General features: G+C 44.6%; 120 protein-coding genes, 1 pseudogene and 1 riboswitch (2 of these 122 running past the window's edge). Of the genes and pseudogenes, 75 read left to right on the top strand and 46 right to left on the bottom strand.

The genetic code is table 11. The annotated features are described in order from the left end of the window. Window positions 1–572, bottom strand: partial view of a response regulator transcription factor gene (locus ACXAGQ_RS18825; protein WP_475255895.1) — the 5' portion only. The gene continues 103 nt to the left of window position 1, outside the view; the window shows 572 of its 675 coding nt (coding positions 1–572); it begins with the start codon at window positions 570–572; its stop codon lies off the left edge, out of view. Window positions 573–740: 168 nt separating this feature from the next. On the opposite strand from ACXAGQ_RS18825, the gene ACXAGQ_RS18820 reads away from it, so the two are divergent. The 4 genes from ACXAGQ_RS18820 (at window position 741) to ACXAGQ_RS18805 (ending at window position 4314) form a co-directional block, all read left to right on the top strand. Further along, window positions 741–1760, top strand: a complete 1020-nt coding sequence (locus tag ACXAGQ_RS18820) for a glycosyltransferase family 2 protein (protein ID WP_475255893.1) — start codon at window positions 741–743, stop codon at window positions 1758–1760. Further along, a complete protein-coding gene (locus ACXAGQ_RS18815; RefSeq protein ID WP_475255891.1) occupies window positions 1757–3193 on the top strand; it encodes an ArnT family glycosyltransferase in 1437 nt (478 codons plus the stop codon). The genes ACXAGQ_RS18820 and ACXAGQ_RS18815 overlap by 4 nt, the downstream gene beginning before the upstream one ends. Window positions 3194–3360: 167 nt before the next feature. After that, window positions 3361–3612 carry a hypothetical protein gene (locus ACXAGQ_RS18810; RefSeq protein WP_475255890.1) on the top strand — a complete coding sequence of 84 codons (252 nt, stop codon included), beginning with the start codon at window positions 3361–3363 and terminating at the stop codon, window positions 3610–3612. Between the two features lie 303 nt (window positions 3613–3915). Beyond that, the gene (locus tag ACXAGQ_RS18805; RefSeq protein WP_475255889.1) at window positions 3916–4314 is read left to right on the top strand and encodes a VOC family protein; all 399 of its coding nucleotides are present in this window, start codon (window positions 3916–3918) and stop codon (window positions 4312–4314) included. Between the two features lie 71 nt (window positions 4315–4385). Here ACXAGQ_RS18805 and ACXAGQ_RS18800 read toward each other — a convergent pair whose 3' ends face one another. Beyond that, window positions 4386–4556, bottom strand: coding sequence for a hypothetical protein (locus ACXAGQ_RS18800; protein ID WP_475255888.1), 171 nt, complete (start codon window positions 4554–4556; stop codon window positions 4386–4388). 275 nt (window positions 4557–4831) lie between these two features. After that, window positions 4832–5143: a DUF3081 family protein gene (locus ACXAGQ_RS18795; protein ID WP_475255887.1), complete on the bottom strand. Its 312-nt coding sequence runs from the start codon at window positions 5141–5143 to the stop codon at window positions 4832–4834. Window positions 5144–5684: 541 nt separating this feature from the next. On the opposite strand from ACXAGQ_RS18795, the gene ACXAGQ_RS18790 reads away from it, so the two are divergent. Beyond that, window positions 5685–6866 carry an amino acid aminotransferase gene (locus tag ACXAGQ_RS18790; RefSeq protein WP_475255886.1) on the top strand — a complete coding sequence of 394 codons (1182 nt, stop codon included), beginning with the start codon at window positions 5685–5687 and terminating at the stop codon, window positions 6864–6866. 84 nt (window positions 6867–6950) lie between these two features. Here ACXAGQ_RS18790 and ACXAGQ_RS18785 read toward each other — a convergent pair whose 3' ends face one another. From ACXAGQ_RS18785 to ACXAGQ_RS18775, 3 genes are all read right to left on the bottom strand, one after another. Next, complete coding sequence (locus tag ACXAGQ_RS18785; protein WP_475255885.1) at window positions 6951–7754, bottom strand: alpha/beta fold hydrolase; 804 nt, start codon at window positions 7752–7754, stop codon at window positions 6951–6953. 268 nt (window positions 7755–8022) lie between these two features. Beyond that, window positions 8023–8394 carry a YgiW/YdeI family stress tolerance OB fold protein gene (locus ACXAGQ_RS18780; RefSeq protein WP_475256636.1) on the bottom strand — a complete coding sequence of 124 codons (372 nt, stop codon included), beginning with the start codon at window positions 8392–8394 and terminating at the stop codon, window positions 8023–8025. 104 nt (window positions 8395–8498) lie between these two features. Continuing rightward, window positions 8499–9335: a lysostaphin resistance A-like protein gene (locus ACXAGQ_RS18775; RefSeq protein WP_475255884.1), complete on the bottom strand. Its 837-nt coding sequence runs from the start codon at window positions 9333–9335 to the stop codon at window positions 8499–8501. Between the two features lie 175 nt (window positions 9336–9510). Here ACXAGQ_RS18775 and cobU point away from each other — a divergent pair, with 175 nt between their 5' ends. From cobU to ACXAGQ_RS18755, 4 genes are all read left to right on the top strand, one after another. After that, on the top strand, window positions 9511–10032 hold the full coding sequence (gene cobU / locus ACXAGQ_RS18770) for a bifunctional adenosylcobinamide kinase/adenosylcobinamide-phosphate guanylyltransferase (RefSeq protein ID WP_475255882.1): 522 nt from the start codon (window positions 9511–9513) through the stop codon (window positions 10030–10032). After that, window positions 10033–10656, top strand: a complete 624-nt coding sequence (locus tag ACXAGQ_RS18765) for a histidine phosphatase family protein (RefSeq protein ID WP_475255881.1) — start codon at window positions 10033–10035, stop codon at window positions 10654–10656. A 10-nt stretch (window positions 10657–10666) separates the two neighbouring features. Then, window positions 10667–12154, top strand: coding sequence for a cobyric acid synthase (locus tag ACXAGQ_RS18760; RefSeq protein ID WP_475255879.1), 1488 nt, complete (start codon window positions 10667–10669; stop codon window positions 12152–12154). Between the two features lie 66 nt (window positions 12155–12220). Then, window positions 12221–12748: a GNAT family N-acetyltransferase gene (locus tag ACXAGQ_RS18755; RefSeq protein WP_475255877.1), complete on the top strand. Its 528-nt coding sequence runs from the start codon at window positions 12221–12223 to the stop codon at window positions 12746–12748. Between the two features lie 36 nt (window positions 12749–12784). Here the strand turns inward: ACXAGQ_RS18755 and ACXAGQ_RS18750 are convergent, their stop codons facing one another. From ACXAGQ_RS18750 to ACXAGQ_RS18735, 4 genes are read right to left on the bottom strand one after another with little or no spacing between them, the layout of a single operon-like run. Next, window positions 12785–13702, bottom strand: coding sequence for an amino acid ABC transporter permease (locus ACXAGQ_RS18750; RefSeq protein WP_475256635.1), 918 nt, complete (start codon window positions 13700–13702; stop codon window positions 12785–12787). Window positions 13703–13705: 3 nt separating this feature from the next. Then, complete coding sequence (locus ACXAGQ_RS18745) at window positions 13706–14515, bottom strand: transporter substrate-binding domain-containing protein (protein WP_475255876.1); 810 nt, start codon at window positions 14513–14515, stop codon at window positions 13706–13708. A 39-nt stretch (window positions 14516–14554) separates the two neighbouring features. Continuing rightward, complete coding sequence (locus ACXAGQ_RS18740) at window positions 14555–15385, bottom strand: amino acid ABC transporter permease (protein ID WP_475255875.1); 831 nt, start codon at window positions 15383–15385, stop codon at window positions 14555–14557. A 9-nt stretch (window positions 15386–15394) separates the two neighbouring features. Further along, the gene (locus ACXAGQ_RS18735; RefSeq protein ID WP_475255873.1) at window positions 15395–16132 is read right to left on the bottom strand and encodes an amino acid ABC transporter ATP-binding protein; all 738 of its coding nucleotides are present in this window, start codon (window positions 16130–16132) and stop codon (window positions 15395–15397) included. A gap of 288 nt (window positions 16133–16420) precedes the next feature. On the opposite strand from ACXAGQ_RS18735, the gene aroG reads away from it, so the two are divergent. Continuing rightward, entirely contained in the window at window positions 16421–17473 is a 1053-nt protein-coding gene (gene aroG / locus ACXAGQ_RS18730) for a 3-deoxy-7-phosphoheptulonate synthase AroG (RefSeq protein WP_475255872.1), read from the top strand. A 19-nt stretch (window positions 17474–17492) separates the two neighbouring features. On the opposite strand, the gene ACXAGQ_RS18725 is transcribed toward aroG, so the two are convergent. From ACXAGQ_RS18725 to ACXAGQ_RS18700, 6 genes are all read right to left on the bottom strand, one after another. After that, a complete protein-coding gene (locus tag ACXAGQ_RS18725) occupies window positions 17493–18902 on the bottom strand; it encodes a type II and III secretion system protein family protein (protein WP_475255870.1) in 1410 nt (469 codons plus the stop codon). A 24-nt stretch (window positions 18903–18926) separates the two neighbouring features. Next, the gene (cpaB, locus tag ACXAGQ_RS18720; protein WP_475255869.1) at window positions 18927–19613 is read right to left on the bottom strand and encodes a Flp pilus assembly protein CpaB; all 687 of its coding nucleotides are present in this window, start codon (window positions 19611–19613) and stop codon (window positions 18927–18929) included. Then, window positions 19606–20946 (bottom strand): AAA family ATPase, encoded by a 1341-nt coding sequence (locus tag ACXAGQ_RS18715; protein ID WP_475255868.1) that lies wholly within the window; start codon window positions 20944–20946, stop codon window positions 19606–19608. Before ACXAGQ_RS18715 ends, cpaB begins: the two co-directional genes overlap by 8 nt. Window positions 20947–20957: 11 nt before the next feature. Beyond that, entirely contained in the window at window positions 20958–21455 is a 498-nt protein-coding gene (locus tag ACXAGQ_RS18710) for an A24 family peptidase (protein ID WP_475255866.1), read from the bottom strand. 42 nt (window positions 21456–21497) lie between these two features. Continuing rightward, window positions 21498–21683, bottom strand: coding sequence for a Flp family type IVb pilin (locus ACXAGQ_RS18705; RefSeq protein WP_475255865.1), 186 nt, complete (start codon window positions 21681–21683; stop codon window positions 21498–21500). 315 nt (window positions 21684–21998) lie between these two features. Beyond that, entirely contained in the window at window positions 21999–22520 is a 522-nt protein-coding gene (locus ACXAGQ_RS18700) for a DUF4136 domain-containing protein (RefSeq protein WP_475255864.1), read from the bottom strand. A 473-nt stretch (window positions 22521–22993) separates the two neighbouring features. Between ACXAGQ_RS18700 and ACXAGQ_RS18695 the strand changes: the two genes are divergently transcribed. The 4 genes from ACXAGQ_RS18695 to ACXAGQ_RS18680 all read left to right on the top strand — a co-directional run bounded on the left by ACXAGQ_RS18695 (window position 22994) and on the right by ACXAGQ_RS18680 (window position 25334). Then, a complete protein-coding gene (locus ACXAGQ_RS18695) occupies window positions 22994–23485 on the top strand; it encodes a hypothetical protein (protein ID WP_475255863.1) in 492 nt (163 codons plus the stop codon). A 77-nt stretch (window positions 23486–23562) separates the two neighbouring features. Further along, entirely contained in the window at window positions 23563–24369 is an 807-nt protein-coding gene (locus ACXAGQ_RS18690; RefSeq protein ID WP_475255862.1) for a crotonase/enoyl-CoA hydratase family protein, read from the top strand. A 57-nt stretch (window positions 24370–24426) separates the two neighbouring features. After that, on the top strand, window positions 24427–24996 hold the full coding sequence (locus ACXAGQ_RS18685) for a rhomboid family intramembrane serine protease (RefSeq protein WP_475255860.1): 570 nt from the start codon (window positions 24427–24429) through the stop codon (window positions 24994–24996). Continuing rightward, the gene (locus ACXAGQ_RS18680) at window positions 24996–25334 is read left to right on the top strand and encodes a DUF1840 domain-containing protein (protein WP_475255858.1); all 339 of its coding nucleotides are present in this window, start codon (window positions 24996–24998) and stop codon (window positions 25332–25334) included. Before ACXAGQ_RS18685 ends, ACXAGQ_RS18680 begins: the two co-directional genes overlap by 1 nt. A gap of 18 nt (window positions 25335–25352) precedes the next feature. Here the strand turns inward: ACXAGQ_RS18680 and ACXAGQ_RS18675 are convergent, their stop codons facing one another. From ACXAGQ_RS18675 to ACXAGQ_RS18660, 4 genes are all read right to left on the bottom strand, one after another. Continuing rightward, the gene (locus ACXAGQ_RS18675) at window positions 25353–25994 is read right to left on the bottom strand and encodes a DJ-1/PfpI family protein (RefSeq protein WP_475255857.1); all 642 of its coding nucleotides are present in this window, start codon (window positions 25992–25994) and stop codon (window positions 25353–25355) included. 175 nt (window positions 25995–26169) lie between these two features. After that, the gene (locus ACXAGQ_RS18670; RefSeq protein ID WP_475255855.1) at window positions 26170–28080 is read right to left on the bottom strand and encodes a bifunctional metallophosphatase/5'-nucleotidase; all 1911 of its coding nucleotides are present in this window, start codon (window positions 28078–28080) and stop codon (window positions 26170–26172) included. 201 nt (window positions 28081–28281) lie between these two features. Continuing rightward, window positions 28282–29370 (bottom strand): endonuclease/exonuclease/phosphatase family protein, encoded by a 1089-nt coding sequence (locus ACXAGQ_RS18665; RefSeq protein ID WP_475255853.1) that lies wholly within the window; start codon window positions 29368–29370, stop codon window positions 28282–28284. 114 nt (window positions 29371–29484) lie between these two features. Then, on the bottom strand, window positions 29485–30753 hold the full coding sequence (locus ACXAGQ_RS18660) for an O-acetylhomoserine aminocarboxypropyltransferase/cysteine synthase family protein (protein WP_475255851.1): 1269 nt from the start codon (window positions 30751–30753) through the stop codon (window positions 29485–29487). Window positions 30754–30964: 211 nt separating this feature from the next. Here ACXAGQ_RS18660 and ACXAGQ_RS18655 point away from each other — a divergent pair, with 211 nt between their 5' ends. Both ACXAGQ_RS18655 and ACXAGQ_RS18650 read left to right on the top strand, forming a co-directional pair. Next, the gene (locus tag ACXAGQ_RS18655; protein WP_475255849.1) at window positions 30965–32209 is read left to right on the top strand and encodes an anaerobic sulfatase maturase; all 1245 of its coding nucleotides are present in this window, start codon (window positions 30965–30967) and stop codon (window positions 32207–32209) included. Window positions 32210–32223: 14 nt separating this feature from the next. Then, window positions 32224–33720: a sulfatase family protein gene (locus ACXAGQ_RS18650; RefSeq protein WP_475255847.1), complete on the top strand. Its 1497-nt coding sequence runs from the start codon at window positions 32224–32226 to the stop codon at window positions 33718–33720. A gap of 61 nt (window positions 33721–33781) precedes the next feature. On the opposite strand, the gene ACXAGQ_RS18645 is transcribed toward ACXAGQ_RS18650, so the two are convergent. After that, entirely contained in the window at window positions 33782–34453 is a 672-nt protein-coding gene (locus ACXAGQ_RS18645) for a Crp/Fnr family transcriptional regulator (RefSeq protein ID WP_475255846.1), read from the bottom strand. Between the two features lie 263 nt (window positions 34454–34716). On the opposite strand from ACXAGQ_RS18645, the gene ACXAGQ_RS18640 reads away from it, so the two are divergent. After that, window positions 34717–36336, top strand: coding sequence for a peptide ABC transporter substrate-binding protein (locus ACXAGQ_RS18640; protein ID WP_475255844.1), 1620 nt, complete (start codon window positions 34717–34719; stop codon window positions 36334–36336). A gap of 154 nt (window positions 36337–36490) precedes the next feature. Here the strand turns inward: ACXAGQ_RS18640 and rodA are convergent, their stop codons facing one another. Both rodA and ACXAGQ_RS18630 read right to left on the bottom strand, forming a co-directional pair. Then, on the bottom strand, window positions 36491–37573 hold the full coding sequence (rodA, locus tag ACXAGQ_RS18635; RefSeq protein WP_475255843.1) for a rod shape-determining protein RodA: 1083 nt from the start codon (window positions 37571–37573) through the stop codon (window positions 36491–36493). Between the two features lie 96 nt (window positions 37574–37669). Further along, complete coding sequence (locus ACXAGQ_RS18630) at window positions 37670–38119, bottom strand: hypothetical protein (RefSeq protein WP_475255842.1); 450 nt, start codon at window positions 38117–38119, stop codon at window positions 37670–37672. 209 nt (window positions 38120–38328) lie between these two features. Between ACXAGQ_RS18630 and ACXAGQ_RS18625 the strand changes: the two genes are divergently transcribed. Then, a complete protein-coding gene (locus ACXAGQ_RS18625; RefSeq protein WP_475255841.1) occupies window positions 38329–38802 on the top strand; it encodes an outer membrane lipoprotein in 474 nt (157 codons plus the stop codon). Between the two features lie 135 nt (window positions 38803–38937). Further along, entirely contained in the window at window positions 38938–39600 is a 663-nt protein-coding gene (locus ACXAGQ_RS18620; RefSeq protein WP_475255839.1) for an alpha/beta hydrolase, read from the top strand. A gap of 68 nt (window positions 39601–39668) precedes the next feature. Here ACXAGQ_RS18620 and ACXAGQ_RS18615 read toward each other — a convergent pair whose 3' ends face one another. The 4 genes from ACXAGQ_RS18615 to ACXAGQ_RS18600 form a co-directional block, all read right to left on the bottom strand. Next, window positions 39669–40295: a 3'-5' exonuclease gene (locus tag ACXAGQ_RS18615; RefSeq protein ID WP_475255837.1), complete on the bottom strand. Its 627-nt coding sequence runs from the start codon at window positions 40293–40295 to the stop codon at window positions 39669–39671. A gap of 51 nt (window positions 40296–40346) precedes the next feature. Continuing rightward, window positions 40347–40769, bottom strand: a complete 423-nt coding sequence (locus ACXAGQ_RS18610; RefSeq protein ID WP_475255836.1) for a DUF3859 domain-containing protein — start codon at window positions 40767–40769, stop codon at window positions 40347–40349. A 131-nt stretch (window positions 40770–40900) separates the two neighbouring features. Then, a complete protein-coding gene (locus ACXAGQ_RS18605; RefSeq protein ID WP_317520220.1) occupies window positions 40901–41323 on the bottom strand; it encodes an Hsp20/alpha crystallin family protein in 423 nt (140 codons plus the stop codon). A 108-nt stretch (window positions 41324–41431) separates the two neighbouring features. Continuing rightward, window positions 41432–41605: a hypothetical protein gene (locus tag ACXAGQ_RS18600; protein WP_475255834.1), complete on the bottom strand. Its 174-nt coding sequence runs from the start codon at window positions 41603–41605 to the stop codon at window positions 41432–41434. A 74-nt stretch (window positions 41606–41679) separates the two neighbouring features. Between ACXAGQ_RS18600 and ACXAGQ_RS18595 the strand changes: the two genes are divergently transcribed. Both ACXAGQ_RS18595 and ACXAGQ_RS18590 read left to right on the top strand, forming a co-directional pair. After that, window positions 41680–42132: an AraC family transcriptional regulator gene (locus tag ACXAGQ_RS18595; RefSeq protein ID WP_475255832.1), complete on the top strand. Its 453-nt coding sequence runs from the start codon at window positions 41680–41682 to the stop codon at window positions 42130–42132. Window positions 42133–42581: 449 nt separating this feature from the next. Continuing rightward, window positions 42582–43748 carry a sodium:proton antiporter gene (locus tag ACXAGQ_RS18590; protein WP_475255830.1) on the top strand — a complete coding sequence of 389 codons (1167 nt, stop codon included), beginning with the start codon at window positions 42582–42584 and terminating at the stop codon, window positions 43746–43748. Between the two features lie 142 nt (window positions 43749–43890). Here the strand turns inward: ACXAGQ_RS18590 and ACXAGQ_RS18585 are convergent, their stop codons facing one another. Next, entirely contained in the window at window positions 43891–45276 is a 1386-nt protein-coding gene (locus ACXAGQ_RS18585; protein ID WP_475255829.1) for an MATE family efflux transporter, read from the bottom strand. A gap of 101 nt (window positions 45277–45377) precedes the next feature. On the opposite strand from ACXAGQ_RS18585, the gene ACXAGQ_RS18580 reads away from it, so the two are divergent. Then, window positions 45378–46283 (top strand): AraC family transcriptional regulator, encoded by a 906-nt coding sequence (locus ACXAGQ_RS18580; protein WP_475255827.1) that lies wholly within the window; start codon window positions 45378–45380, stop codon window positions 46281–46283. A 61-nt stretch (window positions 46284–46344) separates the two neighbouring features. On the opposite strand, the gene ACXAGQ_RS18575 is transcribed toward ACXAGQ_RS18580, so the two are convergent. Further along, window positions 46345–46695, bottom strand: coding sequence for a hypothetical protein (locus tag ACXAGQ_RS18575; RefSeq protein WP_475255826.1), 351 nt, complete (start codon window positions 46693–46695; stop codon window positions 46345–46347). A 438-nt stretch (window positions 46696–47133) separates the two neighbouring features. Here ACXAGQ_RS18575 and ACXAGQ_RS18570 point away from each other — a divergent pair, with 438 nt between their 5' ends. The 13 genes from ACXAGQ_RS18570 (at window position 47134) to ACXAGQ_RS18510 (ending at window position 59180) form a co-directional block, all read left to right on the top strand. Beyond that, the gene (locus tag ACXAGQ_RS18570; protein WP_475255824.1) at window positions 47134–49161 is read left to right on the top strand and encodes an alpha-amylase family glycosyl hydrolase; all 2028 of its coding nucleotides are present in this window, start codon (window positions 47134–47136) and stop codon (window positions 49159–49161) included. An 86-nt stretch (window positions 49162–49247) separates the two neighbouring features. Beyond that, the gene (gene cutA, locus ACXAGQ_RS18565) at window positions 49248–49562 is read left to right on the top strand and encodes a divalent-cation tolerance protein CutA (protein WP_475255822.1); all 315 of its coding nucleotides are present in this window, start codon (window positions 49248–49250) and stop codon (window positions 49560–49562) included. 143 nt (window positions 49563–49705) lie between these two features. Then, window positions 49706–50653, top strand: coding sequence for a YbgA family protein (locus ACXAGQ_RS18560; RefSeq protein ID WP_475255820.1), 948 nt, complete (start codon window positions 49706–49708; stop codon window positions 50651–50653). Further along, window positions 50643–51467 carry a MerR family transcriptional regulator gene (locus ACXAGQ_RS18555; protein ID WP_475255818.1) on the top strand — a complete coding sequence of 275 codons (825 nt, stop codon included), beginning with the start codon at window positions 50643–50645 and terminating at the stop codon, window positions 51465–51467. The genes ACXAGQ_RS18560 and ACXAGQ_RS18555 overlap by 11 nt, the downstream gene beginning before the upstream one ends. Window positions 51468–51471: 4 nt before the next feature. After that, window positions 51472–52881, top strand: a complete 1410-nt coding sequence (phrB, locus tag ACXAGQ_RS18550) for a deoxyribodipyrimidine photo-lyase (RefSeq protein WP_475256634.1) — start codon at window positions 51472–51474, stop codon at window positions 52879–52881. 49 nt (window positions 52882–52930) lie between these two features. Continuing rightward, window positions 52931–53362 (top strand): nuclear transport factor 2 family protein, encoded by a 432-nt coding sequence (locus tag ACXAGQ_RS18545; RefSeq protein ID WP_475255817.1) that lies wholly within the window; start codon window positions 52931–52933, stop codon window positions 53360–53362. A 2-nt stretch (window positions 53363–53364) separates the two neighbouring features. Further along, a complete protein-coding gene (locus ACXAGQ_RS18540) occupies window positions 53365–54105 on the top strand; it encodes an SDR family NAD(P)-dependent oxidoreductase (protein ID WP_475255815.1) in 741 nt (246 codons plus the stop codon). Continuing rightward, window positions 54102–55436, top strand: a complete 1335-nt coding sequence (locus ACXAGQ_RS18535; protein ID WP_475255813.1) for an NAD(P)/FAD-dependent oxidoreductase — start codon at window positions 54102–54104, stop codon at window positions 55434–55436. The genes ACXAGQ_RS18540 and ACXAGQ_RS18535 overlap by 4 nt, the downstream gene beginning before the upstream one ends. After that, entirely contained in the window at window positions 55433–56299 is an 867-nt protein-coding gene (locus ACXAGQ_RS18530) for a DUF1365 domain-containing protein (protein WP_475255812.1), read from the top strand. Before ACXAGQ_RS18535 ends, ACXAGQ_RS18530 begins: the two co-directional genes overlap by 4 nt. After that, on the top strand, window positions 56289–57527 hold the full coding sequence (locus ACXAGQ_RS18525; RefSeq protein WP_475255810.1) for a class I SAM-dependent methyltransferase: 1239 nt from the start codon (window positions 56289–56291) through the stop codon (window positions 57525–57527). The genes ACXAGQ_RS18530 and ACXAGQ_RS18525 overlap by 11 nt, the downstream gene beginning before the upstream one ends. A gap of 43 nt (window positions 57528–57570) precedes the next feature. Continuing rightward, the gene (locus ACXAGQ_RS18520; RefSeq protein WP_475255808.1) at window positions 57571–58062 is read left to right on the top strand and encodes a DUF2878 family protein; all 492 of its coding nucleotides are present in this window, start codon (window positions 57571–57573) and stop codon (window positions 58060–58062) included. A 42-nt stretch (window positions 58063–58104) separates the two neighbouring features. Continuing rightward, the gene (locus ACXAGQ_RS18515) at window positions 58105–58626 is read left to right on the top strand and encodes a chalcone isomerase family protein (protein WP_475255806.1); all 522 of its coding nucleotides are present in this window, start codon (window positions 58105–58107) and stop codon (window positions 58624–58626) included. Then, entirely contained in the window at window positions 58626–59180 is a 555-nt protein-coding gene (locus ACXAGQ_RS18510; RefSeq protein ID WP_475255805.1) for a DUF3833 domain-containing protein, read from the top strand. Before ACXAGQ_RS18515 ends, ACXAGQ_RS18510 begins: the two co-directional genes overlap by 1 nt. 12 nt (window positions 59181–59192) lie before the next feature. Here the strand turns inward: ACXAGQ_RS18510 and ACXAGQ_RS18505 are convergent, their stop codons facing one another. After that, window positions 59193–60881 (bottom strand): ATP-dependent endonuclease, encoded by a 1689-nt coding sequence (locus ACXAGQ_RS18505; protein ID WP_475256633.1) that lies wholly within the window; start codon window positions 60879–60881, stop codon window positions 59193–59195. Between the two features lie 228 nt (window positions 60882–61109). Between ACXAGQ_RS18505 and ACXAGQ_RS18500 the strand changes: the two genes are divergently transcribed. Then, window positions 61110–61502, top strand: a complete 393-nt coding sequence (locus ACXAGQ_RS18500; protein WP_475255804.1) for a VOC family protein — start codon at window positions 61110–61112, stop codon at window positions 61500–61502. 34 nt (window positions 61503–61536) lie between these two features. Here the strand turns inward: ACXAGQ_RS18500 and ACXAGQ_RS18495 are convergent, their stop codons facing one another. Beyond that, complete coding sequence (locus tag ACXAGQ_RS18495) at window positions 61537–62457, bottom strand: YeeE/YedE thiosulfate transporter family protein (RefSeq protein WP_475255802.1); 921 nt, start codon at window positions 62455–62457, stop codon at window positions 61537–61539. Window positions 62458–62629: 172 nt separating this feature from the next. Here ACXAGQ_RS18495 and ACXAGQ_RS18490 point away from each other — a divergent pair, with 172 nt between their 5' ends. Next, window positions 62630–64393 carry a bifunctional metallophosphatase/5'-nucleotidase gene (locus ACXAGQ_RS18490; RefSeq protein WP_475255800.1) on the top strand — a complete coding sequence of 588 codons (1764 nt, stop codon included), beginning with the start codon at window positions 62630–62632 and terminating at the stop codon, window positions 64391–64393. A gap of 385 nt (window positions 64394–64778) precedes the next feature. Here the strand turns inward: ACXAGQ_RS18490 and ribB are convergent, their stop codons facing one another. Both ribB and ACXAGQ_RS18480 read right to left on the bottom strand, forming a co-directional pair. After that, window positions 64779–65456 (bottom strand): 3,4-dihydroxy-2-butanone-4-phosphate synthase, encoded by a 678-nt coding sequence (gene ribB / locus ACXAGQ_RS18485; RefSeq protein ID WP_475255798.1) that lies wholly within the window; start codon window positions 65454–65456, stop codon window positions 64779–64781. Window positions 65457–65615: 159 nt separating this feature from the next. Beyond that, window positions 65616–65789: riboswitch (FMN riboswitch) on the bottom strand. A gap of 93 nt (window positions 65790–65882) precedes the next feature. Next, window positions 65883–66938, bottom strand: a complete 1056-nt coding sequence (locus ACXAGQ_RS18480) for a hypothetical protein (protein ID WP_475255797.1) — start codon at window positions 66936–66938, stop codon at window positions 65883–65885. 157 nt (window positions 66939–67095) lie between these two features. Here ACXAGQ_RS18480 and ACXAGQ_RS18475 point away from each other — a divergent pair, with 157 nt between their 5' ends. The 5 genes from ACXAGQ_RS18475 (at window position 67096) to vxrA (ending at window position 72974) form a co-directional block, all read left to right on the top strand. Beyond that, window positions 67096–67287 carry a hypothetical protein gene (locus ACXAGQ_RS18475; RefSeq protein ID WP_475255795.1) on the top strand — a complete coding sequence of 64 codons (192 nt, stop codon included), beginning with the start codon at window positions 67096–67098 and terminating at the stop codon, window positions 67285–67287. A gap of 312 nt (window positions 67288–67599) precedes the next feature. Continuing rightward, window positions 67600–67881: an HlyU family transcriptional regulator gene (locus ACXAGQ_RS18470; protein ID WP_475256632.1), complete on the top strand. Its 282-nt coding sequence runs from the start codon at window positions 67600–67602 to the stop codon at window positions 67879–67881. Window positions 67882–68318: 437 nt separating this feature from the next. Then, window positions 68319–69875 (top strand): Re/Si-specific NAD(P)(+) transhydrogenase subunit alpha, encoded by a 1557-nt coding sequence (locus tag ACXAGQ_RS18465; protein WP_475255793.1) that lies wholly within the window; start codon window positions 68319–68321, stop codon window positions 69873–69875. An 11-nt stretch (window positions 69876–69886) separates the two neighbouring features. Next, the gene (gene pntB / locus ACXAGQ_RS18460) at window positions 69887–71263 is read left to right on the top strand and encodes a Re/Si-specific NAD(P)(+) transhydrogenase subunit beta (RefSeq protein WP_475255792.1); all 1377 of its coding nucleotides are present in this window, start codon (window positions 69887–69889) and stop codon (window positions 71261–71263) included. 274 nt (window positions 71264–71537) lie between these two features. Continuing rightward, window positions 71538–72974, top strand: coding sequence for a sensor histidine kinase VxrA (gene vxrA, locus ACXAGQ_RS18455; protein ID WP_475255791.1), 1437 nt, complete (start codon window positions 71538–71540; stop codon window positions 72972–72974). A 226-nt stretch (window positions 72975–73200) separates the two neighbouring features. On the opposite strand, the gene ACXAGQ_RS18450 is transcribed toward vxrA, so the two are convergent. The 4 genes from ACXAGQ_RS18450 to ACXAGQ_RS18435 all read right to left on the bottom strand — a co-directional run bounded on the left by ACXAGQ_RS18450 (window position 73201) and on the right by ACXAGQ_RS18435 (window position 75395). Then, window positions 73201–73776, bottom strand: coding sequence for a recombinase family protein (locus tag ACXAGQ_RS18450; RefSeq protein WP_475255789.1), 576 nt, complete (start codon window positions 73774–73776; stop codon window positions 73201–73203). A 261-nt stretch (window positions 73777–74037) separates the two neighbouring features. Further along, on the bottom strand, window positions 74038–74328 hold the full coding sequence (locus tag ACXAGQ_RS18445) for a hypothetical protein (RefSeq protein ID WP_475255788.1): 291 nt from the start codon (window positions 74326–74328) through the stop codon (window positions 74038–74040). Beyond that, window positions 74328–74711, bottom strand: a complete 384-nt coding sequence (locus ACXAGQ_RS18440) for a hypothetical protein (protein ID WP_475255786.1) — start codon at window positions 74709–74711, stop codon at window positions 74328–74330. Before ACXAGQ_RS18440 ends, ACXAGQ_RS18445 begins: the two co-directional genes overlap by 1 nt. Window positions 74712–74825: 114 nt before the next feature. After that, entirely contained in the window at window positions 74826–75395 is a 570-nt protein-coding gene (locus ACXAGQ_RS18435) for a hypothetical protein (protein WP_475255785.1), read from the bottom strand. A 1340-nt stretch (window positions 75396–76735) separates the two neighbouring features. Between ACXAGQ_RS18435 and ACXAGQ_RS18430 the strand changes: the two genes are divergently transcribed. Both ACXAGQ_RS18430 and ACXAGQ_RS18425 read left to right on the top strand, forming a co-directional pair. Beyond that, window positions 76736–77161 carry a TIR domain-containing protein gene (locus ACXAGQ_RS18430; RefSeq protein WP_475255784.1) on the top strand — a complete coding sequence of 142 codons (426 nt, stop codon included), beginning with the start codon at window positions 76736–76738 and terminating at the stop codon, window positions 77159–77161. Next, a complete protein-coding gene (locus ACXAGQ_RS18425; protein ID WP_475255782.1) occupies window positions 77161–77814 on the top strand; it encodes a hypothetical protein in 654 nt (217 codons plus the stop codon). The genes ACXAGQ_RS18430 and ACXAGQ_RS18425 overlap by 1 nt, the downstream gene beginning before the upstream one ends. A gap of 63 nt (window positions 77815–77877) precedes the next feature. On the opposite strand, the gene ACXAGQ_RS18420 is transcribed toward ACXAGQ_RS18425, so the two are convergent. Further along, entirely contained in the window at window positions 77878–79479 is a 1602-nt protein-coding gene (locus tag ACXAGQ_RS18420) for a recombinase family protein (protein WP_475255781.1), read from the bottom strand. A gap of 85 nt (window positions 79480–79564) precedes the next feature. Here ACXAGQ_RS18420 and ACXAGQ_RS18415 point away from each other — a divergent pair, with 85 nt between their 5' ends. The 5 genes from ACXAGQ_RS18415 (at window position 79565) to ACXAGQ_RS18395 (ending at window position 83441) form a co-directional block, all read left to right on the top strand. Continuing rightward, window positions 79565–80227 (top strand): response regulator transcription factor, encoded by a 663-nt coding sequence (locus ACXAGQ_RS18415; RefSeq protein ID WP_475255780.1) that lies wholly within the window; start codon window positions 79565–79567, stop codon window positions 80225–80227. 5 nt (window positions 80228–80232) lie between these two features. Next, window positions 80233–81096 carry a DUF2861 family protein gene (locus tag ACXAGQ_RS18410; RefSeq protein WP_475255778.1) on the top strand — a complete coding sequence of 288 codons (864 nt, stop codon included), beginning with the start codon at window positions 80233–80235 and terminating at the stop codon, window positions 81094–81096. Between the two features lie 177 nt (window positions 81097–81273). Continuing rightward, entirely contained in the window at window positions 81274–82479 is a 1206-nt protein-coding gene (locus tag ACXAGQ_RS18405) for an NnrS family protein (protein ID WP_475255777.1), read from the top strand. A 73-nt stretch (window positions 82480–82552) separates the two neighbouring features. Further along, window positions 82553–82723, top strand: a complete 171-nt coding sequence (locus ACXAGQ_RS18400) for a YoaH family protein (protein WP_475255776.1) — start codon at window positions 82553–82555, stop codon at window positions 82721–82723. A gap of 202 nt (window positions 82724–82925) precedes the next feature. Continuing rightward, window positions 82926–83441, top strand: a complete 516-nt coding sequence (locus ACXAGQ_RS18395; protein WP_475255774.1) for a phosphohydrolase — start codon at window positions 82926–82928, stop codon at window positions 83439–83441. Between the two features lie 56 nt (window positions 83442–83497). Here the strand turns inward: ACXAGQ_RS18395 and nadE are convergent, their stop codons facing one another. Next, window positions 83498–84334 carry an ammonia-dependent NAD(+) synthetase gene (gene nadE / locus ACXAGQ_RS18390; RefSeq protein WP_475255773.1) on the bottom strand — a complete coding sequence of 279 codons (837 nt, stop codon included), beginning with the start codon at window positions 84332–84334 and terminating at the stop codon, window positions 83498–83500. Window positions 84335–84516: 182 nt separating this feature from the next. Here nadE and ACXAGQ_RS18385 point away from each other — a divergent pair, with 182 nt between their 5' ends. After that, entirely contained in the window at window positions 84517–85035 is a 519-nt protein-coding gene (locus tag ACXAGQ_RS18385; protein WP_475255771.1) for a nicotinate-nicotinamide nucleotide adenylyltransferase, read from the top strand. 136 nt (window positions 85036–85171) lie between these two features. Beyond that, window positions 85172–85630 carry a hypothetical protein gene (locus ACXAGQ_RS18380; RefSeq protein ID WP_475255769.1) on the top strand — a complete coding sequence of 153 codons (459 nt, stop codon included), beginning with the start codon at window positions 85172–85174 and terminating at the stop codon, window positions 85628–85630. 17 nt (window positions 85631–85647) lie between these two features. Here the strand turns inward: ACXAGQ_RS18380 and ACXAGQ_RS18375 are convergent, their stop codons facing one another. Further along, window positions 85648–86280, bottom strand: coding sequence for a hypothetical protein (locus ACXAGQ_RS18375; protein WP_475255768.1), 633 nt, complete (start codon window positions 86278–86280; stop codon window positions 85648–85650). Window positions 86281–86520: 240 nt separating this feature from the next. On the opposite strand from ACXAGQ_RS18375, the gene ACXAGQ_RS18370 reads away from it, so the two are divergent. Further along, window positions 86521–87900, top strand: a complete 1380-nt coding sequence (locus ACXAGQ_RS18370; protein ID WP_475255766.1) for an ATP-binding protein — start codon at window positions 86521–86523, stop codon at window positions 87898–87900. Window positions 87901–87943: 43 nt separating this feature from the next. Here ACXAGQ_RS18370 and ACXAGQ_RS18365 read toward each other — a convergent pair whose 3' ends face one another. Continuing rightward, complete coding sequence (locus ACXAGQ_RS18365) at window positions 87944–88384, bottom strand: hypothetical protein (protein WP_475255765.1); 441 nt, start codon at window positions 88382–88384, stop codon at window positions 87944–87946. Between the two features lie 270 nt (window positions 88385–88654). On the opposite strand from ACXAGQ_RS18365, the gene ACXAGQ_RS18360 reads away from it, so the two are divergent. From ACXAGQ_RS18360 to ACXAGQ_RS18300, 13 genes and pseudogenes are all read left to right on the top strand, one after another. Continuing rightward, window positions 88655–90778: a TonB-dependent siderophore receptor gene (locus ACXAGQ_RS18360; protein ID WP_475255763.1), complete on the top strand. Its 2124-nt coding sequence runs from the start codon at window positions 88655–88657 to the stop codon at window positions 90776–90778. Between the two features lie 196 nt (window positions 90779–90974). Next, the gene (locus ACXAGQ_RS18355) at window positions 90975–91736 is read left to right on the top strand and encodes a DUF3450 domain-containing protein (RefSeq protein WP_475255761.1); all 762 of its coding nucleotides are present in this window, start codon (window positions 90975–90977) and stop codon (window positions 91734–91736) included. A 1-nt stretch (window position 91737) separates the two neighbouring features. Then, on the top strand, window positions 91738–93069 hold the full coding sequence (locus tag ACXAGQ_RS18350) for a MotA/TolQ/ExbB proton channel family protein (RefSeq protein WP_475255759.1): 1332 nt from the start codon (window positions 91738–91740) through the stop codon (window positions 93067–93069). Continuing rightward, window positions 93069–93629, top strand: a complete 561-nt coding sequence (locus ACXAGQ_RS18345) for a MotA/TolQ/ExbB proton channel family protein (RefSeq protein WP_475255758.1) — start codon at window positions 93069–93071, stop codon at window positions 93627–93629. Before ACXAGQ_RS18350 ends, ACXAGQ_RS18345 begins: the two co-directional genes overlap by 1 nt. Next, complete coding sequence (locus ACXAGQ_RS18340) at window positions 93629–94033, top strand: ExbD/TolR family protein (RefSeq protein WP_107296501.1); 405 nt, start codon at window positions 93629–93631, stop codon at window positions 94031–94033. The genes ACXAGQ_RS18345 and ACXAGQ_RS18340 overlap by 1 nt, the downstream gene beginning before the upstream one ends. After that, window positions 94033–94650 (top strand): energy transducer TonB, encoded by a 618-nt coding sequence (locus ACXAGQ_RS18335; RefSeq protein WP_475245438.1) that lies wholly within the window; start codon window positions 94033–94035, stop codon window positions 94648–94650. Before ACXAGQ_RS18340 ends, ACXAGQ_RS18335 begins: the two co-directional genes overlap by 1 nt. Then, the gene (locus tag ACXAGQ_RS18330; RefSeq protein WP_475255756.1) at window positions 94647–95825 is read left to right on the top strand and encodes a tetratricopeptide repeat protein; all 1179 of its coding nucleotides are present in this window, start codon (window positions 94647–94649) and stop codon (window positions 95823–95825) included. Before ACXAGQ_RS18335 ends, ACXAGQ_RS18330 begins: the two co-directional genes overlap by 4 nt. Before the next feature lie 344 nt (window positions 95826–96169). Beyond that, window positions 96170–98194, top strand: coding sequence for an elongation factor G (fusA, locus tag ACXAGQ_RS18325; protein WP_475255755.1), 2025 nt, complete (start codon window positions 96170–96172; stop codon window positions 98192–98194). Between the two features lie 104 nt (window positions 98195–98298). After that, a complete protein-coding gene (locus tag ACXAGQ_RS18320) occupies window positions 98299–98673 on the top strand; it encodes a GNAT family N-acetyltransferase (RefSeq protein WP_475256630.1) in 375 nt (124 codons plus the stop codon). A gap of 103 nt (window positions 98674–98776) precedes the next feature. Continuing rightward, window positions 98777–98965 (top strand): hypothetical protein, encoded by a 189-nt coding sequence (locus ACXAGQ_RS18315; protein WP_475255754.1) that lies wholly within the window; start codon window positions 98777–98779, stop codon window positions 98963–98965. 66 nt (window positions 98966–99031) lie between these two features. Further along, a pseudogene (locus tag ACXAGQ_RS18310) lies at window positions 99032–99778 on the top strand (DUF3626 domain-containing protein). Then, entirely contained in the window at window positions 99753–100121 is a 369-nt protein-coding gene (locus ACXAGQ_RS18305; RefSeq protein WP_475255753.1) for a DUF3626 domain-containing protein, read from the top strand. Before ACXAGQ_RS18310 ends, ACXAGQ_RS18305 begins: the two are co-directional and overlap by 26 nt. Window positions 100122–100254: 133 nt before the next feature. Next, on the top strand, window positions 100255–101088 hold the full coding sequence (locus tag ACXAGQ_RS18300) for an alpha/beta hydrolase family protein (protein WP_475255752.1): 834 nt from the start codon (window positions 100255–100257) through the stop codon (window positions 101086–101088). A 62-nt stretch (window positions 101089–101150) separates the two neighbouring features. Here ACXAGQ_RS18300 and ACXAGQ_RS18295 read toward each other — a convergent pair whose 3' ends face one another. Then, a complete protein-coding gene (locus ACXAGQ_RS18295; protein WP_475256629.1) occupies window positions 101151–101882 on the bottom strand; it encodes a class I SAM-dependent DNA methyltransferase in 732 nt (243 codons plus the stop codon). A gap of 393 nt (window positions 101883–102275) precedes the next feature. On the opposite strand from ACXAGQ_RS18295, the gene ACXAGQ_RS18290 reads away from it, so the two are divergent. From ACXAGQ_RS18290 to ACXAGQ_RS18250, 9 genes are all read left to right on the top strand, one after another. Further along, window positions 102276–102905, top strand: coding sequence for a PepSY-associated TM helix domain-containing protein (locus tag ACXAGQ_RS18290; protein WP_475255750.1), 630 nt, complete (start codon window positions 102276–102278; stop codon window positions 102903–102905). A gap of 66 nt (window positions 102906–102971) precedes the next feature. Next, entirely contained in the window at window positions 102972–103451 is a 480-nt protein-coding gene (locus tag ACXAGQ_RS18285) for a DUF2271 domain-containing protein (RefSeq protein WP_475256627.1), read from the top strand. A gap of 28 nt (window positions 103452–103479) precedes the next feature. Further along, window positions 103480–104316 (top strand): DUF4198 domain-containing protein, encoded by an 837-nt coding sequence (locus ACXAGQ_RS18280; protein ID WP_475255749.1) that lies wholly within the window; start codon window positions 103480–103482, stop codon window positions 104314–104316. 144 nt (window positions 104317–104460) lie between these two features. After that, window positions 104461–104736, top strand: a complete 276-nt coding sequence (locus ACXAGQ_RS18275) for a hypothetical protein (protein ID WP_475256625.1) — start codon at window positions 104461–104463, stop codon at window positions 104734–104736. After that, window positions 104733–105335 carry a DUF6162 family protein gene (locus ACXAGQ_RS18270; protein ID WP_475255748.1) on the top strand — a complete coding sequence of 201 codons (603 nt, stop codon included), beginning with the start codon at window positions 104733–104735 and terminating at the stop codon, window positions 105333–105335. The genes ACXAGQ_RS18275 and ACXAGQ_RS18270 overlap by 4 nt, the downstream gene beginning before the upstream one ends. Window positions 105336–105366: 31 nt before the next feature. Further along, the gene (locus ACXAGQ_RS18265) at window positions 105367–106287 is read left to right on the top strand and encodes a metal ABC transporter solute-binding protein, Zn/Mn family (protein WP_475255746.1); all 921 of its coding nucleotides are present in this window, start codon (window positions 105367–105369) and stop codon (window positions 106285–106287) included. After that, window positions 106287–107039 (top strand): metal ABC transporter ATP-binding protein, encoded by a 753-nt coding sequence (locus ACXAGQ_RS18260; RefSeq protein WP_475255745.1) that lies wholly within the window; start codon window positions 106287–106289, stop codon window positions 107037–107039. Before ACXAGQ_RS18265 ends, ACXAGQ_RS18260 begins: the two co-directional genes overlap by 1 nt. Beyond that, on the top strand, window positions 107039–107914 hold the full coding sequence (locus ACXAGQ_RS18255) for a metal ABC transporter permease (protein ID WP_475256624.1): 876 nt from the start codon (window positions 107039–107041) through the stop codon (window positions 107912–107914). The genes ACXAGQ_RS18260 and ACXAGQ_RS18255 overlap by 1 nt, the downstream gene beginning before the upstream one ends. 19 nt (window positions 107915–107933) lie before the next feature. After that, entirely contained in the window at window positions 107934–108818 is an 885-nt protein-coding gene (locus tag ACXAGQ_RS18250) for a metal ABC transporter solute-binding protein, Zn/Mn family (RefSeq protein WP_475255744.1), read from the top strand. Window positions 108819–108895: 77 nt separating this feature from the next. Here ACXAGQ_RS18250 and ACXAGQ_RS18245 read toward each other — a convergent pair whose 3' ends face one another. Then, window positions 108896–109981: a hypothetical protein gene (locus tag ACXAGQ_RS18245; RefSeq protein ID WP_475255742.1), complete on the bottom strand. Its 1086-nt coding sequence runs from the start codon at window positions 109979–109981 to the stop codon at window positions 108896–108898. Between the two features lie 316 nt (window positions 109982–110297). Here ACXAGQ_RS18245 and ACXAGQ_RS18240 point away from each other — a divergent pair, with 316 nt between their 5' ends. After that, the gene (locus tag ACXAGQ_RS18240) at window positions 110298–110579 is read left to right on the top strand and encodes a hypothetical protein (protein WP_475255741.1); all 282 of its coding nucleotides are present in this window, start codon (window positions 110298–110300) and stop codon (window positions 110577–110579) included. A gap of 110 nt (window positions 110580–110689) precedes the next feature. Here ACXAGQ_RS18240 and ACXAGQ_RS18235 read toward each other — a convergent pair whose 3' ends face one another. The 3 genes in view from ACXAGQ_RS18235 to ACXAGQ_RS18225 are tightly spaced (at most 28 nt apart) and all read right to left on the bottom strand, a layout consistent with a single transcriptional unit that may run on beyond the window. Next, the gene (locus ACXAGQ_RS18235) at window positions 110690–111619 is read right to left on the bottom strand and encodes a hydroxymethylglutaryl-CoA lyase (protein ID WP_475255740.1); all 930 of its coding nucleotides are present in this window, start codon (window positions 111617–111619) and stop codon (window positions 110690–110692) included. Continuing rightward, window positions 111612–112454 (bottom strand): enoyl-CoA hydratase-related protein, encoded by an 843-nt coding sequence (locus ACXAGQ_RS18230; RefSeq protein ID WP_475256623.1) that lies wholly within the window; start codon window positions 112452–112454, stop codon window positions 111612–111614. Before ACXAGQ_RS18230 ends, ACXAGQ_RS18235 begins: the two co-directional genes overlap by 8 nt. 28 nt (window positions 112455–112482) lie before the next feature. Then, window positions 112483–112527: the 3' end of a carboxyl transferase domain-containing protein gene (locus ACXAGQ_RS18225; protein WP_475255739.1), read on the bottom strand. The gene runs 1560 nt beyond the window's last position; 45 of the gene's 1605 nt are visible here — the last part of the coding sequence; the start codon falls outside the window, past its right edge; it ends in the stop codon at window positions 112483–112485.

Genomic DNA, 112527 nt, shown 5'->3' with positions numbered 1-112527 from the left:
CTAAGTACATTTCCTTCAGGCTCATCATCGCCCCAAAGAGCAGAGATTAACTCTTGTTTGCTGACGACTTTAGGCGCTTTTATCATCAACAGTTTGAGAATGGTGAACAATGTCGGGTTTAGCGCAAAGCTGCAATTGCCACGCTGAACAGTATGCGTGTTGAGGTCTAGTGACATTTCGCAAAAAGTCAGCTGGTTTAGGGCTGTTTCTCCCAGGCGGCGACGGGTGAGTGCCTTGATCCGCGCTTCAAGGATCTCCAAATCAAACGGTTTAACCAAATAATCATCTGCGCCGTGGGAAAAGCCTTCTAGAGTGTCTTCCCGAGTATCTCTGGCAGTCAACATGAGAATAGGGGTATCTACGCCACGTTCGCGGAGCTTTTGGCATACCTCAAAACCATCCATCTTAGGAAGCATGACATCAAGAATGATGAGGTCGTAGTGCTCAGTACAGCCGAGCTCAAACCCATGTAGACCATTATTGGCATAATCTAGCGTAAAGCCCTTCAGTTCAAAGAAATCAAAAATAACACCGGCTATATCCTGGTGATCTTCGACCAATAATAATTTCATTTAGGTACCCTGATAGAGAAGAAGGGGCTCGTGAATAATGTGAGCACCTTTTTGTGACACTTTATCATGCCATATTCAGGAGTGAAAAAAGTGTCAATGACCTTTTTCTGACATGGCTCTTAATAACCTAAGCCTCATCATTAATGTTATGTCAGTTTGAGGTGAGCGATGTCAACCATTACTGTTCTGTCACGGCACAGAGAACGACAGTCACGCTACGCAGAAGAAACACCGTATATCTCTGTTGTTATCCCGTTGTTTAACGAGCAGGAAGTTGTAGAAAGTTGCCATCAACGAGTCTGCAATATTCTTGATAAATTGGGTAAACACTGCGAGATCATCTATGTCGATGACGGTAGTTCAGATAACAGTTGGCAGCTTGTCAGCCAGCTGACTTGCGAACATCATAGTATCAAGTCCATCCGGCTCAGCCGTAATTTTGGTAAAGAAGCTGCGATGAGCGCTGGACTAAAAGCCGTTACCGGTGAAGCTGCCGTGTTAATTGATGCAGATTTACAGGATCCACCTGAGTTGATCCCGGAAATGGTAGCTCAATGGCAGGCAGGTTTTGATGTTGTTGATATGCAGCGCCGCCGACGTTTAGGGGAGGGCTGGTTTAAGCGGTTTACCGCTGCGGCATTTTACCAGGTGATAAACCGGCTGAGTGATATGCCAATCCCTGAGAATGTCGGAGATTTCCGGTTAATCAATCGCCGGGTTATTGATGAAATTAACAAATTGCCTGAACGCACCCGCTTTATGAAAGGGTTATTTGCTTGGCCAGGTTTCAAAAGGGTAACGCTACAGTTTGACCGAGACCCACGCCTAGCGGGTGAAACAAAATGGAATTACCGCAAGCTGATTCATTTAGCTTTTGAGGGGATTACATCATTCAGTACGCGGCCACTTCGTATCGCGACTGGGGCTGGGCTTGTGACTTCATTTTCAGCGTTGCTGCTAGCTGTCGTTGTTCTTACCAAAACCTTAATTTGGGGAGATCCAGTCGCAGGGTATCCCTCCATGATGATTGTTGTATTGCTCGTTGGGGGTGTGCAGCTGCTTTCTATCGGCCTGATGGGAGAGTATGTCGGTCGGTTGTTCATCGAAGCCAAACAACGACCTTTGTTTGTAGTTATGGATGAACAACATTGTGAACCCGGATTAACGGCTAAGGAAGTACAGGCATGAGCAAGCAACAACGACCAAAACTGTCTCTAACGCAGTTTGCTATCTTGATGACGATAGGTACTGTCATTGTGAGAATAGCCACGCTGGGCTTTTATCCTTTAATGGATACGACCGAAGCACGCTACGGTGAAATGGCTAGGATCATGTTTGAGACAGGCAATTGGGTCACACCGATGTTTGATTACAACGTACCGTTCTGGGGTAAACCGCCGCTGTTTACCTGGCTGAGTGCTGGTGGATTCGAACTGCTTGGAGTCAATGAGTTTGCCGCACGTATACCGCACCTTCTCGTTGGTATAGTGATTTTGGCTGTCACTTGGCTGTTTGCATCAAAAGTAAGAGATAACAAAGAGGCATGGTTAGCGACTGCTATTTTAGCAACGACAACGGCATTTATCGTTATATCTGGGGCGGTGATGACAGATACCGCACTGACATTTGCCGTCACCTTAAGTATGGTGAGCTTTTGGTTAGCGTGGGAGTTAGGTAGTCGGCTTTGGGGTTATCTGTTTTTTGTTGGACTGGCAATAGGCATGCTTGCCAAAGGGCCGCTGACTATGGTGCTAGTCGGGATCAGCCTTGTTATTTGGTTAGTACAAGAACAAAGGTGGCGTCGTATTCCCACATGCTTGCCTTGGAAAGGCGGCATAGCACTTTTCCTCATCATTTCATTGCCGTGGTATTTTCTGGCTGAGTGGAAAACACCCGGATTTTTAAATTATTTCATCATCGGTGAGCATATTAAGCGGTTTGTTGTCAGTGGTTGGGAAGGTGACCTTTACGGCTCAGCACATGATGAAGTGAGAGGTACGATTTGGTTATTCTGGTTCCTTGCAGCGCTGCCGTGGGCACCGGTATTAATGTATCAAGTCTCTCGTTTCTTCCGTGCAGGTGAGGAAGGTGTCCAAAGTGGCAATGGCTATATGTGGTACTTGTGGTGCTGGATGCTGTCTCCAATGTTGTTGTTCACCATGGCCGGTAACATATTACCAAGCTATGTGATGCCAGGCTTGCCAGCATTAGGTCTATTGGTTGCCGGCTACCATAGCCAGCAAAGCCTCTCTGAAAAAGTGTTCAAGGTGGGTTTGATCACACCAATATTACTGGTAATGACCGCCGTACTGTTGGGTAATAATTTAACCGGAAAAGAGTCTGAAAAAGTTTTGCTGACTCAGTGGGCAGAACAGGTTGATAGGGAAAATAGTGAGCTTATCTATATTCAAAAGCGACCTTTTTCGGCCCAATTTTACTCAAATGGCAAGGCTAAGCTTAACCAAGAACCACTAAGTGAATTATTGAGAGAACCAATAGAAAATGCTTTCTTTGTCATAGAAAAAGGAAAGGTTCCTGCCGGGTTCCTATGGGATAAATCGCGATGCGAGTTAAGGGCTGAATCGAATAAACGCCAGTTGGTACACTGCAAGGCCGGATAAGTTAATGCCGAGCACATTAATGTTATGGCCAGGTGTGGTTAGCTTAACTTGCTCTCAGAGTGTGATGTTCATAGTTGGCTGTTTTTTAAACTGTGACATGTTTAGAAAAGCATAATCATGAATTGTGGAATGATGACTTCAGATTTGGAATAAAATGGAGTCTGACTATGTACCGTGATTTATTAGAAATCCCAGCAGAGCATCAGTTTATCCGTACTGACATGAAGTGGGACATAGGTAAAAAAAAGGATGTAGATACTTTTTGGTATGATGAACAAAGCCCTAGCGGAGAGGTTGTTGCTAAATATATCGTTAAGGTAACGAAGTACATCTATCCGCCGAAAAAATCAGATATTAGTTTTGAAAAGTATTCCTCCGATGCGTTGTCCTTGCTCGCGTCAGGTGATTTGGCCCATTGAATAAAGTCATTTCACGAATGTTAGAAGTAGATAAGTGGCCTAAGGGCCACTTTTGTATTCCAATTGCCAATATGCTTGGCTGGTGAGCTTTATACTAGAGGGTGATGTAAGTCTCCTAAACAAGGCAAGCGCCTAGAAATATTTCAAAGTCTTGTGAGGAAAAAGACAGACTGTATGTTGCGCAATATGGCGTAATGTGATGTATGTCATGGAATGCGTGTGCGTATTATTAACCGTGTTGAATAAGATGTACCTGAGGAATACACTGTCACGGTAGTAATATAAATGGAGTTTAATTTCAATATGATACCGCAAGATTCGACATTGAGAGTCGTCAGACCAACAGACAATGTTTCTCAAGTTTCTGCTATGTACCGTCAAGCACTTGGTTTCGATTTATTGAAGCAATTTGAAGATTACGATGGCTTTGATGGTGTAGTTCTGGGACATAAACATCACCCGTATCATATCGAGTTTGTTCATAAAATTGGCTCTGAAGTTGGTGGCGCTCCTAGCCATGAGCACTTACTAGTTTTTTACGTTGACTGTAGCCAGGCATGGGAACGTGCATGCCGAAAAATGATTGATGCTGGTTTTGCTGTTGTAGAATCGAGCAACCCATACTGGGAGCAGGTAGGTAAAACCTTTGAAGATCTCGATGGTTACCGTGTTGTATTGCAGAATAGAGACTGGGATATTTGATACTCTAGCACGGTAAGAAAACGACAAAGCTCAAGTTGATAAACTTGAGCTTTTTTATTCATGAGCGACTATCAGTGCTTCTGGTTTTTCAGCGATTCATATGCTGATTTGAACATCAGATTAAAACCTGATTGTGTCAGCTCTCTTGCTGACATTTCTGCTTGCTCCAGTCGACGGTAGCATTCATCAAGTGCGAGAAGCACAGTATCAACTTGATTATTCTTTAGCTCTTGTAGTTGCATGACATCATTCCCATCAAGGTTGTTTGCCAATTCAATGCTGATTGATTCTTTAATTCCTATAAAGCATAACGCTGCTTAGATGAACGAACTCTGAACAGGCTTGTTCGATTTTTGATCAGTGGCATGCTTCAACATATTCATAGTAGATAGCGGATGTTAGTGAGCTGTCATGGTAATGTCAGGGCTATGTCAGAATGAGTGTGCGAAGCAAAATAAAGCTGCGCAATTTCAGTGAGATAGGAAATTGCGCGAAATTGAGCTGTGTGGGATATGAATTAGTAATTCTTATCTATTTCTTCTAGCTTGTGTAGAAACTCCTGTATTTGTACTTCGTTATTGTTGTGAAACTCCGTCGTGGTTTGATTGATCACCGACTCTGGATCTTCATTCATGGTATGGAAGTGGTAGGTATTGTGGAAATTGATATCTAACGTGACCTTGTCATCAGCCAAGCTCACACTGTAGCCATCAGGTGACTCAGTACATTTGATCTCGTCAAGTTGGCTGCCGAACTCAATGGTCTGGCCTTGAGTTTTGATCTTCTCATAGACACTGAGCAGGGTGCGGACATCGACTCTGTTTTTCATCTTTGCCTCCATCATGTACTAATTGCGCATGATCATGCAGCGAGTATACGAACTTTGTAGTATACAAAAACGCCGTTTTCTTACTTTAAATTTAGGTGTTTGCTGCTAGTCTGCAATAGAACTCAAGCAAGCTTTAATCTAGATCAATTATAGATATACCAAAGCAACTTCAAGATGGAGGTTCAGCGAGAATTTATAAGCTTGTAGACAAGGCATTGTTTTAAAGATCTAGTGGCCCTAAATCGAAAAACAATAACGCGGTATACAAGTTTAGAAAACTCGCCCTTCGGGAGGGTGTCAGCCCATTCACTCCTTCGTTGAAGCTTTTTGAAAGGGTAATGCCATTCCTGCAAATCTTCGCCTTGCATTGAATGAGCTGACAACCCTCTGAATCCTGCACCTTGAGGTAGCTTGGGTATATAGATACGCCTCACATTATTGAATTTTAAAGAATTTGAAAATGTTGAAAAATCATGATGACGGAACAGAACTGAAGTGGTAGCTTGAAAGGCATGAAGGACAACTAAACGGAATTTTACTCATGTTTAAGCAACTTGCCGAAGCGCAACTCGATCCTATCCTATCGCTGTCTCTTGCGTATCGCGAAGACCCTCGTGAAGAAAAGGTGGATCTTGGTATTGGTGTTTACCGCAACAGCCAGGGTGAAACCCCAATAATGAAAGCGGTACAATTGGCGCAGCAGCAAGTACAAGCAAGCCAGAAGACAAAAGCTTATGTTGGCCTTGCGGGCAACGAGCAATTCAACCAGTCAATGATGGATCTGCTATTAACCGGGACATCGGCAATGCCACGTGCAGCGGCGGTACAAACACCTGGAGCCAGCGGAGCGCTGCGTATGCTGGCAGACCTCATCAAACTTGCCGAACCAGACACAACGGTTTGGATTTCTAACCCGAGTTACGTGAACCACAAACCAGTGATGGAAGCGGCGGGACTGAAAGTGCGTTATTACCCGTACTTTGATGCAACGACAAAACAGGTTAACAGCGAGGCAATGCTTCTGGAGTTGTCTAAAGCCGGACCGAAAGATGTCGTGCTTCTTCATGGTTGCTGCCATAACCCGACGGGTGCAGATATCTCTTTGGCGGATTGGCAGGCTATCACTGCGCTAGCGAATAAAAATGGCTTTATGCCATTTGTAGATATTGCTTACCAGGGCTTCGGTGATGGCCTGGAACAAGATGCGGCAGGCCTGCAATTCATGGCCGACAATGTCGAAGAGATGGTCATTGCCACATCTTGTTCAAAGAACTTCGGACTTTACCGGGAGCGAACTGGGGCGGCGATATTGGTCGGTGAAAACTTGCAAGAAGCCCAGAAAGCCAAGGGGCGCATTCTTAATCTTGCCCGTTCTACCTACACTATGCCACCTGATCACGGTGCGGCACTCGTTGCGACCATCCTCAATGATACGGCGCTTACCCAAGCGTGGAAGCAAGAACTGAGCGAAATGCACCAGCGTTTGCTGACATTGCGCTCTGGTTTAGTGTCAGAGGTTCAGGCTCTGGGCTCTAACCAGTTTGATTTTATTGAAAGTCATAAAGGGATGTTCTCTGTGACTGGGCTAACGCCAGAACAGATAGCCCGTTTACGTGACGACTATGCCATTTATGCTGTAGGCGATGGCCGGGTCAATATTGCGGGGTTGCAGGAGCAGCACCTTGGCTATTTAGCGAAAGCTCTGTTGGCAGTCTCTAACTAGAGTAGCTGTTTAACAAGCGCCATCAAATGAAAAAGGCCAGTCGTTCGACTGGCCTTTGTATATCGGGTAGAGGATAAAGTTGTGTTACGCAGCCATCGTGTGGCGCTGAATGAAATCTATAGAGTGCTGGTTAAACTCGTCAGGACGCTCTACGTTACAAACATGGCCACAGTTGTCGAATTCGGTTAGGTAGCTGTGTTTATGCTTATTGACCATTTCTTTCACTGGTTTGATAAACATATAGTCATTCCCACCCATTAGATAGAGAGTCGGTATCGGAAGTTCTTTCTCTTTAAAGCACTTCATTAGCGGGTTGACGTCAGTAGCCAGTTTAAACCAGCGCTTGAACTCTTTCTGACACAACTTCTTTGCATCATTGACGAACATCAAGCGAGATTCTTTTTGTGTTTTCTGCGGCATTACCACGTAAGCAAACAACTGATATAGCCACATGTAAGGGATGAAATGCTTACACATGTTACCAGCAGTGATTAACACTTGAGAGCGTGTGTTTAAGCGTGTGACAGCACCGCCTAGCACCATGGTTTTTACCCTTTCAGGCGCTAATTCGGCAAGGCTACGGATAATGATTGTACCCAATGAAATGCCGACAAAATGAGCCGATTGAATTTTGAGGTGGTTCAATACTTGCACGATATCAGTGGTGACAGATTTGAATGTGTAAGGGTTTTTCATCATGTCTTGGAACGTGTTGTTTGAACGACCATGGCCTCTTAGATCAAGAAGTAACAAATTGAAGTGTTGCTTGTAAGCTTTGATCTGCTTGAACCAGATAGATGAACTACCACCCGCACCATGAACAAATACCACCCAGTCTTTGCTGGTGGGGTGAAGGTAAGTTTTATGAAACAACAAATTATCTGACATGTATCGACTCATTTTAGTTTGCTGGGCGCATTATAGCATGGCGCTCCCTAAGACTTTGCTCCGATGTGTGACGCTTTGTAAACACCAGGCGAAGCTATTCTTCAAGTTATTGATAGTGATGCTAATGATAAATATCTAACATTCATTGTTGTGATATTGATCGCGATTTTGGCGGGATGCTGGATGACTCTTGTACGACAAGTAGCACTAATCGGCATAATCATTTGAATATGCCGATTAGTTATGTGATCACGTCAGATTGGTTGGATTAAAGCAGCTGAAGGCGATCGACTTCGATTTCCGGTGTATTGCCTCCTTCATATTCGCCATATAGTCGCAGTCGTGTCGACGCATTGATTGCAGCTGGCATCTTGATGTCATCGTCGATTTCAACTTGTATTTCTTTGGTGCCGTCGCTGAAAATGAAAGTGTCTGCGTTGATTTGCTTAATCAGTTGGCCTTCGACAATAGCCTGCTTCTCAGTGAACATACTGGTATCTTTCAGTAGATCTGCAACGGTGATTGTTTCTACCGGTCCAGAATAATTCAACGTATTTTTGCTTTCGTTGTGTTCTCCGGCTAGTGCAGCTGTTGGAAGAATGATAGCGGCAGTAGCAATAGCGATAACAGTGTTCTTGATCATAATTCGTTCTCCTTGTGTTGATGGTTCTATTTAACAACACCGGTTCTGAATTAATGATGAGTTGTCTATTCAGAATTGGTTCATAAGCGCGCTTTTTTTAACTATTTCATCATTGGGTAGGTGAAAAACAGTAGGTGAACGAAGTTAAAGGCAAAGTGAATCATTACGGCAAAAGCCAATCGCCCCGTCCAATAGTAAGTCAACCCGTACAGCAATCCCGCAAGTGTTGCGATGAAAATGAACAGCCCGCCTCCGGCAAAGTGAGCCAGCCCGAAAAGGGCACTTGCAACTAGAATACCTAAAACAGGGTTGAATCGTTTGGTTAAGCCGTTTTGAATATAGCCTCGAAACAGAGCTTCTTCGGCGACACAGGTAAAAATCAAATTATTAATGATGAATACCCATAGCCAACTTGGTACTGATAACTCTGGCTCTACGATACCTACTCCCCATGCAATGACAGGCAAGGCGATGAACATTGAGCTTAGGATTGAAATTTGAGTAACAGAGGCGGATAAAGGGCGCTTAAGGATATCCGGCATTAGCAGAATCAAAGCGAAAACGATAAGTGGTTTGTCCATGTTGAGGAACATAGTAAATGGAATACTATCTGAACCTGTCGAGACTTTGTCGAGTATCAGTAAGTTGCTAAACCCAGGGATAAGGTGGAGAACAAGCGCAGCACACCAGACAATAACAAAAAGGTGGCAGGCCATTTTGTAGGCGCCTGTCTGCCGCTGGCTAAATTTGGCAACGCAAAGGCCAGTTAGCACTATGCCAAGGGCAAGTGGAGAGAGGCGTTCAAAAATAAGTGCGACTAAGGCAGTGGCACCGAGTAAAATAGGCCAAGCTTGAGCACGGACGAAAATAGACAACACAGCAGCGGCAAGAAGAAGCCAGATTAAGCTATCAGGCCATAGGTCATAAAGGTGAAACATAGTTTTGTAGGCTGTAATAAACGTTATAATGATTAACAATTATGTTAGCGAAAAAAATCTTAATTTTCATTGTGATAATGGACGTAAGCAGAAGGTATTTGTAATTTAGAAGGGGGGTCCCCCTAACAAAGATATATACCGTGAATTACTGCAAGTAAAAGACAAAGGGTAGTGAATGACAACTGAGTTGGTATTGGGTGGAGCCCGGTCGGGTAAAAGTAGCTATGCTGAATCAATTGCACAAGCTAGCGGCAAGCCAGTTATCTATATTGCAACGGCTACAGCAGGCGACGACGAAATGGCTCAGCGAATTGAGCGCCACCGTTTAGAGCGCCCTAATGAATGGACTGTTATCGAAGAGCCATTATCTTTACCCAAGGCCATTGCAGAACACTCTACGGCCGAAAACTGTGTGTTAGTAGATTGCGTGACCCTGTGGTTAACGAATTGTTTGTTCAACCAAGACCATTGCATTGACTGGATGAAACAAAAAGATGCATTCCTGGCCGCACTTAACAAAGCTGAAGGTGACATTATTCTGGTCAGTAACGAGGTTGGACACGGCATCGTTCCTATGGGAGAGATGTCCAGGCGTTTTGTCGATGAAAGTGGCTGGTTACACCAGGCTATTGCAAAGCAGGTTGAAAAGGTCACTTTTGTGACGGCAGGGATCCCACAACACTTGAAGGGGGCATAAATGGCCCAGTACATAAAAACGCGTATTGATATACTACGACATGGTCTGCCTGAAGGTCATGGCTGCTTGAGGGGGCATACGGATTTTGCGATTACCTCAACAGGCTTGGAACAGATGCACAAGGCTGTTAAGGGGCTGGACGATATTGAGCAGGTTATTGCCTCCCCTTTAAAGCGATGTAGTGATTTTGCAAACTTATTTGCGCAGGATTTTTTTCTATCTTGTCAGGAGTTTAGCCATTGGAAAGAAATGGATTTTGGTCAGTGGGATGGCCAAAGCCACGATAGCCTATGGCAACAGTACGGAAAAACGATAGAAGATTATTGGCAAAATCCTTGGCTATCAAATCCACATGGTGGGGAAGCGTTGGAGGCATTCGATAATCGTATTACGGAAGCGTGGCAACACTTACTTGAAAATTTCCTCGGGCAGAAAGTTTTGTTGGTGACACATGCTGGTGTCATGAAGCAGCTTATACGAATTTTACTCGAAATGCCTGAAAGCACGAGTTATCTTCACCGTATCGATTTGCCTTATGCAGCACGTTACCGCGTCACAGTGACGACAGATGAAAATGGCAATCACTGGCCTCAGATCCAGTGGCCAACAGAACAGCAGTATTAAGCGAGAAAAAATGCAATCAACTACCAAAGCTTTGATGGTTCAAGGCACCACGTCGGACGCTGGCAAAAGTGTACTGGCTGCCGGCTTATGCCGAGTTTTAGCGCGCAAGAAGATCAAGGTTGCTCCGTTTAAATCGCAGAATATGGCGTTAAACAGTGCGGTCACAAAAGATGGCGGTGAGATAGGGCGGGCACAAGCGGTACAGGCACAAGCTAGTCAAGTTGAGCCTACGGTGCATATGAATCCAGTTTTGCTTAAGCCGAATACTGACACAGGGGCACAGGTCATTGTTCAGGGAAAAGCGCTGGCGGATATGGATGCTGTTGGTTACCACAATTATAAGAAAGTGGTTTTAGGCCCGATTATGGAGTCCTTCAATATTCTTCAGCAAGAATACCAAACGGTTATCATTGAAGGGGCAGGTAGCCCGGCTGAGATCAACTTGCGTGAAAATGATGTCGCAAATATGGGCTTCGCTGAAGAAGCCGATGTACCTGTCATTATTGTGGCCGATATAGACCGTGGTGGGGTGTTTGCCCATCTATATGGCACACTTGAATTGTTGTCTGAAAGTGAACAAGCGAGGGTAAAAGGCTTTGTTATCAATCGTTTTCGAGGTGATATCAAATTGCTTGAATCAGGCTTAGAGTGGCTTGAGGAAAAAACCGGTAAACCGGTTCTAGGGGTGTTGCCTTACCTTCATGGGTTAATGTTGGAAGCTGAGGACGCTATTGATGTACAACAAGTTGAAGCTGATGGCGAGCAATTGCGGGTGTCGGTGCCGGTTCTTACCCGCGTTAGTAACCATACCGACTTTGATCCTCTGCGTATGCATCCGCAAGTAAATCTGCAATTTATCGGTAAAGGGCGGAAAATTCCGCCATCTGATCTTATCATTATTCCAGGGACTAAAAGTGTTCGCAGCGATTTGGCCTACCTAAAGGAGCAAGGGTGGGATCAACAATTAGCCCGTCATCTTCGCTTAGGCGGTAAGGTGATGGGTATTTGTGGTGGTTACCAGATGTTAGGTGAATCTATCGCTGACCTTGATGGTATCGAAGGCGAACCTGGTACAAGCCAAGGGCTTGGGTACCTACCTGTGTCGACGGTTTTGGCGCCTTATAAACAGCTAAAGCTTGTAAAAGGAACACTAAAGCTACCTAGCCAGGATAGTGTGCCTGTTAAAGGCTATGAAATTCATGCTGGTGTGACAGAGGGAGTCGGGGAAGGATCTCCAATCTGTTTGCCAAGCGGTTTTGATGGGCAGATTGGGCTCGATGAACAAGTGTTTGGTACATACCTGCATGGCATTTTTGAGCAGCAGGAAGCTTGTGACGCTATCCTGAAATGGGCAGGTTTGGACGCAACATCTACGCCGGACTTTGATTTGATCAGGGAACAAGGCATCGATCGTGTTGCTGATATGCTTGAAGATCACATGGATTTTGCCAAGCTCTGGCCGGAATGGTCAGAGCGATTTGATAAGGAGGGGAATTAACGTCTCCTTGTTCAATCACTGAGCCTAGCACGGTGTGTTGCCTAGGCTCAAAAATGAGGGATGAATATGATTCTAGATGTGTCGCCGAGTATTACAACTCAACGCCTTTATACCCGACCTTGGGATGAAGGCGATCTTGCTGGTTTATACCGGATTATGTCCAATCAATCAGTTCATACCTTTACCGAGGAAGAGCCCTGGTCTGAAGACAAGGCACGACTTGAGTTGCAGAAATACCATGGTACCTCAAGTTCTGATCATCGGGGATACTTCAATTGCCCATTGATTTTGTCTGATTGCAATACATTGATCGGTAGGGTGGGCTTGCGCCCCTATGGGGATAATGATGCTACCGCTGAAATAGAATGGGTGATTTGTGAAGATCATTGGCACCAGGGGTATGCAACTGAAATTGGAAGAGCGATCGTAGAGTATGGTTTTCGCGAGGCGGGCTTTCACAGCATTATTGGCTTTACTTGTAACCGGAATATGTCAGCGCGCCAAGTTATGAAGAAAATTGGAATGGAGCATGTTGGTGATAGAGAGATCCACAACAGGAAATTATGTGTATTCCAAATAAAGAGGGAGCCATAAATCGGCTCCCTTTGTTTTATGCGTATATTCTAGTCACTACCTAGGTTGATAGTGCTTTTGCGAGCGTTTCTCTAGGTGGCTGAAAAGGATGGAAAGGCCGAAGCAAAGGCTTAGATAGCCAGCCCCAACCAGTAGCCAGATTTCAAATATCAAACCCGAAGAGTTGGCGATTTCACTTCCTACAAAAGTGAGCTCCTGTATGGATATCAACGAGATGATAGAAGAGTCCTTGACGAGGGATATGAATTGCCCTGCCAATGGAGGGACAATACCACTGAGCGCCTGAGGGAAGATAACGTAGCGGAATCGGTCTAGCCGTGTTAGCCCTAGGGAGTCAGCGGCTTCCCATTGCCCTTTGGCGATTGCGTCAATGCCAGAGCGGACAATTTCAGCGATATACGCTGCAGCAATCAAGCCAACGCAAAGGATCCCGGAGAACAAGTTTTCCCACAATTTTGCTGGGCCAAACAAAAAAGACTGCCAATGGCTTATTTCACTTGGCGTGTTACGTAATACATTTTGCAAACCAAGCGCAGGGATCAGCTGGCTGGAAATAAAAAAGTAAAAAATAAAGACAAACACCAGCGGTGGGATATTGCGCACCAACTGGATATAGGCTTGCGCTGGGAGTCTGAAGAAAAACCATGTTGAGCGGCGAGCCAAGCCAAGCAGCAGCCCCAGTACACCGGCAAACACCATTCCCCATAAACTCAGGCGTAATGTGGCAAGCAATCCCTGGAAAAAATAAGGTAGCTCGCCATTTCGGCCTGGTGTCATTATCAAGCTAAATGCCTTTTCCCAGTTCCACTGATAGTGAATACCAATCGAAGAACGGTACCACAGCCAACTTATAGCGGCTGCAATCAGCAAAATCAGAATGCCATCAAGCTTATTAAGTTTGAAAGAGGCCGGGAACTTAGATCCCGGCACAGTTGTTGTTTTTGTTTGCGACAACACTTATTGCCCTTCTGCGATCTGGTCTTCCCAATCAAGGGTCGTGAACCAGTAGTCATGGCGTTCTTTCAGCCAGCCATCTTCTGTGCGTAATAAAATCCAGTTGTTGAAGAAATTGAGAAGGTCAAATTCACCGTGACGGATTGCAAAGGCTTCAGAGCCGCGGCTCAAGCGCTCATCAAATGGAATGTATATTTTGTCACTGTACTGAATCGCCATGTGCTCAGGCTTTGGTGAAGAGGCCAGTGCTGCATGTGCATTGCCGTTAAGCACTTCTTGGAATGCTTGTGCTTCATCATCAAACTGGCGTAATTTCGCTTTTGGGAAATACTTCTTCGCAGTTTGTACAGTAAAAGCACCTCGTCGAACAGCCAGGGTTACACTGCGTTTGTTGTAGTCCTCGAAGCTCGCCTTGTCTGCGGCGAGTTCTTTGTGAGCCGCCAACTGAACACCAGAATGTGCATATGGGCTGGTAAATAAAACACTCATGTTTCGCTCAGGGGTAATGGACAAGCCCCCGATGATAACATCGAACTTACCGGCTAAAAGGGCAGGGATAATGCCGTCCCATGCGGTTGGAATGAATTCGACTTTCAGGCCGGCATCTTTAGCTAGACGGCGAGCGACATCAACTTCAAAACCAACCAGCTCACCTTGTTTGTCCCGCATTGCCCATGGGACGAATGTTGATAGCCCTACACGTAGCGTTCCGCGTTCTTTGATCTCTACTAGCGCACTTTTGTCAGCGGCAGTCGAGGCCATAGACATTGTTAGCGCCATAACAGCAATTAGAGCTGTAAGTATCCGTTTCATGCTTCCTTTCTCCTTATGTACTTCGATTCTAAATTTCTGTTAGTGGGACGGTGTATTTAATCTATGTGCCAACCAGGCAGCTAAGCCTGATAGCGCAAGGGTGACGACAAGGTAGATGCCAGCGACGGTAAACCAGACTTCAAAAGGCATAGCGGTATCCGCTACGATGTTTCGGCCTTCGGTCGTTAAATCGAAAATTGCCATCACACTCACGATAGAAGAGTTCTTGATTAGAGAAACCCCTTCATTGGTCAGCGGCGGCAAAATGCGTTTGATGACCTGAGGTAAGATGACAAAGCGATAGCTATCCAGTGTCGATAAACCGAGGCTATTACTGGCTTCGAATTGTCCTCGCTCAATATTGGTTAACCCCGCCCTGAAAATTTCAGCCGTATAAGCGCCTTGGAAAAGTGATAGTGCCAATACCGCAGTTGTAAAACGTTCTAGCCCCAAGACTGGGCCGAATACGAAATAAAGCAGGTAGATTTGAACAAGTAGGGGCGTGTTACGAATGAGTTCTATGTAACTCCTGGCAATAATACGTCCAACGATTGAGTCAGACAGCCTTAGCAACGCGGTTGTAAGGCCGATAATCAAAGTAAAAATCAAACTGACCGCTGAAATCTCCAACGTGACCCTTAGCCCTTCTAGCAGTTCAGCAGCGTACCATTCTCCGTCTTCGACAAACCATAAATATTGCGGTATTCGATACCATTGCCAGCGGTAATTCATGGCGTCCGCACCGGTTTCAAGTAACCAGACCAAGAAAACAAATACAAGGCTAAACTGAAGTAACCCAGACAGGAAAGGTTTGGAAATCCGCCCTAGTGTTTTTAACCAACGAGAAGTACCGGCCACATTTTGTACCATAGCCACCCCTTAGTAACTCAAGATCTGTTCTAGGAACATTTGGGTTCGGGGGTGTTGCGGTGCATCAAATAATTTCGCAGGGGGCGCAGTCTCAACGATTTCACCTTCATCCATAAACACCACACGGTCTGCTACTTTTCTGGCGAAACCCATCTCATGGGTCACGCAAATCATGGTCATCCCCTCACTTGCCAGTTCAGTCATGACATCCAATACTTCACGGATCATTTCAGGGTCAAGGGCAGAAGTAGGCTCATCAAACAGAAGAATATCAGGCTTCATACAAAGAGAGCGCGCGATAGCGACTCGTTGTTGCTGACCACCTGATAATTGGGATGGATACTTATCTGCTTGGTGGGCTATATGGACACGTTCCAAATAGTCCATTGCTAACTTTTCAGCCTCGGTTTTACTGAGGTTGCGAGTTCGCCGAGGGGCTAGAGTGAGGTTGTCGAGGACGGTCATATGTGGAAATAAGTTAAAGTGTTGGAAAACCATGCCAACCTGGCCTCGTATGCGTTTGAGGTGGGCAGCATCAAGAGGTTTTCCGGCAACCTGTAACTGACCGCTATTGAACTGTTCAAGCCCATTGATACAACGAATGAGGGTAGATTTTCCTGAGCCTGACGGCCCACAGATAACAAGTTTTTCCCCACGCTCAATGTTCAGGTTTATGTTTTTCAGTGCTTGGAAATCTCCATACCACTTGTTGATGTTTTGAAACGAAATTACAGTTTCTTGGGTCATCCAGACCACTCCAAGACAAGATGCATATGAGACTATGCTATTGCTTTGTAATGAGGATTTCAAAGAGATGATGGGATTATGAATGGATAAATGTGAATTTATCCTTATTACGCATACTGTTGGTTATTAACCGACCAATTTGAAAAAAAATCACCGAATTGATGAATTAGCGTTTGCACTGTACATAAAAGGCGGATAAGTTAATGTCAATTGGATTTGAAAGATACTGTCAACAAACTCTGTAATCATTACTTTACAGCTGGCAGGCGCGTAAATTAGGAAGTAAAAATGCATAAGACCGATGATGTTCGCATTAGCGAAATTAAAGAACTCCTCCCTCCTGTCGCAGTACTGGAGCGTTTCCCAGCAACTGAAAATGCGTCTGAAACGGTATATCAAGCTCGCCAGTCAATTCACAAGATTCTTAATGATGAAGACGACCGTTTGCTGGTCATTGTAGGTCCTTGCTCTATTCACGATACAAAAGCTGCCTTGGAATATGGCCAGCAGCTAAAAGCACTGCGTGAAGAGCTAAAAGGTGAGCTTGAAGTAGTTATGCGTGTTTACTTTGAAAAACCACGCACGACAGTTGGTTGGAAAGGTTTGATCAATGACCCATACATGGATAACAGCTTCAAGCTAAATGATGGCCTGCGCATGGGTCGTAAGCTTTTGCTTGATCTGACAGACATGGGCGTACCAACGGCAGGTGAGTTCCTTGATATGATCACACCACAGTATATGGGTGATTTGATCAGCTGGGGTGCCATCGGTGCACGTACTACTGAATCTCAGGTTCACCGTGAACTAGCGTCAGGCCTTTCTTGCCCAGTAGGTTTCAAGAACGGTACAGACGGCAACATAAAAATTGCAACTGATGCGATTGGCTCAGCCAGTGCGCCGCACCATTTCTTATCAGTGACTAAATACGGTCATTCTGCGATTGTTTCAACCGCAGGCAACGAAGATTGCCACATCATCCTACGTGGTGGTAAAGAGCCAAACTACAGCAAAGAACATGTTGACTCGATTACTGGTCAGCTCGAAAAAGCAGGTCTGCGCCAAAAGGTAATGATTGATTTCAGCCATGCCAATAGCCTCAAGCAGTTCCAGCGCCAGATGTTGGTCTCTGAAGATGTAGGCAGCCAGATTGCAGAAGGTAATAAGGCAATCTTCGGTGTGATGATTGAGAGCCATCTAGTTGAAGGCCGTCAGGACATCATAGACGGCCAGGAGCCGACCTACGGCCAGAGCATTACCGATGCCTGTATTGGTTTTGGTGACACAGAGAAAGTACTGCGTCAACTTGCGGAAGATGTGAAGAAGCGCCGTCAAAAGTAGTCATTCGACCTTCTAGTAATTAGAAACTCAAAGCCAGCAGTTTTTCTGCTGGCTTTTTTGTATAAATGAGATCTACACAGAAAAAACTATAAGCCATGCGGCCCAAGAGGTAGAACTCCCAATCGTTGGGCTCAACGAAACTATCGGTAGGTAGGCTAATATCTTGTCTCCGGATAGGTTTAGCTAACCTAGGTGTCACTAAAATGACCAACTCCGTTTCACCTTTACGAAATGATTGGCTACGGAATAATTGGCCGATAATGGGAAGGTCACCAAGGCCGGGTAACTTATTGACAACGTCCGTGATGTTTTCATTGAGTAAGCCAGCAATACCGATAGTTTGGCCATTACCCAAAGAGACGGTAGTTTTGGTGCTACGCTTGGTGAGAGCCGGCACAAAGAACTGTGAACTGGTACCAGACGGATTAAGTGTGACCGCATTTTGGTTTGTGATTTCACTGACTTCAATATTCAACGCAAGGTTGATATTGCCGGCGGAAGAAACGGTAGGTACGAACTGTAAACCCACACCAAACTCTTTGAACTCAATGGTGATATTGTCATCATTCGGAACTGGGATAGGGAATTCACCGCCCGAAAGAAACTCTGCATTTTCACCACTTAACGCAGTCAGAGTTGGCTCGGCCAGGACTTTGGCTAATCCATTGGTTTTCGCAATACTGAAGGCGGCACTGAATAAGGTACTGTCACTGAGGTAGCTAGCAAAAATGCCGTTGTCATCAATACTGAGAGGGTCACTGATAATGTTACCTGCATCGTTAAGTTCCGGAACCGCGGGAATACTCGCGCCACCATTCACAGTACCCCAGGTCCAGTTGCTGTTATTTCTGGCAAAAACAAAGTTGGAATCAAATTCTCTTACTAGCGTTCGCGAAACTTCGGCAACGGTAACTTCGAGCATGATCTGGTGTGATCCACCCACACTCATTAGGTTGATAATGCCAGTATCGCTATTGGTAAAGGTATGCGCGACCTCTTCGGCCATGGCTATTTTTTCTGCACTGGTTACCTCTCCACTTAATACCAACTTATTCTGGCTGGTATAGACAGATATTTTTTCCTGAGGCATGAATTCATAGAGTTTGGCTTTTAGGGCATTGAGATCGTGGGTGACCTCTACATCCAAAACCGTGATTAAGCGATCTCGTGAGTCCCAGATAATAACATTGGTCGTGCCCAATGCTTTGCCTAACACATAGATACGGTTGGATCTCAGAATGATGATGTCTGCGACATTAGGGTTACCGATGGAGATACATTTTGCACTCCCAGGAATCTCAACCAGCCGAGATTTGTTGTGAGGGACCGAAATTGACTGAGTACGCGCTGCAAAGCTGTAACCACTCAGCAAGAAAGATAGTATTACCCCGAAAAGGAATAACTTTGTAATTGGCTTTATTGCTTCCATGCGGTAGCTCCCTATGACTGCAAACTATATTTTGACATTGACGCGGCTACTTTCGGTGCCCTTGATGATAGTGACGCTATCGGTGGTTTTTCTGTAGACTCGTGGTTTTTCGATTGGGTCGTTGGGATTACGAAGCGATAATTGAAGTTCGCCTTTCGATTTAGCGGTGACCAGTGACTCAGCTTGTCGAGGGGTGAGTTCAAGGGTCACTGCGCGGACAATGATAGGGTCGGATGCATTAGTTTTAGCTGTTTGGTCGACCGCGAGAATTTTTATCCGCTTTAAAACAGTTTGTGCCCGGGATACATTTTTTCGTGCATAAATAACATCGACATAATCACCAGGCAGCAAGAAACCTGCAACACCAATGACGTCATTAACCCTTATGGTGACTGCTCGCATATTCGGAGAGATAAGAGCCGCCAGTGTTGTGCCTTCTCCTGCATTGACTAATCGTTCTTTCCTGATCACTTCACCGGCCAAAATTTCGTTTTTGACCACTTTGCCGACAACATCTTGAGTGTGTTCAAATCCACTAGAAGTAATCACTTCCTTGATGACTTCCCTGACAACTTCCACTTGCTCAGGCTCTGCCTTTACAGGTTCGAGATTCGCTTGCTGCTCTTCCAGCCAGTTATTTGCCAACATCAGTGCACCGAAGCCCATTAATGTTGATATCAATATTGTGATGAGGAGCCTACCTTTAGACATGTTCACCTCCATCAGATGAATCGTTTACGAAGTAACAGTTCCAGACGAGATCAATGAGCTCTGAGTTGATGACAGAGGAAGCCTGGCTAAATTTAATCTGGTTGGCGCACATTGATACTAGATCCCGGGGGTAGCAAGGGAGAAGAGGGACTTTGTCGTAAGCATGAAGCTGATTAATGATATATTCCAGCGTGGTATCAGAAGTATTGAGCTGGTGCTTTTGACACTCTTTGTGCCACAGATCTTGATAATCATTGGTAGATATTGGTCCAAATTGAATTTTGTAACCAATACGCCGTAAAAAAGCATCATCTGCCAGTTTCGCAGGATGAATGTTGGATGAAAACACTAACACTTGCTCGAAAGGGATCTCAAAGTGTTCACCAGAAGCGGTACTCAAATAATCGATACGTTCTTCAAGCGGTATGATCCAGCGGTTTAATATAGCATCGACGCTCATTTTCTGACGGCCTAAATCATCTATAAGCAGCAGACCATTATTGGCTTTGAGTTGTAATGATGCTCGGTTAATTTTGGTGGTGGTGTCAAAACTCACCTCCAACATTTCTGCGGTTAACTCGCCGCCGACAACAACTTCTGGTCGGTAGCAATGAACCAAACGCTCATCCGTACCGCTGTCTAAAAAAATAGATGGGGTGTTAGTTGTCGAAATGGCTTTGTGAACAACGGGGTCAAAAACCTGAATAACTTGCGATCCGCTACAGATGGCATAGGGGATATACACTGTGCTATCAAAGAGTTTTACAAGTCGCCGGGATATATAGGTTTTACCTGTGCCCGGCCGCCCATAAATGAAAATTGCTCTGCCTGAATTCAACGCTGGGCCAACTTGATTAACAATATTATTAGGTAAAATCAGCCCGTTGAGCCCTTTGCGAAGGACAGAAGGGGTAACAGCTTGCTTTAAAGATGATTGGGAAAGCACCAATCGGTTGTAGTGATGCAGAGAAATAGGAACCGGCCCCATGCAGCCATCACGCTGAAGTTCCAAGTTGGCTACGGCTCGACCTTTCTCTGTTAGTGCATATCTCAGCCCGGATGAAAAACGTCCGTCAGAACGTATTTCGACATACGCGTTATCTTTGAGCTTTTGCAGTAGTTGTTCGATGATGTTACCTGGTAGCGCCATACGCTTCGAAAGTTGCAACGCGTCGCTGTCAGCATATTTGGTAAGGTGCTTAAGCAACAAAGCATCAAGTATGCGCAGAGGAATACCTGTTTCTTCAGCGGTTCTTGGCTTTGTAATTAATAAGTTAATACTGTCAGTAGGTTGGGTTTGTTCCACCGGTTTGCTGAATTGATGCGCGTCCATGCAATATCCTTTTAGAATAGGTAGAAATAACAGTATAAATACGCGAGTAAAATCGCTCCCCCCATAGGGACTGCATTTGCCGCAACTGATTCGTCTTCTGGCTTTTGGTAAACCCCGGTCAACAAACCGATACTCCAACGCAGCAACATAGAATTAAATTCGCCGTGACAGACCAGTTTTAATAAGGAAAGAAACCCGGAAACCATAATGGCAACAAGAATTAGGCTAACAATGTTGGGGAAGCCAACAATGATGCTAAGAGACGCCAAAAGTTTGGCGTCTCCAGCACCAAATAGGTTTACCATGTATAAAGGTATACAAATTGCAAAACCTATTAATACTCCAAGTAGAGCATAGGCTAGATGGCTATAATCGAATTGGCTATGAAAAAATAAATTACCTAAAACACCTAATACGAGGATAGTTAAACACACCCAATTCGGTATTTTGTGGAATTTTATATCGTGCAAGCACGCATACATAACTAATATGATTACAAAGAAATCCATAAGGCCAACAAATTTTTAATTTAGAAATAGAAATGAACGGTCTTAATTACCGGCACTTGATATAGCATCTCCGATATCATTCATAGCACCTGATAAAACTGTCCCAAGGTTTGAAAATGCTGCTGCAACAGCACCTACTACCAGTGCCCCTGCAACCGCATATTCGACGGTTGTTAGACCTTCTTCATCTTTATAGAAATCGATAAAAAACTGTTTGACTGAATTCATGGTTTATCTCCTTAATTGACATAACCTTTTGTCGTTGTCCGCCGACAATATAAATTTAGTAACTTGGTTCAGAAATAAAAAAATGAAACTTTTTTGTTATCATGATAAGCAAATTCATGAACTTTATAACTATCTGTTTAGGTGTCTATTTGATAAGGCAGAATGTAGCTTGTGTGGATTGCTGATATTTTTTAAATTTAATTAGTAATTTAAGACACAGAAATGAATTTTGACTTTTAAATTGTGCAATATAGTACAAAAAATAAGACATTGCATTTTTTAGCACTTTTTTAATTGCACTTTATTTATATAAGGTTATTGGTAGGGGGGGTATTCTTTAAACATTTCATTGATTTGATTATCGATGAAAGTCTTGCGGGATGAGGGGGTCATAGTTTCTGTTAGACGGCGTTGTGAGGTTGAACGCCAAACAACACTATTTGTTTTTGAATCAATAAGTTCTACGATTATTTTACCGTACCGGTATTCTCTAATTTGTGTAGGCGTTGAATAGGCTACGCCAAAACTTCTATATCCGTAGCCCAAACCAAATGATGTGCCATAGGATTTGAAATCACTCTGTTCAACAATTGAGTGTCTAACAAATAAGTCAGGTTCTTTTTTCACTGGGGTGAGACCTTTCGTGTACAGTTGGGTAGCAATCGCTTCCTCAATTCTTTTTCCATCTAACGTCGTTGCCTGTGTTGTAGAGAAAGTTGAAAAGTCATAGGTTTTGTAATTTGAATAATTAACAGAACTATTAAAATCAGTTACCACATCTTTGGTGCAGCTGATAATAAATACTATAAAGAATAATATTATTAAATGCTTAGTCATACCCATACCTATTAAGGAGTATATATTTTAGCTGTGGAAATTTATGAGTATCACAGTGTTTCCTCACCAACAATAAAACCGTCATTGAACTCGATGGAAATAGGTGAGGCTTTCTGGAGTCTTTCATGGATCTGCAAGCTGTGGGGAAACTGACAATAAATCTCGAATTCTTTATGCAATCCATTGTCTAGAAAAGCATCCAATACTTCTGTGGTATCAGCGATTAACAGTCTTGAATGAGGTTCCAAATACATATCTGACTCACATCACACTTTGGCTTGTAGTCATTAAAGCATAGCCTAGCAAAGTGCTTTTGCTCATTGCAGAGATCGTTAACAAATGAGTTAGAGGTAAAAGCAAAACATCACTATGCTTATAAATAGTGCGAAAAAGCGTAAGCTACTGACAACTAACACTTCACGCTGCTCAGTATATTAATGTTATCAGTTGTTCATCAGTGACAAGGTGAGTAAATGGGGAAAACAGGTCTAGTTGTAATGAGCTGCATATTAATGAGTGCCTGCACTAGCAAGCATTACTCAAAACCTGCCGTCGATGAAAGCAAAGACATTGCTAGTCTGTCAGCTCAGTATGTGAATGCCACACGTGGTGGCGGCTGGGATTTCACCTCACTTTTCCCAGGTAAGATTTATCATCCCCGTGACGGTTATATTCAATACAACCGCTTGTGGTGTTTGGATGAAGGAAAGGGTTCAATTGAAGATTTTCAGCGTTTTATGGCCGATGTGTGTGTGAGTAAAGGCGGGACGATGGACGCTGACTGGTGCATCTCGGGTAGCCATACCTATCCACTTTTTAAAGCTTTAATTGAGCCGACAGGAACAACGTGCACTGGCGGCGATGTAGCCGCGAGTGTTGAGACGATTGAGCCTATTTCTTCTTCGACGGCATCTGAATGGCGGCTCTTCGCAGAGAAAAAGGGATTCGAGCCGCCACAAAGATGAAAACCCAATGCGGTGATTTGTTGATTTTGTGTTAATGTTCATGGTGTAACTGGACAGACCAGAAGAAAGGAGTGCTTATGTCGTGGACCAGGTTGCTTGTAGAAGAAGTGGATGGTGTGGTTACCGTTGTATTGAACAGGCCAGATAAATGCAATGCGCTGGATATGGCTTTGTTCAAAGAATTGGACGAAGTGAGCCGGCAGCTTCGAAAACGCAAGGATGTGAGAGCGGTGATCGTTCGGGGCGCCGGTGGCAATTTTAGCAGCGGCCTTGATGTCAAAAGTGTGGTGACATCGCGCTCCAACGCACTATCTTTGCTTGCTAAATGGTTACCGGGCAATGCCAACATGGCTCAGCGAGTCTCTCGTAATTGGCGTAAGATCCCATGCCCCGTGATCGCTGTCATTGAAGGTAAATGCTGGGGCGGGGGAATGCAAATTGTGTTGGGGGCAGATTTTCGAATTGCCTCGCCGGAGGCAGAGTTGTCCATTATGGAGATTCGTTGGGGCTTGATGCCAGATATGGCTGGTTTGATGTCGTTGCGTGAAGTCGTGCCAAGAGATGTGGCGATGCGGTTGACCATGACAGGTGAAATACTCTCTGCTGAAGAAGCTAACGGACTGAATTTGGTCAGTGAAGTGGCGGAAGAGCCTATGGTGCATGCCCAAACGTTATGCCAATCAATCAGCAATGGCTCCCCGGATGCCATTGCTGCAATCAAGTTAACGATGAACCGTTGCTGGCACAGCTCTGACCGCCGCCTACTTGCTACTGAAACGATGAATCAGATCAGGTTGATTCTCGGCAAGAACTTTCATATAGCGGGCAAGCGCCAACGTAAGAAAGTTGATGTCGATTACAAACCTAGACAGTCATTTTGGTAGAAAAGCCGTTATGGGGGATGATTGTTTTAAACTAATCTTTTCCGATGGTTACTGAGAATGAAGCTGGATCAGAAAGACAAAGACTCTTTTAAGTTCATTGCAACAGTCGTCGTGCTGGTTACTGTTGTGCATGTCGCGAATGTTATGACCGCCGGTTATCTTTCGGATTTCGGCTTGTTACCCCGTCACTTTTCCGGGTTCACCGGGATCATCGCTTACCCGTTTCTCCATGGTTCTTGGGGGCATTTGATCAGCAATATCCTCTCTTTTTCTGTGTTGGCTTTTCTCCTTTCCCGCACGGGGCTAGCCCGGTTAATTGCGATTTTTATGATTAGCTGGGTCGGCAGCGGAGTCGGTGTGTGGATTTTTGGCCGTATGCATTACCACATAGGGTTGAGTGGGGTTATTTACGGCCTTTGGGCCTATTTACTGATGTATGCCATTATGTACCGCAGCATCAAATCGATAGCGATTGCGATTTTGGTGATGTTTTTCTATGGCTCGATGGTTTGGGGTTTCTTACCCACTCGTGAATGGATAAGTTATGAAAGCCATTTATTCGGTGCTATTTCTGGCGGAATAGCAGGTTACCTCTATGCCCGTCGAGATAAGAAGAGGAGTGATTAATGCTAGTGACTTTCAAGTGCAAGGTTCACGCAAATGTTGTTATGTTTGGCGATGTCGCTAAGCAATTGCTTAAGTTGATGGGGCATTGTGAGAGCATCCCAGGCGCCATTGATCCGCAAGATATTGATGATGCGCTTTCAAAACTTGTAGCAGAAATACAGATGCTACGTCAGTTGGAGCTACAAGCTGCCGATGAAGAAGCTGTTGATGTCGATGATGTTGCTGACTTAGATATGGAGCCTGTCGTTAGCCTCCATAATCGGGCTACGCCACTGATTGAAATGTTGCAAGCCGCTAAACAGGCAGATTGTCATGTTATGTGGGAGGAAGGTTGTTAATCTTTTCTCACTCAAGCCTTATTCAACAATGTGAAGAGGCGCGAAAGGATCATCGTCTGGATCATGAATCCAAAGGTATTCCATTGTTATTGCAAGCTTGCGTGCCGCCTCTTCGTTGAGGAATTCTGCGATAACAGCCATGAGCATGTCTAGACACGCGGTGTTACCCGATGAGGTAAATATCCGTTTGTCTCGTGTCCAGCGGGCAACGGGGTTCCACTTAACTTGGTGACCGAACGCGGTTGCCCAATGATAGTGTTGCTTATTGGTCGTAGCATCATGCTTTTCAAGAAGTCCTGCTTGTGCAAGCAAAACAGCCCCTAAGCAAGAAGTGCAAATGAGAGTGTCATGTCGGTTTTGTTTGGTCAGCCAATGAATGAGATTCTGGTTGAGGAGGGCGTTTTCGACGCCGGTGCCGCCGGGAACAAACAGAATGTCATAGGCCATAAGTGCTTGATAGGTTAAATCAGTGTTTAATACGATTCCTTGTTGGCTGGCCACGGCCTCGCCGTTCTCTGATGTCAGCAAAATCTCGAATTTTTCGGGCAGCCCATGAAAAAGTGCAATGGCAGCCGATACCTGAAGTAAATCAAACCCTTCAAATAAAACGATTGCTAACGTAAAGCGTGATGGTACGGCTGGTTGCTGGTGCTCTGACATAAATTTCTACGTAATGCTGGTTACCTTAAATAAGCGTAGCTTCGAGAACCGCCAGAAGGGATCGCAAATTTGCGCTTTTGGTAATATTTTGCTCATCAATAAAGCCCCTCGAAAGAGGGGCTGTCGTAGGGGGGATGCTGTCAGAATGGTAGCTTTGAATGAAATAGCCTGACTGTTAAACGTTATTCAGTGCTTGGGCAATGGCGATATTACGCTCAATCTCTTTTGCCTCATGTTCATTGACATCACCTTGAAGCAACTGCTGCTGCGCTTTGACGTATGCTGCTGCCTGCTTGTATGAGTTGAACATTAAGTCTTTGACATTAATAGAGGCAATGTTTGTGTAGCGACCATCTTCACTGGTTGGTACAGATATCTTGCCTTCGTTAATTAGTGTCTTAACGATTTCACGCTGTTTTTCATAACCTTCAAGGCCGGACAGTTTCCAACGGTGCATTGGCTTGCCTTCGTACTTGCCGTGCTTCACTTCAGTCAAGTAGCGAATAGTCAGGTTACGGATTGTGCCGTCTTCTTCACCGTATTCCGCTTCGGTATCGAATAGTACTGGGTAGGACTTACCTTCCAGTACGCCTCCAGCTTTTGTCAGGTGCCCCATACGGTAGCTGTTCATCCCTAAACGGATAGGGGTTGTATCGGTAACCGCTGTACCGTCCGCAAATTGCAGATCAGTAATTCTTTGGCCTTGTGGTTGCGTTAGGTCGATGGTGTAAGTCACACCGGCAAAGAAGTCGTTGGTGGAGTACTTTGAGGCACGGCGATCTGGGTTGAAGCTATATGTCACATCACCCGGAGTGACGCTGTTAAAGTAGCCAGCAGACCATTCCATGTAGGTTTTTAGATCTTTACCTGTCATTTCATAGACAGTGATCTCGCCACCTGCATACTGGTAGTTGTAGGCAATATCTTTGGCTTTGATCTTACCAACATTCAGCTCAGCCTTGTCATTATCAATTTGCAGCGCAATGACATTGGCTTTTGGCGCATAATACATGCTGGCTTCTTGGAATAGGGTACTGATACCTGTGTCTTGGATATGTACCTGCGGGATCCCCTTGATCTCATTTTGTGGAACAAGATCGACACCTGTGAGTTCAGCGACTACGCGATTCGCTTGTTCACGAAGTCTTTTGTGATATGGCGAGTACAGCTCGTCCATTTTGTCATCAGAGTCGATGCCGTTGATTTTGTAGGTAAAGCTGTCTTTGTTCACCAAGGTGTATTGACCATTTTTCTCTTCGAACTGAAGGTCGATGCGAGAAAGGGCGCGGCCATATTTATCTGGCTCAGTGATAATTACGCCATTGACAACGGCTTTGTCGATACGAGTATGCATGTGGCCGGCAACAATGGCATCCAGCTCTGGATTGTCGTTGGCGATATCGGTGACACCGGTTGCTTCGATGTTGTTTTCGTTATCCAGACCCATATGGGCAACAAGCACGATAGCGTCAACTTTATCGTCTATTTGCTTAATGACTTTCTTCACCTCCAATGAAGGATTGGTGAAAGTCATGCCTTCCAGCCGGTTTGTCCCTTCAGCAAACACTTGCGTCATTGGGGTATCCATGCCGATAACACCAATTTTGATACCTTGTCGCTCAATGATGGTATGGGAAGGAAGGAAAGGGTTGCCATCCTTGCGCTTGATGTTGCCACCCAGAGAGGTGCCTTCAAACTGCGTAAGGGAGCGGTTTAACACCTTTAGGCCAAAGTCGAATTCATGATTACCCAGTACCCAAACATCGTAGTTCATCTCATTGAAGCCGAGCATCATCGGGTCGACTGGTTCATCTTTGAACGTTTCTACAAAGTTACCCTGAATGGTATCACCGGCATCGACCAAAATAACATTGTCGGCTTGGCCGCGAACCTCTTTTACTTTAGTGGCTATTTGGCTCAGGCTACCACGGGTATTGGATTTGTCACTGGCGTAATCCCACGCCATGAAATGTCCGTGAATGTCAGACGTACCGAGGATAGTGACATCAACAATATCGCCGTCTGCTGCGAATGAGTGGCCGCTTAGTGCCAAAAGAATGGTCGAGGCTAATAAATGTTTTTTCATGTTAACTTATGATTTTTATGAATAAAGTAGCGTAATACTAAAGGTTTATCGTTTTCGTTTTTGCAGTATTGATCACTTTATTGCTTGTTGAATGTATTTGTTTGCATGCCATTGTGAGGAGTGTCTTACATTTTGTTGTGTGATTAAGCGAAATGGGCAGCTTTAAGCCAGCCGTATAAAGTCTTGGGTTTAGATAAAGAGTTATTGCCTTATACGTAGGCTGATCATCACAACAGCATGGTCGGTACTGTGGCTATCAAGCGCATAGGACGGATTGATGAGGTGACGATCGTAGATATGGTAATCATAAACTTCAGCCAGGCTTTCGTTGAAGCCAGGGTCGAATTCACCACTTAGCAAGATATAGTCAAGCACCATGCCTTTTGCTCCATAGTAGAAGGTATACGGCGCAGGATGCTTATGAAAGTCTGCAGCGGCGCGTTTACTGAATTCACGGTGGCACAGGCTGGCTTGAAACAGTGCCCAGCTGTGCTGAAGCCGGAAGCGCTGGGATATAGCGTTCGATAAGGCATCATTTTTCTGGCGACCACCATCTGCAAGTAAATGATGTAACACACTGGACTCTAGCTCGTCATTGAAATCTCCCATTAAAATAGCAGGTACACCCGACTTCATTTTTTGTGTCCAGATTGCATTGATAAGCTGAGCCGCTTCTGCACTTCGCTGTTGGGTTGAAGCCCACTGGCCTAGGATCTCAGCACGTAAATTGTCAGCCGCTATTTCAGAGTGAGATGCCGTATCGACATTAATTTGACTAAACCCTTCATCAGTAATGGGCCTTTTCGATTTGAAATGCACGACGTAGAAATCACAAGCCCCTAATTGTGGGAGCTGAATCGTTGCTCTAAGCGGTTTGCGGCTAAAGGAAAAGTGATCACTGATACCTAGCGGGCTATTGAGACTGGTGTCTTCTTCTACAGCGTCAAAGTCTGTTATCGGAAAGCGTGAAGCAACCGCGACAACAGGGCTATCGTAGATAAAGTCGCCTGTCACGTTCGGCTTGTCGATGACTGCGAAATAGGGGTAGCCTGACTCTTCTGTCAGTTGCTGTAATGACTCGGATGAGAACACTTCCTGAAACCCAACAACATCAGGTTGTTGTTCAACCAAATAAGTACGAATCCAGCTTTGCTTTTTTTCCCATTGCTCCTGCGAGTAGATGTTCTCAAAATCATAAAAAGCATCAGGTGGAGCGAGGTAATTACATAAATTGAAGGTGGCTATCTTGATGAAGTTTTGGGTCTGGTGGCTCTCGGTGGAATACGGCAAACAGCTATCCAAATATTCGGTGATCCTGTAAATAGGATAGGGCTAAACATGCAAAAACAAAACGGAAATTGAAGTTTAGCCCTGATCCAGCGAAAACACCGACTTGATTGGATATTATGCGTTCAACGCTTGTTCCAAATCTTCAATAATATCGTCGATGTGTTCAATACCGACAGAAAGACGAATCATCTCAGGGCTGACACCCGCTTGAGCCTGTTCGGTTTCACTCAACTGTCGGTGTGTCGTTGAGGCGGGGTGGCAAGCTAGAGACTTCGCGTCACCTATGTTGACCAGCCGCTTGAAGATGTTCAGTGCATCATAGAAACGTACACCAGCATCATAACCGTCTTTCAATCCAAATGAGAGAATTGCTGATGGCTTGCCTTTCATGTACTTCTCAGCCAGTGGGTAGTATGGCGAATCAGATAAACCGGCATAGCTCACCCAGCTCACTTTATCATGCTGTTTCAGGTACTCGGCAACTTTCAGTGCATTCTCGGTATGGCGTTCCATGCGAAGTGGCAGTGTCTCTAGCCCTTGTAGCAACATAAAAGCATTCATTGGTGAGAGTGCTGAGCCAGTGTTACGCAGGGGAACAGTACGTGCACGTCCTATAAAGGCAGCTTCGCCAAATGCTTCGGTATAAACCACACCATGGTAAGAGGCTTCTGGCTGGTTGAAGACTGGGAAACGATCTTTGAACTTAGCCCAAGGGAATTGACCTGAGTCGATGATCATGCCACCAAGGGTTGTCCCGTGGCCACCGACATATTTGGTTAGTGAGTGAACCACAATATCAGCGCCGAACTCAATCGGTTTGCACAGTGCTGGGGTAGCGACTGTGTTATCGACAATAACAGGAACGCCTTGCTGGTGGGCAAGCTCTGCGATTTTCTCCAAATCGATAATATTACCCGCTGGGTTACCGATGCTCTCACAGTAAACCGCTTTGGTTTTTTCGTCGATTAGGGCTGCTAGGCTCTCAGGCTTATCATCTGGTGCAAAACGAACTTCAATGCCTTGCTTAGGTAGCATATGGGCGAATAAGGTGTAAGTCCCGCCATATAGCTGAGGGGTAGAGATAATATTATCGCCTGCTTCGGCCAAGGTTTGGACGGCATAGTTGATAGCTGCGCTACCTGCACTGACGGCTAACCCCGCAATTCCACCTTCCAACGCAGCCATCCGCTTTTCTAGTACATCGTTGGTTGGGTTCATAATACGGGTATAGATGTTGCCCGGGACTTCCAAGTTAAAAAGATCAGCACCATGCTGGGCATCATCAAACTCATAGGCCACCGTTTGGTAAATCGGCGTGGCAACAGACTTCGTTGTAGGGCAGGTTTCGTATCCACTGTGTATGGAGATCGTTTCGTCTTTCATTTTGCTTTTCTTCCTTGATCAATGACGGAGCAATTAAAAAAGTATGGCAAATGTTTAATTACTTTACAGTGAAGCAAAACATTAAAAGGAAAAAAGTCGCCGATAATCACAGAATAAAAAGAGAAGCACTGTTTTGGACAAATGTCCTATTTCTTCATTTTGAACTTGCCTAACATCCGCACGCAAACGATTAAACACGCTGGTGGCGCGGATGAATGTACAAACTTGGAACCCTTCTGGCTGTCATGTCATGGCAAAACCGACAGGCTCAAAATGCAATATTGATTGCTCGTATTGCTTCTATTTAGAAAAAGAAAAACTTTACCCTGAGCGCGGTGAAGACTGGATGATGGGAGAAGTAACCTTAGATGCATATATCCAGCAGCAGATAAATGCCCAAAGCGGTAATGAAGTCGTCTTCGCTTGGCAAGGTGGTGAACCCACTTTACGTGGCCTGGCTTTTTTTAAGCAAGCGGTACTGTTACAGCAAGAATACGGTAAGAATAAAAAGATCATTAATACGTTTCAAACCAACGGTATATTGATTGATGAAAAATGGTGTGCTTTTTTTAAGCAGCATGATTTTCTGATCGGTATTTCCATTGATGGTCCATCTGAACTCCATGATGTTTATCGGAAAAGCCGTTCTGGAAAACCCACCCACGCTAAAGTCGAAGCCGCCATCTTGTTGTTTAAACAGTACAAGATTGAATTTAATACTTTAACGGTGGTGAGCAAAGCGAATGTTCACCAAGCCCTCACAGTTTATCGCTACCTGAAGCAGCTAGGCAGCCAGCACATGCAATTTATCCCCTTGGTTGAAAGGAACGCGACTGAACGTACAGCCAATGGATTAACTTTGATTAACCCTGAAAGCAAAGTGGCTGGTGAGCTTTGTGAGTGGTCTGTTGAACCCACAGCTTTCGGTGAGTTTCTTATTCAAGTCTTCCATGAGTGGGTAAGGGTAGATATTGGCAATATCTATATTCAGATGTTTGAAAATACTTTTGCGCTGACGTGCGATCAACCGGCGCAGATTTGTGTGTTTTCACCCCAGTGTGGCAGTGCTTTTGCCCTTGAAGCCAATGGTGATGTGTATAGTTGCGATCACTACGTATACCCCGAATACAAACTGGGGAACATACACGAATCAACAATCAAGCAAATGAATAACTGCGAGAGCAATCGACTGTTTGGTTTAGCTAAATCGGACACTTTGTCTGCCGACTGTCGCCGCTGTGAATTTCGTTCTCTTTGTCATGGTGGTTGTCCTAAACATCGCTTTGCTCTTTCGTCATCCGGCAAGCCGGATCAAAATTATTTATGCCCAGGCTATAAAGCCTTTTTCCGGTATTCCTCCCCGTATATGGCGCTAATGAAAAAGCTGTATCTGAATCAGTATCCGCCTGCGGCAATTAAGCAAATTATCCAAAAGAAAGAATCTCAACAGCAGTAAATGGAGTACGTACCATGTTTAAACTAAGTGCCATTGCCAAAGGGTGTGCATTGGCGGCGTTGTCTTGCTCACCTTTTGTGCAAGCAACCGAAACTGTGAGTACCAATGAGCAGCCAAATATTATTGTGATTATGGCGGATGATCTAGGTCAGTGGGCAACCAGCTTTCGCAACCAAGACATTATCGAAACCCCTAACCTAGATTACTTGGCAGAGAATGGTGTTCGTTTTGAGAACGGGATGACACCCGCTCCGGTCAGTTCAGCGGCTCGTGCCTCGTTTCATACTGGAAAAATGCCGTCGCAGCATGGGGTGTATGACTTCTTGGCCGAAGACCCGAAATTCGATGCTGACTGGCTTGACGGAGAAAAGCTTCTTTCTGAGCGAATGAAAGACGAGGGTTACCGTACAGCCCTGATGGGTAAGTGGCATGCCACAACTGACAGCAAAGATCCTATTAGAGGGTTTGACCGTTGGTTGAGCTATGACGCACTAGAAGCGGGCTGGAAAAATCAATATTTGCATTCTGGGACGGTACTGTTTTCTAGCGATGGCGAAAACATGGAGTACACAGGAATTCAAGCGCAGTTCTTAACAGATGAAACGCTGAAGTTTATCGATCAGGACAGTGAGCAACCCTTCTTTGTGAGCCTAAACTATGTTGAGCCTCATTTTCCGTTCGAAGGACTTCCAGAGCGTTTGGTAACCAAATACCGCGGCATTGCACATAAGGTCGTGGCATTTGGTGGAAACTCTGTGCTCGAGCATATGAGCGACTTTACTTTGGTTCCGGATGACCACGAGGAGCAATTAGCCCAATATTTAGCTGCTGTAACACTGTTAGACGATCAACTTGGTAAGTTGATTGATGGTCTTGAAGGGCGTGATTTGCTTGATAATACGGTCATTGCATTCGTTTCTGATCATGGCTTGTTGATGGGGCAGCATGGATTGTATGGTAAGGTAAATGCATCTTTCCCATACAATTATTACGAAGAGACAGTCCGCATACCGTTTGTTGTATCTGGCCCTGAAAAGTATGTGAGGCCAAAACAAGTACGTGGTGAGTTTGTGGATTTGATTGATCTTCATGCAACCGTGCTGGATTTAGCTGCAGGCGAGAAGCAGATTTATGACGCTAGCTATGGGCCAGGCAAGACATTGCTGCCAATGCTTAAAGGTGAGCGTGTAAGAAATTGGCGTGAATACCAATTTGCAGAACGTGGTAATTCGAGAATGATCTCTAATGGCCATTGGAAGCTAATTCGCTATTACCCGAACCCGGAAGTGAATAAAGAGCCAGAAGATCATTGGTACGACCTAAGCAACCCGATGGGAGAGCGTTACTTGTCAGAGCCACCGCGTGAAGAGTTACGCGTGAAGATGATTGCTGATCTGGATGCATTCTTCGAACAGTACTCAAGCGATGAATATAATGGCTTGAAGATGTGGGAGCAGGCTTACCCGAATTTCACAACGGAAAAGATGCTCAAGCACGAGCGCTGGAATTAATTGATTTATAACTAAGTACTTAATAGCCGACCGAGAAGTAATTGTTCAACCTTCCAGTCGGCTATTTGTCAATTTCCATTTCTAAAATTTCTTCCAGTAGCTCACGGTGGGTGACTTGAATATAGTTTCTGCCTACCTCAATAGCACCATCAACTTGCAGTTGTTTGATAATACGGTTGTACACGCGAATGCTAGTGCCTAACCGTTCAGATTCCAGCGTCTTATTGATATAGAGTTTTTCACCCGGTTGCTGTTCGTCAAAAGACAGTAGCTCGTCAATCACACAGAATTTAATGGTATGAAGGATATTTCGGGTCATCTTTTCAACAGACAAATACCATTTCGATGTAATGTGCTTAAAGACAAATTTGGCCAGCTCAGGTGTTTGATAAATTAGCTGGGTAAACTGTTTAGTATCAAGAAGGTAACCTGTACACATGCTATTTGCACAGACAGTGTAGAAGCATTTTTTTTCGGAAAAAAGCTCCATCAATCCTATAAAGCCATTGTGTTTATAGGTACCTAGCTGAAAGCGTCGCCCATGTACAGTTTGGCGATGCAAAGAGATTTCACCATCCAAAATAAACAATAACTGCTCGACTTGCTGCCCCTGAGTCAGAAGTATTTGGTTTTTCTCAAAGCGAACAGGTTTGAGGCTGATACTGCCTTGATGACGGCTCAGATAATCAATCAAAGTTTTGGTGTCGTAAACATCTTCAGAAGTAACTAACATAGTGATTAGCCGTATGTTGAATAGCCATTATGATAAATTTCAGAAAAGTATACTGTAAACTAATCACTTTTTAGTATTCATTTTTGTCTTTCATATAACATAGCAACGATTATTCCAAGTTTTCATATCAAGCAATTTCCTTATTGATTTGAATGACAATATAGCGTTCTATTTATAGGTCACTCTGACAACAGGAAGTCATAAGCCTCATAAGTGTCATCAATGAACTTGGCTATGTATTAATATAAAAGGACTTAGTAGTAGTGAAAAAATACGTTCTTTCTGCAGCGATCAGTGCTGCCCTTGCTTTTCCCTCTTTTAACCTAATTGCCGCTGATGTAGCAGCAGGTGTAGAACTTGCCCAGAGCCAGCATTTGGTCAGAGCCAATGGCGCAGAACCAAATACGGTAGACCCCGGTTTTGTCAGTTCTGGCAGCCCGGGGGATGTGATCGTCAATGATCTTTTTGAAGGCCTAGTGATCGAGAACCTTAACGGAGAAACTATTCCAGGCCAAGCTGAGTCATGGTCAGTATCTGAAGACGGTAAAACGGTGACATTTGTTTTACGCGATGGTTTGAAATGGTCAGATGGCTCGACTTTGACTGCTGACGATTTTGTCTATGCCTGGCAGCGCGCGGTTGATAGTAAAACGGGCAACAGCACCGGGTTTAACTTTCAAACAGCCAATGTGGTCAATGCTGATGAGATTGTCGCTGGCGATAAGCCTGCCGATGAACTTGGCGTGAAGGCACTAGATCAGCAAACCCTGGTAGTATCACTGACTCGCCCGACACCGTATTTCATCAGTATGATGAGTATAAAAACCTTTTCCCCGGTACCGAAGGCAACAGTCGAAAAGTATGGTGACAACTGGACTCGTGCTGAGAATTTTGTTTCTAACGGTGCATATAAGCTGAAGCAGTGGGTGCCTAATGAAAAAGTAGAGGTGGTAAGGAACAGCCAATACCGTGATGATGATAAAACGGTAATTGAAGGTGTTACCTATCTAGCCTTGTCCTCACAAAATGCTGAGCTAACACGCTACCAAGCCGGTGAAATCCACATGACTAACCGTGTTCAGCTGGAATACTACCAAAAACTTATCAAAGAAAGCCCTGAGCAAATTCAGGCGCTTCGCCTGCTTGGCTCTTATGTCTACGCGTTTAATACCCGTGTGGCTCCTTTCGATAATGCTGATGTACGCCGTGCTCTTAGTATGGTAATCGACCGAGAAATATTGGTTGATAAGATCACCGGCCAAGGGGAGCCAGCAGCTTATGCTGTAGTACCGGATATTATTGCGGGCTATGAAGGGGCAGTGCCATCCTTTAAAGCGGAAGATAGCAAACAGCGACTGGATCAAGCCAAAGCCTTATTGGCAGAAGCAGGCTATGGCCCAAGTAAGCCGCTTACGATCAAGCTGACCTATAACACCAGTGAAAACCACAAGAAAATTGCGTTGGCTATTGCGTCTATGTGGAAGCCTTTGGGGGTGAATGTTCATCTCAATAATATGGAGTGGAACGCGTACTTGTCAGCTAAAACGGCGGGTGATTTTACCTTGGCGCGTTCTTATGCCTTTGGTGATTTTGCTGAGCCGTCATCGGTGCTGGGCAGCTTCCAGTGTGGTCATGTGAGTAACGAGACGGGATTCTGTGACAGTAAATTTGATGATCTGCTTGCGAAGGCAGCTTCTGCTTCAGAGCAAGGCGAGCGCTACGCATTGTATCACCAGGCTGAAGGTATTTTGAATGATGCCGCCCCTGTGATCCCGCTTTATCACTATAACCATACGCGATTGGTAAAAGCTGACTTGAAAGGCTTTCCGGTCAATAACCCTAAGGGCAACATCTACGCCAAGGATATGTATTTTGTGAAGTAAGCAGTGACAGGTGAGATATAGAGAGCAGTAGGGTTATATTTCAAAACGTACTCGCATGGATGGCCCGTGCTGGCGTTCCAGAGTCGGAGCTACATGGATGTATTAATGCGTTTTTGAAATTTGATTCTACTGCTCTTGCATAGATAATGAAGCGTTATTTGCTCTTATACGGCTTATACAAACACAATGACATAATGATACCGAAGCACACGCCTTGGGTGATCATCGCGGTACCGCCATAACTGAAGAAGGGCAGTGGGCTGCCCATTACCGGCAGTACACCGCTTACCATGCCCATATTGATAAACGCATACAAGAAGAAGCTTAATGATAATGCGCCGCTGACCAACCGGTTGAATGGCGACTCGCACTGACAGGCTAGCCAGATCACCCGGCCGGTAATAAACAGGTATAGACCCAGCAATATCAATGTGCCAATGAAACCCCACTCTTCGGCATAGGTAGAAAAGATAAAGTCTGTGTGGCTTTCCGGTATGAAGCCTAGATGTCCCTGAGTGGCATTCGTCCAACCTTTGCCTTTTATTCCTCCTGAACCGATAGCAATTAAAGACTGGATGATCTGATAACCCGCTCCGAGAGGATCTGACTCAGGATCAAGAAACTGGGTCACCCGCTTCTTTTGGTACGCTTCCATAACAAAGAACCACAGCAGAGGAACGGCAGTGGCAATACCGCCGAGAAATGAGCCAATAATTTTCCAGCTCATACCCGCGAAATACAGCACAAAGAGTGCGTAGATAATGGTGAAGATGGCACCGTCAAGGTCGGGCTGGATAAATATCAGACCAGCAGGAATACCTGTTACCAACAAGCACAGGCCAATCTTCTTCAGGTCAGGGCGACCAGCATCGACCACCAATAGCCAGGCAACCATCATTGGGATAGCGACTTTAACCAACTCAGAAGGCTGGAAACGAATAGGGCCAATGGCAAGCCAACGTTGCGAACCATTAGTGCTATCACCCATGACGATGACACCAAGTAATAGAACAACCGCTAAAACATACAGATAAGGGGCGGCATGTTGGTATTTGATCGGTGGAATGGCTGACATAACAACCAAGCTACACAGTGCGATCAATGCGCGAACTAAGTGACGCTCGAGCATCGGTTCACTGAAGCCACTGGCACTCCATACGGTGAGGGAGCCAAGTAAAATCAAAGTGCTGATGGCGATCAGTAAGGGATAATCAATTCTAGGTCTGTAGTTAAGCATAATTTTCTAAATCGTAAGCAATAACAATATGCGCAACATGTATTGCGCACGATGGCTGTTTAATACCAAAAACATCTATGTCGTTGTTTCGATAAGCTAGTGATGCTCAACAATAGTGCGGAATTGGAGGTTGGCTTCTTTCCAGCCACCCAAGCGGTGTTTGGATTTAAATAGCGTGTAAGCACTTAAGGGGATGGCGACAACAGCTATTGCAACCATTATCCATTGTTTGACGATAAGCCGTCTTTCAGACGCTTGCCACCAATGATCAACAGGTACTGTTCTCTGGGAAAGTTCTAGGTGTCTCTGCGACGAAGGCGGGGAGCTGGTGGTTATCCAGCCAATAGGCTCATGTTTGTGCAGTGATGAAAAATACCATTCTTCATCTTCTACCCGTTGCTCGGAGGCTTCAACCACGAGGGTCAGGTGGTAACGGCTGAGCTCAAACCCTGGCTGAAATAAGAAGCTGATATAAGTTGATAGGGATACAAGCGATAACCCAAAGATCAGCATAATGAACTTGGGGAGAGAAAGTGAATGTTTCATTACTTGTATCTAAGCCAAAGCATTTGAGGGCTTTATATCTGATGAGTGCAAACAAGTTATAGCGTTAGTAAAAAAATGCAATTGATTTTTGCAATGCTGGCGCCGGATTGCATTTAGTTGCGGGATATTTATTCAGAATGCCTTGCTAGAGCCTTGTAAAGCTACCGCTATACTTAAGGCAGGATCCTACGTAACAAAAAGGTGTCAGCATGAAGACGTTGTTTTATCCGCTTGTATTGTTGGTTGGTTTATTTGGGCTAGGGATAGCGGGGTGCTCAAGCAACCCATATGGCGATTCTTACGGTGTCGCTGACACAAGAACGATTCAGCAAGTCCGTACTGGCATAATCGTAAGAACCGAACCTGTGACTATTGAAGGGGAAGGCCAAGCAGTTGGAGCCATCGCCGGTGCCGCGGTAGGTGGTATTCTTGGTTCAAAGATCGGCGGTGGTTCAGGCTCTGATATTGCGGCTATCGGTGGTGGTGTACTCGGCGGATATGCCGGTAGTAAAGCCGCAGAAGGGGTAACACGCCGTAACGGTGTCAATTTAACGATTAAGATGGATGACACGGGAGAGACGATAGCTATCGTGCAAGAAGCAAACCCAAACATGATGTTTACGGTAGGGCAGCGAGTCAGGGTTAATGTTGACGGCCGTACCGCACGGGTTGTCCCTGAATAACACATTACTGGCCATTCTAGTTCAAGAGGCAAGGATCAACTTCTCTTCAGCTAGAGTGGCTTTACTGAACCTGTATCTTGAAGTAGCTTGGGTATATACAATAATGAGACCAATCAATTGCAGGATACTCTTTCAATGACGCAAACCCTATCTTTCGTGATTATCGAGCCCGAGGTAACGCCGACAGCAAGTGTTATCTGGCTCCATGGGCTGGGTGCCAATGGCCACGATTTCGAGGCGATAGTCCCTGAGTTACAGCTACCTGATAACGCTCCAATTAGGTTTATATTTCCACATTCGCCTTCTATCCCAGTTACGATTAACGGTGGTATGGTTATGCCGGCTTGGTATGACATTCTCGAGATGGGGGCTGGAAGGAAGCTCAATACGCAGCAGTTACTCGAGTCGGCAAATGCCGTAACAAAGTTGGTAGATCATGAAATAGCTAGCGGTATTCCCAGCGAGCGGATATTGATAGCGGGTTTCTCCCAAGGTGGTGCAGTTGCCTATCAAGTTGCATTAACCTATCCGAAAGCACTGGCAGGGCTTCTCGCACTCTCTACTTATTTTCCTACCGCGGATAATATTGAAGTAAGCAGTGCCAACAAGCAGCTAGGCATAGAAGTAATGCATGGTAGCTATGACCCAGTTGTGCTACCTGCAATGGGAAGGGATGCGCTAGAGGCTCTTGAGAGACTTGGGTTTAAACCAAACTGGCGAGAGTATCCGATGGAACATCAGGTGTGTTACCCACAAATCAAGCATATTTCTGAGTGGCTGCAAGCGATATTGTTATAGTCCACTATTTGTTGCCGGTGTTGTAGAGGTGCCCAAGCGTAAGGCTTGGGCAATAAGAAATGCCGGGCTTAAGCAGCAATTTTCCTCATTAGCGCTGGTACTGACGCTTTACTTGTTTTGCTCAGCTTGCGCATTACATCGAAAGAGATCGATTGTAAATTGGTTTTGTCTTTCACTTCATTAACTAATCGCAACCACAGCCTTGCCGTCATTTCAGCATCCGCCAAAGCCCGGTGGAAGGTACCATCGTTGGGAATATTGAGTTCGTTAACGAGAGTCCCTAGCTTGTGGTTTGGGGCTTCTTGGTATAGCCGGCGTGCCAAGAGCATGGAGCAAACAAAGTCGCCGTTATATTGGCGGTTGAGCATACCCAATTCGGCATCAAGGAAGCGCTGATCGAATGAAGCATTGTGGGCTATGAGGTTATAGCCTTGGATAAAATCAGCAAACTCGTCCATAACCGCATGGCAACTTGGAGCAGACTCTAGCATTTTATTGGTGATACCTGTGTAGCCTTCTATGAAGCTGCTAACACGGAAACCAGGGTTCATCAGTTGCTGGAACTGGTCAATAACAATGCCGTTTTGAATTTTTACAGCACCGATTTCGATGGCACGGTCGCCCATGTTGGGTGAAAGGCCTGTTGTCTCGAAGTCGAGAACAATAACCGTATCAGCGGGATGTTGTGTATACATTAGTAACCTAGCAAATAAGTGTTTATTTTGTGTTTTGTTTTTCTTAGAAAATTAGTAACCACGTTTTTTCCAAAACTCAGCTTCGTCTTTGGCGTAAAGATTAAAGGTTTTTTCTGCTACCACCTTACCTCCAAGCTCAATTGTCATCCGCCATTTGCCGATTTTGTTGGAAATCGGAGCCCAAATGGTATCACCCAAGTAGAAGTCCCAGTCATTGGTGCGAACATGCAACTCTCCGTCAAAAGGCTCTAATTCATCACCATCCTGGTCAGTGATGCCCGGATGGTAAATACAATAGCGGATCTTCTCTCCTCGGGCTTTCTTAATATTGACAGTAAACCCGAACTCGATGTCTATTTCTGCTGGCACATCGGTGGTGAATGTCTTGATTTTGGGAAGGTGCTTGGACTCGGCATCCCAAGTGGTATGGATACCATAGGTCTCAATGCTAACGACAGGTTTTGATTTGGCCATGACTTAAAGCGCAGTGTTACTAAAAATAAAGATGCATTATAAGGGGAAGTCGGGAAGGTTTCATGCTCAATTGTAAGCAGATGCAAAAAGAGGCTAGTTATCTAGCCTCTTGTGTTGCTTGTCGTATTGAATCAATTGATCTCCACATTGGTGCTATTAGGCGAAGCCCCTTCAACTTTTGGTACTTGTATGGTGAGTACGCCATCATTGAAGCTAGCATGAACGTCTTCTTGTTGGATATTGTGGCCGAGATAAAAACTTCGCATCAGCCTACCTTCATAACGTTCTTTACGGATCACTTTTCCATCTTTTTCTTCTAGATCATCTTTCTTAGTGACAGCTTCTATGGTCAAAGAACCATTTGATAGTTGGACAGAAATATCACTCTTGTTAACACCGGGAAGATCAGCGCTGATTTCAAACGCATTGTCTTTTTCAATTATATCGATTCTTGGTGAATAAACATCAGTATCAAGTCTGTGCCTTAGGGTAGGAAAGGCATGATCGAACATCTGCGAAAAGTCGAACCAAGAATCACGAGGTACCAAGCTCATAATTGCCTCCAACAGATTGCTTAACCATCAATACAATTTTAGATAATGGGCAAAAAGCCTGGCACTGTATTTAAACTCGGCTTGATGTATGTCAAGCCGAGTTACCTTTTAGTCTCCGCCATCGTCTCCACTATCATGGCTACCATCATAAGGGCTGTCATCACCTGGGCTACCTTTGGCATATCGATCCATGCCATCTTCATCGTCAGAGGAGTGTTGTTCAACGATATTGTCTTTGTCAGGTTGTTCAGGATTAAAGATATTTTTGAGCCACTCGAACATAGGCTAACCTTACTAATGACCTTTGCGGTTTGAACATTACATCATTAATACTAGCTTGTTGTTTGGGTAATGACATGAAAAGCGTACACATTGGTGAAACTTGCTTAGCGTATCTGAGAGTGACTGGGCCCTATGGTGAAAATTATGAACCCGCCGTCGACCATTTATACCGCTGGGCTGGGGAGCAGAACTTACAAGGTGGCCAGTGTTTGTTTATCTATCACGATGATCCAGACAAAATAGCCCCAGCGCAATGTCGTACTGATATATGTTTGACCGTACCTGCTGGTACCGTTGCAAGTGGTGATGTTGCTATACAACTCTTACCTGCGGGGAAGTACTGTACCCGAAGAGAGATTGTTAGGCAGAAATTAGATTATCCAGTGTATTGGAAAGCGATTGAAAATGACGTTAAAACCGCCGGCTTTGAGCTTGATGAAAGGCCATGTTTCGAGTTGTATCATAGTTATGATATTGAAACACATGTTGCAGATGTCGGTTTTTACCTCGCCGTGAAAGGGGAGTAATGGATTGCCTTGAAGTGAAAAATTGTTGTGCAACAGGGCATAAGCAATGGATTTCAAACTGTAAATACCATTTGTAATTATGGAAAGTTGTAAGGTTCCGCTTCGTTTTGTGGCCGAGTGTTATTCTTTTATCGGTTAGACAGAAAAGACTTGAAGAAAAACCCGAGTTAAGGTTATTATCAACACGCAAAATAAAAATGCCTCGGTAATAAAAGAATCTTACTTTTCCGCTCTAAATCTCCTCCTTAGCTATTTCAAAATGTAAATGGATGAAATGTTTGCTTAACGTTTATCGATATTGTTAATTAAAAAGATATTTCCATTACATATTCATACTTTTTTATACGCTAAATAAAACACTGAAATAAGTTTAATCAATATATTCACACTCAAGAAAACAAAAAAATAGACGCTTGTAGAATGAAGATTACTCTTAATAAGGTTTTAATGTGAAAAAAGTCTTACTCTATTCAATTTTACTTTTGATTGGCTTGTTCTTATCACAATTGCTCCCACTGTATTTCCAAGGCTATAGCGCCTTGCAGCCAGTATTGATGGTTGTGACGATGTCTGCATTGGCTTACATCATGATCAACGTCGGGCGTGAATTCGATATAGATAAAAACAATTTAAAGCAATATGGCTGGGACTATGTCGTAGCTATGACCACTGCGACATTCCCTTGGATCGCTGTTGTTCTCTATTTTATTTTTGTACTGATGCCGAGTGAGCTCTGGTTTAATGCTGATGCTTGGAAAGAAACACTTGTTATAGGCCGCTTTGCAGCACCAACTTCAGCCGGTGTATTGTTCGCGATGCTCGCCGCGGCAGGTCTTGGTGCGACTTGGATGTTCAAAAAGGCGCGGGTGTTAGCCATTTTTGATGATCTTGATACCGTACTATTGATGATCCCATTAACTATTTTGGTTGTCGGTTGGCGACCAGCACTAGGCTTGACCTTAATAGCGATGCTTGTGCTGTTGGTTATGGGCTACAAGTACCTTCACAAGTGGAATATCCCAGCTTCGGCAAGTTCGATTGTGGCTTATTCAGTCTTGATTGCAGGCCTGTGTGAGCTGTTCTATATCTCTACGGATATTCACTTTGAAGTATTACTCCCGGCCTTTGTACTTGGCTGTATGATGAAATCGCAGCATGAATCGGCTGAAGATGTAAAAGTGTCTACTGCAGTTGCCTGTATTTTCATGGTGCTGGTCGGTTTGAGCCTGCCTCAGATTTTCGGTGCTGTTGCGCCAGCGGATAATACAAGCGTGACGACAGCCATGCCGGCAATGGAAATGAGCGAGATAGTATTCCATGTGATTATGATTTCCATTGTGTCTAATCTCGGCAAAATGTTCCCATTATTTTGTTACCGCAACGAGGCCACTGTGAAAGAGCGCTTAGCGCTGTCGATAGGTATGTGGCCGCGTGGCGAAGTTGGTGCTGGTGTGTTGATGATCAGTATCGGTTATGGATTTGGTGGACCTATTGTGACGATCAGTATGTTGTCATTAGCACTGAACTTAGTGCTGACTGGCTTTTTCATCACAATGGTACGTAGTTTGATTCTAAGCCCAGTTAAAGGAGGCGCACATGAAAAAACGCGAGCTTAAATTGCTAGCAGCCGTAATATCAATATTCCTGTTTTCACTCGTAGTAGGTAGAGCAGCAGCATAATAATATCGGCTTAGTTTCCATCTTAACTGGCTACGTTGCTAAATTAACGTAGCCAGTTTTTTTGAACCCGTTTGGGTACTAGGCGTTAGCGGGCTGCGGTTGGACAGTTAAGTTATTTAACCAGCGGCGCTTCAAATAACGTTTGAAACATAGTGACAGTTTAACTACTTCTTCAGCTAATAAAGCCAGATAAACCCATCCAAATGTCCACTCACCAATAAATGCACCGTATGCGGTAAATGGAATACCAATCATCCACATAGCGATAAAGTCCATTCTCAAGCAGAACAGATTCTCGCCACCGGTACGTAAAATGCCGTTAATGATAATCATATTGAGCATTCGCAGTGTGATGCCAATGCTGATCACATACATAGCGGGTTTAGCCAGCGGCATTAAGTCTTCTTGGTTTAGGTTGAGCCAAGAGAGCACATACAGGTGATTGAGATAAAGGAACAGGCCCATCCCCAAGCCGACAATCAGCACGAATTTAAGGAAGAATGCTGTCATCGCTTGGGCTTTTTCGAATTCATCACGCCCTAAAGACTGGCCTATTAATACTGAACATGCCACGGAAATACCCATGAAAACGGAGTATAGCAGTGATTCAAATGGGCCAATCATGCTAAATACCGCAAGTTCAGTGGTGCCCATGTGACCAAAGATAATTTGGTAGGTCAGTGTACCTAGCGCCCAAAGTAGTGCGTTTAAAGATTGCGGAATAGCCAGCTTACGGTACGTCATCCACAGTGTTTGGTGGTTACGGATAGATTGGCTAACAACCAGCCAATGCTTGCGGTAAGCCAATACGGCGCACATCATTAAAACCTGTGCAAATCGAGCAATGGTCGTTGCCAGCGCCGCGCCGGCTACCCCCATAGCAGGTATGCCTAAGCCACCCTTGATTAGCAGGAAATTCAAGGCAATATTCAACGCAATGGTAATAGCACCAAAGATAAGTGGTAGAAGGGCATCATCGCTGGCACGAAGGCTAGATTCCAACGTAATGATCACATGAGTAAGGATCAGAACTGGGAAGCTGTACCACAAGTACTGGCTGCCTTGCATGATGACTTCCAGATCACTAGTCTGCAGACGCATAATTTGCGGGGCAAATACTGTAATCACAATAGTGACTGGTACCATAATGGTTGCCCCAAGCTTCATCGCTTGAATGGTGACCGTTTTGGCATGAATACTGTCTTTTTTGCCCCAATACTGGGACACTAAGATACCATTGGCTGAGGCCAACCCTGCCATGATCATAATGGCAACAAAATGCCATTTCGAAGCGATACCTACAGCGGCTGTGGCTGATTGACCAAAATCACTCACCATTAATACATCGGCAAGTGCTAGAATCGCCACGAGGGCACTTTGAATGGCAACGGGAAAGGCCAGTTTTGCGATACGGGCAAAGAGGTCTTGTGGTAGTGCTGTTGGGTTGTTTTTAATTGTTGTCATCGTCAGTCTCCGGATCATACCCATTAGAGGTAGAGCGGTTTGTAGAGATAGATCGGCTTGGTAATGGACGGCAACTATAGCGAACACAAAAATGGAGTGACATGTTAGAAAATACAGAAAACCTGTGTGAATCTGTCACCATGGGTTTTGCATTGGCTCAGCCCAAAACGGATTGGAAAGAAGAGGTTTATCTGGCTCAAGCTTGTAAGGAGCGCTTTCTTACTCAGTCTGATCTGCCTGAGTTGACCGATAACGGCTTTTTTATGGCGGGCTTGGCCGAATTGGCTGAGGGATATGAGATAGAGCGGGTTGCGACGACCAATCATACTCTTCTGTTGACTCAAGAGGGGGCTGGGTTATTAACCCTTTCAGAACGCCAATATCACCTGATGCCCAATACACTGACGATCTTGCCAGCAGGGCAACCTTTCCGTTTTGAATTGGCAGACAAGAAAAAGGGCTGGAAGATGGCCTGGGTGCTTTTGAAACCCGGTGATAAATGGTTGCCGCTGGTGGCAAATGGACAGCGAGTCGAACATACCCATATCTGTGAGCAAGTATGGTCAGTGATGAATTTGCTACACAGCGAAATCGGTGGCCGAGCCAGTTACAGGAAGCTGTTTGCCAGCGAACTTTCTCGTTTAATGCTCGGGAGTGCCAACTTGGCTCCTTCCAACTCTGTATTGCGCGTTCAAAGTGTTTTCAATGACATTGAGTCTCAGCTTCATCTTAACTGGACGGTGAAGGGAATAGCCAAACAATGCTTTCTCAGTACAGAACAGCTAAATCGCATCACCAAGCAATTGTATGATTGCTCAACACAGCAGCGTTTGATCCAGCTTCGGATGGAAAAGGCCGTAGATTTACTTTACTACCAGGAGTGGACTATCGGTATGGTGGCTCAGCGCCTGGGTTATCAAGACCCATTCAACTTTACTCATCGTTTTAGGCAATATCATGGGTGCTCACCGAGGGAATACCGTAAGCGATTGTTTTTGTCTGAATGATATTAATGTTTGCTGGCCTCACCGTTTACTTTGACAAAAATAAACGGTGAAGCCAAAAAGATTACTTACGCTTAGGCTGTTGGTAAGTGCGGCCTGCAGCTTGGTAAACATCTTTCGCTTTTACGTCAAACATATCAAAGAAGAACCAGGCGACGAATTTGATCACATCATCACCAACATTCATGATCCATTCGGCATACTCTTCCTGCTCACCTTCATCATTTTGTTCTAGTGACACATGGTAGATACGTTGTTCGCCTTCAATTTCAGCCACTTTGAATTGGCCTGTAAGTGATGCTGCCGACTCAGCGATCTCTGTATCTTCGTTGGCTTTAAGTGCTTCAAGTACTTGGGGAACAGAGTCCAATTCACAAAGAGATTTAACCAGTGTTTCGAATTGGTCATGTTGCATGGTTTGATACCTATCATTAAGCAAAATTTATTGCGTTATTCTAGCAGTGTAATTGACTGGAAAGACAGATTTATGGATAAGCACGGTATGGATGGCTATATTTCATCCTTTTTGCTTCACTTCACAGCCAATTTCAAATTTTGAGCGTTCATTCACGAACATTTCAACTCATACATTCATAGACATAGAAACGTGGATTCCCTAACAGAATGTACGTTGAATACTTGTTAACAGGTTGCAGAAAAATGCTTCAGCTCTCATTTTGTAGCTGTTTTTTTCTGTGTGTAACCCCACAAGCGAAAGGAATATTTCAATAATATGCCTCTCAAATTTCTACGCCCCCCCATCTACGCCCCCGTTCACCCTCTAGAGGAGGGTATGACTCCTGCAATGTTATGAATAATAGGGAAATCATAACAACAAACTTGGAGACTCGATGTGAAAAGGAACCTACGATCTTTCCTTGCTGTGGCGATTGCAGCGTCGCTCACTGCCTGCAATAGTGCAGACAATGCCGCTGAAGTGGCTGGCGTAAATTCTAATGCCTATATGTGCGATACCTCAATGATGACGCAATCGGACGATTTGCGTATCTACCAAATTATGGTGGAAAGCTTTGTCAGCGGTGACGATAGCATCGGGCATGGCACTGGTTATGGTACCAGCCACCACAAGGGTGATTTGCAAGGCATCATAGATTCATTGGATTACATCGAGTCTTTGGGGATGAATGCAATATGGCTGACGCCTATTTTTGACTCAATGCCCATTGAGGGGCAGGATCACTGGGCTGACAGACTGGATGCAACAGGCTACTTCACCAGTAATTATTTTGCTATTGACCCACGCTTCGGCACCATGGAGCAAGCAAAAGAGTTGGTAGAAAAAGCGCATGAGAAGGGGCTATATGTCTTCTTCGATGGCGTATTTGGCCATCATAAAGGTAATGTTGTACCTTCGCCTGAAGGTGGATTGCCAGCTGGGGAGAATAACCCAGTTAGCTACCCAGAAAGCCTCGACTTCTATCAGGAAGTTGCTACCTACTGGATCGAAGAGCTTAAGATTGATGGCTGGCGCCTAGACCAAGCTTATCAAGTACCAACTGAGGCATGGGCCGCTATCCGCGCTAGTGTAGATGAAGCCTCTAAATCAGTGACCTATGTTAATTCAGAGGGCGAAACTGTGAACCCGTTGGGTTATATGGTTGCGGAAATCTGGAACAACGAAAACTACATCAAAGAAACAGGTTACGGAAAAGAGGGTGAGCCTGCGCTTTGTTCTGCCTTTGATTTCCCGGTTCGTTACCGCGTCGTAGAAACCTTTGCGGTCAATGAAAACAGTATTGGCAACAAGGGAGGGAAATGGCTTGATGAAGGGATGAACCTTCATAGTCTTTATCCATCACACGCCAAGCCGAACCTGATGCTAGGCAATCACGATTTGGTTCGTTTTGGTGATTTGCTGCAGCGTGGCGATATTGCCTCGCCGGATCAGCCTGAATATTGGGCAAGGCACAAAGCGGCATTGTCTTTCCAAGCGGCATATTCAGGGCCAATCACTTTGTATTACGGTGAAGAAATTGGTGATGAGCTTGAAGGCTATGCGAAGAAGGTCGAGTTAGACTGTGCTGTCCAAGGGCTGTGTGATGACCATGTTGCCCGTACCAGCGCCAATATTGACGGTATAACGGCCTCTCTAAATACTAATCAGCGTGATTTGAAGCATTATGTGTCTCAGTTGATGTCGTTGCGAGCGTCTCACCCAGCCTTAAGCCGTGGAGAGCGAACCAATATCGTCGCCAATGACACCGCCTATGTTGACCATAAGCAGACGGATGATGAAGCACTGTTGTATATGGTTAGCACGACAACACAGGCGGAATCTATTTCCTTACCCGCAGTAGATATTGCTTCTGAAGGGCAATTGGTGGACTTGCTTAGTGGCAAAGTTTACGACGCTACCGGCGGTGAGTATCAAATCAACTTGTCACCTTTTGAAGCAAAGTTTTTGAAGATTGCTAAGCCATCAGCAAACGGACTGACCAAAACCGCAGCAACGACCTCTGTATCATTAATGGGGGAGGGCTTTATGGCTCAATGTGACAACCCTGTAGTTGAAGGTGCCGGCCCTATTGGTAAGACCCTGTATGTTGTAGGTGACTTTGTCGATGCAGGATGGAAACACAAGCCGAATCGAGCTTATAACTACGTCGGTGATAATACCTATCAGGCGGTTATCGATGAGAAAGCCGGGGCATTTCGCATGCAGTACGCAACGAAAGATTGGTCACCGCAATTTACTGCTGACGGTCTTGAGCTGACGCCGGGTAAAGTCGCGATGCTTAAGCGAGGTGGTTACGGTAAAGATACCGCTGTGACGTTACCTGAAACCGGTGAGTACGTTTGGAGCCTAAAATTCTCTGAAACGGGTGAGCCTGAACAGTTAATGGTATCTAAATGCCCATAAAATCAGAATCTTAATTCAACAAGGGAGCAGTGTGCTCCCTTTTTTGTTATTGTTTTTTATCAATAATGATTAATGGAAATGAGAAGATGGCTGATAAATGCGTAGTGATGACAACCTTCGCTGATGAAAAAGTAGGGAAGGCAATTATCCATTCGTTAATCGAGAAGCGGCTGGCTGCTTGTATACAAGTCCAATCGATCGAGAGTTATTACCACTGGGATGGTAAGGTGAATAATGACCTGGAAAAGTTGGCTGTGATTAAGACGACTACCGACCTGTATGAACAGGTGGAGGCAGACATTCTTGCCAACCATGATTACGAAACACCGGAAATCATCCAGCTTCCTATCACAGCCGGTTACAGAGACTATTTGCAGTGGATAGAGCGTGAGTGCAAATAGCTTTTGCATTGGCAATAGCGATATGTGAACAATAGTTATTATGTTACAGGTTGCAATTATACAAAAAAATTATTTGTATAATTGATCCAATCTACTACTCTTCCTTGTACAAGAGATTAGTTTTGTACAAGGTAGGGATAGTCATGCAAATACAAGTTGGGATCAGTGCTTGCGTTCTGGGCGAGCGAGTAAGGTTTGATGGCGGGCACAAACTCAATCGATTTATCGTTGATGAGTTATCCAAGTATCTGAATTTTAAGCCTATTTGCCCTGAGGTGGGCATCGGTATGGATGTTCCACGTCCTGTCATTCGCCTTCTTCAACTGCCCTCAAATGAAATCCGTTTAGTCGAAAGTAAGCGACAAGAAATTGATTACACCGATAAAATGGTGGAATTTGCCCACAAGAAAGCCTCTCAGTTCGATGACTTGTGCGGCTATGTGGTTTGCGCTAAATCCCCGACATGCGGTATGGAACGTGTAAAACTTCACATACCTAACAACAACACCGTTCCAGGTGGTTCTGTTGGCATCTATACCAGAGAGTTAATGGCTAAAATGCCTTGGTTACCGGTTGAAGAAGATGGTCGTTTGAATGATCCGGTGTTGCGTGAGAACTTCGTTTTCCGCATTTTTGCCCTTAATGATTTTTATCATTCAGTGCGAGACCAGCTTTCTGCCAATGCTATTGTGAAATTCCACTCCCGTTACAAGCTGGTATTAATGGCACACAATCCGGGGGCATATAAAGCCTTGGGCAGTATGGTTGCACATATTAGCGAATGGGATATCGACGAATTTTATTTAGAGTACCGCCTCAAATTTATGGAAGCGATAAAAGAGCGCGCTTCGAGGAAAAACAAAACCAATGTGCTGATGCATTTACAGGGTTATTTCAAACGTTCACTAACCAAAGAGCAAAAGCAGGAATTGTCTGAGCTAATCATGAGCTACAAGGAAGGCAATCAACCCATCCTTGCGCCATTGGCTTTAATTAAGCATTACTTACGAGAATATCCTGACCCGTATTTGCAACTACAAACATTCCTTGACCCATATCCGGAAGATTTGAAATTACGCTATGGACTCTGATAACAAATATTACGCGATCAAAGAGGTCTCTGAGATCACAGGTGTGAACTCCGTGACATTAAGGGCTTGGCAGAGACGTTATGGATTGCTTAATCCGATGAGAACCGAGAAAGGGCACCGTCTATACACTGACCACGATATTTCTAAGATAAAAGAAATTGTTGAATGGCTTGATAAAGGTGTCGCCATTGGCAAAGTAAAGCCTATGCTGGGCAAGCTTTCCCCTCTTATTGATGAAGGCGAACAAAACGAGAGTCAGAAGGCAATCGGAAGTATTCTGTCATCATTGGCGCAGTTGGACTCTTTCGCATTGGATAAACAGCTTATCCAATTGATGAAAGAGTATCCTACCAAAGTGTTGGAAAGCAAAATTATCGGGGCGGTTATAAACGAAATCACGCAACCAGACAACCCTTTGCTGGATATGCAAATGGTCATTTGGAGAAGTGTTTTTCAGGAAAGGTGCCTATCGTTGATAGCCGCTTCACGCAAACGTAACAAGAGGCCATGCCTGCTGATTAGTTTTGACGATGAGCCAAACTCACGTTTCTGGCTCAAAGCAGTTGAGTTATCTGAATTAGGATACAGCGTCATGATGCTACCTAAATTAAAAGGAAAACTTGCATCGTTAGCACCTTTACTCAACTCATGGGTGGATAAAAAGTTATTTATCGATGGTGATAATAAATTGCCTTTGGATATCCCTGGTCAGCTTGAGCAGTTAATAGCCGGAACAGGCTGCGAGTTGGTAACAATTGGCAGTATAAACACTATCCATCCTGAATTATTGGAGTGGCAGCATGCGTCAGCATAAGCAAATAGGTTTAGTTTGGTTTCGCACTGACTTGCGTGTTGTGGATAACACCGCTTTGTTTGCAGCGGCAAAACACTGCGACCAGCTCATTGCCCTATATATTTCAACACCAATGCAATGGCATGAACATCATGTCGCCCCAATACAGGTTGATTTAATCCGGCGCCGTTTACCTATTCTAAGGGATCAATTGGCGGAAATTGGTATTCCACTTGTTTGCAAAGAAACTGCTGATTTTGAACAAGCCTCCGAGTTATTGGTGGAGTTCGCGAAAGAGAAAAACGTATCCCATGTTTTCTGCAACAAGCAATATGAGTGGAACGAATTGCAGCGTGATGACATTACGGGTCATAAGTTAGCCGAAGGACAAATTAAATTTAGTCTTTTTGATGATTGCTGCGTTATTGCGCCAGGTAAAGTTCAGACACAAAAGGGGGAAGCGTTTAAGGTATTCACCCCCTTTAGAAAGGAATGGCTGAAAGTGTTCCGATCACTGTCTCCAGCTCCGCTGCCCATACCGGAGGCCTTGAGGGATCCTGTCACCTTGACTGATTGCGGCGAAATACCATTAACGTACCCTCCAGTCGATAGTATGGCTTGGCCTGTCGATGAGGAAACGATTCGCCAGCGTTTGGTGACCTTTTGCTACGAGAAAGTTGAGGACTACCATCAGCAACGCGATATACCAGCTATAGATGGAACCAGTTGTTTGTCTCCGTATCTGGCGCTAGGCATGCTGTCTCCTCGACAGTGTATTGCGGTGCTGGTCGCTGTCAGCCCTATGTGTTTGGATGAGCCAGAAAGTGGGGCATTTAGCTGGCTCAATGAAATAATCTGGCGTGAGTTTTACCGCCACTTGCTCGTTGCCTATCCCAGCCTTAGCCGGGATCAGCCCTTCCAGCAATGGACAAAAAAAGTGCACTGGCAGACATCGAGTGAAATGTTGGCTGCATGGCAGCAGGGTAAGACAGGCTTTCCTATCGTAGATGCCGCAATGCGCCAGTTAAAAGAAACCGGTTGGATGCATAACCGATTAAGGATGATTGCGGCAAGTTTTCTTACCAAAGATCTGTTGATTCACTGGCAGGCTGGGGAGCAATGGTTCATGTCTCAACTCGTTGACGGCGACTTTGCTTCAAACAATGGCGGCTGGCAGTGGGCCGCTTCAACGGGCACTGATGCACAACCTTACTTTCGGGTGTTTAATCCCACAACACAGGGTGAACGCTTTGATCCAAAAGGGGAATTTATCCGTACTTGGTTGTATGAGTTAAAAGACGTTCCGGATAAATATATTCATCAACCGCACCTTTGGCCTGGCAGCGATGGTATCAATTACCCCAAACCGATTGTTGATCACAAACAGGCAAGGTTGATGGCAATCAGTGCATTTAAGGAAGCCAAAGAGTTGTGAATGTCTCTTTAAGAACCTAGCTGAATTACCTCAAGAGTAGGGAGATCATATGGATGGGCAAAATGTAGCGATAGCTGAGAAATTCGTCACAGCGTACCGCAATTTGGATAAGCAGGATTTATCAGAACTAAGAGATATCTACCATAAAGATATTGTCTTTGAAGACCCTGCTCATCGTATGGAAGGCTGGGGGCAGCTATCTGACTATTTTGCTCGATTATTCGATGCAGTAGATTACTGTAGCTTCAATATTACTGAGCAGGTATGCCATGGCGATATTGCTTATGTGCAATGGGTAATGACTTTTCAGCACCCACGCCTGCAGTCAGGTAAAAGTCGATTGGTTAATGGCTGTTCGAGGCTAGTGTTTGCTGAAGGAAAAGTGATCCACCACCGGGATTATTTCGATATGGGGGAAATGCTTTATGAAGGCATCCCCCTGCTAGGATCAATCGTCCGCAAAATCAAAGCGAGACTGTAATCATGAACACAAATAAGCAGGTATTGATAACAGGAGCCAGCTCCGGTATTGGGAAGCAACTCGCCATTGACTATGCAAATGAAGGTTGGTCAGTCCTTGGTTGTGGGCAAAATACCGAACGTTTGCAGGCATTGTCAGAGATAAATGATCATATATCGACAATCAGTTTTGATGTGACAGATAACGCAGATGTGCATGATAAATTAGGGGCATTGAGTGCTATACCTGATTTGATCATTTTAAATGCGGGAACATGCGAATATATAGATCACGGCCAGATTGATGTGGCTTTATTTCGGCGTGTATACGATGTGAATATTTTCGGCCTGCTCAATTGCATCGAAGCACTGCAATCATCTTTCAATGAGCATACTCATCTGGTTATTATTGGTTCTACTGCCTCCTATATCCCGTTGCCGAGGGCGGAAGCGTATGGCTCTTCGAAGGCGGCTATTGCTTATATTGCTAACACTCTGTCTATTGATTTGACAAGCAAAGGAGTGAAAGTCAGCTTAGTCAGTCCTGGTTTTGTAAAAACGCCATTAACGGATAAAAATGATTTTTCAATGCTCATGTTGATGTCACCTGAGTTTGCATCGGAAAAAATTAGGGAAGGTATTAAGGCAGGGAAGAAAGAAATACATTTTCCAAAAAAATTCAGCTTGTTCTTAAAGTTTATTGCTTTGTTACCCATTAGGTTGCAATTGGCTACCGTTAAACGTATGACAGGAAAAACCGCATGAAAATAGCAATTATTGGCAGTGGGATATCAGGCCTTACCTGTGCGCATTACTTAAATACGGATCACGATATCACTCTTTATGAAGCAAATGATTATATCGGTGGGCATACCGCAACGGTAGATGTAGAGGTCAAAAGCGGTAAGTACGCGATTGATACCGGGTTTATTGTGTTTAATGATCGGACTTACCCGAACTTCGAAAAACTGCTTGCAGAAATAGGTATCGTCGGCCAACCCACAGAGATGAGCTTCAGCGTTCATAATACCTTGAATGGCCTTGAATATAATGGCCATGATTTACTTTCGATGTTTGCGCAAAAGCGAAACTTGATAAACCCAGTTTTCTATCGGTTTATTTATGACATATTGCGCTTTAACCGTTTGGCACGTGATATCGATTTACAATCAGAAGTGAGTAAGGCTAGTACGCTGGGAGACTTTCTCTCCACGCACCATTTCAATAGCTATTTCTGTGAAAATTACATCTTGCCCATGGGGGCGGCAATTTGGTCCTCGACATTGTCAGACATGCGCCAATTCCCGCTGGAGTTTTTTATCCGCTTCTTCCGCAATCATGGGTTGCTGGAAGTCACAAACAGGCCGCAGTGGTACGTCATACCGGGAGGCTCAAGGGAGTATGTCAAACGGTTGATTGCCCCTTTCGAAGACAAAATACGTTTATCCACGCCTGTTACTGCGGTTAAACGCACACATGGAAAAGTGGCTATCACTGCCAACGGTGTTTGCGAGATATATGATCATGTCATTTTTGCCAGTCACAGTGATCAGGCACTAGACCTATTGTCGGATGCGTCGGATGATGAGCAAACAATTCTTGGTGCATTGGGCTATCAGAAAAATGACGTGGTACTGCATACTGATGATCAGCTGTTGCCAAAGCGCCGGGCTGCCTGGGCGGCCTGGAACTATTATCTCGGCAAAGATGACACCGGCCAGTGGGAAGACGAACAAACCACGCTAACCTACAACATGAATATTTTACAAGGTCTAGATGCGCCGGAAACATTTTGTGTCACATTGAATCAAACCGAGCAAATTGCGCCTGAGAAAATTTTGCGTAAGTTCGTTTATTCCCACCCAGTTTTTACAACAGAAAGTATCCAAGCCCAGCAATGTCGCGAACAAATTAATGGGGCTGACCATACTTGGTTTTGTGGTGCCTATTGGTACAACGGATTTCATGAAGATGGTGTTCGAAGTGCACTAGATGTCGTCGACCAGATCAACAAGCTAGAACTTGAACTTTCAACACAGAGTCATGGCTCTGGCGAATTATCTGCCTTAGAGGCAGGAAGTAGGGGGGAGTCATGAATAGCGGCTTGTATTCCGGTACTGTCAGGCACCGACGGTTTACGCCTGTTTCGCATCAGTTCCAATATCCGATGTTCATGCCGCTTATCAACTTGGATGAACTCGGCCAGCTTGAAAAACAGGTATTCGGTTTTGGTCACCGCTGGTATCACTTTGCAAGGTTCAAGCTCTCTGATTACTTGCGGGGTAGCGAGCACTTAAAAGTATCAACCTGCGCTGATATCGAACAGCAAGGTCTAGCCTTGAAAGACGCTGTACTTGGAAAACTAGAGCAGTTAACTAATCAGCCTGTAACCGGTCGCGTTTTGATGCTTTGCCAACTTCGGTATGCAGGCTTGTATTTTAGTCCATTGAATATGTACTACGTATTTGATGAGCAAGGTGAGTGGAAATGGGTACTGGCAGAAGTGAGCAATACGCCATGGAATGAAAAACATTACTATGCATTGCCCGCTGTCGAGCGTTGGAGGGATAAACAGTGGCGTGAGGAAAAGTCATTCCATGTTTCGCCCTTCAATCCGATGGAGCAACACTATTACTGGAAATTGAAACAGCCGGCAGATAATGTTTTTCTCCATTTGGATATTCACGAGCAACAAACTGATATCAAGGTGCTGGATGCTACTATGTCGCTTAAGCGTCAGCCTCTAACATCATCCATTTTATGGCAGCATATTGCTAAAACGCCAATTCAGACAGTTAAAGTTGTGTTCGGGATTTACTGGCAGGCGCTGAGGTTGTGGCTAAAAAAAGTGCCATTCTATTCACACCCAGCTAGCACCGATTCACCAGCGACAGTAAATGAAAACAAGCATTTTCCTCAACCATCAAAAAATAAGGAGAAGAGGTATCATGTTAAATAGTGAATTAAGCCAAGGGGCCTTGTCCTTATCAGGTACTGATCGTGTTGCTAGGAAATTCATTTTCCAGTTTTTGGAGCAGCTAGATGGTAGTGGTTTGATGGTGTCAGAAAACCAGAGTGATACCTATCATTTTGGAGATCGTGATGGGGATTTGCAAGCTCAGATAATTGTGAAGCATCAAGGTTTTTACAAGCGAATCCTAGATGGTGGGAGTATCGCTGCTGGCGAAGCCTATATGGATGGTTGGTGGGATTCTCCTGACTTAACACAGGTTGTTCGGGTGTTGGCGCGGAACTTACCTATTCTTGATAACATTGAGTCAAAAATAGGTTGGCTGACGACTTTAAAGAATAATTGGTTGCACTATACCCGCAGAAACAGCAAGCAGTCCTCCAAGAAAAATATTCTTGCGCATTATGATCTTGGTAACGATTTCTACCGTACCTTCCTAGACGAGAATATGCTTTATTCCGCTGCAATCTATGACGGTGAGCATACAAGCCTTTCACAGGCGCAATTTAATAAGATGGATCGTCTCTGCAAGCAGTTGGAACTTAAGCCGCAAGACCATTTGTTGGAAATTGGTACGGGCTGGGGTGCACTCGCCGTTCATGCCGCTAAGCATTATGGGTGCCGAGTGACGACAACAACCATATCTGATGCACAACATCAGTGGGCTAAAAAGCGGATTAAAGAAGAAGGTTTATGCGATCGGGTGACGTTATTGCTCGATGATTACCGGGACTTGACTGGGCAATACGACAAAATTGTATCCGTCGAGATGATTGAAGCGGTTGGGAAAGAGTACCTGACAACTTACATCAAAAAATGCCAGTCACTACTGAAGCAAGATGGTTTGTTGGCAATTCAAGCGATAACTATTGCCGATCAGCGTTATGACAGTTACAGCAAGGGTGTGGATTTCATACAGAAATACATTTTCCCTGGTGGATTCTTGCCTTCAGTGACGGTTCTTTCTCAGCATTTAACACAACATACTGATTTCGTGATCAGGGATCTGAAAGACATGGGTATGGACTACGCAAAAACGTTGGCTGACTGGCATAAAGGATTCAATCAGAATATTGACCAATACCTTCAAAGCGGATTTGACGAGCAGTTCATAAGAATGTGGCGTTATTATCTTTGTTATTGCGAAGGTGGATTTCTAGAGAGAAGTATTAGCACTGTTCAGCTAGTTGCAAGTAGAAGTGGATGGAGAGGCTGAACCGACTTACTAACTAACATTCGGGACGACGATGGTGATGACTATGTCCGGTAAGAAATTACTTCTAGCAGGCCTAATATTTAATGTGTATTGGTTAATCGCGGTGTTAGGGCAACAGGCTTACGTGTGGGTACTTGTGCTACTTGTTGTTGCCTGCTGGTGGAGGTTTCCAAACGGTATAAAAGTCGCATTTTCGATAGCATTAGTCGGTGTGGTAATGGATTTTACTCTCAGTGTTGTTGATATCTTTGCATTTGAAAGCTTTATCCTTCCCACTTGGCTGATCATGCTTTGGCTTGGTTTCGGTACTTTCGTATGGTTTATGAGAAATACAATATCTCATTACCCTGTAACGTTAATCGGCCTTCTAGGCGGAATAGGTGGCTCGATGAGTTACTTTGCCGGATACCGTTTAGAAGCTGTGCAATGGCCTTTGGGTGTCGGGGTAACTATGTCAGTATTGTTTGTCATCTGGCTGTTATTTTCATCGGGCATAGCGCTAATGATGAAACGCACTGAGCCTCATTACTTGTAACTAACGACAATTATCAAGCTTTGCTGCCCTCAAGGGGGATATATGAAACTTTTACGATCCTTGTTAAGCCGATACACCTTGTTGGTGTTGCTTTTGGGCTTTGTATCGGTAAATGTTAATGCTTCAACACCTTGGCAAGCATGGCCTGCTGTCGGAGATGCTAGATTAACTTGGGGGCCATGGGTTATTTACGATTCAGAGCTTCGATCACCTGACGGGGTATACCAAGCTGAAGGCGATAATCTTGCATTAGTCATTCGTTATCATAGAAACATCGACAGCGAAGATCTTATCGAGGCAACAAATGACCAATGGCGTCACCTAGGTATAAGCTCTACCAAACGAAATCAGTGGACCACCCGCCTAGAGCAGATTTGGCCAGATGTTAAAAAAGGTGATCGTTTGATATTCGTTCTAGATGACACCAAAGGGGCTTTTTTCCAAGATAACCGTCAAATTGGCGTGTTGAAGGATATTGAAATGTCTCAATCTTTCCTAGAAATTTGGTTGTCTCCATATACGGCTTACCCTGATATCCGAAACCAGTTGATAGGTAAACGTTAATGAAATCAATAACAAAATCTGGAAATCAATATTGGCTAATCGGGTGGTTGATAATGTGTTTGTTTGGCTTGTTCGGCTGCAGTGCAACGATCACAGACTATAAAAACACCAAGCCTATATTCAACTTATTCAGCTATTTTGAAGGTGATATCAAAGCTTGGGGGATGCTGCAAGATAGAAGCGGGAAGCAGACACGGCGGTTTTCTGTAGATATTAAAGGTACTATTAGCAATGATGTTTTGACCCTAGAAGAAGATTTCGTCTTCGATGATGGGGAAAAACAACGTCGGGTATGGGTGATAAGCCAAAACCAAGATGGAACATATATAGGTCGAGCTGACGATGTGGTAGGTGAGGCTCACGGTGTTGCTTTAGGCAACACACTTCATTGGCAATACGTCTTACGTATTCCGGTTGATGGCACAACATACGACATCACTTTTAATGACTGGATGCATCTGCAAGACGACAAACATTTGTTCAATACAGCCAAGATGACTAAGTGGGGGTTTACGGTCGGCACGGTTACCTTGTTTTTTGAAAAACTAAATTAATACTTTGAGGCTTTAGCTCTGACCTCGAGACATAGCAACAATACGCTTAAGGATCCAGCGTAATAAAATAGGGATGTTATCGACATTCTCTTGTTCAATAAAGTTGATCATGGCGAGCGCTACGTCCGGTTTTGCATGCCGTTTAAGGGCGCGCTGAATGATCTTTTTAGGCGTTATTGGTGAGTCAACTGGAATATTGGCTAAATCTCTAAATAATGGTTCGAAGCCGTTAAAGAACAGAAAGTGCTCTATATCTCTTTTAGGCAGCATGGTTAATCGGTGCCGCTCCGCTTCGTTGCCTAATATATTCCTCACCGTATCGGCATATTTTTTCCCTGCCATGTCGCCATCAGCGACCAAATGCCATTCAATCCCAAAATGACGTGCAACTTTAACTAAGGGTTTCAAGCCACTTTGCGCAAATTCAATAATTTGTACCCCTTCAGCAGCAAGGTTGTAACCACAGATTCTCGCTAGCTCGTTAAACAACCATACTTCTGTCTCTCCCTCAACTAATAACCACGCTCTGGCAAAGAGTGCACTTGGCCTGTGAACACGCAGATGGAAAGTTACCCGTCGTTCTTCGTCACGGCTGAGCCGATGGTTGATAATGGAGTAAACTTTGGTTTTATTGGGTTTACGGATCAGCTTTTTGACACTTTCCAGAGGGACGACTGAGCAAAGATCTGGGCTGTTTGTGGTGAGCACTTTCTGCATCGGCATTTTACAAATAAAAGTCCACGCCTGATGGAGAATCGTCGGGTGCAATCGACCTTCAGGATCTTCCAAGATTAAAATAGGGCGAGAAATCCGTTTTAGCTCCACAGGACCTCTTGCACGTATGAATGCATTGAGTAACCCCATAAGAACAAGGCGACTTTGTTTGGTTGTTTCTGGTTCTGTCAGTTGCTCTAATGGGTTAATCGCATATTGTGCCCGCTCAGGAAAATGAACCCGGTCGAAGTTTTGGTTTCGGTAATGTGGGGTAAAGGCGAAATAGTGATCCACTAACGTCCTTAGTGCATTTATACTGCTTTTTATTTCAGCCTGACTGACATGCCCGGGCTTCGTCATTAGACGCCTGCAGGTGTTGTCTAACCGGCGTTGAATTCGGAGATTGTCATCATTACGGCGCTCAGTCGCGTTGCCATTACTTTGTCCGTTTCCATTACTAGTGCCATTAGAGGGTGACTGGGTATGATACTCACGTAAACGTCGCGCATCACGTATCCTTACTACTGGGTGTAACACCATTAGTTGCTTTGCGAGTTTGTCATTGTCTTCACAGTTTATCGGCTCACCACGCTTATCGAGAAACCGTCTTTTTGTTGTTATTTTATCTCCTGATACGCTACTCGTAATTTGATAAAACAGTGCTTTGCAATTATCTTCGCCTTTAACCCATACTGGTGAAAAGGCTTTATATCGCCTAGCCTTATGCTCTCCGGGGTAATCTTCCTGCCAATGCAATATTATATTGAGGTGGCTCATCTTGGCATGGCCGGCGCTGTAGTCGACATGAAAATCATCGAAATGGAAGGTATGGAATGTTGCCGTTGGCGAGAGGGCGATATCGAGAGCGTCGAGTAATGAGGATTTACCCCAGGCATTTTCACCAATGAGCACGGTCAATTCATCGAATGAAAGGGATAATCGCTTAATACCGCAAAAGCCTGAAATCTCGATGCGTTTTAGCTGCATGGCCACCTCAACATGAAGAAACAAAAAGTAGAGACAATGTGAAGGAATGATGTTTGGCTCATACATTAAGCCTATCTTATACAGCACTGATCTGACGGTGTATTTGTCACAATATTGAAAAAATAACTGATTGATTGAAAAGGGAAACGGCTTGTTGTCCTAGTGTCTAATTGCTATAGTTTGCTGCAAATATAACGACTAAAATATTGATTATCATGGAGATGTCAGATGGCTAAAATTATTCACTCAATGATTCGTGTCGGTGATTTGGATAAATCATTGAAATTCTATAAAGAAGCGCTGGATCTTGATATAGCAGAACGCCTTGATTTTGAAGGCTTTAGCTTAGTTTATCTTCGTAATGAAGAAAACGATATGGAGCTTGAACTGACTTGGAATGAGGGCACTGATGCCTATACACATGGCAGCGGTTACGGTCATATTGCAGTGGCGGTAGACGATCTTGAGGCTGAGCAGAAAAAACTGTCTGAACTTGGTTATGAACCTGCTGAAATTAAAGAGTTCTTCCGTGATGGGCAACTTCTGGCAAAATTTTTCTTTGTCCAAGACCCTGATGGTTACAAGATTGAGTTCCTGCTGCGCCATGGCCGTTACCAGTAAGTGATGAAAAACCACGTTAGCTCAACGTGGTTTTTTACTTTTGGGCAATCCGTTTGTAAGCTTTCCTAAGTGCAAGCCCTGTCGCAATGCCAATGATCATAAACAATATAGTCACGGCACCTGATGGAGAAAAGGCGGGTAGGGCAATGAGTAACTGTGAATCGTTCCCCCCTAAGGCCATTGAGGCACCTAGCCCCATGATGGTACCTGCAAATAAATGAATCAGCACTTGCTTGTATCTAAATTGAAGTTCGTTAAGTGGCAGGCGGCTTTTTGAACCAACAGCCATACCAGAGATTAAGCCAGCAAGGATGAAATACCTTTCCAATGCAGGCCAGTTCACCGTTTCATTGTGATAAAAGCTGTATGAAATGTCTTTGAGCAATTGGCTCGGCGACCATTCAGGCTTAATCAAGGTAAGCAGGCTGGCTGTAATACCAAAAAATAGCACGCCATATAGCAATGATCGCCGCTCAACAGATGTTTGAATGATGGTGACAAAGAGCAGCAGCAATAGGGGAATGAGGATGTACAATAACGGGGTATGGATAGCTTCCAGGGGGTAGTAACTGAGCGAGGGAGTCAACTGGGGAAGAAGCAACCATCCAATAACCCAGCCAGTAATGGTCGATAGCATGTAAAAATGGCCGCTCGCCAATTTTGATATCGTTGAGATAGAACAGCCTTTGTTTAATGCAGCCCCCAAGCCAAACAGGAGACCGCCAATCAAAAAATGAAATGTGGCATCGAAACGGTTGGTTAAGAAAGGAACCCATTCTTTTCCTGAAAAAGGGACAATAAGCCAATACCAGAAGCCGCAGCATAATATGGCAAATAAAAAAGCTGGGCGTCGGGCGATAAGCTCATGTACACCTCGTACCATACACAGGCCAGTTCTTTGTGCAAGGAACCCAACCAATACAGCAAGAATCACTGCGGATATTGACAGCAGCATTATCTTCCGCCTGTCATCGATTCGACATAGATTTAACTATAATACGGATTTATGATTGTGATCTGGGATAGTTTTTGGGTGTAATGAATGAAATATTCTCATGAAATTCTGAGATTACACAGGTTTTGATATAAAATAATTTTCCCCTCTCAGTGGAGTCCTACAACGCTATATGACACATCTGCATCGCTCGGCAAAGATTACTATTGCCCATATTAATGATACCCACTCACACTTCGAGCCATCGACCATCGCTCTGCAAATTCCAGTGAGTAATAACGAGTCACCAATGCCAGTATTCGCAAGTTGTGGTGGCTTTTCAAGGGTGTCTTCTGCGGTGAGAGAAGTAAAGAGGCAGGCACTGCTTAAGAACCGTGACTTTTTGTTTGTCCATGCGGGAGATTGCTTTCAAGGCACTTTGTTTTTTTCGCTGTACAAGGGCACCGCGAACGCCGCACTGTTAAACGCTATTGGCATAGATGCGATGGCTTTGGGCAATCATGAACTCGATATGGGCAATCAGATCGTGGCAGACTTTATGGATCGCGCTGATTTCCCTTTGCTGGCCGGGAACTGGGATTTGTCCAATGAATCTCAGGCTAAACAAAATCCATTACGGCCTAAGCAAAATGTCTTTGGATTTGATAATGCCAAAGGACATGCAAAGTATTTGGTCAGAGAGGTGGACGGTGAACCGATCGCCATTTTTGGTTTAGCGATAGAAAATATGGAAGGGATTGCTAACCCTGATCCTGATACCCACTTCTTGGGCGTTACTCTGGTTGCTCAGCAAACCGTTGAGGCAATTCGCCGGGCTGGCATAAACAAAGTGATTGTTCTTAGCCACCTTGGTTATGAACGCGATCTGGAACTAGCAGGGCAAGTGGATGGGATCGGTGCGATCATCGGTGGCCATACCCATACCATGCAAGGTGATTTTAGTAACATTGGCTTTAGTGTCTCGGATCAATACGCGGTACAAGTCAATGGAACCTGTGTTGTACAAGCGGGCTGTAACGCCCTTGCATTGGGGCAACTGGACATCGACTTCAATGCTGACGGCACAGTGGCCAAGGCAGGAGGCAGAAATCAGTTATTGCTGGGTCGGCAGTTCACTGTTGATGCGAGCCGAAGTGAGCATTTGGATGATTCGACACACCAGAAGGTGAAAGATTACCTGGCTGTGCAAGACAATGTCCGGTTTTGCGTGAAAGATCCGCATATTGAAAACCTGCTGAACCAAGACTATCGGCCTGCGGTGCGGGAACTTCAAACCCAGGATGTCGCTGTGCTTACGGAGCCCTTGCGTCATATTCGTGTGCCTGATCAAAAAGGGCCGAGTCAGATAGCGCCTTTAGTCGTCGATAGTTTTGTCTGGTCATCGCGCCAGCGAGGCCATGCCGTTGATTTCGGCATTCATAATGCTGGCGGAGTGAGAGCATCGCTTCATCAAGGCCCCATTACAGCCGCTGATATATCTGGCCGACTTTTACCATTTGCTATAGGGCTGATGGTCTACGAAGTCAGCGGTAAACAACTGCGAAGGGCGCTAGAAGGTGCCATTAATAATGCTATTGATAATGGCGTCGAAGGGACGGGCAGTGGTAGTTTTCCTTATACATCACGTCTTAAATACACTTATCGATGTTGCGCAACTCAGGGGCAGCGTATAGAAGTGCTGAAGTTGTATAAAAATGGAACCTGGGAAGATATCCAAGACGAGTCTGTCTACTTGTCAGTTTCTTCAGGTTATACAGCAACAGGTAAAGAAGGGTACGATGCACTGGTGAATCCTGGTGCTGAGCCTTTGGCTTTAAACATTACTATGGCTGATGCTTTTGAGGAGTACGCTAGGCACAGACGGGCGTTTGGTGCGTTTGAAGAGGTAATGATTAATTTCATACCTTGCGAGTGCGAACAGGAAGATGTGGCCTAAGCTGCCCCTGCTAAGAAAAAATTAAACCGATAACCTTTGGCCGTCGGTTTTTTTTAAGAAATTCATATAAGCGCCGTTATGAAAGTTAGGTGAGTAATTTTACTGTTGGTTTTATGAATTAACTGGTCAAGTCATTGTCTTACCATCAGAATTTTTTAAATGTGATTTTCAAATCTGGAGTCAAGGATGAAGAAAGATTGGAGCGATATAGCGGTTATTATAGGTTGGCTTTCTGCTTGGTCGGCTTTGATGTATCTAATGCCGAGTGTGTGAGTCGTAAAGACTAATGCTGAGCATAGTACAGAGAACAAAGTAAATGTTGCCGAGTATTTTTATACTCAGCAACATTGATATTCAAACCGCAGTAACTCGCTGGGTAATGATATTAAGCTGTCAGGGTTTCAACGGTTTCAGAATTAGCCACTTCTTTAGCCAGGCGGTATGCCGCCAAGTCTTCGATCGTGAGGACAGGCATGTTATGGATCTTGCCGAACTCAATCACTTCTGGAAGGCGAGCCATCGAACCATCTGGGTTGGTTAGCTCACATAGAACACCGTAAGGCTTCATACCGGACAAGCGCATAAGATCAATGGTTGCTTCGGTATGGCCGCGACGACCTAGTACACCTTCACTGTTCGCTTTTAACGGGAATACATGCCCTGGGCGGCTCAGATCCGATGGGACGGCATTGTCTGCAATCGCTGTTTTAATTGTGGTAACACGATCAGCAGCTGAAACGCCTGTTGTCACCCCTTTGGCTGCCTCGATGGTAACGGTAAAGCCCGTTTGGTTCGCGCTGGTATTATTCTCGACCATCATTGGTAGCTCGAGCTGCTTTACTCGCTCATCGGTTAGGCAGAGGCATACAATTCCCGAACATTCACGGATCATCAACGCCATTTGTTCACTGGTTAAGGTTTCGGCTGCAAAAATAATATCGCCTTCATTTTCGCGATCTTCATCATCAACCACCAAAACACCGCGACCTTGGCGAATGGCTTCAAGACCGGCTTCAACACGTTCAAATGCAGTGCCGTAAGGGGTAAGTAGAGACTGATTCATGGTAAGAAACTCCTAATATAAATATTTACCAGAATCAGGGCATGGAAAGTCAGCAAGCACAGTCACACAAGTAACTGGCAAGAAAAGATATGCAGTATCAACATTAAGTAATCGAACTGCATAAAAGATCCTTGTCCGTTGGGTAGACAAGTACTGTACTGAGATCCTCTTTCATCCGGACTATAACCGTCGGCTCTGGACTGAAAGGCAAAAACCTTGTGCACCAGATCTGCTGACCTTATCTCTTCATCTAGCAGAGAGATAAGCGCTCGCGGGCTTTCCTGTTTAGGGACTACCGCCGGTGGGGAATTTCGCCCCGCCCTGAGAATTCTTTCGCACTATAAGGAAAAGAAATTATGCGTGCAAGATGATCGGACTTCTTTCTTTGATATTTTTGACATCAAGCAGTTAAGCCACTTAGGTATGTTATTTCAGATGGTTGGTTTGAGGTGAATAGTCGCGGGTTGTAATGTAATTGTTTATCCATCTAATGAATAAAGGCAACGCGTAGGTCGGTATTTGCAAAGCACCGAGAAGAATTAAAAAGTCTGCGCCTAAGTAACTGCCGGCTACAGTAAAAGTCAATAAAACATTACGGTTAGCAGAAGTTATAGCAGCGAGTAAAGCAATGTCTTTGCCTCTACGAAAATAAATAGCAGCGCTAATAATAAAAAAGAGAAGGCAAAGCGCGATAGCTATTACCAAATACTGCCCAGCTTCAGCAGGGTTAGCATCAAAAATATCCCTAAACGGGCCAATAAGCCCAAAAGGGAAGGCAAAAACTAAAATAATGGTCAAATGAGAAAGTTTGCCATGCACCCTTGTGAGTGTTTGCTTTGGAACAAGATGGTAGACCAAGGCTGAAAAAGCCATAGGCAATACAATGAATATGAGAAGGCGCATACTATAACTCGCCATATCCAACGTAAAACCTTCACTCTGAAAAATGAGTAAATTGATATAAAGAACTAATGGCATCATCAGTGTGCTAGCAATAGTCATTGCCATTGCCGATAAAGGGTTTAAACCGACAGAACGAGCAATGGCAGGGGTCGCAAATAACGAACCAGTTGCCGTAACACTCACAATGGCGATAAGCAATGATTCTGATGCATTCAGGCTAACAGCGATAGAGGCGGAAATTATCGTCATGCCGACACTATGCAGCAACGAATAGAACCAGCATTGTTTTTGTTTCAACGCGTTAAGTAATGCACCTTGCTCCATTCCAACCAAGGTAAACAGCATCAAGAAGAACAAGACATAAGGCAATGTAGGGAATACGGCATGTGATGCCTCTGGCAATATAAAGCCGAAGAGGGTAGCCATGATTAACAGAACAGAAGAATGTCTAGCGAGGAATGACAGCATCACAAAAATCCACGAAACCTTTTGTTGAGCTATTGTTACGAAAAAGCCGTGCAATATGCAAGGAAATTGATAAATAAGCATAAAATAATCAGCTGTCGCGAGGTTATTCAATTTTACTGCATGTTTTTTCTTTGCGTGGAACTTGCTGTTAACTGATAATTAACACATTAGAAAAACTAATCTTTTTGTGGAAATAATGTCATTTTTGGTTGCAATCTGATCAGCATAAAATGTCTGCAGTTGATTAAAATACAAACGAGAGGCAATCATGGCACAGGCAATGAACTTTGACACCATCGCAACCCCAACCGCAATGGACAAAAAAGCCTATGCGGTAAATTTCAAAGGATTGATTGCACACGCATTTGATATTGCTTTTGGTCGTAAGGCTACACCTAAGCAATACAACGTATCGGATTTGCCGGTGCACCTTCAGAAAGATATTGGCATGTATCGCTAAGCTTCTGAAAAATAGAACATTAAAGCGCTGGTCATCCGGCGCTTTTTCGTATCTGGCGTTATCAATATCGATGACGGGAAATAGCCGCTTACAGGAATAGCCGCTTTGAGGCGATGGAAAAAGATGCACGATAAATTTAGCTTATCTGAATGCTGTGCAAAATTTTATCCTCTCTATTCTGTATTGGTTCAGTTGCCAGAGAGATATGCGCTTTAGTGATAGAATTCCAAGAATTTAATCTTGCTTTCATTTTTAATTATTAGATTATGGCATGATGTCACTGTAACTGAACGATATTTGGAGAAAAATGAAGTGGGTTTCCTTTCAAAGCTATTTGGATTAGGTAAGCAAGAGGCTGAAGCTGCAGCAGTAGAGCCGATTGAGTATGAAGGCTATCTAATTTACCCAGAGCCGAAGGCTGAGGGTGGGCAATTTCGAATTGCTGGCCGAATCTGCAAACAGTTTGGTGAAGAAGTGAAAACGCACGTCTTCGTTCGTTCTGATCTGCTGTCTTCCAAAGCTGATGCTGAGTCCTTTATGATCAACAAGGCAAAAATGTTTATTGATCAGACTGGCGATAAGATGTTCAGCTAACTTTTTTATTTGGCCTGCTAGTCATCTCTATCGCTAGCAGGTATTCCATAAAGGTGGAGAGAGCTGCAACGTATGTATGTAGTGCAACACTCATCAAGGAATGATGAATGTTCTCCTTTCAGGGCTAACCTCATCTCCTTGGTGTTTTAAACGATAAACACACTATTCAGATTGCTGAAAATGGACACTTATAAAGTTAAACCAAGTAAAGTTAGTGATTTATACATTGTTGAGTGTGTGCATTATTAATTTTATTTGTGGTTTGACCTCTGTCCAGGTGTTGGAAACGTTATTTTCTTACTAATAGAAGGTAACATTTGTTAATCAAAACAGCGCTTGTGTAATTTTATTTTGTATTTCGGCTACAAACTGCTTGATATTATGTTCGTGGTTGGATAAAAAATTATTACTTATTTGCCGTAATTTAGGGATTAATAATGCAAATTGGTGTGCCTAAGGAAATACTCGCAAATGAAACGCGAGTAGCTGCAACGCCTAAGACGGTTGAGCAGTTTATAAAAATGGGGTTCAGTGTTGCTGTCGAGCAGAATGCCGGTATTCATGCAAGCTTTGATGATGCCGCGTATGAAGCAGCAGGCGCCACTGTTGTGGGATTAGATGAAGTGTGGGCATCAGATATCATTCTGAAAGTAAATGCCCCGCAAGTGAATGACCAGAGTGGTGTTGACGAGTTTGACCTGATTAAAGAAGGGGCAAGCTTAGTGAGTTTTATTTGGCCAGCACAAAATGAAGATTTGCTAGAGAAACTCTCTGGTAAAAACATCAATGTGATGGCGATGGATTCTGTTCCCCGCATTTCTCGAGCTCAGGCATTGGATGCATTGAGCTCGATGGCAAACATTGCGGGTTATCGTGCCGTTGTTGAGGCTGCACATGAATTTGGCCGATTCTTTACCGGCCAAATCACTGCAGCAGGTAAAGTTCCCCCTGCTAAAGTTCTGGTTGCCGGTGCGGGTGTTGCTGGCCTTGCCGCTATTGGAGCCGCGGGAAGCTTAGGGGCGATTGTTCGTTCTTTTGATGTTCGTCCCGAGGTGAAAGAGCAGGTCGAATCCATGGGCGCTGAATTCCTTGAAGTTGACTTCAAGGAAGACACCTCAACCGGTGATGGCTATGCCAAAGAAATGTCAGATGACTTCAACAAAGCAGCAGAAAAGCTGTATGCCGAGCAGGCTAAAGATGTTGATATCATTATCACAACTGCACTTATCCCTGGGCGTCCTGCGCCGAAATTGATCACCAAAGAAATGGTTGATTCAATGAAGCCTGGCAGCGTGATTGTGGATTTGGCCGCTGCGAACGGTGGTAACTGTGAATATGCAGAGGCTGGTAAAGTCATTACGACTGCAAATGGCGTGAAAGTCATTGGCTATACCGATATGGTAGGCCGTTTGCCGACTCAGTCATCACAGCTTTACGGTACTAACCTCGTAAACTTGTTCAAACTGCTATGTAAAGAAAAAGACGGCACTATCGATATTGATTTCGATGATGAAGTTCTACGCGGTCTGACAGTGATTAAACAAGGTGAAGTAACCTGGCCTGCGCCACCAATCAAGGTGTCTGCCGCGCCTGCTCCTGAAGCTAAGCCTGTCGAAGCGCCAGTTAAAAAGGAAGAAAAACCAGCATCCCCTGCGAAAAAATATGGCCTGATGGCTGCAGGTATTGCAGCCTTTGGCTGGGTTGCAAACTATGCGCCGCCTGAATTCCTTGCCCACTTTACGGTATTTGTACTCGCCTGCGTAGTAGGCTACTACGTGGTATGGAATGTAACCCATGCATTGCATACGCCGCTTATGTCGGTTACCAATGCAATTTCGGGCATCATTATTGTAGGTGCGCTGTTGCAAATAGGTCAGGGAGGCGGTTTGGTGACCTTCCTCGCGTTTATTGCTGTTTTGATAGCCAGCATCAACATCTTTGGTGGCTTCACGGTAACCAAGCGTATGCTTGAAATGTTCCGCAAAGATAGATAAAGGAGTAACAAATGTCTGCAGGAATCGTACAAGCAGCTTACATTGTTGCTGCTGTATTATTTATCATGTCGTTGGCGGGTCTTTCTAAGCAAGAGACAGCACGTTCGGGCAACTACTACGGTATTGCCGGTATGGCTATCGCCTTGATCGCGACTATTTTCGGCCCAGAATCGCAGGGTACTGTGTGGGTGATCATCGCCATGATTATTGGTGGTGCTATCGGTATCTACTACGCAAGACGTGTAGAAATGACCGAAATGCCTGAGCTGGTAGCTATTCTTCACAGCTTTGTGGGTATGGCTGCGGTACTGGTAGGCTTCAATACCTACTTTGACCATGGTGACCTCTCTGGGGTAATGCTTAATATCCACTTGGTGGAAATTTTCCTTGGCGTGTTCATTGGTGCGGTCACGTTTACCGGTTCGGTGGTTGCGTTCGGTAAGCTTCGCGGCAGCATTTCATCAAAGCCACTGATGTTACCTCATCGCCATAAGCTTAACTTGGCAGCGGTTGTTATTTCATTCTTGTTGATGGTCGCGTTTGTAAAAGCCGAAGGCTCAACAATTGCGTTAATCGTCGTCGCACTGATTGCCTTTGCTTTTGGTTACCACCTGGTTGCTTCAATCGGTGGCGCTGATATGCCAGTTGTTGTTTCTATGCTTAACTCTTACTCGGGTTGGGCAGCAGCAGCGGCAGGTTTCATGCTGGCCAATGACCTTCTGATTGTAACGGGTGCCTTGGTAGGTTCTTCAGGTGCGATTCTGTCTTACATTATGTGTAAGGCAATGAACCGCTCTTTCATCAGTGTTATTGCTGGTGGCTTCGGTACTGACGGCTCAGCAGCCGCGGCTGATGAGGATCATGGTGAGCACCAAGAAGCGTCAGCTGAAGAAGTGGCTGAAATGCTGAAAAATGCACGTTCTGTGGTTATCACCCCTGGATACGGTATGGCGGTTGCACAAGCCCAGTACCCAGTTCACGAGATCACCGAAAAGCTACGCAACAAAGGTGTTGATGTCCGTTTTGGCATTCACCCTGTAGCGGGTCGCTTGCCGGGTCACATGAACGTTCTATTGGCTGAAGCGAAAGTACCTTATGACATCGTACTAGAGATGGACGAAATCAATGACGACTTCTCTGAAACCGATGTGGTGTTGGTTATTGGTGCTAACGATACGGTGAACCCAGCAGCGATGGAAGATCCAAACAGTCCGATTGCAGGTATGCCGGTGTTGGAAGTGTGGAACTCCAAGCATGTTATCGTGTTCAAGCGTTCGATGAATACAGGTTACGCTGGTGTTCAGAACCCTCTATTCTTCAAAGAAAACTCTCAGATGCTGTTTGGTGATGCGAAAGAGTCTTGTAACAAGATCCTCGAGCACATTTAACGCCTAGAAGTTAACAACATCATGATTGAAAGGGAGCAAATGCTCCCTTTCTTTTTTATTTTTCAGAATTAAACACTTCCTCTGATTTCAAGGCCTTCAAGCTACTTGGCTATAATTGTTTGTTAGTTAAAACAAATTAGCGTTAGAATTAAGTTTTATCAGATCATTGCCGTTCATATATTCGGTTGAAAAAACTGATTTGAGTGCACATTTATCCATCAGGCTAATGACAAAGCCCTGACAAACCAGGAAAGCGGGGTGATAAACTTCCTTTATGAAAAGATACGTCCTACTGTTATCACTGCTGTTTATCGGTTCGCATTCTGCTTCTGCAGAGAACTTACCCGAGCGCTTAAATGGCGTTCGAGCTGAGCTATTGGCGAGTGAATCCGTAGCGACATATGATTTCAGGCAGCTACAGGGGCAATTTCCAACGCAGTTACTGTTGCCGTCATCTTTGCTGCCCCAGTCAGCAACTTACCCGTTGAAATCTTTGCAGCGTCTTTACCAGAATTCATTAACTTGTAAGGGGCCATGGCCTGTGACGCCGCTACTGACTCAGCCGCTTGTTTTTGTTAGGGCGATTTGTAACAACACCGTGTTGCCGGTTGGTTGGTTTGCTAGGGCGGGCTACATTCACCCTGGGGGCGGGAGCTATGCTTCGCGGTATTTGGATAAACACCCAGATTTAGAAAGCAAGCTTGGTGACTTTCTTCATATTCAAGAAAGAGATCTCGCTCCAACCAATACCGCATTGGGGCGCTTGCAGCGTATGAGCCGAGATGAAATCCAGGTCTATATTGCTGGTGCTGAAGCATTTATTTCTAACGGTGAGCTGTGGATACGCAACGGGAATGAATACCATGTTTATGACCAGCCTCGATGGTCACCGGTGCTCAGTAAATTCGATGTGAATTTTACCCGTTTGAATACGACCAGCTTTTGTCTTCTTAAAAGCGGCAACATTTGTTGGGAAGAAGAAGATAAATCACACCTGACTTTCTACTTGCTGGTTGGCCTATTGGTCGTCAATATCAGCTTGTTGTTTGGTTGGGGATTTTATCGCTGGCGTATCCGTCGACGGGCAATGCAGGAAAGAATGTTGGTACTTCAGATACTGACTCACGAACTGCGCACACCAATTGCCAGCCTGGCTATGACAGTTGAAGGATTTCGCCGACATTTTGATGCACTGCCAGAAACCTTATATGATGAGTTTAGGCGACTGACTGAAGACTCACGTCGTTTGAGGCAGCTTGCTGAGGCAAGTAAAGATTACTTACAGGCGAATCAGCAGGAGTTGAGTGTTCAACATGTTGATTCGTTTAATGAATGGGTCGAGTACCTAAGTGAGCCGTATGAAGTCACACTGGAGCTTGCTGAGGATCGCCCTGTAGATGTAAATATTTATTGGTTGGGCACTTGTATTGACAACCTGTTGTCTAATGCCCATAAGTATGGCGTTAAGCCTGTAAAATTAACATCATCGTATTCTAACGGAAAACTTATTGTAAGCGTTTCAGATAACGGTCAGCTCGGGGCTAAAGACTGGGCAAGATTAAGAAAGCCATTCGTAAGCGAACGCGGACTAGGGCTTGGGCTTACAATCGTTGAATCGATGATCCGAAGAATGGGGGGACGAATGAAGTTAGTAGGCCCTCCTACCACTTTTATATTGGAGCTTCAAATACCTACGCATAAAGGTGAGTAGTTGATGTTGGTAAGTCACTGAAATATAAAGGTCGTAACTCCGTAAAATTTTACTCCCCTTAAAAATTAAAAGGTCACCTTTTCATGGTGGCCTTTTTACGTCTGAGAAAAATATCATAGGGTTCAGTGTCTAGGTGTTTAACAGGTGTGATCCCCCATCAAGCAAACCTACTAAGAATCTAAAATATGACGAAAGGCTGACACATACGCCAGCCCTAACCGTCAACTCACTTGTTCCAGTGACGCTTAACCGTTGCGATACCAAGCCCTAACTGCTTCGCTGTGGCACTCTGTGATAGACCTTCTGCCTTACACTTCTGAACGTTATCAGTTGTACCTTTAGCTGGTGGCCTTCCCAATTTCTTACCTTCTGCCTTAGCTCGGTTAAGTCCTTCCTGAGTACGTTCCCTGATACGGTTACGTTCGAACTCTGCAAAGGCACTGAACATTTGAAGCATGAGCTTGCCTTCTGAACTGCTTAAGTCTGCAACTGGTAAGTCTAGAGAGATCACCTTGATGCCTTTGGCTGTTAGCTTATCGATCGTTCGCTGGACGTCGATGTTGTCACGTCCTAGACGGTCAAGCTTAAGCACTACTAAGCGGTCACCTTCTTCTAGCTTGTGTTCGACTAACATCTTGAATTGTAGACGTTCCATTGCAAGGACGCTGCCAGATACTGTTTCAGATACTACACGGGTGTCTGTTACGTCATAACCTGCACTGCGAATAGCAAGAATTTGGTTCTCAGTTGTTTGTTCTACTGTAGAGACTCGGCAGTATGCGAAAGTGCGACCAGCAGTCATGTTATGTCCTTTAAGGTTGGCATCAAAAATGTGGTATCAAAATAACATTGGTATCATTTGCTTTCAAGGCTATTTTTTTGATACCGAAAATAGGGGGGGCTAGCTGGTATCACTAAGAGACTGTCTTGTGATACCCCACTTGATGGTACGAAAACGGGATTCTGTAAAGGAGGTGATTTGAGGTTGATGCTGTGAGGGGGAGGGTAGAGTCATCCTCCCGTCTGTATAAGGTAAGCTGTCAAAATAAACCCTTAATCTCGTTCAAAACTTGTGCTGTAGAGCTGTCAGGTGAACCAACAAAGCCAGCTGAAAGTCTGATACAGGTATCTTCACTGATTCCGGTTGGTTGACGGTTCTCTGTGACACAACCTCACCGAATGGGTTAGTGACTTTGACCATACGCTTTATGTTGTACTCCGCTATGATGTCGGAACCGCAAGGGCTGAACCTAGCAGCTGTCATTTTGACGTCGTGTAAGTCTCTGTTGAATTCTCTTAGGTAAACCTGCACCGACTTGATGAGATCATGGCTGTTGTCTTGTATGACTGTCATTACAGGACTCCTTGTCGTTGGTAAGCGTGAAGAAGGGATTGTTTAGCAATGAGCATGTTGTTGAAGCGTTGGTCAGTAGGTGACAGTGAAGCCTTTAAGGTGGTCTGTGTAGATTCTTGGGGCAAAGCCCTTGCTTTCAATCCCTTAGCCAGCGCAGTTGCTTGCCTTAAACGGGTTACTTCAACGGCCTCCTGATAGGTCATGCCGTCACAGCTCTGGTAACGGATGAACTCACGTTGACGGTGAAGTTCCCTGTCACACTCACGTTGACGTTGTCGCTGGTAGGTCTGTTCGATTAGTCTTACACGGGCTTCACCTGTGAGGTTGTCTACCTTCTCACGTTGTCCACGGTCAAGGTATAAGTACATGTCGTCAATTGTCATTCATAATCTCTCCTTACTGATAGTAATCAGGTTGTCTTGATTGGTGACGGCTACTTAGTAACCGTCTCCGGATTCGTAATCGAGTGCATTGTGTTCATATCTGATAACCTTCTGTTAGTTGAAGTAGCCGTCTCCGAACTCTCTGTTAAGCTCGTCGAATTCAGCTCGCTGTTTAGCCAGTTCACGATAACGCTTAAGACGCTGCTCCATCTCTTTGCGCTCTTTATCATCACGAGTGATACGTTTCTGTACCTGAACTCGTAATTCTTCACGTAGTTTCTCAGTGATTTGATCAGCTTTTTCACCAATCAGCTTGAAGACAAAGCGGCTATGGGGATCATGTCCTGTAAGGTCGTATGGTGCGTCAATGTGTGATAGTTCCCAATCGTCACTGTTCAGGTGATCTGTAACGATCTTGAAGCCATCTTCAACGCTTATCCTCACCTGTGTATTCGTGTCCTCGCAGAAGCGCTCTGTGAGCCGTACGGTGCGGTATAGAGGGGAGGTCAGGGGGTTATCTAGCTGTGAACGTAACTCTGACTCAACTTCCAGGTTAATTCTGTTGGTTTTCGTGTTGGCTGGAGGCTGTACAGATGGTTCTGTACGTTTAGGCTGTTGGATCTCAACAGCATTGGTAATCTGGTCGTTATCCTTGATCGTGTTTAGTAAGCCGTATGTCTGCATTGTGCTGTTTCCTTAAATGTTGGTTGGTTTGAGATAGACGGTAAAGTCTCCGTCTGTTACGTGAATACGTTTGGTGTCTCATCGATATGACTGTTTCCTTATGTGTAGAAATAGAAAAAGCCGCACTAGGTAGAAGTAGGAGTGAAGACCTAGGCGGCTATGAAGTACAGACAGAACTCTAAAGGTGAACGACCACGACTATTAGGAGTGAAGTGTTGTCGTTAAGTAAGAACGAGGAAACCCTTGTTCAGGAACTGCCAAGGAAGGGGACAGTCGAACTGAACAAGGGTTCTGTATAGGTGTTACTGTATAGCGGAGAAGAGGGTGGTCACCCTTCTTTCATTCTCTGAGTCTTAGAGTTTGGGGCTGTAAGCTACTAGTTCGTTAGCCTGATACGGTACAGGCACTCTTTTGAAGTCAGGGAGAGAGAGTATTTAGACCCATAAGTCTGTACTAGGCAGTTAATGCTATATAGTAAGCTGTTGACCTTACTGATTAATACCTGATTCGGTAATCTTTGCAGTGAAAGCTTTAAAGGGAAAAACTTAAGTAAGGATGGTGATCAAGGGCAAAGTCCCACCTGTTAACAGTACCTGTAAAGATCCTGTTCTTACAAATCACACTCTGTACAGTGACTAAGCGAAGCTAACATACTGTAAAGTATGTCTGTGAAGGTTAAGAGCTTTATCTTTCGCTTCGCTCATTCTTTTCTGCTAACGCAACAGCAAACACTGTAAAGTTAGGAGACTATGGTTATTTAACCACGATCTCGAAATCTTGTCAATAGCAATTATCATTGTTGCATATGTCTATTTTTATCTTGTTCAGGTTTGGTTCAGGTTTTAGTGTTGACGTTATTGAATCAGTGTGCTACCGGTCGGCACGTTGTAACCAGAACACTTTGAATTAATCTTTAAAAGGGGTGAGCTGTATCACGGTAGTTTCTGTCTAGTCTGTTCTAGTTGTTGACTTTGATCAGCTGGTTTTCAGGAATCAGTTTCTACGTACATTAAGAGTGGCATTTGAACGCTTCCCATAAGAATACTGACCAAAAAACATTCAAGATAGAACTTCACGAACCTATTTGAATAAGGGTTGGAGTAGAATCCGTGATCTAATTTAGTCAGTATTTACCGATACTGACAATCGAGCGTTGAATAACGCCGTTTCTAGTTGTATAAGATGTAAGAGCATTAATAGAGTTTTTGTTATTAGGTACTCAAGTCTTTTTTAAATTCATTCTTTTGTAGTTGGTCAACTAATTTTGTGACCTTTCCATATATTAAATACTTGATTTGTATGATAGAAAGTCCTTTTGGACTAAAGAAAGGTAACATATTATGGCTAAGAAAAAGGTTTTTGTCAGCTTTGACTTCGATAATGACAAACATTACAAGTTTTTACTTCAAGCATGGGATGCTAACTCTGATTTTGATTTCACGTTCAGTGATCACTCATCAAAAGAAATTAATAGTTGGGATATCCCCGTTGTACGAGCGGCCTTAACTCGTAAAATCAACTCTGCAACTCACACACTTGTGTTAGTTGGTAAAGAGGCGAACAAGAAGCACAAGGATTCCAGTTCGATTGGCTATTCTAATTGGCTCAACTTTGAAATTGCGAAGAGTAAAGCAAATGGTAATAAGCTAGTTGCAGTTAAATTGGATCGACTTAACGAAAGCCCTTCGGAACTATTAGGTGCTGGTGCATCATGGGCTATGAGCTTTAATGAGGGGGCTATCATTAAGGCGCTGGATGAAGCCTAATGGAAGAAGCGAAGTTTAATAACCTTTGCTCACATTATAAAGACACATTTGATATCCATCGAGCAAGCATAAAGCAACGCGATATGCTGTTTTATGCTTTGCTTTTGATATTAGCCGTCTTTACTCTTCAGTTTACATCTGTGGAAGTTGTTACAAGCATTGTTACTGAATACGTGAAAAAGTCTACGGGCGTAAAGTTGGGACAGAACTCTGACTTCATCTCGACGTTACTTTGGTTTCTACTGCTGGGATTTTCAACACGTTACTTTCAAGTTGTGCTTGAGATAGAAAGACAGTACGGCTATCTTCACAAGTTGGAGGAGAAACTTAACAATTACTATGATGATGAGTTTTCTTTCACTAGGGAGGGGAAAGCATACTTGAGTCGCTACCCATTGTTCTCAAATTGGGTGTGGTTGCTCTATACGCTGTTTTTTCCTTGTCTGCTGTTATCTGTCATCGTCGCTAGGACAAGGTTTCAACTGTCGAATGTTGATGTGATAGGGGTTAACCAGCTAATCGACTTTGCTTGTTATGAGATCGTTGGGGCTAGCACTATACTGTACACGTATCGTTTACATGAACAAAGTGTTGAGAATTTTGTTCGTTGGTTTCCAACGAGGTTGAGACCTATGCTTGCTCGGTTTGATTGATTGTCCAGTAATTCGATCGGTAATGTATTTTATGAGGGCTGAGTTAACAGCCCTTACTTATGCCTATGACCTAACATCAGAAGTCACTTTCCAGTGATCACCTAAACCAAGTTCTTTCCAGTTGTGGTAGATGCTTTCAACCTCATGTGGTAGCGGTAACTGTTCACCGAAGGCACCTTCAATCTTTAAACCGCTTTTGAAGTGGATGACGTACAAGGTTCTGTCAAAAGTGATATGGTCAACATGCTTGTTCAGTTCATTAGCGATTCGTGCATTGACTAAGTTGTCTTCTACATCGTACTGCAACGATTGGTAATCGCTGAGCAGTTCGTCATCTAAACCAACAACAGACGATGTTAGGGCTAGTAGAGCGGCTTCTGCCTGTGACAACTCTTGTTTCAACTTATCTCTAGCCTTTTGGGTTTCAAGAGTATCTGTGAGAGCCTCTGTAACGCCTGCCTTTACGAGTTCAACAAGGTTAGCTATCTCTGTATCCCTTTCCGTTATGGATGCCTGTAGGGATCTTACAGAGCGTTCTAGAGCTGTTACTTCATCACTACTATCAGTGCCAGCTAGAATGTTCTGAATGACGAAGGCTGTTGTTCCGATTATCTCAGGTTGAACCTTACGCCATGTAAGAGAAGCCTCACTACAAGCCCCTGTTTCGGTTCCTTTGCAGCGGAAGCTCTTGGTCACCTTTGACTTGGTGTAGCGTTTAACAGTCTGACCACACTTACTGCATATAAGTAAACCAGATAGGGGGTTCGTCAACTTAGACTGCCTAGGTGCTGACTTTGAGTTAGTGAATGAGGCTGAGACTATTTTGTAGGTGTCTCTGTCAATTACTGCTGGATAATAGTCTGTGACCACTTCTCCGGTGGGCTTCCTGCCTTCTACTTTATCGACTGTATAGAGTGGGAGATCACCAACAGCTTGTGGTTGGGTTAAAGTTCGCCTGACTGTTTGTTGAGTGAAATCTTTACCTTGTAGAGTGGTGTAGCCTTCTTCCTTCAAAGTCTTCCTAATTAGCATGATCCCTGCTCCTTGTAGACGTAGTTCAAACATACGCCTGACAGCAGCTGCTTGTTCGTCCACCAGCTGGAACCCATTACTGTCATGGTTGACTCTTATCCATGCTGGGACATTCTTTGTCAGAATAGCTTCACCTTTTAGGGTATCTTGTCGCTTCTTAGCCTTACCAGCCTTGATCCGTTCAGACTTTTGTTGGGATTCACGGTTAGCAAGGTCGAAACCGAATACCATTTGTATGATGCTCATTGGATCGTTCAACGATGCCTTGTCATATACCTTGCGTTCGCGTAATACTGCTATCTTGATACCTAGGCGTAGCAGTTCTTCGAACGGTGCTCTTGCTTCATCTAGTGTCATTCGAGAGAATCGGTCGTGAGCTTCAATGAAAAGGTAGGAGCCAGTTTTGATAGTGCCGTCCTTCACAGCGGCGATAAAACGACCAAGGTCACCTTGTTTGATGTTATCACCATGAAAAGCGCTTAAACCTTCGTCGGTATACGTCAGGTCTGTGTCAACTTGAACCTTTAGCTGTGAAGACCACTCTAAGATCGTGGTAAGCTGTCTGCCTAAACCGGATTTGTTAACTTGCGTGTCCGTGCTGACACGTGAGTAGATGTAACCTACTGCTTGCATTGTAGATCCCTGAAAAAGAAGTGTTCAGGTGCATCCTAAAGCGTAGGTTTTAGAGAAACAACAACTTTTATATTGGAGATACCGTGTGAATCAAACTCTGCTTCTGGTTGAAGATGACCGCAACCTTGCTGATGGTTTACTCGAGAGCTTAAAAGGGGCAGGTTATCACTGCCTATACGCTGATTGCGCGTCGAATGTTGCTGAGCAGTGGGCTCAAGCTGATCTCGTTGTACTTGACCGTCAGTTACCTGAGGGGGACTCCCTAAGTTACTTGGGTGACTGGTTGAAGATTAAACATGTGCCAGTGATTTTGCTGACTGCGATGGTGTCAGTGTCCGATAAAGTCATTGGCTTAGACTCTGGTGCTAAAGATTACCTCACGAAACCTTTTGCTGAGGAAGAATTGTTAGCGCGTATACGCCTTCACCTCCGTTCCGGGGCGCCTGAGGCTGTACCGAGTAATACAGTCTCTGTGGGCGATATTACTATTGACCTTGATAGCCGTGACGTCATTCAAGGTGGTGACGCTGTCACTTTGACGCGCACTGAATTCGAGCTTTTGGTCTTTTTAGCCAAGAATGCGGGACGTGTGTTTACCCGTGATGAGCTTCTTGACCAGGTATGGGGCTATAACCATTACCCGACGACCCGAACTGTTGATACGCACATTCTACAGTTGCGCCAGAAGCTCCCAGGTATTGAAATCGAAACATTGCGAGGTGTTGGCTACCGTATGAAGTCAGCTTAATTAGGATGTCCAACTTCTCACTTACATGTTCATTGTTGGTATTGCACTCGGCGCTATGGGCGCCGAATGCCGTTGCCAGTTGGTTTGTGTCACAAGATTTATTTACTATGGCACACCAAAAGCTGCTGGAAGGCAAAACCAATGAGAGCTTTGGTTCGATGGTTCAGGCTTGGCAGCAATCCCCCAATATTGAGCAGCAAAATAATCTTAACGATCTATTACTGCTTGCAATTACCGAAGATTGCGGCCGAAGTTTAGATGGTACCGCGCTACCACCGTGGCTCACGACACTGGTCATACAGCGTGAAATGGTGCAAAACCAAAACCAGGTTTTGCCACGCCTTGCTATTACGGGAACATCGGAGCAGCGAATTACAAATATTGATTTTATTCGTTGGCCTGAGCAATCTATTCTATCGGCTACGCCAAAATCCGGTAAAGGTGGCTATTTTTCTATTGAAACTAAAAGATTAGAAAAGTCGAGTAGTGAAGGCTTATACCAGATGATCATCAGTGCAGATGGTCAAGAAAGTTATAAATCCTGGGTACTGTTAACCCGCCAGCAAAGCAAACAAAGTATCGGTTGGGTAGACAGCCGCAATTGGCGTATTGAGCGGAACGGGTTACCTGACAAGGCATGTCCTTCGCCGGTGTTATCTATGAATATCTACGATCTTAACGATACCTCTTGGACGCCGTTATGGACAGAAAATGTCGATGGCAAGCTGCCTACAACGTTACCTGATGTTGATTTACCTGATGGACGGTATTGGCTAAGCGTCGGCATCATACATAGTCGATGGCAGGGTGAGATTGCTATCCGTGATATACAAAGCATTACTAGACCGGTAGAACACACTGATATGTGATATCCAATTGCACTTTATCTATGGTGTATTGTAACTGGTTTCTTTGTAATTGACTGCTTTATAACTAACTGCTTTATAAGCTCTATTTGAGATTTCTTTATTTAAAACTAAAGATGCATTTTCATTGCGACTTTAAAGGTGTATTATCTATGCATGTTTAAAGTGGGTAATAAAACCATGATGCAAATTCTAGATAGTGAAAAAGAGCAAAAGATCCTGCCTTTATTTCGCTTGGCATTCCGTCCTTTTTTCTTAGCGGCTAGCTTCTTGTCAGTTGTCTCGATGTTACTTTGGGGGCTGTTCTGGGCAGGGAATGTTTCTTTAGCAAATTATATGTATAGCAACCCGGTTTGGTGGCATAGCCATGAAATGCTGTTTGGGTTTACTGGCGCCATCATCATTGGATTTCTACTGACCGCGGTACAAAACTGGACTGGTAACCCTGGTGTTAGGGGCTGGAAGCTGGCAGCCATTTTCTCACTGTGGCTTGTTGCTCGCTTGGCAATGTTCTCCAGTACACCACATCTGATTTGGATGCTTATTGACCTATTGTGGATGCCACTTGCTGCCGCCTTCTTAGTGTATCCGATCATTGTGCGCCGCCAGTGGAACAACTTATTCTTTGCACCGCTAATCGTATTGATGACAGTGCTTAATGGCCTGTTTCACTTGATTGCACTTGGCTTGGTTGATATTTCTTTGCGTACTGTCTCATTTGCAACCGTCATGGTGATCAGCACCATTGTCTTGGTTGTTGGGGGCAGGGTGATCCCGTTCTTTACATGGCGGGGGACGAATACGGAACAAATTACTCGTATCAAGTGGCTGGAATACAGTTCCCTAGTGCCTAGCTGGTTACTGCTGATGAATGTGCTGTTATCTATACCAGAAAGTGTATCTGCGATCTCTTTGCCTATCTTGCTAGTAGTAACTGGCGTGATGAACTTATTACGCTTTATTCGCTGGAGAAGCCTTTCAACAATTAATGTTCCATTGCTTTGGCTGCTGCATTTTGCGTATTTGGCAATGGTAGTCGGTATGATTTTACTTGGGCTGCATTTTTGGTCAGGCGTAGTGGGATACAGTTTAGCACTGCATGTATTAACGGTCGGCGGCATTGGGTGTATGATTCTTGCAATGATTGCTCGGGTGTCATTAGGTCATACAGGTCGGCCTCTACAGATTAAACCGCTGGTGGTAATGGCATTTGTTGCATTGGTATTGGCAACATTGTCTCGTACCTTACTGATCGCCTTGGATCCTGTAATGACTATTCAAGGGTATATTATATCCGCTGGGTTGTGGGCCTTTGCATTTGGTATATTTACAGTTGTATATTTCCCAATTTTATCGAAGCCCCGTTTAGATGGGCGCCCTGGGTAAGGTTAAATAGAAGGTGACAATTTGAGCGCAAGCCAATAAAATACGCGCTCTATTATTTCGGGTAAGATGATTTATGTTTAACAACACTCCGACACTGACTCACGCGCAGCAACAAGAAGCGGCAGAAAAAATTCATGAGCTGATGGCTCAAGGGATCAGCAGTGGTGAAGCGATTATGATGGTGGCAAATGCTATTCGTGAAGCAGAAGCCAAAAAAACTGAATCGGAAGACGAACAGGAATAATTTGTCTTATCCCTGATACGAATCTACAAAATGGGCGCTATTTGCGCCCGTTTTTTCATCAAATCGTGCAATAAATCCCAGTTGTTTGTATGGGATTGAGTAAAATCAGTCATTGAAAGCGTAAATCACACCCTGTTTATAATTTGGCCTAATTTTGTTTGGGTGTGGTCTTGTTAGATTTTGATGAAGGAGGGAAGGATGAATGAATAACCGTTACCTCAAGGCTCGTACATTGGCCCGGGCCAAGCACAAAGGACAGATGTACGGTGACGTTCCTTATTATATCCATCTCGATGCAGTATCTCGTTTAGCAAGCCCTTTTGGCACTGATGCCATGATTGTGGCTCAACTGCATGATGTACTTGAAGATACTGAAGCCACGATAGATGAGTTAGTGGCTGATTTTGGTTTTCTTGTTGCTGATGCTGTGAGTTATATGACAGATGAAAAACTGGAACGCCGTCAAGACAGAAAGCTTCAAATCAACCAAAGGTTGGCAAATTTAGATACTGTTGAAGAAGCCGCAAGGGTTGCCCTGATTGTAAAGGCTTGCGATCGTCTAGCGAATGTTCGGGCAAGCTTGTACAGCAATCATCATTTTTATCAATTGTATCAAGAAGAACACCAGGCATTTAAGCAGGCGGTTTATCGAAAAGGACTCTGTGAAGCTATATGGTGGGAGCTAGATAACTTATTGCGCTATTCAGAAGCATCATAAAAGAAGGGCTCAACATAGAGCCCTTTTTTATTAGCTTGACGTGAAGATGATTTGAATTAGTCTTCGTCGTAAATGGTAGGGATCGGCTGGCGTTTGTGTTGTGTCACTTTGAAAATGCCTACTAGACGATCAGCCACAGCTTGGTCAACCGCTTTGCCTTCTAGGAAATCATCGATTTGATCGTAACTGACGTTCAGCGCGTCTTCATCCGCTTTTTGTGGAGCCAGTTCTTCAAGATCAGCAGTAGGGACTTTACGCACTAATTGTTCTGGCGCACCAAGTTTGGCGGCTACCTGGCGAACCTGGCGCTTATTCAGGCCAAATAATGGTGCCAAATCGCATGCGCCGTCTCCGAACTTAGTATAAAAGCCAGTAATATTTTCAGCTGAATGGTCAGTGCCCAAAACAAGGCCGCCGACAAGACCTGCGATTTCATACTGGGCAATCATACGGGTACGCGCCTTGACATTGCCTTTGACAAAGTCGATAGCGCCTTCGCTACTAGGAACTAGGCCTGTACCTTCTAGTGCCAGTAGGGTGCTAGCGTGGGTGCCGTCAACACCATCTTTGATGTTTACGCTTACAGAATGGCTTGGCTTAATAAAAGACAGGGCAAGCTGTGCTTCATCTTCGTCTTTCTGTTCGCCGTAAGGCAAACGAACAGCAATAAATTGGTAGTCTTGCGTTTGCTCAGCAGAATTTAGGTTTTCAACAGCTAATTGTGCTAAACGACCAAGAGTAGTTGAATCAACACCACCACTGATCCCTAAAACCAGTGATTTGCATCCTGACTGTTTGAGTTTCTTCTGGATAAACGCAATACGGCGTTCAATCTCAAAGTCCACGTCAATTTCTGGTAATACGCGCATCTCGTCGCGGATTAACTGTTCCATAATGAATCAATCCTCAGGGGCTCGCCCAATTTGTAACCATCTAGCGTAATTTAATGCAAAAAAATGATGAATTGCATTAAACGTTTTGCAAAATATGCGATAACTCTATGTAAGGATCAATCCTCTTACGTTAAATAAGTAAAATAATCAGTAAAACGGCATAAAAAAAGGACATTTCAGTCATGACAGCATCAATTGCCATTTTTGGTAGCGCATTCAACCCACCGAGCTTGGGGCATAAGTCGGTGATCGAACGTTTAGGTCATTTCGATAAAGTATTGCTGCTCCCTAGCTATGCTCATGCCTGGGGAAAGCAAATGTTAGACTATGATGCGCGTTGCCAATTGGTTGAGGCCTTTATTGAAGATTTAGCTTTGCCGAATGTAGAAATATCCAGATTAGAACAGGATATTGCGGTAGGTGATGAGGCAGTCACCACTTTTACGGTGCTTGAGTCTTTGCAATCTATCTATCCAGAAGCCAATTTAACCTTTGTTATCGGGCCGGATAATTTTCTTAATTTTTCGAAGTTCCATAAGGCAACTGAGATCACCCAGCGGTGGCAGGTGCTTGCATGCCCCGAAACGGTGAAAGTTCGCAGTACTCAAATACGAGAGCAGATTATCAATAGTGGCGAAATTTCACATTTAACAACGGATAAGGTTGCTAAATTGCTGATTGCTAACAGGCTGTATGGGTAATTAAGGCTGGTACTGCCTTACTTAGTATGTGTTCTGCTAGATGCGCTCAAATAATTTTCTAGGGTAGCTTTCTAGAATAGCTATTGCAGAATAGGGTTGTTGATTGTTTCTTGATTAGGCGTGCTGAGTAGTCGCGATGTTTGTGTTTAATGCGTCAGCAGGGATGTTAATTGCAGCTGTTTACTTCAACGCATCCTCGTGTTTTTTAGTCTCTGAATGTCTGCCGTATGATTTTCATGATGACTATGCTGAGGAACGGGTTCCACCGGTGAACTCGGCTTTGGAGTGGAAAATGACAGAAAAATCAGAGGTAAGTTTCTGGGATAATTGGGCAAAAGAGTTAGACTCACCGGTCTTGTCTTCAAATCTCTCATCGAGCTTCTATGGGATCGGGGTGTGGATGCCCGATAAATTCGCCGAAGACGACTTACTGGATTTTGATGAAGTAAAAGAGCTAATGAAGAAGTACGGGCTGCAAATGAGCTTTGGCATCGGTGGAGAAGACGGCAAGTCTCCGCGTCTTCGTTTTGATTATCGCTGGCATGATGATCGCGACTTAGAAGATGTCTTCATTCAAGTAGAGATCCCGTTCTGAAAAGACTTGCCTCTACGTTATTTTTCAATGAGCTTTGAAGCGAGTTTACTCGGCTTGTAACCCTCTAATTGCACTTGATCGAAAGAGAGTGCCTTAATTTCGGGGAAGCGCTCAGTCATCAATGGCTTATCCCTTTTCACGTCATAACGGTGGTGGATTATCCCGAAACCACTCGGGTAGGGTGTATTCCAAAATTGGCTGTTTGCAACCAAGCTCGAGGTGATGAATTGGCCGATATAAGTAACTTGGTCAGCGGAGATATTGAAGAATATTGCCAGGTTATCATTAGATTTAGAGCGGACGGTTTGTCGGCCGTTACTGCCTTTGAAGTGAACTTGGTTGATTTCATACTGGCCGACTGGCAAAGCGGTGACGAAAACTTGACCTTTCTCAGTGTCAGAGCTGAAGTCGGTATTCCTGGGTTGCGTTGTTGTTAGGGTCATAGACTCTGATTGACCGACAGGACGGATAGATAAGGTTGTAATAATACCCTCACCAGTAGAAGGCCACTCCGTTGTGACGCCAAGAGTGCCTGCTAGATAGCCTATTTTTGCATCAGTATTGGCGATGCTATCGGGGACATACAAATTAATGCCTGAGCTGCATCCCAAAAGCGTTAAAGAGATAAAGAAAATGGTAAAGTGTTTCATTTGTTGCATCCTTGCAAATTCAATTACTACTTTAACGTGCTGATATTACAACACCATTTAACATTATATATGTATTAGAAGACAGTTATGTAAACTAAATTTGTTGATTTGATACCTGAAATTAATGATCATAATTCTGTTAATGACGTGTTTGCCACATTTTTCGATTTGGGATTAAAACAACTGAGAGTAAGTTGCCGCTTGTGTTAACCTAGCAAAAAATTCCTTTCGTCTTCTGCAATGAGCCATCATATTATTCAAAAAATAAAGTCTGCTTTCTGTCTCGGTGACCGAGACGGCTTGGCATTTAAGCTATTCTCTTCCTTTGCTATCAGCCTGTTTATTATTCTGTTGCTTCAAAACCTTGCAGAAGCCGCTATGGTAAGAGTAATGTTACACATCCCTGAAAGGATCAAAGCGGAAATGGTCGATATGGCCTATCAGGCTGAAGTGAATATCCGAGAGGGGGACATGGATGAACTAGCTGACTGGGAACGGGGGCAGAAGTACTATCTGTTTGTACTTGACGATAAGCAACAGGCTATCAGCGGCCGAGAGATGCACCCTCACTTTGAGTTCAAGCTTCAGTATGCGCGTGATATTGAAACTGTTTTTGACAATGAAGTTAATCAGCCAATAATTGCTATCCCGCTTCAAACTGGTCATACGCTATTTATACAGTTTCCGCATCGCCATCATCCGGCACGACTATTTACCTATTACTTTTCGATAATCAAGATAGTGATAGCAGGTTTAATACTTGGCGTGTTGTCGCTTTTGCTGGCGAGGTATTTACAGCAACCGCTCAACAAACTCCAAATTGCTAGCCATCGCCTTTCGGAAGGGGACTTCTCTGTCAGGGTAGGTCAAGAGGTTGGTGATTCGGTAACAGAGTTCGCTTCCCTAGCAAATAGTTTTGATCATATGGCCCGCCGAATTGATGCATTATCTGAAAAGCAGAAATGTCTGATCCGAGACGTATCACATGAACTTAAAACGCCTCTGGCAAGGCATGATTTGGCATTGCATTTATTACGAAGAAAATTGCCGCATGAGCAACACGGTTTATTAGATCGCTTAGAGCGTGAGTCTTCGGAAATGAATGAGTTAGTTAGCGAGATCCTTGAATACAGTCGGTTAGAGAATGCTAATTATCAGTTAAAGCTTCGCCCAACAGAACTGTCTAGCCTTTGTGCCCTTCAAGTGGACAAAATGCAAGATGTATTGAATCATGGGCAATCATTACACTTCGCTAGTGGCCATATTGAAAGACTTGCACTGGCAGACAACAGCCTTGTGCTTCGTATTCTCAATAACTTAATAGGAAATGCTATTAAATATGCTGGAGATACGGCCAGTATCAAGGTTTCGGTTCGTGCCGGCAATGAGGCAGTTGAGGTCTTAGTCGAGGACAATGGTAAAGGCATTTCAGCTCAGCACCTCGCACACATATTTGATCCGTTTACCCGGATTGAATCATCCCGTGAAAAGCAAACGGGAGGCTATGGGCTAGGCCTTGCGATTGTGAAAGAGGCGGTTTCAATTATGAATGGAAACGTCGAAGCGGAAAATTTGACAGCAGGCTTTCGGGTTAAGGTTCAACTACCCATTGCCGCTTAAGCTTCTGATAAACAAAGCCCGATGCATTGCATCGGGCTTAGTGTTATTTCTTCAAACGTTCGACATCAATAACGTTTTTGAATTTTCCGGCCTTACTGAAAATGTAATCTACGTCTGGCGGGAAGTCTTTATTACTCTTGGCGTGTTTCATCATGTCAAACACCGTGAATTCAGTCATCACAGCGTACTGGTATTCTTTGAAGTCACCTTCAGCTTGTAGGGTTGGGTCATAATATTTATCGCCTTTACGGATGATTGCATGGTCTACAACCTCTTCGCCGCAGCGATAGCCAAGTACGTAACGATCACCTTTTCCGTAAATGACGTTCATATAGCTGTTATAGAAACATTCACCCTCAGTCGATGTACACGACTCAAGTACATCCTCATCCATTGCAGAAACGGTGACAATGCGCATTTTTTCTGCTTTTAGGTTAAGGGCTGTCAGTTGCTGACAAACGTTATCTAGGTTTACTTCTGTCACTTCAAATGTACCGATAATTTTAAAAAAAACGTCGCATTATACCTGCCTGCAGCGGAAATGACACACTTCATGTATAGGGCACGGTGAAGAGTCAGCTTGACGTAACTTTACACTCCTTTACGAATGCAAAGAATGTAAATTAACTGCAAATGGTAATGGTTATCACTTATATTCCTCCCCAGCACAAAAATGCATGTGGGTACAACTAAGACGCCTCATAGCAAATCAATAACAAGGCGCTGTATCTCAAACAATTTGGAGTAACGGAATATGTTTAACAAAAGTCAATTGACTTTACTTATTGGTTCCATCCTAGCTGCACCAACTGTGTATGCCCAAGAGCACACTGCGACAACCGATGTCGATGAACACATGGTGGTAACCGGTCGTGATTACGGTTACAAGGCAGATACCAATACATCTGCGATGCGTATTGAAGCGAGCCAGTTGGAAACAGCGGGGCAGGTCTCTGTTATTGATGAGCAGTTGATTGACGAACAGCGCGCTAGTTCGTTAGATAAAGTACTGCAAAACGATTCAAGCGTATCTGTTGGTGACAAAACCCGTAACCGAGTGACATATTCTTTGCGTGGCTTTGAGATCCAAAGCGGCAGTGGTTTTTTGCGTGACGGCAAACAACATTGGTCTCATTACCGTCAGCCTATCGAGCTATTAGAGCGAGTAGAAGTTGTTAAAGGCCCGTCAGGTTTGCTGTATGGTAAATCGGCTCCAGGCGGTTTGATCAACATGGTTTCGAAGAAACCAACATACGACACACAAGTGAATGTTAGCCAGGATATCGGTTCTGACAACGAGTCACGAACCGTTGTCGATGTCAGCGGTTCGCTAAATGAAGAGCAAACTCTTCGCGCCCGTGCAATCGTCTCTCAGCAAACCTATGACAACTGGCGTACTTACACAGACGGCAGCACACCATCAACAGAGCGTTTTGTCGGTGGGTTGTTTGTTGATTACGACGTTAACGACAACGTCACTGTATCTGTGCATTATGACAAGACTCGCGACAAGGGGAATGTTGACTCGGGTGCATACGTGAAAGACGGTCAAGTCGTACTGGGTAATGAGCATATCTGGGATGCGCAGTGGTCGCAGATTGAAAATAACGTCGAAAACTACGGTATTGATGTAAACGCTCAGCTAACTGATGCATGGCGCATGACAGCGAGCTATAACCATCAGAACTTCTTGCGTCACGATACTGAAAGCTTTTCCCAGCCAGAAACGTATAACCCTGAGACGGGTGAGTTTTTGTACCAAGGCTATGATCGCTCAGATGATTGGCAATATGACACGGCATTTCTTGACTTTGTAGGCGAATTCTCAGCATTTGGAGTGGATCACCAGCTACTTGTAGGGGCTAACTGGTTAGGCTATTTCTACCAGAGACAGCAGCACTCAGACAGTAACTGTGATGAAAATGGTAAGAATTGTAAGTATTACACAGGCACTGTTGGTAAACCAATCACTAAACCTGATGGCCTTGATTACACGACAAAGGAGAAAGGCACACCAACAGAGCGCGATTCATACGGCTTCTATATCCAAGATATGGTAACGTTTAACGACCAGTGGCAAGCATTGGCGGGTCTTCGTTACGACCGTGAAGAAACAAAAGGTAAAGATCTAGTAGAAGATGCTCTGACGCCTAAAGTCGCTGTGATTTACCACCCACAGAGCAATGGCTCAATTTACGCCTCTTATTCAGAAAGTTTTGAGCCACAGGGCGAAGTAACTTCAAGTAATAAGAAAAAGTACCGTAACGATGGTGATCACCTAAAACCTCGTACCGGTAAGCAATATGAGCTGGGTACGAAGTGGGAACTGTTCGACGAACGTTTGTTTGTGACTGGTGCTGTTTTTGACATCGCATTGGAAGATGTCGCGTTGGATATCAAGCACTCAAATGGCGAATACACTAAAACGCAAGGCGGTGAACAAGTACACCGAGGTGCTGAGTTTGCAATGCAAGGTTACCTGACAGAGAGATTCTCGTTACACGGTAACGCGATGTACCTAGACGCTGAGTACAAGAGCCATGCGGACTATCAGGGTAATCGTCCGGCAGATGTTCCAGAATTTGGTGCGACAGTGTGGTCTCGATACGCATTTGAGAACAATACCAATGTTAACCTTGGATTGACATATGTTGGTGAGCGTTACGGTGATGATGCTAACACGTTTAAGAAAGATGCTTACACGCGTGTAGATATGGGTATTTCTCATACTATCCATTATGATCAGAACCTAGATTTCATCGCTCGCTTCAATGTGGAAAATGTCTTTGATACGGATTACATGATGGGTGGTGATAACACCAATGTAACCCTTGGCGAAGGCCGCAATTACATGGCGATGTTACAAGTACGTTACTAGTTGATTAATAAAGAGGGAGGGCTGTGTGCTCTCCCTTTTACTGTTTAATTAAATAATGTAAATCCAAATGATATTGATTTTCATTTGTTGTATATTAATTTTCACTCATTGACTAGCACTCGATGAGTTTATTTGTTTTTGGTATAGCCTTCATAGATTGAAGATTTTTAACGTTTATTAGTGCATTGATTTTAAAATGAATATCAAGAAAACTAGCCTCGCGCTATTGGTACTTAGCCTCACAGCTGGCGCACAAGCCAGTACACTAGGTGACGCTCGCAGCCTTGAAAGCTCGATGAATGCGGCCTCAGCTAACAGCCAGAAGAAAATTGACCGTAGCGCCGAAGCAACGTTGTCAATGAAAGCGGAAATCGAACAGCTTCAGGAAGAAGTACAGAACCTGCAGGTTTATCGTGACCACCTTGCCAATCTGGTTAACAGCCAGAACCAAGAAATGGCAAGCCTCAACCAGCAGATTGATGGCATTAAAGATACCCGACAGGGTGTGGTGCCATTGATGTACAGCATGCTTAATGGCCTAAAGACCAATGTCGAATCAGACAAGCCTATCCGAAAAGAGCAACGTTTGGCGCGTATTGAAAAGCTAGGAAAGATGATGGTGCAGGCTGATATTAGCGATGCAGAAAAATACCGTCGTATTCTCGAGGCTTATCAAATTGAGCTCGATTACGGTACTAAAATGGGTGTCTATCAGGGCCAACTGGCGCTAGAAAGTGGCTCGATTGAAGCAGATATGCTCTACCTAGGCCGTGTTTCCCTTGTTGCTCGCAGCCTTGATGGAACCAACTACTGGTCTTGGAACGAGAAAGAGTCGGTGTGGCAATCACTTGACCACTCTTTTGCATCAGACATCAACAAGGCTTTTGCAATTGCATCAAAGCAAGCGGCCCCGAGCCTAATTACACTGCCAGTTTCAGTTAACGTGGAGACGAAGTAACATGAAAATCAAAGCGTTAGTGGCAGCATTGTGCCTGTTTACCGTTCCTGTAGTTTCTGCAAATACCTCGTTAGTTCAAGATACCCGTCAAGAAGCCAAAGTTCAGCAGCAACACAATGCTGAGCGTGAACAAGGCTTCAAGATGACTGAGCAAGAATTCAAAGCTCAGCGTGATGCTTTAATTAAACAACGTCAGAAGCTACAAGCAGAAACAGACAAGCTAAGTACGACGTTCAGCTCAAATGAAAACGATTTGGCGAAACTGGAAGAGCAGCTTCGACTAGAAACGGGCAGCCTGGGTGAATTGTTCGGTGTTGTTCGTCAAGCCGCCAAAGATCTTGATTCTGAAATGGGCTTCTCAGTAACGGGTGTTGACCGAAAAGAATACCGTCAGGTTATCGACAGCATTGTTGAAGCAAGAACACTACCTTCATTAGAAGAACTGAACGGCCTGTGGAAAGGACTTGAAGAGCAAATTCAAGCCAGCCGTGAACTGCGTGCGGTATCTGTACCATTTATCGATGGGCAGGGTAAGAGTGCAAGCGTTGATGCATACCGTTTAGGCAGCCTTGGCCTAATTGGCGACCAAGGTTACCTAGCTTGGGATGGTAAGCGTGAATCGGCTAAACCGTACTTGAAACAGCCGCAAAACGGCCCTGTTAGTAATCAGCTTTCTCAGCTTGAGCAAAGCGGTATGCAGTCAATGGTTGTCGACCCATCTCGCGGTATCATGCTTGAACAACTTGCTAATGCGCCCGAACTGAAAGATCGCATCGAGCATGGTGGTGTGGTTGGTAAGATCATTCTTGGCCTATTGGCAATTGGTCTGTCCATTGGCCTTTTCCGGGGTGCTAAGTTATTTGCTATCCGTCAACAAATCAAAAAGCAGCTTAAAACACCCGAAAACCCAGGCAACAACCCACTGGGTCGCGTACTAAGTGTTTACAGCAAAGAACATAACCGCAGTGTTGAAGCACTTGAATTGCGTTTGCTTGAAACGATTGTTGATGAGCAGCAAGGTCTAGAGAAAGGCCTTTCAATGCTGAAGCTTCTGGCGGCTCTTGCGCCGATGCTTGGTCTACTGGGTACAGTGACCGGTATGATCGAAACCTTCCAAGTGATCACCCAGTTTGGTAACGGTGACCCGACTGTAATGGCGGGTGGTATTTCAATGGCACTTGTAACGACAGTACTTGGTCTGGTAGCGGCAATGCCACTGCTTTTGGCACACAACATGTTGACGACTCAGGCTGAAACAATTCGTAGTATCTTGGAAAAACAAGGTATTAGCCTAGTTGCTGAGCAAGCTGAAAAAGCAGGAACGACCGCATAATGGAAAGCAATCTGTATGAAGTTCCGCTAGTGCAAGCTTCATTCTTTGATGCTTGGAAATACTCACTTGAGACCTTTATGAACCAAGGTGGTCAGGTTCTCTGGTGGTTGGCAGCGGTTGTGATGTTTTGCTGGATCCTGGTTATTGAGCGGGTGTTATACCTGCTCATTACCTACCCGAAACAGCGCCAGGTTTGGTTGGAAAAGTGGCAATCAAGGGATGACCATGCATCGTGGTACGCACGCTCAATGCGTGATGGTTGGTTGAGCCAAGCTCATATTGCTCTTAACCAAAACCTGAACCTTATAAAGGTTCTTGTCGCTATTTGCCCAATGCTTGGTTTGCTGGGTACGGTTACCGGTATGATCTCGGTATTTGATGTGATGGCAACGCAAGGTAGTAGCCAGCCAAGGCTGATGGCATCGGGGATTTCCCTTGCCACACTACCGACAATGGCCGGTATGGTTGCTGCGCTATCAGGGATGTTTGTGCATTCTCGTTTATCCAAGTCCTGCCACAAGCGCGAAATTAAGTTAGAAAAATTATTGAGGAGTCAGTAATGAGACTGAGTCGTCCTTCTTCCGCCCGTGAAGATGCCCAGGTAGACCTGACGTCTATGCTGGATATCGTATTTATCATGTTGATTTTCTTCATTGTAACCAGCTCATTTGTTCGAGAGTCCGGTGTCGAAGTGAATCGTCCTCAAGCGAGTAATGTTGTTAGCCAGAAAGATGCGGGTATCTTCATTGCTATTACTTCTGCCAACGATGTCTATATCGATAAGCGCGTTGTTGATGTAGAGCGCGTTCAGGCAACACTTGAACACTTACTTCTTGAACAACCAGAAGCCTCTTTGGTGATTCAGGCTGATGAACACGCCTATAACGGTACAGTTGTTAGAGTGATGGATGCCGCTAAAGGCGCGGGTGTACAGAAAATAGCGCTGGCTGCGGAGAAGCGCTAATGCTGCGTATACTCATTGCAATTCCAGCTGCTTTCGCGATGGCGTTAGGCTTGTTCACTTTCATGGCGTGGATGGTCGATAACGGCAACCAGCGACCTGAGGCTGAAAAACAGCTCTTAGCGTTTGATATGGTGATGGTAGAGCAGGAACGTGAAGCCCAACGCAGGCAGCGTGCGGTGCCGGAGAAACCTGAAACGCCGGAACCGCCGCCGCAGGCAATGCCACAGGCGACGAACCAGGCCGTGACCAATACCATTTCGCCTTCAATGCCGAACTTGAATTTGGACGCGTCGGTATCGGGCTTGGCGATTAATATGCCAACCTTCTCTGATTTTGGTTCTAACCAACAGGCGATGCCGCTATACCGTGTTGAGCCGAAGTATCCTTCAAGGGCGATGAAGCAGGGTGCGGAAGGTTACGTTGTCATGTCATTCACCATTGACCCACAAGGTCGGCCCACGGATATCAGCGTACTGGATGCCAAGCCGCGTCGTTTATTTGAGCGTGAGGCTATTCAAGCACTGAGAAAATGGAAGTACCAGCCTAAAGTTGTCGATGGCAAGTCGATTGCTCAGGTTGGTCAAACGGTAAGACTGGAGTTTAAAATACAGAAATGATCAAGAAACTGACATTACTTGTTGCCTTGTCACTACCGTTTGGCCTAATTCCTGAACAGGCTGTATCGGCTGAGCTTTCCCAGTATACGGCGGGGCGAGTGCAGCGAGCACATAACCTTCAGCAAGATGAGAAGTTGGGTGAAGCAATTACGATGCTTGAGGGGCTAAACCCATCTCGGGCATACGACAAGGCCTATGTCCAACGTATGTTGGGTGTGTTCTATTGGCAACAAGATAACACGGTAAAGGCGATTGAAAATCTAACCGATGCCGTCAATTCAGGTTTGCTCCAAGACGAACAGGCATGGGTGACACAGCGCATGCTGGCTGACATTTTGCTCTCAAGTGAAAGGTTCAAGAAGGCTCTGCCGCATTACTATGCCTTGAGCAAGAACATCCCTGAAAATCAGAAAGCTGATGAGCTCTGGCTTCGTATTGCCCAATCGCACTACCAGATTTCTGAGTGGCAACAAACGTTGAGTGCTATCAACACTTATGGCAAGTATGTAGGCAAACTTGATGTGCAACCTTTGACCATCAAGCTGGGTGCCCAATTACAGCTTAAGCAATGGAAAGCAGCATTACCTACATTGGAAAGGCTGATTGCTCTTGAGCCAAACAAGCTTGTTTGGTGGCAGCAGACAGCCGGTATCCAGTTGCGTTTAGGCCAGTCAAAATCGGCACTAGATACGTTGGCGTTGGCACGTAGACAAGGTGTAGAGTTGTCGCAACAAGACTTGAAGACACTGGCTCAGCTTTATGCTCAGCGTGGTATCCCAGAGCGTGCAGCAATTCTTTACTCTCAGCTTGATAATGCTGAGTCAGATGCTGAGCTTGTCGTACTGCAGGCTCAATATTGGCAAATTGCCAAGGAGTGGGATAAGTCTATTGCGGTATGGCGTAAAGCGGCGGCATTGAACAATAAACACCGTTGGCCTTTAGCGCAATTGCTCCTTCAGCAAGGCTACTACCACAAAGCCATTGCTGAGCTTGATAAAGTCAAAGATAAAGAGCATGAAGCAGATGTTGCCCTTGCCAAGGTGCGCGCTTATTACAAGCTCGATAACCTCGAGAAAGCGATTATCTTTGCTAAGCAGGCAGACAATATTGAATCTACTGCTGCGACAAAGAGTTGGGTTAAATACTTGTCTCAGAAAAGGGAGATAGCAAGTTAACGCATAAGGCTTATCACCTTAAACCCAACTCTTTGCTCCTATAAGGCTGCTGTTGTGTTATTCACACCATATGTTGAATGTCACAAAAGTGGCCTTTTTTTGTAACAAATAGCAGACAATATTCATCCCTATGAAATAACTCACATTAAAGCGAAGTTAATGGGCGCAAGCTATTCGAGACAATGAAATAGTAAAGATTGGTTATTCTTACTAATACTCTTGCGGCGATGTGGGCTCTGCTTATGGATATACCCATCCGAAAATTGACCTGGAAGACGAGAAGGCGGGAAACCGCCATACATGCTGAAAAGTAGCGTTTGTCTTTCTGAACTTCGGAGGCTGTTATGTCTATGAATGAAATTCGCAATATCGCAATTGTCGGTCAAAGCGGTGTAGGTAAAACGACACTCATTGAGCGGCTGCTGTTTGAGTCAGAATGCACCACACATCTCGGTAATGTCAAAGAGGGTGACACCGTCACAGACTTTGATGACCAATCAATCCATTATCAACACAGTATTGAAGCCACCCCCGCCGCACTTTGTTGGCAAAAACACCGCATGAATGTCATCGATACGCCGGGTTTGCCAGAATTGTTGGGTCGTACACTCAGTATCTATCCTGCAGTTGAAACTTCCGCCTTAGTCTTTGATGCCAACACACCGCTTAACCAAGTTTCAGAAAAGTTATTTGCTTTTGCCCAGTCCCAGAAAAAGTGTCAGATGATCATTATCAATAAGGTCGATCTGAACCCTGATAAGACACCACTGCTATTACAAGAGATCCAAGCGCACTATGGTCAGGAATGTTTACCGATTAACTTACCTTCGGCAGATGGCCAATCCATTGTTGACTGTTATTTCTCACCAGACTCTGACACCGACACCTTGTGGGATAGCGTTGAAGCTGCGCACGAGCAGCTTATTGATCAAGTTATCGAAGTTGACGAAAATCTCATGGAGTTGTATTTGGAGCAAGGCTCCTCACTGACCCCAGAGCAGCTTCATGACCCATTTGAGGAAGCTTTAAGAACGGGGCATGTGATCCCGGTTTGTTTCGTATCAGCAGAAACTGGGCAGGGTATTTCACTGCTGCTCCAAACCCTGGCGGAAATCATGCCGATGCCTTCGGAAGGTAACCCGCCAATGTTGGAGAAAAAAGGCCAGCAGATCCGTGTTGACTGTGAACAGTTGGATCATACGGTAGCCCATGTTTATAAAGTTAGTGTCGACCCGTATTTAGGTAAACTGGCATATTTGCGGGTATTCCAGGGTGAAATAAATGCGGGTTCTCAGCTTTACATCGGTGAGAACAGCAAGGCCTTTAAAGTTGGCCACTTGTATCAGTTACAAGGGAAGAAACGGTCAGAAATCACCAGTGCGAGAGCGGGTGATTTTTGTGTGTTGGCAAAAGTGGATGATTTGAATTTTGATTCGGTGGTCCATGACTCCCATGATGAAGATAATGTTCTCATGAAAACCATTGAATTCCCTGCGCCCATGTATAGCTTGGCGCTGCAAACCACCAAAAGGGGAGACGAACAGAAGTTATCAGAAGTACTTAACAAAATATCGTCTGAAGATCCTTCATTGCGCCTTGAGCACCGTACCCGCACCAATGAAACGGTATTGGGCGGCCAAGGGGAATTCCACCTCAAAATCGCCTTGGAGAAAATGGCCTCTGTCTATAAGCTTAACGTCATTACCGAGCAGCCGAGCATCGAATATTTTGAAACGGTCACCCAAGCTGCTGAAGGCCACTATCGACACAAAAAACAGAGTGGTGGTGCAGGGCAGTTTGGTGAAGTACAGCTTAAAGTACGCCCACTAGAGCGCGGGGAAGGCTTTGTGTTTGTCAATAAAGTGGTGGGTGGTGCCATTCCAACATCATTAATTCCAGCGGTCGAGAAGGGCATTCGACAGGCTGTTGATGAGGGGGCGATATCTGGTAATCCAATCCATGATATTGAAGTCACTGTGTATGACGGCAAATACCACTCCGTAGACTCCAAGGAAATCGCGTTTGTGATTGCGGGCAAGAAAGCTTTCCTTGACGCGGTAAACAACGCTAACCCTATTGTGCTTGAGCCTATTGTTGAGCTTAATCTCCAGATCCCAACCGATTCTGTTGGTGACATTAGCGGAGATCTTGCAGCAAACCGTGGCGTCATTTTAGGCACGCAATCTGAAGACAATAACTTCACCTCACTGCAAGCGCGGATCCCACAAAATGAGCTGTTGGATTACTCCCAGCGGTTGAGGGCGATGACTGGTGGTGAGGGAAGTTTTAGTATGGCATTGAGCCACTATGAGCCGGCTCCTCAAGTGGTGCAAAAGAAAGTTTGTGGCGCTGCTGAAGAAGCTTGCTAACAGAATCTTTCACCATTAGTACTTGGAAAGATATGAAAGGCTCCTGATATCAGGAGCCTATTTATTGAGCGTTTCAAAACACGGTGATATGTTCATTTATATAGATAACTGGCTGGGAGGTTACGGGATATGGAAACGAAAAGGCTAAAGCTGGTGCCACTATCGCTAGAAAGAGCCTCAAGGACAAAGCCGTTCCGTATTTTGAGATTGGCTACTGGCTGAGAACATCGGCATATGGGTGTGGTTACATGACGGAAGCGGCTAAATGTTTTACTGATTACGCATTTAATGAGCTGAAGGCTAACCGGGTAGAATTTACTGCGGCAGAGCAGAATCAACCAAGCCGGGCTGTTGCCGAACGTTGTGGGTTTGAGTTTGAATGCCTGAAGAATAATGATCGGCGTTTACCATCAGGCGAGCTTGGGCACACTGTGGTATATAGCAAAACAACTGCAGATAAGGAAAAGGTTGATTGGTAAATCAGTGAGTTACTTGCCCCAACCAAATAGTCACCTCTAGACGTTTAAGTTACTTTCCGTTTGGTCGCTTATTTCAAATAGAATTGTTTTGTTTGGAGGTTGGATGTCTCTTGGAGTAAACCTATCAGTTGATGATAGACAAAAGCTATTGTCAGAACTCAAGGCAGTTGTGATGAGCCGTTTTCCAGATCGGGAAGTAAAAATCATCAAGCAAACCCAGCAACAGGGTACCGTGTCATTACATTTCGAAGTGAATGATGGCGGCCTTATTCAAATAGATCTTCCGCAATAGTACCTTGTCGGTGTCGATTTCCATGGTAGATTATTGAATAGCTTGAAAATCTATCATGGAGTTTTGATGAATCATAATACTGCAGCGCTAAATGCGATTCGCTATGTCAGCGAATATGCCCAAACCTTAAACACCAATGAGTTAAGTACCAATGAGCTTCAGGTGTTTGGGCACGTCCTAGAAATGTCTAACATTGACGAGAACTTGGTGTCGCAGTTTTTAGCTAAGATTCAACAGACAGCGCAGATCGCAGCGCACTTCCACCCAGATAGAGTTACTGCAAACGGCCTAACGGTAGTGGAATCAATGCAACACTCAGGTCGTTACCTCAACCAGTTTGAATCTTTGGTATCGAACGGTAAGCTTGACCCACACCAATAAGGCGAGCGTGCCCAGTGGGAAAACTATTTGTTTGGTGATGTATTTGCAAACGCACCGCTAAATCAACGTCCCAAGTACGGCGCGCTAGATATCGCAAAACATATGGATGGTCCGTGCCCGAGATTTGGGTCATGTTATTTTGTATTCAAACCAGAAGTCAGTCAGCGAGCGACATTTTGTTTTGTCGACTCTTACCAAACACCAGAAATTAGAGGTACGCTAGACGCTTTCAAGCCTATTCTTGCTGCAACACTATTAGAATGCTTTGAGAGAGATGCGGTATTAGGTTTATCAAATATACGCCCAAAGCCGTTTATGGAAAGCTATCTAAGAGGCGATCTAACCAAGCACGAAGGAAATGTAGATTTACGGTTAGCTCAATCGAAGGCAAGAAACCTTGATCATTATGTTGAAGCACAAAGTTCACGGTGATATCAGTTTAACCAATGATGTCGAAAGCCTCATTGCTGATGCGTCATTCAAGGGTACAGAGGTTGGCAATGCTCTTGAGCTATTAGCGAATACACATGATATGAAGCTGTGTTGGCGACCAGCGTATAGATTAGCGGTAGAAAGCGTTCCTGATGATTTTCGCGGGCCAAATATGCTCAAGCTTGCCAAACATATTGCCATTGATGGTGAAATTACGGCCTTCGCTATAGGGCAAGCGGCGCAGAGAGTGGCTAATAGTCAACGAAGCTTATCTCCTGAAGAAATACAGGCAGAACTTCAGCAATTGAAATTGCTATGGCATTTTTTGGTTAAATTTGGCTAATCAATTTAGTTACCAAGCTAATTTATATGTGGCATGAAACTGCTTAATTGATCACAAATCGTATAGGCATGGCTGTGTTTATCATGTATCCAAGCTATTTGGTGTTAAGCAATATATTGGTTTGGAGTTTGTAATGGGTGGTCGTCTAGCTTTCGGTTGTTTCGTGCTTTGTCTCTCTGCGGGTGCATTGGCTAATGATTACGGTGAAAGTGTTAAGGTCCCGTTGGTCGAGAGTGGGGTGTTAGGAAAGAGTAGTATTAATCTTGAAGCGACAGTATACAAACCTGAGGGGGATGGCCCTTTCCCCACTGTCATTTTTAACCATGGCTCAACAGGGCCTTATGTTATTCCCAAAGATTACACCATTAACCCTTGGGGCTTCGGTAGGTATTTAGTCAGTAAAGATATTGCGCTGATTATCCCGATGAGAAGAGGGCGAGGGAAGTCCGAAGGAAGCTATGACGAGTTATATACTTGTGACCGTGAAGGTATTAACAAAGGGTTGGACTATGCTGTGCAATCTTTAGATGCTACGTATGACTATTTAATCGAGCAACCATGGGTAGATAAAAACAAAATACTGTTATCAGGTAATTCGCGTGGCGGAATACTGTCATTGGTTTATGCCTCCCAGCATCCAAACGCCTTTTCTGGAGTGATTAACTTTTCCGGTGGATGGGTAGGGGATACTTGTAATAATGGTACTCTATCGCAAAATATCGAGATATTTGAGAATGCGGCTCATAAAATAAAAATACCGACACTATTTATTTATGGCCATAACGACCCTTACTACGCAGATTCGACAATTCAAAGCTTCGTCACTGCTTATGAGGAAGCGGGTGGCCAAGTTGACTTTAAGTTTTACCAGTTAGGACCGGGTGTTTCAGGGCATGAGGTTTTCTATAACTATGGCCACTTATGGTCGTATGTTGTCGACAATTATCTTATTGAAGCCTTCAAGTAATAATAATTACCTGTAATAGTTGAGCCGCAGCAGTAATCTTTTGTGCTGCTTCGGCTTTTCTATTATGCAGCCAATTCTTGTTTTGCCAGAGTGGCTTCATTGCGCTTTACACAAGCGAAGAAAGCATTACCTGATGTGTTGTCGAGCGGGACAATTTTTTCATAGTCATGCTCGAAAATGTACACATCAAAATACGGTTCTAGCAATTGGCGCATTTGGTCAAAACTGACAGCAACCATCGGGTGTTCATCGCTCCATTGGAGTGATTCATTCTCGCTGTGTTTTTCAATGCTAAGCTTCAGTGACTGGTTTTCACCATTACCTGGGTAGTGCCAACCTGAGGCAAAGATAAAGTTAACACCATTGTGCTGGGCACTATGTCGCACGAACAAGCGGTTATCTATCTTATTTTTTTCTACGACATTAAAGCAGAACATACCGCCGTCATTGAGTGCTGCATGCGCACTGATAATACAAGCACGCAACTTATCAATGTCACCACTGTAATGGATAGAGTAAAGAAAACAGGTGATCAAATCGAGCTTGGTCTCGACAGTAAAACCACACATATCCTGTTGCTTGAAGTTTGCTTCCGGGCAACGCAATTTTGCCTGATCCAGCATGGGTTGGTTTAGATCCAGCCCCTGGCTTAGGTAACCATTGTCAATCAGGTGACGAATGTGAGGTCCGGTACCACATGCCAAATCAAGATGGTGCTTGCCTCCATTACCAAATAGCTGGTGCAACCTGCGTACATATGTACTCTGAGCTTTGTAATCAATACCTGCACACATCAAGTCATAATAACCTGACAAATCGGTGTATAAGGCATTGGAAGAGGTTGTGGTCACTGATATCTACCTGCAAACAAAAAGGCTGCGCAGGATAAGGGGTGTTGGTAAGTAAGGAAAACAAAAAACATTGCACGTATTGATAAGCAAAGTTAATCATCAATATATCTCTAACATTTAAGGGTATAGAGATTTTAGGTATGGTTTTTGTGAATGATGCAATGTGAATTAATAAAGCGCTGTGATTTTTACTTCTCCGCCTTTATGGGGTTCTATCCAAATGAATTCCCCCGACCCAAATCCTTACATTCGTAAACAATGTAAATTTAATGCCAATGAAAACGATTATCAATTATGTTGTGCAGCATAAGATAGTCACTATACATTGAATTGACCATGCTATTGAAAAGTAAAGCGGTTCAACTTTGGGCCCGCCGTCTGCATATCTATGTGTCTATGGCTCTGCTGCTCGTTGTACTGTTTTTCTCAGTAACAGGGATCACACTAAACCGCCCTGAACTGTTCGTAAAAAGCCAGCCAAACGTAGAGTCGCTGACCCTTACCTTGCCACATTCATTAATGGCAAGCAGAAACAATGCTTTCGTACCAGAAGAGCAGGCGTTATTAGCGTTTCTGAAGTCGAATGCTGACTTGTCTGGTATGCCGTCGGCGATGGAAGTCTTTACCGAGGTAGAAGACGGCGAGTTACTCGAAGGTGAAATTACCCTTGATTACAAAGGCCCTGGCTACAATGCGACAGTCTTTATTGATTTGGTCAGCCAAGAAGCCGAAATAGAGAAAAGTCATTATGGCATGGTTGCTGTTCTGAACGACCTTCACAAGGGCAGGAACAGCGGTGAAGTTTGGAAATGGTTTATCGATATTACTGCCTTGCTGATGGTTTTCTTCGTTTTGACCGGTGTATGCCTGTTGCTTCCTAAAAAGAAAACATTGAATACGTCCATGAAATGGATGGCTCTGGGATCGCTGATCACGCTACTTATTTTTATTTTTGCTGTGCCTTAACAGGCTATTTGACAAGGAACACCCATGAATGCTTTTGCTAAATCGCTAGCTGGCTTGACTCTGGTTATGCCGATTGCATTTACCGCTTTCGCTAAACCTCTTCCAGAATCGGCCTCGATGGATATTGATTTTCAATTGCCAAAAATTGAAACCTCGATGTATGCGCGACCTTATGTTGCTGTTTGGATCGAAGACAGCAACCGCAAGCCGGTGCGTACGGTTCAGTTATGGGTTGGCAAGGATGAATGGCTTAAAGACTTGAGAAGCTGGTGGCGTAAAGTTGGGCGATATGACCGTGAGCTAGTTGATGCTGTGACATCGGCCACAAGGCCTGCTGGTGAATATCGTTTTGTCTGGGATGGTTTGGATGATGCCGGAAATCGAGTAGAGCAGGGTGATTATACCTTTTACGTTGAGGTTGTACGCGAGCACGGTGGTCGTAATTACCTGCGTCAAAAAATCAACTTGGCTGAAGCCAGTTTTACTCATCACATTAAGCCTACGGAAGAGACCGGAGATATCCGACTTCAGTACACAGTGAAATAAAGATTCAACACAATTCGAGAATTATAAAATGATTAAATCTTCGCAAGTTAAGGCAGCAACTATTGCCTGTGCTTTAGTAGCTGGCATGGCAGTAAGTGCCACGGCTAATGCCCACCCACGCTGGATTTTGCCTTCCCACTTTACGGTTTCAAAAGAAGGTGGTGATTGGCTGACTTTCGATGTGACCGCGTCACACGGCACCTTTGTGTTTGATAAGCCGGCAGGCAGTGAAACAGGCCAAATCGTCATGCCTGACGGTCGTATTCAGTACCCGTCTTATGTGACGAAGGGAAAGCGCCGCTCGGTGTTTGATTTCTACTTTGAAGAGGAAGGTACCCACAAAGTTCGTGTTAATAACGTGCCTTCTTACTACACCCAGTATAAAGCGGGCCGCCGAGATACCGTTAAGTGGGTTAAGGCGCACAAAGCCGAGCGTGATGAAGTGCTTCCCAAGAAATCCCGCGATGTCATTACCCAGATCAGCTATACGCGAGCTGAAACCTACGTAACCGTGGGTAAGCCAACTGAAAGAGCGTTTGAGATTGAAGGAAAGTACCTAGAGCTTGTACCTGTCACACACCCTGCAGATATCGTTGAGGGTGAAGAGGTGACCTTCCAGTTTTTCTTCAACGGTGAGCCTCAGCAGGGTGTAACAGCCGAAATTACTCGAGAAGGCACGCTTTACCGCAATCACCAAGAGCAGATGAATGTGGTGAGTGATGAGCAGGGTATGGTGACCTTTGTCCCCGAGCATGCTGGCCGTTGGTTGATGAAGGCCAATTATAAAGGGGACCTTGAAAACAATGCGCTAGCTGATCGTGCAAGCGTCAATGTTCACCTGACATTTGAAGCCGTGTTGCAATAAGTGCAGATCTAGGCCCCTAGAATAGCGCAGAAAAGCAATCGTTATGGCCTGTACCTCGTTGCAGGCCATTCCTCTTGAGATGAAATTGTAATGAAGAAATTCCCCAAAAACCTACTTGTTGGTGCAGTTGTTGCCGCGAGCTTAATGAATGTTGGCAGTGCTTACGCACATTTCCCTTTAATGAACTGCTGGTTCGAAGCTGAAAAGGTGGTATGCCAAGCTGGATATAGTGATGGCAGTGAAGCGGTTGACTATGACGTCGAGATGTTTGATTACGAAGACAATCTAATTGACCGTGTGACAACAGATAAACGCTCTATTGCTGAGTTCTCAATGCCTGAAGATGACTTTTACCTGGTATTCGATGCAGGGCATGAAAGCCCAGTTGAAGTCGATGTTGTCGAGATTGAAGAGAAATGATCACTGAAGCAGTAAAAGCAGATGACGGTGGTACCGAAGGCAAGTGGGTTGCCCTAGCAATTGCGGTTATTTTAGCTATCGGTTTTCTTTCATTGCCTTTTCACCAAGCCGGCCATAGTGAGCTCGACCTTGAGGCGTATCAGGTTTCAATCAAGGATATGGCTGCAAATGAACTCTCTATGATAGCCGAGCTACGGCTGGCTCATGAGGAAATCCGGAATGTGTTTCATGATAATTCAGAGTTACTTCCTGCAGATAAAATTTCCACTGATGACCCGCTCTGGCCACAGGTGGCAGAATTAGAATCTCTCTGGTTACCCCCTTTTATCAAAGACAAAAGCTGGGAGCACAAAGGCCGTCATCACTGGCAGCTCGTTGAAGGCGGTGTGTACTTAGGTGTACCGGAGGAAAACGATTCTGACGACACTTTCACGGCGGTGCTGCTAATTTGCTTAGAGAATGAACCTAATATCTGGTTTACATCATTCACGGTTGAAAGTGCTATTGAAACACCTTCTTTATTCACCTCTTCAGCACTGGCGAAATCTGGTTGGTTTCAAGTCTCTTTTATAGAAAACAAGCAACAGCATTCCCACTAAATAGCTAGTAACCGACTATTTGGAATAAAAGATGAAAATAGTAAATATCAGCCTAAAAGGGCTTTTATCAGCAGCATTGATGCTAGCTGTATCGGCACAGGGTTATGCCGCTGAAAAAATCAACATTGGTATCACGCTGCAGCCTTACTATAGCTACGTTAAGGCTGTAGTTGGAGACAAAGCCAATATCACTCCCCTTGTTGATGCCGGTTTTAACCCTCATAACTACCAGCCCCAGCCAAATGATCTGCGCCGCTTGAAACAAATGGATGTCATTGTGGTAAATGGTATTGGCCATGATGATTTTGCATTGAAGGTGATTGCCGCAGCAAACCGCAAAGATTTGGTCGTTATCGAGGCAAACAAAGATGTGCCTTTGCTTCCAGCGATGGGGCAATCGGTAGGGGATGGTGCTGTGAACCCTCATACCTTTGTTGGCCTCTCTACTACGATTCAGAAGGTCTATACCATTGCCAATGAGCTATCCAAACTAGACCCTGAAAATGCACGCTTCTATCGAGCTAATGCCCGCAAATACTCCATCGCTTTCCGTAAATTCAAACACGAGGCGATGGTTAAACTGGGTGATTTGGACACTAGCGGTATGGTCGTGGCTACTACGCACAATGCGTATGGTTACCTGCTGCAGGAGTTTGGTGTTGATGTTGCTGCTGTCATAGAACCTGCGCACGGTGTAGAACCTAGTGCCAGCCAGCTTCAAGAGACTATCGAAAAAATCCGCCAATCTGGCACCGATGTGTTGTTCTATGAACTGAACATGCCTAACCGCTATGTTGATACTATTGAGAAGGCAACAGGCGTCCAGCTATACCGTTTTTCGCATATGACGCACGGCCCATATGAAGCGGGCAAGGTAGAAAAGGAAATGAAAGAAAACCTTGATACCTTAATCGAGGCCATGCAGTTTGTTGCCAAAGGGAAGGTAAGCTAATGGCCGGACCGAGCATTTCACTTCAGAACGTCAACTTGCAGTATGGCGACAATCAAATCCTTCATGACATAAACCACCAATTTGAAGCAGGCAAATGCCACGTTGTCATGGGACCCAACGGTGGTGGCAAAACGTCGCTGCTGCGATCGATTTTAGGTTTAACGCCGTTTACCGGTGACATCAATATTCACTGGCCTGATAGCAAGGGTAAAGTAGGTTATGTACCACAGAAAGCGGTATTTGAATCAAGCTTACCGTTAACGGTCATGGACTTTATTTTACTCAACCAGAGCCGAACACCATTGTTTTGGGCGCGTTGGCGTAATTTGTCTAAGCAACGTAGCTTTGCTCTTGAACAACTTGACCGTGTGGGAATGGCGGAGCGTGCGGACCGCCGGATGGGGCAGCTCTCAGGTGGCGAGCAGCAACGCGTTTTATTTGCCCAAGCCTTGTTGGATAACCCTGATTTGCTTGTATTGGATGAACCAACTACAGGCATGGACGAACAAGGAGTCCGCTATTTGGAATCGCTGATCTTGGAATTGGTATCTGAAGGTAAAACCTTATTGGCTGTGCACCACGATGTCTCTGCCGTAAGGCGCCTTCAAGCCCAGGTACATGTTGTTAACCGCCAGCTGATTGATAGCGGCACGGTGCAGGATGTATTGACTCCTGAAAAAGTCGAAAGGCTATTTAATCATTATTCCTGTTCAAACAATGACGCGATAGTGAGACAAGGTAAAGCAGCATGATGGATTCAATTCGCCAATTGGCATTGTCTGGTGTTGAAGCCGGCTGGTTAAGTGAAAGCTTCTCATATGCTTTTGTCGTTAATGCGGTTGTGGCTGCATTGCTGGTAGGCCCGTTATTAGGTGGTTTGGGCACTTTGGTTATAGCCAAGCGGCTGGCGTTCTTTTCCGAGGCCGTTGGCCATGCTGCGTTAACCGGTATTGCCTTGGGCGTGTTACTGGGCGAGCCACCTGAAAACCCTATTATTGGCTTGTTCTGTTTTTGTATGGTGTTTGCGTTACTGCTGCATTTTGTCAGGAATCGCACCAATGTACCTTACGATACCTTGGTTGGGGTATTTTTGGCCTTAGCTCTTGCCGTGGGTGCGGCATTGCTGATGTACGTTGCGCGCAAGATCAATATCCATATGCTAGAGAATGTGCTGTTTGGCTCGATCCTAACGGTCACCGACCAAGATATTATGATTCTGGGATTGAGTTGCGTGTTGATTATTTTGGTGCTGATCCCAACCTTCAACCGCATTCTCCTGACATGCATTAGCCCGGATATTGCCCGCGTTCGCGGTCATGCAACACACTTCTATGACTACTTGTTTGTCATGATGATCACCCTGGTCACAATCGCTTCTGTCAAAATTATTGGTGCAGTGCTAGTTGGCGCGTTATTACTGATCCCTGGCGCGACTGCTCGCCTGATGACTAAGAATATGGGTGATTTTGTGCTGGTGTCAGCGTTACTTGCAACGGTAAGTTGTTTAGTCGGTACGATTTTACCGATGGAGCTAGAAATGCCAGTACCGTCTGGTGCGGCAATTATTATTGTATCGGCCTTCTTCTTCTTGGTCGTGACAAGCTACCGCATTGTACGTAAAAGCTAGCACAGAGTTGAGATTTCAAATGAACACAAAGATGAAAAAACTCATGGGATTGCTTGGGCTATGCTCAGTAATGTTTTCAACGGCGATCGCGGAGGCTAAAGATATCCTGACTGCGACTCCGGTTACTTACATGATCTCGAGCGAGCTGACGAAAGGGACAGGCCTCGAAACTCAATACTTGCCGCCAAAGCGGTACGGTATGATGCGGTTACCAAACTGGTTTTCCAGTAAAGGGGCTGAAGCGACTGCTGTGGCCGGTGCAAAAGCAACCGCTGTTGTGACCATTGGCGCTGTATGGCCGCAGGAACCGCTTTATGTACATGCACGGCAGGGTAACATCTGTATCGTAGAAATTGATGCTTCACAGTCTATTTCACCAAGGGCGCAAGGGGTAGCGGCACTGCGTTTAGATAGCGGCGCTTTGTCACCATTCCCTTGGCTTAATCCGTCCAACTTGACTCGAATGGCAGCGATTGTTAGTCAGGATCTTCAGAAGCTGTGGCCTGAGCATGCAGACAAGATTGCTGGAAACCAACAGCAGCTGATGATCGATATTCGTGCTCTCATCAACAAGCAGCAAGCAGCGCTGTTTGATGCTGAAGTTGATACAGTGATTTTGCTCTCCCAAGAACTTGAAGATTTTGCCGCAGGGAATCAATTGTTTGTTGTCGGTCGATATACCAAACCTGAGCTGGATTGGACTGAAGAAGAAAAACAAGCGCTATTGAAGACGATGAATGAAGATGACAGTGTATGGATTCTGACTTCACGTAAGCTGAGTAAAACACTTATAGCCCAGTTGCCCAACCCTGAGCGAGTGCTTGAGATCGATAGTATCGATCGCTGGGGAAGGAAAGGGATAAGCCAAGAGAACCCACTTTCCCGGTGGGAAATAGATCTGTAACGGAATAAAGCAAATTAATAATATTTAACTCGGTTAGTCTGAAAAGGGCTTACCGAGTTTTTATGTTTGTGATTTTATTAATTTGTCGGTAAAGGAATAGACCGCATTAGCCTGTCAATTCCCCTGTTTGCAGTGAAAAATAATTCTAATTCAACCATGATGCCGGGATTCACTTTGTACTGAAATTCATGCTGGAAATCGAGCTCAGGGGTAATAGTCATATAGAGCCAATTACTATACAAACGATGTGTCCAACCAACTTCTAGCCACGAGTTGGTGATGGAGTAATTAGGTGTTGAGTCAGCACTTATGCCAATTGCATACCTCAATAAATTATCATCATTAATTCTGTCATATATCTCAGCTAGCTGTACAAATTCCCAGTTATCATCGTCATCTAAATATTGAGCACTTGAGCCTAATTTTAAAATAGTTGTTGGGTCTTCTAGGGATGAAAAATAAAAATCCAGTTCAGTAAGCGCACCTGGGCCACGTGAGTCGAAATAAAATATTTCTTGCTTGATACGGCTAGTCCAGGTATGGCTGAGTTTATCGACTCGCCTTAAATCTGCACGTACAAATGGATCAAGTGGAAGTTTTATTTTCAAACCAAGATCAAGGTTGGTTTTCCATTTCCCTAATTGTTGCCCCTGAAGGCGAAACCCACCAAGGGCACCAGACAAACCGTCATCCGAACGGTCGCTAATGCCACGTTGCTTATCTTCTAGGCGGTCAAAATCTGATGGGTCTGTATCGAGAATAATTTTCCAGTTTTTTTCTGTATGGGGAAGGTCAATTTTGAGCTTCACACTGCCGTCAGGGTCAAAGTATTCCCTGTGGGTGTAACGGCCCTTGAGCTTGATTTTGAGATAGCTGTTATTCAGCATGGGTAGTTCATCGTCGTCTTTGGATATTAAGTGATCGATGTATGAACTATAGTCGTGTACCGAGTCTGAAATTAAATCTTGGGTGTCGTCAACCCAATCTTGAAAAGTCTCTTCGTCATTAAGATCAGAATGCAATCTATCGTAATGAATGTCATAGGCATCTTCTTTTACTTCACCAGCTAAAATACTTAGTGGAGTAAAGAATATTGCACAAGGGATTGCCATAAAGGAAATAGGCTTGCGTATGTAATCAAAGATAATTGAGTACAGCCACATCCCACATCTCCTATAACTACATGACGAATAAGAAATTATCCACACTGATAAGTATAGACTGCAGATATATCGATGACAGACTAAGAATGTGTTTTTATGAAAATGAGATCTGATTCTAAAATTTTAAAACAAAATAGGATGTAGACATCATATGTAAGGTGTTCGATTGGGGTGAAATTTATACAAAACATAACTTTAGTATACAGAATATTTTGTTGCACATGATTTTCCTATTAGTGAATAAATTAAACATCTTCAGCTACACTTTAGGTGTCTAGATTGATCAACACCTCAGACTAAAAAATTGGAGAAGCTGATGGATAGTGTCGATGTTGAAGGGATCAAAAGGGATGTGTCACATAAAGTCGTTGATATCTTTGAGTCTTTTGAGGAGGACAACAACCGCTTACCGACAATGGAAGAGTTCAGGCAACTATTTAACAATGAGGCTGATCAGTTTATTGGCCCGAGTGAAATGCTGAGGGTTAAGCCTGGCAGCGTATTGCATGACAAATTACAAGAGCGAGAGCAGAAGCTCTGGCGAGCAGTAAATGAACTCGAGGCAGAGCAACGATTCCTTCGATCTGAAACCTATTAGCAAGTCGAGCTGCACCGATAGGTAGAATGCGGTTTATGGTGAGTTTGTGGTAATTATCATTTCACGGGTAATTACCACTTTTTTATGGCTCCAAATCAAGCGTATAGAAACTATTGCAGTTTTTTAGCTTTCATTGCTAAGGAGACATTTGAACGAGGGCTAATACCTAGCGCTTGGCTTATCATCCAACCAGCTTGTGCTAGTTTCTCTATTTCAAGATCAGTTTCGATTCCAAGTTGATGGCAAAGATAAACGACGTCTTCAGTGGCTACGTTACCGCTTGCTCCTGGTGCGTAGGGACACCCGCCTAAACCTGCGACACTGGCATCAATAGTACTCACTCCCATCGACAAGGCCTGGTAGATATTAGGTAGGGCTTGTCCCCATGTATTATGAAAATGCACCGCAAGTTTTTCGTTTGGAATGTGAGCATTGATTGTCTCAATGAGTTTGGCAACCTGAAACGGAGTACCTGTACCGATAGTATCACCGAGGGAAATTTGATAGCACCCCATATCAATCAGCGCTCTCGCGACGTCTAGCACCTGGTTAGGTTGGGTAGCCCCGTCGTAAGGGCAATCGATAACACACGAGAGGTAACCCCTTACCGGAATATTGTGTAGCTGTGCTAACGCCATTACAGGTTCAAAACGTTTGAGGCTTTCACTGATAGAGCAATTGATGTTGTGTTGGCTGAAGCCTTCAGAGGCTGAGCCAAAAATAGCAACGGCATCGGCCTGGGCACTGAGGGCGATTTCAAAACCTTGTATATTTGGCGTAAGGGCAGAGTAGGATATGCCGTCATGACGATTTATTGCTCGCATGACGTTAAGGGAGTCTGCCATTTGCGGAACCCGCTTTGCGGAAACAAACGACCCTGCTTCGATATGTTTTAGCCCAGATTCAGACAGTAGGTTAATAAAATCAACCTTGGTTTGAGTTGGCAGCGGCGTTTCATTCTGCAGGCCATCACGTGCGCTGACCTCAAAGAGGGTCACTTTATCGGGAAAGTCGTTTGAATAATCAGGCCGCTTAATCATAAGCCATTTTCCAGTTGGGTTTACGTTTTTCCAAAAAGGCGCTTATTCCTTCTTGCCCTTCAGGAGATACCCTAAGTCCAGCAATTATCTCAGAGGTTTTTTTCCGCAATGACGCATCTAAATCCTCAGACTCGCAGAGGTGACAAAGGTTTTTGGCTTTCCGGACAGCGTTGGGGCTGTTAGCAGTGATCTGTTTTAGCAGTGCATCCAAGCACTGGCTGAAGTCAGCAGGTGTCGGGACGAGTTTATGAATGATATCGAGTGCATTGGCTTCATAAGCGCTGATAACCTCTGCAGTCAGCATGTATCGCCTTGCCTGGCGTTGGCCGATAGCTCGGCAAACATACGGGCATATTGTGGCTGGTACCAGCCCTAGCTTTACTTCGCTCAAACAAAACTGGGTATTTTTGCTGGCTATTGCGATATCACAACAACAAATCAAGCCGAGAGCACCACCAAAGGCGGCACCCTGTACCAAGGCGATAGTCGGTAACGGTAAAGTATCGAGTTGGTAGAGCAGTTCAGCAAGGCGCTCCGCATCTTGGATATTCTCTTGCATTGTGAAATTGGCTAGCGATTGCATCCATTTGAGATCGGCCCCAGCACTGAAATGGCTGCCGTTTGCCCGTAGCACGAGGGCTTTAATCTCTGTGCTTTCTTCCGCTTGATGCAGAATAGCGAGTAAAGCCTCAATGGTATGGTTGTCGAAGGCATTTTTCTTTTCGGGACGATTTAGGGTAATGGTGGCAATACCATTTTCATCAATATGAAAAAGTACATCCTGTTTTTCGGTGTTGGAATTAGGGCTTGTTCTATTACTGATAATTTGATTCATAAACTTGCCTCGCACTTCATTTATAGCCCTACATTCTGAAGATACCAAAAGTACTTTCATTGATTGGGGCTCT

It is taken from the genome of Photobacterium sp. ABD4_091, from assembly GCF_056160145.1.
Note: the sequence above shows the minus strand (reverse complement) of the source record. Positions and strands in the feature narration are given on the sequence as shown.

What these genes read in the sequence shown, in the direction of transcription:
- ACXAGQ_RS18820 (WP_475255893.1), top strand. Translation starts at nt 741, where the DNA reads ATGTCAACCATTACTGTTCTGTCACGGCACAGAGAACGACAGTCACGC.
- ACXAGQ_RS18815 (WP_475255891.1), top strand. Translation starts at nt 1,757, where the DNA reads ATGAGCAAGCAACAACGACCAAAACTGTCTCTAACGCAGTTTGCTATC.
- ACXAGQ_RS18810 (WP_475255890.1), top strand. Translation starts at nt 3,361, where the DNA reads ATGTACCGTGATTTATTAGAAATCCCAGCAGAGCATCAGTTTATCCGT.
- ACXAGQ_RS18805 (WP_475255889.1), top strand. Translation starts at nt 3,916, where the DNA reads ATGATACCGCAAGATTCGACATTGAGAGTCGTCAGACCAACAGACAAT.
- ACXAGQ_RS18800 (WP_475255888.1), bottom strand. Translation starts at nt 4,556, where the DNA reads ATGCAACTACAAGAGCTAAAGAATAATCAAGTTGATACTGTGCTTCTC.
- ACXAGQ_RS18795 (WP_475255887.1), bottom strand. Translation starts at nt 5,143, where the DNA reads ATGAAAAACAGAGTCGATGTCCGCACCCTGCTCAGTGTCTATGAGAAG.
- ACXAGQ_RS18790 (WP_475255886.1), top strand. Translation starts at nt 5,685, where the DNA reads ATGTTTAAGCAACTTGCCGAAGCGCAACTCGATCCTATCCTATCGCTG.
- ACXAGQ_RS18785 (WP_475255885.1), bottom strand. Translation starts at nt 7,754, where the DNA reads ATGTCAGATAATTTGTTGTTTCATAAAACTTACCTTCACCCCACCAGC.
- ACXAGQ_RS18775 (WP_475255884.1), bottom strand. Translation starts at nt 9,335, where the DNA reads ATGTTTCACCTTTATGACCTATGGCCTGATAGCTTAATCTGGCTTCTT.
- cobU (WP_475255882.1), top strand. Translation starts at nt 9,511, where the DNA reads ATGACAACTGAGTTGGTATTGGGTGGAGCCCGGTCGGGTAAAAGTAGC.
- ACXAGQ_RS18765 (WP_475255881.1), top strand. Translation starts at nt 10,033, where the DNA reads ATGGCCCAGTACATAAAAACGCGTATTGATATACTACGACATGGTCTG.
- ACXAGQ_RS18760 (WP_475255879.1), top strand. Translation starts at nt 10,667, where the DNA reads ATGCAATCAACTACCAAAGCTTTGATGGTTCAAGGCACCACGTCGGAC.
- ACXAGQ_RS18755 (WP_475255877.1), top strand. Translation starts at nt 12,221, where the DNA reads ATGATTCTAGATGTGTCGCCGAGTATTACAACTCAACGCCTTTATACC.
- ACXAGQ_RS18745 (WP_475255876.1), bottom strand. Translation starts at nt 14,515, where the DNA reads ATGAAACGGATACTTACAGCTCTAATTGCTGTTATGGCGCTAACAATG.
- ACXAGQ_RS18740 (WP_475255875.1), bottom strand. Translation starts at nt 15,385, where the DNA reads ATGGTACAAAATGTGGCCGGTACTTCTCGTTGGTTAAAAACACTAGGG.
- ACXAGQ_RS18735 (WP_475255873.1), bottom strand. Translation starts at nt 16,132, where the DNA reads ATGACCCAAGAAACTGTAATTTCGTTTCAAAACATCAACAAGTGGTAT.
- aroG (WP_475255872.1), top strand. Translation starts at nt 16,421, where the DNA reads ATGCATAAGACCGATGATGTTCGCATTAGCGAAATTAAAGAACTCCTC.
- ACXAGQ_RS18725 (WP_475255870.1), bottom strand. Translation starts at nt 18,902, where the DNA reads ATGGAAGCAATAAAGCCAATTACAAAGTTATTCCTTTTCGGGGTAATA.
- cpaB (WP_475255869.1), bottom strand. Translation starts at nt 19,613, where the DNA reads ATGTCTAAAGGTAGGCTCCTCATCACAATATTGATATCAACATTAATG.
- ACXAGQ_RS18715 (WP_475255868.1), bottom strand. Translation starts at nt 20,946, where the DNA reads ATGGACGCGCATCAATTCAGCAAACCGGTGGAACAAACCCAACCTACT.
- ACXAGQ_RS18710 (WP_475255866.1), bottom strand. Translation starts at nt 21,455, where the DNA reads ATGGATTTCTTTGTAATCATATTAGTTATGTATGCGTGCTTGCACGAT.
- ACXAGQ_RS18705 (WP_475255865.1), bottom strand. Translation starts at nt 21,683, where the DNA reads ATGAATTCAGTCAAACAGTTTTTTATCGATTTCTATAAAGATGAAGAA.
- ACXAGQ_RS18700 (WP_475255864.1), bottom strand. Translation starts at nt 22,520, where the DNA reads ATGACTAAGCATTTAATAATATTATTCTTTATAGTATTTATTATCAGC.
- ACXAGQ_RS18695 (WP_475255863.1), top strand. Translation starts at nt 22,994, where the DNA reads ATGGGGAAAACAGGTCTAGTTGTAATGAGCTGCATATTAATGAGTGCC.
- ACXAGQ_RS18690 (WP_475255862.1), top strand. Translation starts at nt 23,563, where the DNA reads ATGTCGTGGACCAGGTTGCTTGTAGAAGAAGTGGATGGTGTGGTTACC.
- ACXAGQ_RS18685 (WP_475255860.1), top strand. Translation starts at nt 24,427, where the DNA reads ATGAAGCTGGATCAGAAAGACAAAGACTCTTTTAAGTTCATTGCAACA.
- ACXAGQ_RS18680 (WP_475255858.1), top strand. Translation starts at nt 24,996, where the DNA reads ATGCTAGTGACTTTCAAGTGCAAGGTTCACGCAAATGTTGTTATGTTT.
- ACXAGQ_RS18675 (WP_475255857.1), bottom strand. Translation starts at nt 25,994, where the DNA reads ATGTCAGAGCACCAGCAACCAGCCGTACCATCACGCTTTACGTTAGCA.
- ACXAGQ_RS18670 (WP_475255855.1), bottom strand. Translation starts at nt 28,080, where the DNA reads ATGAAAAAACATTTATTAGCCTCGACCATTCTTTTGGCACTAAGCGGC.
- ACXAGQ_RS18660 (WP_475255851.1), bottom strand. Translation starts at nt 30,753, where the DNA reads ATGAAAGACGAAACGATCTCCATACACAGTGGATACGAAACCTGCCCT.
- ACXAGQ_RS18655 (WP_475255849.1), top strand. Translation starts at nt 30,965, where the DNA reads ATGAATGTACAAACTTGGAACCCTTCTGGCTGTCATGTCATGGCAAAA.
- ACXAGQ_RS18650 (WP_475255847.1), top strand. Translation starts at nt 32,224, where the DNA reads ATGTTTAAACTAAGTGCCATTGCCAAAGGGTGTGCATTGGCGGCGTTG.
- ACXAGQ_RS18645 (WP_475255846.1), bottom strand. Translation starts at nt 34,453, where the DNA reads ATGTTAGTTACTTCTGAAGATGTTTACGACACCAAAACTTTGATTGAT.
- rodA (WP_475255843.1), bottom strand. Translation starts at nt 37,573, where the DNA reads ATGCTTAACTACAGACCTAGAATTGATTATCCCTTACTGATCGCCATC.
- ACXAGQ_RS18630 (WP_475255842.1), bottom strand. Translation starts at nt 38,119, where the DNA reads ATGAAACATTCACTTTCTCTCCCCAAGTTCATTATGCTGATCTTTGGG.
- ACXAGQ_RS18625 (WP_475255841.1), top strand. Translation starts at nt 38,329, where the DNA reads ATGAAGACGTTGTTTTATCCGCTTGTATTGTTGGTTGGTTTATTTGGG.
- ACXAGQ_RS18620 (WP_475255839.1), top strand. Translation starts at nt 38,938, where the DNA reads ATGACGCAAACCCTATCTTTCGTGATTATCGAGCCCGAGGTAACGCCG.
- ACXAGQ_RS18615 (WP_475255837.1), bottom strand. Translation starts at nt 40,295, where the DNA reads ATGTATACACAACATCCCGCTGATACGGTTATTGTTCTCGACTTCGAG.
- ACXAGQ_RS18610 (WP_475255836.1), bottom strand. Translation starts at nt 40,769, where the DNA reads ATGGCCAAATCAAAACCTGTCGTTAGCATTGAGACCTATGGTATCCAT.
- ACXAGQ_RS18605 (WP_317520220.1), bottom strand. Translation starts at nt 41,323, where the DNA reads ATGAGCTTGGTACCTCGTGATTCTTGGTTCGACTTTTCGCAGATGTTC.
- ACXAGQ_RS18600 (WP_475255834.1), bottom strand. Translation starts at nt 41,605, where the DNA reads ATGTTCGAGTGGCTCAAAAATATCTTTAATCCTGAACAACCTGACAAA.
- ACXAGQ_RS18595 (WP_475255832.1), top strand. Translation starts at nt 41,680, where the DNA reads ATGAAAAGCGTACACATTGGTGAAACTTGCTTAGCGTATCTGAGAGTG.
- ACXAGQ_RS18585 (WP_475255829.1), bottom strand. Translation starts at nt 45,276, where the DNA reads ATGACAACAATTAAAAACAACCCAACAGCACTACCACAAGACCTCTTT.
- ACXAGQ_RS18580 (WP_475255827.1), top strand. Translation starts at nt 45,378, where the DNA reads ATGTTAGAAAATACAGAAAACCTGTGTGAATCTGTCACCATGGGTTTT.
- ACXAGQ_RS18575 (WP_475255826.1), bottom strand. Translation starts at nt 46,695, where the DNA reads ATGCAACATGACCAATTCGAAACACTGGTTAAATCTCTTTGTGAATTG.
- cutA (WP_475255822.1), top strand. Translation starts at nt 49,248, where the DNA reads ATGGCTGATAAATGCGTAGTGATGACAACCTTCGCTGATGAAAAAGTA.
- ACXAGQ_RS18560 (WP_475255820.1), top strand. Translation starts at nt 49,706, where the DNA reads ATGCAAATACAAGTTGGGATCAGTGCTTGCGTTCTGGGCGAGCGAGTA.
- ACXAGQ_RS18555 (WP_475255818.1), top strand. Translation starts at nt 50,643, where the DNA reads ATGGACTCTGATAACAAATATTACGCGATCAAAGAGGTCTCTGAGATC.
- ACXAGQ_RS18545 (WP_475255817.1), top strand. Translation starts at nt 52,931, where the DNA reads ATGGATGGGCAAAATGTAGCGATAGCTGAGAAATTCGTCACAGCGTAC.
- ACXAGQ_RS18540 (WP_475255815.1), top strand. Translation starts at nt 53,365, where the DNA reads ATGAACACAAATAAGCAGGTATTGATAACAGGAGCCAGCTCCGGTATT.
- ACXAGQ_RS18535 (WP_475255813.1), top strand. Translation starts at nt 54,102, where the DNA reads ATGAAAATAGCAATTATTGGCAGTGGGATATCAGGCCTTACCTGTGCG.
- ACXAGQ_RS18530 (WP_475255812.1), top strand. Translation starts at nt 55,433, where the DNA reads ATGAATAGCGGCTTGTATTCCGGTACTGTCAGGCACCGACGGTTTACG.
- ACXAGQ_RS18525 (WP_475255810.1), top strand. Translation starts at nt 56,289, where the DNA reads ATGTTAAATAGTGAATTAAGCCAAGGGGCCTTGTCCTTATCAGGTACT.
- ACXAGQ_RS18520 (WP_475255808.1), top strand. Translation starts at nt 57,571, where the DNA reads ATGTCCGGTAAGAAATTACTTCTAGCAGGCCTAATATTTAATGTGTAT.
- ACXAGQ_RS18515 (WP_475255806.1), top strand. Translation starts at nt 58,105, where the DNA reads ATGAAACTTTTACGATCCTTGTTAAGCCGATACACCTTGTTGGTGTTG.
- ACXAGQ_RS18510 (WP_475255805.1), top strand. Translation starts at nt 58,626, where the DNA reads ATGAAATCAATAACAAAATCTGGAAATCAATATTGGCTAATCGGGTGG.
- ACXAGQ_RS18505 (WP_475256633.1), bottom strand. Translation starts at nt 60,881, where the DNA reads ATGCAGCTAAAACGCATCGAGATTTCAGGCTTTTGCGGTATTAAGCGA.
- ACXAGQ_RS18500 (WP_475255804.1), top strand. Translation starts at nt 61,110, where the DNA reads ATGGCTAAAATTATTCACTCAATGATTCGTGTCGGTGATTTGGATAAA.
- ACXAGQ_RS18495 (WP_475255802.1), bottom strand. Translation starts at nt 62,457, where the DNA reads ATGCTGCTGTCAATATCCGCAGTGATTCTTGCTGTATTGGTTGGGTTC.
- ACXAGQ_RS18490 (WP_475255800.1), top strand. Translation starts at nt 62,630, where the DNA reads ATGACACATCTGCATCGCTCGGCAAAGATTACTATTGCCCATATTAAT.
- ribB (WP_475255798.1), bottom strand. Translation starts at nt 65,456, where the DNA reads ATGAATCAGTCTCTACTTACCCCTTACGGCACTGCATTTGAACGTGTT.
- ACXAGQ_RS18475 (WP_475255795.1), top strand. Translation starts at nt 67,096, where the DNA reads ATGGCACAGGCAATGAACTTTGACACCATCGCAACCCCAACCGCAATG.
- ACXAGQ_RS18465 (WP_475255793.1), top strand. Translation starts at nt 68,319, where the DNA reads ATGCAAATTGGTGTGCCTAAGGAAATACTCGCAAATGAAACGCGAGTA.
- pntB (WP_475255792.1), top strand. Translation starts at nt 69,887, where the DNA reads ATGTCTGCAGGAATCGTACAAGCAGCTTACATTGTTGCTGCTGTATTA.
- vxrA (WP_475255791.1), top strand. Translation starts at nt 71,538, where the DNA reads ATGAAAAGATACGTCCTACTGTTATCACTGCTGTTTATCGGTTCGCAT.
- ACXAGQ_RS18450 (WP_475255789.1), bottom strand. Translation starts at nt 73,776, where the DNA reads ATGACTGCTGGTCGCACTTTCGCATACTGCCGAGTCTCTACAGTAGAA.
- ACXAGQ_RS18445 (WP_475255788.1), bottom strand. Translation starts at nt 74,328, where the DNA reads ATGACAGTCATACAAGACAACAGCCATGATCTCATCAAGTCGGTGCAG.
- ACXAGQ_RS18440 (WP_475255786.1), bottom strand. Translation starts at nt 74,711, where the DNA reads ATGACAATTGACGACATGTACTTATACCTTGACCGTGGACAACGTGAG.
- ACXAGQ_RS18435 (WP_475255785.1), bottom strand. Translation starts at nt 75,395, where the DNA reads ATGCAGACATACGGCTTACTAAACACGATCAAGGATAACGACCAGATT.
- ACXAGQ_RS18430 (WP_475255784.1), top strand. Translation starts at nt 76,736, where the DNA reads ATGGCTAAGAAAAAGGTTTTTGTCAGCTTTGACTTCGATAATGACAAA.
- ACXAGQ_RS18425 (WP_475255782.1), top strand. Translation starts at nt 77,161, where the DNA reads ATGGAAGAAGCGAAGTTTAATAACCTTTGCTCACATTATAAAGACACA.
- ACXAGQ_RS18420 (WP_475255781.1), bottom strand. Translation starts at nt 79,479, where the DNA reads ATGCAAGCAGTAGGTTACATCTACTCACGTGTCAGCACGGACACGCAA.
- ACXAGQ_RS18410 (WP_475255778.1), top strand. Translation starts at nt 80,233, where the DNA reads ATGTCCAACTTCTCACTTACATGTTCATTGTTGGTATTGCACTCGGCG.
- ACXAGQ_RS18405 (WP_475255777.1), top strand. Translation starts at nt 81,274, where the DNA reads ATGATGCAAATTCTAGATAGTGAAAAAGAGCAAAAGATCCTGCCTTTA.
- ACXAGQ_RS18400 (WP_475255776.1), top strand. Translation starts at nt 82,553, where the DNA reads ATGTTTAACAACACTCCGACACTGACTCACGCGCAGCAACAAGAAGCG.
- ACXAGQ_RS18395 (WP_475255774.1), top strand. Translation starts at nt 82,926, where the DNA reads ATGAATAACCGTTACCTCAAGGCTCGTACATTGGCCCGGGCCAAGCAC.
- nadE (WP_475255773.1), bottom strand. Translation starts at nt 84,334, where the DNA reads ATGGAACAGTTAATCCGCGACGAGATGCGCGTATTACCAGAAATTGAC.
- ACXAGQ_RS18385 (WP_475255771.1), top strand. Translation starts at nt 84,517, where the DNA reads ATGACAGCATCAATTGCCATTTTTGGTAGCGCATTCAACCCACCGAGC.
- ACXAGQ_RS18380 (WP_475255769.1), top strand. Translation starts at nt 85,172, where the DNA reads ATGTTTGTGTTTAATGCGTCAGCAGGGATGTTAATTGCAGCTGTTTAC.
- ACXAGQ_RS18375 (WP_475255768.1), bottom strand. Translation starts at nt 86,280, where the DNA reads ATGAAACACTTTACCATTTTCTTTATCTCTTTAACGCTTTTGGGATGC.
- ACXAGQ_RS18370 (WP_475255766.1), top strand. Translation starts at nt 86,521, where the DNA reads ATGAGCCATCATATTATTCAAAAAATAAAGTCTGCTTTCTGTCTCGGT.
- ACXAGQ_RS18360 (WP_475255763.1), top strand. Translation starts at nt 88,655, where the DNA reads ATGTTTAACAAAAGTCAATTGACTTTACTTATTGGTTCCATCCTAGCT.
- ACXAGQ_RS18355 (WP_475255761.1), top strand. Translation starts at nt 90,975, where the DNA reads ATGAATATCAAGAAAACTAGCCTCGCGCTATTGGTACTTAGCCTCACA.
- ACXAGQ_RS18350 (WP_475255759.1), top strand. Translation starts at nt 91,738, where the DNA reads ATGAAAATCAAAGCGTTAGTGGCAGCATTGTGCCTGTTTACCGTTCCT.
- ACXAGQ_RS18345 (WP_475255758.1), top strand. Translation starts at nt 93,069, where the DNA reads ATGGAAAGCAATCTGTATGAAGTTCCGCTAGTGCAAGCTTCATTCTTT.
- ACXAGQ_RS18340 (WP_107296501.1), top strand. Translation starts at nt 93,629, where the DNA reads ATGAGACTGAGTCGTCCTTCTTCCGCCCGTGAAGATGCCCAGGTAGAC.
- ACXAGQ_RS18335 (WP_475245438.1), top strand. Translation starts at nt 94,033, where the DNA reads ATGCTGCGTATACTCATTGCAATTCCAGCTGCTTTCGCGATGGCGTTA.
- ACXAGQ_RS18330 (WP_475255756.1), top strand. Translation starts at nt 94,647, where the DNA reads ATGATCAAGAAACTGACATTACTTGTTGCCTTGTCACTACCGTTTGGC.
- fusA (WP_475255755.1), top strand. Translation starts at nt 96,170, where the DNA reads ATGTCTATGAATGAAATTCGCAATATCGCAATTGTCGGTCAAAGCGGT.
- ACXAGQ_RS18315 (WP_475255754.1), top strand. Translation starts at nt 98,777, where the DNA reads ATGTCTCTTGGAGTAAACCTATCAGTTGATGATAGACAAAAGCTATTG.
- ACXAGQ_RS18305 (WP_475255753.1), top strand. Translation starts at nt 99,753, where the DNA reads ATGTTGAAGCACAAAGTTCACGGTGATATCAGTTTAACCAATGATGTC.
- ACXAGQ_RS18300 (WP_475255752.1), top strand. Translation starts at nt 100,255, where the DNA reads ATGGGTGGTCGTCTAGCTTTCGGTTGTTTCGTGCTTTGTCTCTCTGCG.
- ACXAGQ_RS18295 (WP_475256629.1), bottom strand. Translation starts at nt 101,882, where the DNA reads ATGTGTGCAGGTATTGATTACAAAGCTCAGAGTACATATGTACGCAGG.
- ACXAGQ_RS18290 (WP_475255750.1), top strand. Translation starts at nt 102,276, where the DNA reads ATGCTATTGAAAAGTAAAGCGGTTCAACTTTGGGCCCGCCGTCTGCAT.
- ACXAGQ_RS18285 (WP_475256627.1), top strand. Translation starts at nt 102,972, where the DNA reads ATGCCGATTGCATTTACCGCTTTCGCTAAACCTCTTCCAGAATCGGCC.
- ACXAGQ_RS18280 (WP_475255749.1), top strand. Translation starts at nt 103,480, where the DNA reads ATGATTAAATCTTCGCAAGTTAAGGCAGCAACTATTGCCTGTGCTTTA.
- ACXAGQ_RS18275 (WP_475256625.1), top strand. Translation starts at nt 104,461, where the DNA reads ATGAATGTTGGCAGTGCTTACGCACATTTCCCTTTAATGAACTGCTGG.
- ACXAGQ_RS18270 (WP_475255748.1), top strand. Translation starts at nt 104,733, where the DNA reads ATGATCACTGAAGCAGTAAAAGCAGATGACGGTGGTACCGAAGGCAAG.
- ACXAGQ_RS18265 (WP_475255746.1), top strand. Translation starts at nt 105,367, where the DNA reads ATGAAAATAGTAAATATCAGCCTAAAAGGGCTTTTATCAGCAGCATTG.
- ACXAGQ_RS18260 (WP_475255745.1), top strand. Translation starts at nt 106,287, where the DNA reads ATGGCCGGACCGAGCATTTCACTTCAGAACGTCAACTTGCAGTATGGC.
- ACXAGQ_RS18255 (WP_475256624.1), top strand. Translation starts at nt 107,039, where the DNA reads ATGGATTCAATTCGCCAATTGGCATTGTCTGGTGTTGAAGCCGGCTGG.
- ACXAGQ_RS18250 (WP_475255744.1), top strand. Translation starts at nt 107,934, where the DNA reads ATGAACACAAAGATGAAAAAACTCATGGGATTGCTTGGGCTATGCTCA.
- ACXAGQ_RS18245 (WP_475255742.1), bottom strand. Translation starts at nt 109,981, where the DNA reads ATGTGGCTGTACTCAATTATCTTTGATTACATACGCAAGCCTATTTCC.
- ACXAGQ_RS18240 (WP_475255741.1), top strand. Translation starts at nt 110,298, where the DNA reads ATGGATAGTGTCGATGTTGAAGGGATCAAAAGGGATGTGTCACATAAA.
- ACXAGQ_RS18235 (WP_475255740.1), bottom strand. Translation starts at nt 111,619, where the DNA reads ATGATTAAGCGGCCTGATTATTCAAACGACTTTCCCGATAAAGTGACC.
- ACXAGQ_RS18230 (WP_475256623.1), bottom strand. Translation starts at nt 112,454, where the DNA reads ATGAATCAAATTATCAGTAATAGAACAAGCCCTAATTCCAACACCGAA.